At 70.3% G+C, this 115,343-nt stretch carries 97 protein-coding genes and 1 tRNA gene (2 of these 98 cut by a window edge); 27 read left to right on the top strand and 71 right to left on the bottom strand.

The genetic code is table 11. From position 1 onward, the window contains the following. The 6 genes from aroB to polA all read right to left on the bottom strand — a co-directional run. Positions 1-1,055 carry the 5' portion of a 3-dehydroquinate synthase gene (gene aroB, locus ABD093_RS06655; protein ID WP_343923284.1) on the bottom strand. 28 nt of this gene lie to the left of the window's left edge, so only the first 1,055 of its 1,083 coding nucleotides appear in the window; it begins with the start codon at positions 1,053-1,055; the stop codon falls past the left edge of the window. Further along, on the bottom strand, positions 1,052-1,597 hold the full coding sequence (locus ABD093_RS06650) for a shikimate kinase (protein ID WP_343923282.1): 546 nt from the start codon (positions 1,595-1,597) through the stop codon (positions 1,052-1,054). The genes aroB and ABD093_RS06650 overlap by 4 nt, the downstream gene beginning before the upstream one ends. After that, a complete protein-coding gene (gene aroC, locus ABD093_RS06645) occupies positions 1,594-2,844 on the bottom strand; it encodes a chorismate synthase (protein ID WP_343923280.1) in 1,251 nt (416 codons plus the stop codon). Before aroC ends, ABD093_RS06650 begins: the two co-directional genes overlap by 4 nt. Positions 2,845-2,946: 102 nt before the next feature. Then, positions 2,947-3,777, bottom strand: coding sequence for an HAD-IIA family hydrolase (locus ABD093_RS06640; protein ID WP_193117256.1), 831 nt, complete (start codon positions 3,775-3,777; stop codon positions 2,947-2,949). Between the two features lie 180 nt (positions 3,778-3,957). After that, positions 3,958-5,445 (bottom strand): 30S ribosomal protein S1, encoded by a 1,488-nt coding sequence (gene rpsA / locus ABD093_RS06635; RefSeq protein ID WP_343923278.1) that lies wholly within the window; start codon positions 5,443-5,445, stop codon positions 3,958-3,960. Between the two features lie 372 nt (positions 5,446-5,817). After that, positions 5,818-8,517, bottom strand: a complete 2,700-nt coding sequence (polA, locus tag ABD093_RS06630) for a DNA polymerase I (RefSeq protein ID WP_343923276.1) — start codon at positions 8,515-8,517, stop codon at positions 5,818-5,820. A 102-nt stretch (positions 8,518-8,619) separates the two neighbouring features. Between polA and ABD093_RS06625 the strand changes: the two genes are divergently transcribed. After that, a complete protein-coding gene (locus tag ABD093_RS06625; protein WP_343923274.1) occupies positions 8,620-9,084 on the top strand; it encodes a PaaI family thioesterase in 465 nt (154 codons plus the stop codon). A 21-nt stretch (positions 9,085-9,105) separates the two neighbouring features. Here ABD093_RS06625 and ABD093_RS06620 read toward each other — a convergent pair whose 3' ends face one another. Together ABD093_RS06620 and ABD093_RS06615 are read right to left on the bottom strand one after the other, a co-directional pair. Beyond that, positions 9,106-10,470 (bottom strand): ABC transporter substrate-binding protein, encoded by a 1,365-nt coding sequence (locus ABD093_RS06620; RefSeq protein WP_343923272.1) that lies wholly within the window; start codon positions 10,468-10,470, stop codon positions 9,106-9,108. Positions 10,471-10,526: 56 nt separating this feature from the next. Continuing rightward, positions 10,527-11,180, bottom strand: a complete 654-nt coding sequence (locus ABD093_RS06615; protein ID WP_193117261.1) for an ANTAR domain-containing response regulator — start codon at positions 11,178-11,180, stop codon at positions 10,527-10,529. Between the two features lie 108 nt (positions 11,181-11,288). On the opposite strand from ABD093_RS06615, the gene ABD093_RS06610 reads away from it, so the two are divergent. After that, positions 11,289-11,370: transfer RNA gene (locus ABD093_RS06610), tRNA-Leu, on the top strand. A gap of 94 nt (positions 11,371-11,464) precedes the next feature. Here ABD093_RS06610 and pyk read toward each other — a convergent pair. The 28 genes from pyk to ABD093_RS06470 all read right to left on the bottom strand — a co-directional run bounded on the left by pyk (position 11,465) and on the right by ABD093_RS06470 (position 43,894). After that, positions 11,465-12,934 (bottom strand): pyruvate kinase, encoded by a 1,470-nt coding sequence (gene pyk / locus ABD093_RS06605; protein WP_193117262.1) that lies wholly within the window; start codon positions 12,932-12,934, stop codon positions 11,465-11,467. A gap of 100 nt (positions 12,935-13,034) precedes the next feature. Then, positions 13,035-14,513, bottom strand: a complete 1,479-nt coding sequence (locus ABD093_RS06600; protein WP_343923269.1) for a glutamate synthase subunit beta — start codon at positions 14,511-14,513, stop codon at positions 13,035-13,037. Then, complete coding sequence (gltB, locus tag ABD093_RS06595) at positions 14,506-19,203, bottom strand: glutamate synthase large subunit (protein ID WP_343923267.1); 4,698 nt, start codon at positions 19,201-19,203, stop codon at positions 14,506-14,508. Before gltB ends, ABD093_RS06600 begins: the two co-directional genes overlap by 8 nt. 118 nt (positions 19,204-19,321) lie before the next feature. Then, the gene (lgt, locus tag ABD093_RS06590; protein ID WP_193117265.1) at positions 19,322-20,251 is read right to left on the bottom strand and encodes a prolipoprotein diacylglyceryl transferase; all 930 of its coding nucleotides are present in this window, start codon (positions 20,249-20,251) and stop codon (positions 19,322-19,324) included. A 207-nt stretch (positions 20,252-20,458) separates the two neighbouring features. Then, positions 20,459-21,286, bottom strand: a complete 828-nt coding sequence (gene trpA / locus ABD093_RS06585; protein ID WP_193117266.1) for a tryptophan synthase subunit alpha — start codon at positions 21,284-21,286, stop codon at positions 20,459-20,461. Further along, positions 21,283-22,617 carry a tryptophan synthase subunit beta gene (gene trpB, locus ABD093_RS06580; protein ID WP_343923264.1) on the bottom strand — a complete coding sequence of 445 codons (1,335 nt, stop codon included), beginning with the start codon at positions 22,615-22,617 and terminating at the stop codon, positions 21,283-21,285. The genes trpA and trpB overlap by 4 nt, the downstream gene beginning before the upstream one ends. Then, positions 22,614-23,447, bottom strand: coding sequence for an indole-3-glycerol phosphate synthase TrpC (trpC, locus tag ABD093_RS06575; RefSeq protein ID WP_343923262.1), 834 nt, complete (start codon positions 23,445-23,447; stop codon positions 22,614-22,616). The genes trpB and trpC overlap by 4 nt, the downstream gene beginning before the upstream one ends. A gap of 61 nt (positions 23,448-23,508) precedes the next feature. Next, complete coding sequence (locus ABD093_RS06570) at positions 23,509-23,976, bottom strand: DUF2752 domain-containing protein (RefSeq protein WP_343923260.1); 468 nt, start codon at positions 23,974-23,976, stop codon at positions 23,509-23,511. Continuing rightward, entirely contained in the window at positions 23,973-24,221 is a 249-nt protein-coding gene (locus ABD093_RS06565) for an HGxxPAAW family protein (RefSeq protein WP_343923258.1), read from the bottom strand. The genes ABD093_RS06570 and ABD093_RS06565 overlap by 4 nt, the downstream gene beginning before the upstream one ends. Positions 24,222-24,343: 122 nt before the next feature. Next, positions 24,344-25,087: a Trp biosynthesis-associated membrane protein gene (locus tag ABD093_RS06560; RefSeq protein ID WP_343923256.1), complete on the bottom strand. Its 744-nt coding sequence runs from the start codon at positions 25,085-25,087 to the stop codon at positions 24,344-24,346. After that, positions 25,084-26,724: an anthranilate synthase component I gene (locus ABD093_RS06555; protein ID WP_343923254.1), complete on the bottom strand. Its 1,641-nt coding sequence runs from the start codon at positions 26,722-26,724 to the stop codon at positions 25,084-25,086. The genes ABD093_RS06560 and ABD093_RS06555 overlap by 4 nt, the downstream gene beginning before the upstream one ends. After that, positions 26,721-27,158 carry a phosphoribosyl-AMP cyclohydrolase gene (hisI, locus tag ABD093_RS06550; protein ID WP_343923252.1) on the bottom strand — a complete coding sequence of 146 codons (438 nt, stop codon included), beginning with the start codon at positions 27,156-27,158 and terminating at the stop codon, positions 26,721-26,723. The genes ABD093_RS06555 and hisI overlap by 4 nt, the downstream gene beginning before the upstream one ends. Further along, complete coding sequence (gene metK / locus ABD093_RS06545) at positions 27,155-28,363, bottom strand: methionine adenosyltransferase (protein ID WP_193117273.1); 1,209 nt, start codon at positions 28,361-28,363, stop codon at positions 27,155-27,157. The genes hisI and metK overlap by 4 nt, the downstream gene beginning before the upstream one ends. Next, positions 28,360-29,616, bottom strand: coding sequence for a bifunctional phosphopantothenoylcysteine decarboxylase/phosphopantothenate--cysteine ligase CoaBC (coaBC, locus tag ABD093_RS06540; protein WP_343923249.1), 1,257 nt, complete (start codon positions 29,614-29,616; stop codon positions 28,360-28,362). The genes metK and coaBC overlap by 4 nt, the downstream gene beginning before the upstream one ends. Positions 29,617-29,641: 25 nt before the next feature. Continuing rightward, positions 29,642-30,004, bottom strand: a complete 363-nt coding sequence (gene rpoZ, locus ABD093_RS06535; RefSeq protein WP_193117275.1) for a DNA-directed RNA polymerase subunit omega — start codon at positions 30,002-30,004, stop codon at positions 29,642-29,644. A gap of 83 nt (positions 30,005-30,087) precedes the next feature. Then, complete coding sequence (gene gmk, locus ABD093_RS06530; RefSeq protein WP_343923247.1) at positions 30,088-30,684, bottom strand: guanylate kinase; 597 nt, start codon at positions 30,682-30,684, stop codon at positions 30,088-30,090. Continuing rightward, positions 30,681-31,007, bottom strand: coding sequence for an integration host factor, actinobacterial type (mihF, locus tag ABD093_RS06525; RefSeq protein ID WP_193117277.1), 327 nt, complete (start codon positions 31,005-31,007; stop codon positions 30,681-30,683). Before mihF ends, gmk begins: the two co-directional genes overlap by 4 nt. A 206-nt stretch (positions 31,008-31,213) precedes the next feature. Beyond that, positions 31,214-32,089, bottom strand: a complete 876-nt coding sequence (gene pyrF, locus ABD093_RS06520) for an orotidine-5'-phosphate decarboxylase (protein ID WP_343923244.1) — start codon at positions 32,087-32,089, stop codon at positions 31,214-31,216. Continuing rightward, positions 32,086-35,451, bottom strand: a complete 3,366-nt coding sequence (gene carB, locus ABD093_RS06515; protein WP_343923242.1) for a carbamoyl-phosphate synthase large subunit — start codon at positions 35,449-35,451, stop codon at positions 32,086-32,088. The genes pyrF and carB overlap by 4 nt, the downstream gene beginning before the upstream one ends. Then, complete coding sequence (gene carA / locus ABD093_RS06510) at positions 35,451-36,701, bottom strand: glutamine-hydrolyzing carbamoyl-phosphate synthase small subunit (RefSeq protein ID WP_343923240.1); 1,251 nt, start codon at positions 36,699-36,701, stop codon at positions 35,451-35,453. The genes carB and carA overlap by 1 nt, the downstream gene beginning before the upstream one ends. Next, the gene (locus ABD093_RS06505) at positions 36,698-37,192 is read right to left on the bottom strand and encodes a PH-like domain-containing protein (protein ID WP_343923238.1); all 495 of its coding nucleotides are present in this window, start codon (positions 37,190-37,192) and stop codon (positions 36,698-36,700) included. The genes carA and ABD093_RS06505 overlap by 4 nt, the downstream gene beginning before the upstream one ends. Continuing rightward, a complete protein-coding gene (locus ABD093_RS06500) occupies positions 37,189-38,523 on the bottom strand; it encodes a dihydroorotase (RefSeq protein ID WP_343923236.1) in 1,335 nt (444 codons plus the stop codon). The genes ABD093_RS06505 and ABD093_RS06500 overlap by 4 nt, the downstream gene beginning before the upstream one ends. Then, entirely contained in the window at positions 38,520-39,476 is a 957-nt protein-coding gene (locus tag ABD093_RS06495; protein ID WP_343923234.1) for an aspartate carbamoyltransferase catalytic subunit, read from the bottom strand. The genes ABD093_RS06500 and ABD093_RS06495 overlap by 4 nt, the downstream gene beginning before the upstream one ends. Continuing rightward, positions 39,473-40,132, bottom strand: coding sequence for a bifunctional pyr operon transcriptional regulator/uracil phosphoribosyltransferase PyrR (pyrR, locus tag ABD093_RS06490; RefSeq protein ID WP_343923232.1), 660 nt, complete (start codon positions 40,130-40,132; stop codon positions 39,473-39,475). Before pyrR ends, ABD093_RS06495 begins: the two co-directional genes overlap by 4 nt. Positions 40,133-40,358: 226 nt before the next feature. Beyond that, the gene (gene nusB / locus ABD093_RS06485) at positions 40,359-40,877 is read right to left on the bottom strand and encodes a transcription antitermination factor NusB (RefSeq protein ID WP_343923230.1); all 519 of its coding nucleotides are present in this window, start codon (positions 40,875-40,877) and stop codon (positions 40,359-40,361) included. Further along, complete coding sequence (gene efp / locus ABD093_RS06480; RefSeq protein ID WP_343923228.1) at positions 40,874-41,434, bottom strand: elongation factor P; 561 nt, start codon at positions 41,432-41,434, stop codon at positions 40,874-40,876. Before efp ends, nusB begins: the two co-directional genes overlap by 4 nt. A gap of 75 nt (positions 41,435-41,509) precedes the next feature. Further along, positions 41,510-42,139: a MarR family transcriptional regulator gene (locus ABD093_RS06475; protein WP_343923226.1), complete on the bottom strand. Its 630-nt coding sequence runs from the start codon at positions 42,137-42,139 to the stop codon at positions 41,510-41,512. Between the two features lie 150 nt (positions 42,140-42,289). After that, positions 42,290-43,894, bottom strand: a complete 1,605-nt coding sequence (locus ABD093_RS06470; protein WP_343923224.1) for an ABC-F family ATP-binding cassette domain-containing protein — start codon at positions 43,892-43,894, stop codon at positions 42,290-42,292. A 316-nt stretch (positions 43,895-44,210) separates the two neighbouring features. On the opposite strand from ABD093_RS06470, the gene ald reads away from it, so the two are divergent. Next, positions 44,211-45,326 carry an alanine dehydrogenase gene (gene ald, locus ABD093_RS06465; RefSeq protein ID WP_343923326.1) on the top strand — a complete coding sequence of 372 codons (1,116 nt, stop codon included), beginning with the start codon at positions 44,211-44,213 and terminating at the stop codon, positions 45,324-45,326. 251 nt (positions 45,327-45,577) lie between these two features. Here ald and ABD093_RS06460 read toward each other — a convergent pair whose 3' ends face one another. The 6 genes from ABD093_RS06460 to ABD093_RS06435 all read right to left on the bottom strand — a co-directional run bounded on the left by ABD093_RS06460 (position 45,578) and on the right by ABD093_RS06435 (position 50,667). Next, the gene (locus ABD093_RS06460) at positions 45,578-45,910 is read right to left on the bottom strand and encodes a metal-sulfur cluster assembly factor (RefSeq protein WP_193117287.1); all 333 of its coding nucleotides are present in this window, start codon (positions 45,908-45,910) and stop codon (positions 45,578-45,580) included. 97 nt (positions 45,911-46,007) lie between these two features. Further along, positions 46,008-46,769 (bottom strand): Fe-S cluster assembly ATPase SufC, encoded by a 762-nt coding sequence (sufC, locus tag ABD093_RS06455; RefSeq protein ID WP_193117288.1) that lies wholly within the window; start codon positions 46,767-46,769, stop codon positions 46,008-46,010. A gap of 79 nt (positions 46,770-46,848) precedes the next feature. Next, a complete protein-coding gene (locus ABD093_RS06450; RefSeq protein WP_193117289.1) occupies positions 46,849-47,187 on the bottom strand; it encodes a non-heme iron oxygenase ferredoxin subunit in 339 nt (112 codons plus the stop codon). Next, complete coding sequence (gene sufD / locus ABD093_RS06445; RefSeq protein ID WP_193117290.1) at positions 47,187-48,506, bottom strand: Fe-S cluster assembly protein SufD; 1,320 nt, start codon at positions 48,504-48,506, stop codon at positions 47,187-47,189. Before sufD ends, ABD093_RS06450 begins: the two co-directional genes overlap by 1 nt. Next, on the bottom strand, positions 48,506-49,933 hold the full coding sequence (sufB, locus tag ABD093_RS06440) for a Fe-S cluster assembly protein SufB (protein ID WP_193117291.1): 1,428 nt from the start codon (positions 49,931-49,933) through the stop codon (positions 48,506-48,508). Before sufB ends, sufD begins: the two co-directional genes overlap by 1 nt. Continuing rightward, a complete protein-coding gene (locus ABD093_RS06435; protein ID WP_193117292.1) occupies positions 49,930-50,667 on the bottom strand; it encodes a helix-turn-helix transcriptional regulator in 738 nt (245 codons plus the stop codon). Before ABD093_RS06435 ends, sufB begins: the two co-directional genes overlap by 4 nt. A 265-nt stretch (positions 50,668-50,932) precedes the next feature. Between ABD093_RS06435 and ABD093_RS06430 the strand changes: the two genes are divergently transcribed. From ABD093_RS06430 to map, 5 genes are all read left to right on the top strand, one after another. Continuing rightward, complete coding sequence (locus ABD093_RS06430) at positions 50,933-52,039, top strand: glutathione S-transferase family protein (RefSeq protein ID WP_343923220.1); 1,107 nt, start codon at positions 50,933-50,935, stop codon at positions 52,037-52,039. Between the two features lie 147 nt (positions 52,040-52,186). After that, a complete protein-coding gene (locus tag ABD093_RS06425) occupies positions 52,187-53,137 on the top strand; it encodes an ABC transporter ATP-binding protein (protein WP_343923218.1) in 951 nt (316 codons plus the stop codon). Next, entirely contained in the window at positions 53,134-53,961 is an 828-nt protein-coding gene (locus ABD093_RS06420) for an ABC transporter permease (protein WP_343923216.1), read from the top strand. Before ABD093_RS06425 ends, ABD093_RS06420 begins: the two co-directional genes overlap by 4 nt. 145 nt (positions 53,962-54,106) lie before the next feature. Next, positions 54,107-55,186: a COX15/CtaA family protein gene (locus ABD093_RS06415; protein ID WP_343923214.1), complete on the top strand. Its 1,080-nt coding sequence runs from the start codon at positions 54,107-54,109 to the stop codon at positions 55,184-55,186. Then, a complete protein-coding gene (map, locus tag ABD093_RS06410) occupies positions 55,183-56,004 on the top strand; it encodes a type I methionyl aminopeptidase (RefSeq protein WP_343923212.1) in 822 nt (273 codons plus the stop codon). Before ABD093_RS06415 ends, map begins: the two co-directional genes overlap by 4 nt. A gap of 4 nt (positions 56,005-56,008) precedes the next feature. On the opposite strand, the gene ABD093_RS06405 is transcribed toward map, so the two are convergent. The 7 genes from ABD093_RS06405 to dut form a co-directional block, all read right to left on the bottom strand. Next, positions 56,009-57,886, bottom strand: a complete 1,878-nt coding sequence (locus ABD093_RS06405; RefSeq protein WP_343923210.1) for a 1-deoxy-D-xylulose-5-phosphate synthase — start codon at positions 57,884-57,886, stop codon at positions 56,009-56,011. A gap of 259 nt (positions 57,887-58,145) precedes the next feature. After that, entirely contained in the window at positions 58,146-59,642 is a 1,497-nt protein-coding gene (locus ABD093_RS06400; RefSeq protein WP_343923208.1) for an outer membrane protein assembly factor BamB family protein, read from the bottom strand. A 341-nt stretch (positions 59,643-59,983) separates the two neighbouring features. Continuing rightward, a complete protein-coding gene (gene acnA / locus ABD093_RS06395) occupies positions 59,984-62,776 on the bottom strand; it encodes an aconitate hydratase AcnA (protein WP_343923206.1) in 2,793 nt (930 codons plus the stop codon). A 225-nt stretch (positions 62,777-63,001) separates the two neighbouring features. Beyond that, positions 63,002-64,318: a class I SAM-dependent RNA methyltransferase gene (locus ABD093_RS06390; protein WP_343923204.1), complete on the bottom strand. Its 1,317-nt coding sequence runs from the start codon at positions 64,316-64,318 to the stop codon at positions 63,002-63,004. A 162-nt stretch (positions 64,319-64,480) separates the two neighbouring features. Continuing rightward, positions 64,481-65,236, bottom strand: a complete 756-nt coding sequence (locus ABD093_RS06385) for a DUF3159 domain-containing protein (protein ID WP_193117301.1) — start codon at positions 65,234-65,236, stop codon at positions 64,481-64,483. Beyond that, a complete protein-coding gene (locus ABD093_RS06380; RefSeq protein ID WP_343923201.1) occupies positions 65,233-66,174 on the bottom strand; it encodes a DUF3710 domain-containing protein in 942 nt (313 codons plus the stop codon). Before ABD093_RS06380 ends, ABD093_RS06385 begins: the two co-directional genes overlap by 4 nt. A 3-nt stretch (positions 66,175-66,177) precedes the next feature. Then, on the bottom strand, positions 66,178-66,711 hold the full coding sequence (dut, locus tag ABD093_RS06375) for a dUTP diphosphatase (RefSeq protein ID WP_193117302.1): 534 nt from the start codon (positions 66,709-66,711) through the stop codon (positions 66,178-66,180). Between the two features lie 60 nt (positions 66,712-66,771). On the opposite strand from dut, the gene ABD093_RS06370 reads away from it, so the two are divergent. After that, the gene (locus ABD093_RS06370) at positions 66,772-67,299 is read left to right on the top strand and encodes a DUF3093 domain-containing protein (protein WP_343923199.1); all 528 of its coding nucleotides are present in this window, start codon (positions 66,772-66,774) and stop codon (positions 67,297-67,299) included. Positions 67,300-67,423: 124 nt separating this feature from the next. Here ABD093_RS06370 and ABD093_RS06365 read toward each other — a convergent pair whose 3' ends face one another. Beyond that, on the bottom strand, positions 67,424-67,726 hold the full coding sequence (locus ABD093_RS06365) for a DUF4193 domain-containing protein (protein WP_193117304.1): 303 nt from the start codon (positions 67,724-67,726) through the stop codon (positions 67,424-67,426). Positions 67,727-68,021: 295 nt separating this feature from the next. On the opposite strand from ABD093_RS06365, the gene sepH reads away from it, so the two are divergent. Next, on the top strand, positions 68,022-69,476 hold the full coding sequence (sepH, locus tag ABD093_RS06360; RefSeq protein ID WP_193117305.1) for a septation protein SepH: 1,455 nt from the start codon (positions 68,022-68,024) through the stop codon (positions 69,474-69,476). A 72-nt stretch (positions 69,477-69,548) separates the two neighbouring features. On the opposite strand, the gene ABD093_RS06355 is transcribed toward sepH, so the two are convergent. Genes ABD093_RS06355 through ABD093_RS06345 form a run of 3 tightly spaced genes read right to left on the bottom strand, consistent with a single transcriptional unit; the run spans position 69,549 to position 74,072 of the window. Then, entirely contained in the window at positions 69,549-70,730 is a 1,182-nt protein-coding gene (locus ABD093_RS06355; RefSeq protein ID WP_343923196.1) for an alkaline phosphatase family protein, read from the bottom strand. 10 nt (positions 70,731-70,740) lie between these two features. After that, positions 70,741-71,316 carry a DUF5998 family protein gene (locus tag ABD093_RS06350; RefSeq protein WP_343923194.1) on the bottom strand — a complete coding sequence of 192 codons (576 nt, stop codon included), beginning with the start codon at positions 71,314-71,316 and terminating at the stop codon, positions 70,741-70,743. 26 nt (positions 71,317-71,342) lie between these two features. Continuing rightward, complete coding sequence (locus tag ABD093_RS06345; RefSeq protein WP_193117308.1) at positions 71,343-74,072, bottom strand: GNAT family N-acetyltransferase; 2,730 nt, start codon at positions 74,070-74,072, stop codon at positions 71,343-71,345. Between the two features lie 102 nt (positions 74,073-74,174). On the opposite strand from ABD093_RS06345, the gene ABD093_RS06340 reads away from it, so the two are divergent. The 4 genes from ABD093_RS06340 to ABD093_RS06325 all read left to right on the top strand — a co-directional run bounded on the left by ABD093_RS06340 (position 74,175) and on the right by ABD093_RS06325 (position 78,723). Next, positions 74,175-76,631: a DNA gyrase/topoisomerase IV subunit A gene (locus tag ABD093_RS06340; RefSeq protein ID WP_343923193.1), complete on the top strand. Its 2,457-nt coding sequence runs from the start codon at positions 74,175-74,177 to the stop codon at positions 76,629-76,631. A 23-nt stretch (positions 76,632-76,654) separates the two neighbouring features. Then, positions 76,655-76,954 carry a hypothetical protein gene (locus ABD093_RS06335; RefSeq protein ID WP_343923192.1) on the top strand — a complete coding sequence of 100 codons (300 nt, stop codon included), beginning with the start codon at positions 76,655-76,657 and terminating at the stop codon, positions 76,952-76,954. Between the two features lie 44 nt (positions 76,955-76,998). Beyond that, entirely contained in the window at positions 76,999-77,868 is an 870-nt protein-coding gene (locus ABD093_RS06330) for a D-hexose-6-phosphate mutarotase (RefSeq protein WP_343923190.1), read from the top strand. 561 nt (positions 77,869-78,429) lie between these two features. Beyond that, entirely contained in the window at positions 78,430-78,723 is a 294-nt protein-coding gene (locus ABD093_RS06325; RefSeq protein WP_343923188.1) for a hypothetical protein, read from the top strand. A gap of 124 nt (positions 78,724-78,847) precedes the next feature. On the opposite strand, the gene hisF is transcribed toward ABD093_RS06325, so the two are convergent. Then, complete coding sequence (gene hisF, locus ABD093_RS06320) at positions 78,848-79,633, bottom strand: imidazole glycerol phosphate synthase subunit HisF (protein WP_193117313.1); 786 nt, start codon at positions 79,631-79,633, stop codon at positions 78,848-78,850. Then, positions 79,630-81,747, bottom strand: a complete 2,118-nt coding sequence (locus ABD093_RS06315; RefSeq protein ID WP_193117314.1) for a DNA gyrase/topoisomerase IV subunit B — start codon at positions 81,745-81,747, stop codon at positions 79,630-79,632. Before ABD093_RS06315 ends, hisF begins: the two co-directional genes overlap by 4 nt. A 129-nt stretch (positions 81,748-81,876) precedes the next feature. Here ABD093_RS06315 and ABD093_RS06310 point away from each other — a divergent pair, with 129 nt between their 5' ends. Continuing rightward, positions 81,877-82,095, top strand: coding sequence for a DUF7455 domain-containing protein (locus ABD093_RS06310; RefSeq protein ID WP_193117315.1), 219 nt, complete (start codon positions 81,877-81,879; stop codon positions 82,093-82,095). Positions 82,096-82,337: 242 nt separating this feature from the next. Here the strand turns inward: ABD093_RS06310 and ABD093_RS06305 are convergent, their stop codons facing one another. From ABD093_RS06305 to ABD093_RS06290, 4 genes are all read right to left on the bottom strand, one after another. Next, positions 82,338-83,753 (bottom strand): RNA polymerase sigma factor, encoded by a 1,416-nt coding sequence (locus ABD093_RS06305; RefSeq protein WP_193117316.1) that lies wholly within the window; start codon positions 83,751-83,753, stop codon positions 82,338-82,340. A gap of 216 nt (positions 83,754-83,969) precedes the next feature. After that, positions 83,970-84,395 (bottom strand): universal stress protein, encoded by a 426-nt coding sequence (locus tag ABD093_RS06300; RefSeq protein WP_193117317.1) that lies wholly within the window; start codon positions 84,393-84,395, stop codon positions 83,970-83,972. A gap of 88 nt (positions 84,396-84,483) precedes the next feature. After that, a complete protein-coding gene (gene metX, locus ABD093_RS06295) occupies positions 84,484-85,722 on the bottom strand; it encodes a homoserine O-acetyltransferase MetX (protein WP_193117318.1) in 1,239 nt (412 codons plus the stop codon). 53 nt (positions 85,723-85,775) lie between these two features. After that, complete coding sequence (locus tag ABD093_RS06290) at positions 85,776-86,936, bottom strand: hypothetical protein (RefSeq protein WP_193117319.1); 1,161 nt, start codon at positions 86,934-86,936, stop codon at positions 85,776-85,778. Between the two features lie 151 nt (positions 86,937-87,087). Between ABD093_RS06290 and ABD093_RS06285 the strand changes: the two genes are divergently transcribed. Then, on the top strand, positions 87,088-88,221 hold the full coding sequence (locus ABD093_RS06285; protein ID WP_193117320.1) for a polyprenyl synthetase family protein: 1,134 nt from the start codon (positions 87,088-87,090) through the stop codon (positions 88,219-88,221). Between the two features lie 26 nt (positions 88,222-88,247). Here ABD093_RS06285 and ABD093_RS06280 read toward each other — a convergent pair whose 3' ends face one another. Beyond that, positions 88,248-88,601, bottom strand: a complete 354-nt coding sequence (locus tag ABD093_RS06280; protein ID WP_319021559.1) for an Rv2175c family DNA-binding protein — start codon at positions 88,599-88,601, stop codon at positions 88,248-88,250. 147 nt (positions 88,602-88,748) lie between these two features. Here ABD093_RS06280 and ABD093_RS06275 point away from each other — a divergent pair, with 147 nt between their 5' ends. After that, positions 88,749-90,926: a Stk1 family PASTA domain-containing Ser/Thr kinase gene (locus ABD093_RS06275; protein WP_343923182.1), complete on the top strand. Its 2,178-nt coding sequence runs from the start codon at positions 88,749-88,751 to the stop codon at positions 90,924-90,926. A 343-nt stretch (positions 90,927-91,269) separates the two neighbouring features. Here ABD093_RS06275 and ABD093_RS06270 read toward each other — a convergent pair whose 3' ends face one another. Together ABD093_RS06270 and ABD093_RS06265 are read right to left on the bottom strand one after the other, a co-directional pair. Further along, complete coding sequence (locus tag ABD093_RS06270) at positions 91,270-92,664, bottom strand: class II 3-deoxy-7-phosphoheptulonate synthase (RefSeq protein ID WP_343923180.1); 1,395 nt, start codon at positions 92,662-92,664, stop codon at positions 91,270-91,272. Between the two features lie 192 nt (positions 92,665-92,856). Next, positions 92,857-93,591 carry a lysophospholipid acyltransferase family protein gene (locus ABD093_RS06265; protein WP_343923178.1) on the bottom strand — a complete coding sequence of 245 codons (735 nt, stop codon included), beginning with the start codon at positions 93,589-93,591 and terminating at the stop codon, positions 92,857-92,859. 97 nt (positions 93,592-93,688) lie between these two features. Here ABD093_RS06265 and ABD093_RS06260 point away from each other — a divergent pair, with 97 nt between their 5' ends. Then, positions 93,689-94,465, top strand: coding sequence for an alpha/beta hydrolase (locus ABD093_RS06260; protein ID WP_343923176.1), 777 nt, complete (start codon positions 93,689-93,691; stop codon positions 94,463-94,465). Further along, positions 94,462-95,061 carry a hypothetical protein gene (locus ABD093_RS06255; RefSeq protein WP_343923174.1) on the top strand — a complete coding sequence of 200 codons (600 nt, stop codon included), beginning with the start codon at positions 94,462-94,464 and terminating at the stop codon, positions 95,059-95,061. Before ABD093_RS06260 ends, ABD093_RS06255 begins: the two co-directional genes overlap by 4 nt. Before the next feature lie 61 nt (positions 95,062-95,122). Here ABD093_RS06255 and ABD093_RS06250 read toward each other — a convergent pair whose 3' ends face one another. Further along, on the bottom strand, positions 95,123-96,058 hold the full coding sequence (locus ABD093_RS06250) for an ROK family glucokinase (protein WP_193117327.1): 936 nt from the start codon (positions 96,056-96,058) through the stop codon (positions 95,123-95,125). Positions 96,059-96,228: 170 nt separating this feature from the next. Here ABD093_RS06250 and ABD093_RS06245 point away from each other — a divergent pair, with 170 nt between their 5' ends. The 3 genes from ABD093_RS06245 (at position 96,229) to ABD093_RS06235 (ending at position 100,187) form a co-directional block, all read left to right on the top strand. Then, on the top strand, positions 96,229-98,037 hold the full coding sequence (locus ABD093_RS06245) for an AMP-dependent synthetase/ligase (protein WP_193117328.1): 1,809 nt from the start codon (positions 96,229-96,231) through the stop codon (positions 98,035-98,037). A 156-nt stretch (positions 98,038-98,193) separates the two neighbouring features. Then, positions 98,194-99,855, top strand: coding sequence for a DEDD exonuclease domain-containing protein (locus tag ABD093_RS06240; RefSeq protein WP_343923172.1), 1,662 nt, complete (start codon positions 98,194-98,196; stop codon positions 99,853-99,855). Positions 99,856-99,905: 50 nt separating this feature from the next. Beyond that, positions 99,906-100,187 (top strand): Lrp/AsnC family transcriptional regulator, encoded by a 282-nt coding sequence (locus tag ABD093_RS06235; protein WP_193117330.1) that lies wholly within the window; start codon positions 99,906-99,908, stop codon positions 100,185-100,187. A gap of 87 nt (positions 100,188-100,274) precedes the next feature. Here the strand turns inward: ABD093_RS06235 and trpD are convergent, their stop codons facing one another. Further along, positions 100,275-101,357, bottom strand: coding sequence for an anthranilate phosphoribosyltransferase (gene trpD / locus ABD093_RS06230; RefSeq protein ID WP_193117331.1), 1,083 nt, complete (start codon positions 101,355-101,357; stop codon positions 100,275-100,277). 235 nt (positions 101,358-101,592) lie between these two features. Between trpD and ctaE the strand changes: the two genes are divergently transcribed. The 4 genes from ctaE (at position 101,593) to qcrB (ending at position 105,979) form a co-directional block, all read left to right on the top strand. After that, positions 101,593-102,324: an aa3-type cytochrome oxidase subunit III gene (ctaE, locus tag ABD093_RS06225; RefSeq protein ID WP_343923169.1), complete on the top strand. Its 732-nt coding sequence runs from the start codon at positions 101,593-101,595 to the stop codon at positions 102,322-102,324. A gap of 91 nt (positions 102,325-102,415) precedes the next feature. Then, positions 102,416-103,216 (top strand): cytochrome bc1 complex diheme cytochrome c subunit, encoded by an 801-nt coding sequence (qcrC, locus tag ABD093_RS06220; RefSeq protein WP_193117333.1) that lies wholly within the window; start codon positions 102,416-102,418, stop codon positions 103,214-103,216. Between the two features lie 8 nt (positions 103,217-103,224). After that, on the top strand, positions 103,225-104,289 hold the full coding sequence (gene qcrA, locus ABD093_RS06215) for a cytochrome bc1 complex Rieske iron-sulfur subunit (protein ID WP_193117334.1): 1,065 nt from the start codon (positions 103,225-103,227) through the stop codon (positions 104,287-104,289). A gap of 4 nt (positions 104,290-104,293) precedes the next feature. Then, the gene (gene qcrB / locus ABD093_RS06210) at positions 104,294-105,979 is read left to right on the top strand and encodes a cytochrome bc1 complex cytochrome b subunit (protein ID WP_193117335.1); all 1,686 of its coding nucleotides are present in this window, start codon (positions 104,294-104,296) and stop codon (positions 105,977-105,979) included. Between the two features lie 1,366 nt (positions 105,980-107,345). Here the strand turns inward: qcrB and ABD093_RS06205 are convergent. The 6 genes from ABD093_RS06205 to ABD093_RS06180 all read right to left on the bottom strand — a co-directional run bounded on the left by ABD093_RS06205 (position 107,346) and on the right by ABD093_RS06180 (position 112,966). Beyond that, entirely contained in the window at positions 107,346-107,762 is a 417-nt protein-coding gene (locus tag ABD093_RS06205) for a cytochrome c oxidase subunit 4 (protein ID WP_193119282.1), read from the bottom strand. A 1-nt stretch (position 107,763) separates the two neighbouring features. After that, on the bottom strand, positions 107,764-109,479 hold the full coding sequence (ctaD, locus tag ABD093_RS06200; protein WP_343923165.1) for an aa3-type cytochrome oxidase subunit I: 1,716 nt from the start codon (positions 109,477-109,479) through the stop codon (positions 107,764-107,766). After that, positions 109,476-110,399 (bottom strand): aa3-type cytochrome oxidase subunit II, encoded by a 924-nt coding sequence (ctaC, locus tag ABD093_RS06195; RefSeq protein WP_193119284.1) that lies wholly within the window; start codon positions 110,397-110,399, stop codon positions 109,476-109,478. The genes ctaD and ctaC overlap by 4 nt, the downstream gene beginning before the upstream one ends. Before the next feature lie 364 nt (positions 110,400-110,763). Continuing rightward, entirely contained in the window at positions 110,764-111,123 is a 360-nt protein-coding gene (gene erpA, locus ABD093_RS06190) for an iron-sulfur cluster insertion protein ErpA (protein ID WP_343923162.1), read from the bottom strand. Positions 111,124-111,287: 164 nt separating this feature from the next. Next, complete coding sequence (locus ABD093_RS06185) at positions 111,288-111,557, bottom strand: hypothetical protein (RefSeq protein ID WP_343923160.1); 270 nt, start codon at positions 111,555-111,557, stop codon at positions 111,288-111,290. Continuing rightward, positions 111,554-112,966: a dipeptidase gene (locus ABD093_RS06180; protein WP_343923158.1), complete on the bottom strand. Its 1,413-nt coding sequence runs from the start codon at positions 112,964-112,966 to the stop codon at positions 111,554-111,556. The genes ABD093_RS06185 and ABD093_RS06180 overlap by 4 nt, the downstream gene beginning before the upstream one ends. A gap of 102 nt (positions 112,967-113,068) precedes the next feature. Here ABD093_RS06180 and ABD093_RS06175 point away from each other — a divergent pair, with 102 nt between their 5' ends. Continuing rightward, on the top strand, positions 113,069-113,659 hold the full coding sequence (locus ABD093_RS06175; protein WP_343923156.1) for a DUF3043 domain-containing protein: 591 nt from the start codon (positions 113,069-113,071) through the stop codon (positions 113,657-113,659). 110 nt (positions 113,660-113,769) lie between these two features. Here ABD093_RS06175 and aspS read toward each other — a convergent pair whose 3' ends face one another. After that, on the bottom strand, positions 113,770-115,343 hold the 3' portion of the coding sequence (aspS, locus tag ABD093_RS06170; protein WP_343923154.1) for an aspartate--tRNA ligase. The gene runs 250 nt beyond the window's last position; only the last 1,574 of its 1,824 coding nucleotides appear in the window; the start codon falls outside the window, past its right edge — the gene reads right to left on this strand; its stop codon occupies positions 113,770-113,772.

Here is a 115,343-nt window from a genome sequence, read left to right as displayed (position 1 = left end):
GACAGCAGCAGGGCGGGGTCGGGGCCTTCCAGCCGGGAGACGGACCCGACCCGGTCCAGGACCACGAAGCGCAGCAGACCCGCCCGGGTCTTCTTGTCGCGCTTCATGGCGTCCTCGAGCTTGGGCCACTGCCGGTCCCGGTAGGTGGTGGGCAGGCCCAGAGAGGTGAGGATGTTGCGATGCCGGTCGACGTCGGCCTCGGAGAGCTTGCCCGCGAGGTGCGAGAGCTCGGCGGCGAACATCATGCCGACGGAGACCGCCGCGCCGTGGCGCCACTGGTAGCGCTCGTTGCGCTCGATGGCGTGGGCGAGGGTGTGGCCGTAGTTGAGGATCTCGCGGCGTCCCTGCTCGGTGAGGTCCTCGGAGACGACGTCGGCCTTGATGCGGATCTTGCGCTCGACGACTTCGCGGAAGGCGTCGGTGGTCACGTCGAGCACCGCGGCGGGGTCCGCCTCGATGATCTCCAGGATGCGCTCATCGGCGATGAACCCTCCCTTGACGACCTCGGCGAGCCCGGCGGCGATGTCGTGGGCACCGAGGGACTCGAGGACGTCGAGGTCGGCGAGCACCGCGATCGGCGGGTGGAAGGCGCCGACGAGGTTCTTGCCCTCGGTGGTGTTGATCCCGGTCTTCCCGCCCACGGCGGCATCGACCATGCCCGCGACCGTGGTGGGGATCTGCAGCACGTCGATGCCGCGCAGCCAGGAGGCGGCGACGAAGCCGGCGAGATCCGTCGCGGCGCCGCCGCCGAGCCCGATGACGAGGTCGCCACGGCCGATCTCCGCCTGCCCGCACACGCCCCAGAGGAAGCCGGCGACCTGGGCGGTCTTGGCCTCCTCCCCGTCGGGGATCTCTGCGGCGAAGGCGTCGCGACCGGTGCCGGCGATGGTCGCGCGGATCTCCTCGGCGACATCGCGGAGACTGGGCTGATGGACGATGACGACGCGGCGGGTGCGCCCCGGGATCAGGTCGCCGACGTCGTGCATGATGCCGCGGCCGACGAGGACGTCGTAGCTGCCGACGGGGGTGGTCACGGGGATCACGGTGGTGCTCATGGATTCTCCTCCTCGGGCAGGGACAGCAGGTCCCTGCCCATCATGTCGGTGATGGCGCGCGCCACGGAGGCGGCGCTGCCGCGGCCGGTGTCGACGCTCCAGCGGGCGAGCTCGCGGTAGACGGGCCCTCGGGCACGGGCGAGCTCGCGCCAACGGACCATGGGGTCCGCGCCGCCGGCGAGCATCGGGCGCCCATGGCCCCGGCCGATGCGGCTGGTCGCCGTGCGCTCATCGATCTCGAGCAGCACGACGGGCCCGCCCCGCAGCCGCTCGCGCGAGGCGGGGTGCAGGGGCGCGCCCCCGCCGAGAGAGAGCACACCGCGGCAGGAGGCGAGGGCCCGCTCCAGCACCGCGGCCTCGAGCTCCCGGAAGCCTGCTTCGCCCTCGCTCTCGAAGATGGCCGGGATCGGGCGTCCCGCCTCGGCGACGATCATCGCGTCCAGATCGTCGAAGGGCACGTCCAGACGGGCCGCGAGCTCCCGCCCGACGCTGGTCTTGCCGGCGCCCATCGGGCCCAGCAGGATGACTGCGGGTCCGCTCACGAGGCGGCGCCCGAGCCACCGCCCACGATGCGTGACTGCAGCTCGACCGTCCCTGCCAGGTGCGCCCGGATCTCCTCGACGCTGTCCCCGCCGGTCTTCTCCAACAGGGCGTCCACGAGGGCGAGGGCGACCACGGCCTCCGCGATCACCGCGGCAGGCGCGACCGCGCAGGTGTCGGAGCGCTGGTGGTTGGCGGTGGACTGGTCACCGCTGGCCACGTCGATCGTGCGCAGCGCGCGCGGCACCGTCGAGATGGGCTTCAGGGCGCCGCGCACGCGCAGCACCTGGCCGTTGGTCATGCCGCCCTCGAGGCCGCCGGCGCGGTTGCTGGCGCGCGGGATCGCGGTGCGGCTGTCGGACTCGCCGGCCGCGAGGATCTCGTCGTGGGCGACGGAGCCGCGGCGGGCGGCGGTCGCGAAGCCGTCGCCGATCTCCACGCCCTTCATCGCCTGGATGGACATGATCGCCTGGGCGAGGCGGCCGTCGAGCTTGCGATCCCACTGCGTGTGCGACCCCAGGCCCACCGGTAGGCCGTAGGCGAGGACCTCGACGACCCCGCCGAGGGTGTCGCCGTCGGACTTCGCGGAGTCGACCTCGGCGACCATCGCGGCGGAGGTCTCCGGGTGGAAGCAGCGCAGCGGATCGGCGTCCAGGGCCTGGTCGTCGTCGGGCATCGGCAGGGGGGCGTCCTCCGGGACGCGCACCGGGCCGACGGACAGGGTGTGGGAGACCAGCCGGATGCCGGCGGCCTGCTCCAGGATCGCGGCGGCGACGCGGCCCGCCACCACCCGAGCGGCGGTCTCGCGGGCGCTGGCCCGTTCGAGGATCGGACGGGCCTCGTCGAACCCGTACTTGAGCATCCCGGAGAGATCGGCATGGCCGGGCCGCGGCCGGGTCAGCGGGCGGTTGCGGGCGATCTCCCGCTGGTCACCGGTCCCGGCATCGACGAGGAGATCCTCGGGCTGCACGGGATCGGCGCTCATGACCTTCTCCCACTTCGGCCACTCGGAGTTCGCGATCTCGATCGCGAGCGGCGAGCCGAGGGTGAGCCCGTGCCGCAGCCCGCTGTGCACGGTCAGCACGTCCTGCTCGAACTTCTGGCGGCTGCCACGGCCGTGTCCGAGCCGCCGACGGGCGAGAGCCGCCTTCAGATCGTCACTGGTCAGCTCGATCCCGGCGGGGACGCCGTCGAGCAGGGAGATGAGGGAAGGGCCATGGGATTCCCCGGCCGTGAGCCAGCGCAACATACCGCCGATTCTCTCATGATGCCCTGGACACGAGGACGGGCGTCCGCGCTGTGCGGACGCCCGTCCCGGAGGTGCTCGTCACCCTGCGTGCTGAGGTCGGGATCAGTCCTCCCCGAGCTCGACCGCCTCGGAGGGCATCAGCTGCTCCACCAGCGGGACGACATCGGCGATGCCGTCCATGATCGCGGTGGGTCGGAACGGGTACAGCGGGATCTCGTCCTCCGTGGTGGAGCCGGTCAGCACCAGCACGGACCGCATGCCCGCCTCGAGGCCCGACTTCACATCGGTGTCCATCCGGTCGCCGATCATCACGGAGGTCTCCGAATGCGCTCCGATGCGGTTCAGCGCGGTGCGCATCATGAGCGGGTTCGGCTTGCCGATGTAGTACGGCTGGATCCCGGTGGCGGCGGTGATCATCGCTGCGACGGACCCGGTGGCGGGCATCGGCCCCTCGGCGCTGGGGCCGCTGACGTCCGGGTTGGTGGCGATGAACTTCGCGCCCTTGGCGATCAGGCGGATCGCGCGGGTGATCGACTCGAAGGAGTACGTGCGCGTCTCCCCCAGCACCACGAACTCCACGTCGGAGTCGGCGAGGATGAAGCCCTCCTCGTGCATCGCGCTGGTCAGCCCTGCTTCACCGATCACATAGGCCGATGAGCCGGGCGCCTGCTCCGCGAGGAAGCGTGCCGTGGCCATCGCGCTGGTCCAGATCGACTCCTCGGGGATGTCGATGCCACTGCGCGAGAGCCGCGCACGCAGATCCCGAGGCGTGAAGATCGAGTTGTTCGTGAGAACCAGGAACGGTCGGCCGAATCGCTGCAGGGCCGCGATGAAGTCGGAGGCGCCGGGCAGGGCGGACTGCTCATGGACGAGCACGCCGTCCATATCGGTGAGCCAGGAGTGGATCGGATGGTCATCGAGCGCGGTGGTCATGCCACCAGTGTGCACCGAGAACGCCCTCGCCCGCACGAGGCCGTCCCGATGAGCTGCGGAACACGTTGCGGGAGATGCCCTGCAGCGGCCTCAGCGGGTCCTCGGGCGCCCGGCCCCCGGACGCCGGAACGCCCCGGCCCCCGAACGGGGACCGGGGCGTTCCGCAGAACGATCCGAGGATCAGTTGCCGGTGAGCTTGGCGCGCAGGGCGGCCAGTGCCTCGTCTGAGGCCAGCGTGCCCTCGTCCGTGGTGCTCGACTGGTAGGAGGACGCCTGCGGGGCCGGAGCGGCCGACGGCGTCGAGGTGGACGTCTCGGTGGCCGGTGCGTTCGCGGACTCCTCGTCGGCCTTGATGGCCTCGGCGACCTGAGCCTTGTGAGCGGTCCAGCGCTCGTAGGCGGCGCCGTACTGGGCCTCCCACACCTCGCGCTGGGCGTCATAGCCCTCGAGCCACTCGTTGGTCTCCGGGTCGAAGCCCTCGGGGTACTTGTACTCGCCGTTGGCGTCGTACTCCGCCGCCATGCCGTACAGCGCCGGGTCGAAGGTGGTGTCGTCACCCTCGGGGTCGACGCCCTCGTTGGCCTGCTTGAGCGACAGCGAGATCCGGCGACGCTCGAGGTCGATGTCGATGACCTTGACGAAGACGTCCTGGTCGACGGTGACGACCTGCTCGGGCAGATCCACGTGGCGCTGGGCCAGCTCGGAGATGTGCACGAGGCCCTCGATGCCGTCCTCGACGCGCACGAACGCACCGAAGGGAACCAGCTTGGTGACCTTGCCCGGGACGACCTCGCCGATGGCGTGGGTGCGGGCGAAGAGCTGCCACGGATCCTCCTGCGTCGCCTTCAGCGACAGGGAGACGCGCTCGCGGTCCATGTCCACGTCGAGAACCTCGACGGAGACCTTCTGACCGACCTCGACGACCTCGGAGGGGTGATCGATGTGCTTCCAGGACAGCTCGGAGACGTGCACCAGGCCGTCGACGCCGCCGAGATCGACGAAGGCGCCGAAGTTGACGATGGAGGACACAGCGCCCTCGCGGACCTGGCCCTTCTGCAGGGTCTGCAGGAAGTCCGAGCGGACCGCGGACTGGGTCTCCTCGAGGTAGGCACGGCGGGACAGGACCACGTTGTTGCGGTTCTTGTCGAGCTCGATGATCTTCGCCTCGATCTCCTGGCCGACGTACGGCTGCAGGTCGCGGACGCGACGCATCTCGACGAGGGAGGCGGGGAGGAAGCCGCGCAGGCCGATGTCGACGATGAGGCCGCCCTTGACGACCTCGATGACGCGGCCGGTGACGACGCCCTCGTCTTCCTTGATCTGCTCGATCGTGCCCCAGGCGCGCTCGTACTGTGCGCGCTTCTTGGACAGGATCAGACGGCCTTCCTTGTCCTCCTTCTGGAGAACCAGGGCCTCGATCTCGTCGCCGACCTCGACGACCTCACCGGGGTCGACGTCGTGCTTGATGGACAGCTCGCGCGAGGGGATGACGCCCTCGGTCTTGTAGCCGATGTCCAGGAGGACCTCATCGTGATCGACCTTCACCACAGTGCCTTCGACGATGTCGCCATCGTTGAAGTACTTGATGGTCGCATCGATGGCTGCCATGAGTTCGTCGGCGCCGCCGATGTCGTTGATGGCGATCTGGGGGGTCGTGGTGTCGGTCATGTAGGTAAGGACTCCGTCGGGACAGGATTGAGTAGGAACGATGGACGTGCAGTGCCCCTGCTCAGGGGCACATCCGCACGCACCCGGCCAGGTTCGGGAGGACATGGGCATTCACCGCATGCATCCCACGAAGGGCGGGCCCGCGCGCAGACCTCGACCAGGTTACCAGCCTGACGATTCCTGCGCGAGGGAGAAACCGGCTCCGACGTCGTGCGTCGATGTGAGTTCGGTCCCTCACCGGACCCCGATCGTCGACCGGGCCCGCGATCCGCGACCGGAGGACCGACCGCACTCCGGGTGGACCCGCGGTGCGCGACCCGATCCGCGGTGCGCGACCGGAGGACCGGCTGCGGTCGCCGCCGGTTGCTCGGCTCAGTGGGCGGCCTCGAGCCAGTTCGGGCCGACGCCGATGCCGACCTCGAGGGGAACCGACAGCTCGAAGGCGGACCCCATGCCCTCGGTCACGACCTCGCGCACCTGCGCCTCCTCGCCCTCGGCGACGTCCATCACCAGTTCGTCATGCACCTGGAGCAGCACCCGAGAGGTCAGCTCCTTCTCGCGCAGCAGCTCGTCGACCCGGAGCATCGCGAGCTTGATGATGTCCGCCGCGCTGCCCTGGATCGGCGAGTTCAGGGCCACGCGCTCGGCGTTCTCGCGGCGCTGGCGGTTGTCGGAGGTGAGGTCCGGCAGGTAGCGGCGGCGCCCGAGGATGGTCTCGGTGTACCCCGTCGCACGGGCCTTCTCGACGCTCTCGCGCAGGAAGTCCCGCACCCCGCCGAACCGCTCGAAGTAGCCGTCGCGCAGGGCGGTCGCCTCACCCTGGGAGATGTGCAGCTGGCGGGCCAGGCCGAAGGCGCTCAGCCCGTAGGCCAGCCCGTAGCTGATGGCCTTGGTCTTGGACCGCATCGCGCCGTCGACCTCCTCCGGCTCGACGTCGAAGACTCGCGAGGCGACGAAGCGGTGCAGGTCCTCCCCCGAGCGGAACGCCTCGATCAGGCCGGCGTCCTCCGAGAGGTGCGCCATGATGCGCATCTCGATCTGCGAGTAGTCAGCCGTGAGCAGCGCGTGGTATCCCGCGGAGTTCCCGAAGGCCGATCGGATCCGTCGCCCCTCCTCGGTGCGGGTGGGGATGTTCTGCAGGTTCGGGTTGTTCGAGGAGAGGCGGCCGGTCGCGGCGATGTTCTGGTGGAACGTCGTGTGGATCCGCCCCTCCGGGGAGATGAACCGGCGCAGGGTGTCGATGATCTGCCGCATCTTCGTCACGTCACGGTGCGCGAGCAGATCCGCGAGGAAGGGGTGCTGGGTCTTCTCGAACAGATCCACGAGGGTCTCGGCGTTCGTGCTGTAGCCGGTCTTCGTCCGGCGGCCCTTGGGGAGCCCCAGGCGTTCGTAGAGGACCTCCTGGAGCTGCTTGGGCGAGCCGAGGTTGATGCGATCGCCGTCGAGGTGGGAGAACGCCGACTCGGCGACCTCGGTCTGCTTGGTCGCGTGCTCCTGGTCCAGGCCCGCGAGCACGTCGTCGGAGACGGCGATGCCGGTGGCCTCGAGCTCACCGATCACGGCGGACAGCGGCAGCTCGAGATCGTCGTGCAGCGACAGCGCGGCGTGCTCCTCGAGCTCGGAGCGCAGCAGCCGCTCCAGGCGCAGCACCGCATCGGCGGCGCGGCCGAGCTGCTCGGCCTCGGCGTCGCTGCCGTCGTCGGCCCCGAGATCCAGCTCCTGCTGGGCCGCGGCGGCCTCTACCTGGAGGTCCTCCTGCAGGTGCCGCAGGGTCAGCCCGGCGAGGTCGGTGGGCCGCTGGTCGGGACGGCACAGGAACTCCGCGATCGCGAGGTCGGTGCGCCAGCCCGCGATGCGCAGCCCGCGGCCACGGGCCTGATGGGCGAGGTTCTTGGTGTCGTGCGCGGACTTGGGGATCTCGGGGTCCTCGAGCCAGGCGGCGAGAGCCCGCTCCGCGGCGTCGTCGAGATCGGCGAGCGTGAGCACCGCGAGCGCGTCGTCGGTGGCCAGGGCGAGCCGGCGCAGGTCTCCCTGCCCGAGCACCCAGCTGCCGTCGCTCGCGAGCGCCGCACCCTCGCCGAAGGCGGAGGTCAGCAGCTCGGGGAGCTCGGCGGAGGCGGGACGCTGCACCGGGGGCAGCTCGCGGGCCGGCGCCTGGGGCACGTCCGCACCCCCGGCGAGGAAGTCCGCGGGGACGTCCTTGCGGATCGTGGGGCCGAAGGCGAGCTCGTCGAAGAGAGCGTTGAGCACGGTCCCGTCGCCACGGCCCAGGGTGTAGTGCTCGGGATCCGCGGGCAGCTCGAGGTCGAGGACCGCGGCGTTCATCAGCCGGTTGCGCTCGACATCGGCGATGTGGTCGCGCAGGGACTGCCCGGCCTTGCCCTTGATCTCGCCGGCGTGGGCGATGATCCCGGGCAGGTCGCCGTACTGCACGATCCACTTCGCGGCGGTCTTCGGGCCGACGCCGGGGACCCCGGGGAGGTTGTCCGCCGACTCCCCGACGAGCGCGGCGAGATCCGAGTAGCGCTCGGGCGGGATCCCGTACTTCTCCTCGATGGCCGCGGGGTTCATGCGGCGCATCTCGGTGACGCCCTTGACCGGCTGCAGCAGGGTCACGCTCTCCCCGACCAGCTGGATTGCGTCACGGTCGCTGGTGACGATCAGCGCCTCGCCGCCCTCGGTCGCGGTCCGGTGGGCGAGGCTGGCGATGATGTCGTCGGCCTCGTAGTCCTCGACCGTCAGCCAGCGCACCCCGAGCGCATCCAGGACCTGCATGATCAGGTCGATCTGGCCCACGAACTCGGGCGGAGTCTCGTCGCGACCGCCCTTGTACTGGTCGTAGATGCGGTCGCGGAAGGTTCCGCCGGGCAGGTCGAAGGCGACGGCCACATGGGTGGGCTTCTCCGAGGCGACGACGTTGATGATCATCCGCGTGAAGCCGTACACGGCGTTGGTCGCCTGCCCCCGCCCGTCGCTGAACCCGTCGGCAGGCAGCGCGAAGAACGCGCGGAACGCCATGGCGTGCCCGTCGATGAGGAGGATTCGCTGGTCACCGGTGTCGCTGGCACTCATGAGGAGAAGTCTCGCATGTCCGCCCGACGGACGTGCATTCCCTCGCGCTCCGGCTGCGGCGATCGCACCGATGGATGCCCTGCCTGTGGCACCCTCGTGGGCATGAACGATGCACCGGACCAGACCGAGAACGCCCCCTCCCCGCTGTCCGGGGAGGAGCTGCGCGAGCTCATCGCCCCGATGATCCGCGGGACCCTCGTGGAACGGTGCGGGATGGAGCTGCTGAGCCTGTCCGCCGACGGCGGCGTCATGACGATGCCGGTGGCCGGGAACACGCAGCCGGCCGGGCTGCTGCACGGCGGCGCGACGATCGCCCTGGCCGAGTCCGTCGCCTCCTTCGCCGCGATCGTCCGCGCCCGGGAGGTCCACGGCGACGGCGCCCAGGCGGTCGGCACCTCGGTCTCGGCGCTCCACCACCGCTCGGCCCGGGCCGGGGTCGTCACGGCCACCTGCACCAGCCGGCACGCGGGGCGGCAGGTCGCCAGCTATCTCGTGGACGTGCACGACGAGGGCGGAACACTGCTGAGCACCATCACCGTCCAGACGATGCTCCTCCCGCCGCGCTGAACGGTCGACGCCGGCGGCGCCTCAGCTCCCGGTGCCGACATCCGTGGTGGGACCGGGCTCGATCGCGTTCGCGTCGTCCCAGGTGCTGCTGCGGATCGTCCCGGTGCGGATGTCGTTGTCCGAGCCCAGCTCGAGCGGTCCCGAGCGTCCGGTGAAGGAGATCATGGTGCGCTGCCCGGCAGCTCGTGCATCGCGGAGCAGCGTCGAGCACTCCCCGAACTCGGTGCATTCCTGGGCCCCCGTGAGCACCTTCGTCAGCGACCCGGCGATGTCGACGCCCCCGACCGACACGGCGTCCTCCGCGGCGAGCCCGGCGAGCATGACCGCGTCGTAGGCCTGCTGCGAGTACCCGAACCCGGTGCCCAGCAGCGTCGTGTCGGCGTTGAGCATCATGTTGATGTGGGTGTCGTCCAGCTCGCCGCCGGGCAGGAATCCGGTGGCGGAGGCGAGGCACCCCAGCGCCAGGTCGTCCTCGGAGTAGTCCGCCGTCGCCGCCGGGCTCAACCGGGCGGCGATCTGCACGGTGGGCTCCTGCGACCCGTCCAGCGTGGCGTCGTGCAGGGCGGAGAGGAGAGGTCCCGCCTCCCGGCCGCCGTTGACGACGAGCAGGGCAGGCGGCTCGGCCAGGATGGCCTCGACCACGGCGTCGAGGTCCGGCGACTCCCCGGCGCGATAGAACTGCTCCGTCTGGATCTTCCCGCCCTGAGGGGCCAGGATCCGCGTGAGCTCACCGAGCAGGCTGTGCCCCTGCGCGGTGTCCTCGGAGACGTAGGCGAGCGTGCCGGCCAGCCCGCTCCTGTCCGACCCCGCCGTCCACGCCTGCTCGGCGTAGAGGGACGCGATCGCGACATCATCGGGAGCGAGCCGGATCAGCATGGTGGCGCTGGCCACCTCGGGCTCGCGCACGCTCGTCCCGGAGGTGAGGACGTCGATCACGGCGATCTGCGCGTCGACGAGGGCGGGGATCGCCGCGACGAGGGCCTCTTCGTCGAGCGAGGTGATCACGGCGCCCACCCCGGCCTCGGCCATCGTCGCGATCACCGCGGTGAGGTCCTCCCCCGCAGCTGCTGCGACGTGCCGCTCGTGCATCGTCACCTCGCGGCCGAGCACGCCGCCCCATCGGGCGTTGAGATCGATCATCGCCTCGCTGAGGGCGATCGAGATCGGCGTCTCGAAGGTCGCGGCGCGGCCATAGGATGCCCCGAGCGATCCGAGGACGAGCGGGGCATCCGGCAGGGGCGGGGCAGCACTGCCCGTCCCGGCCTCCTCCGCCGAGGCGCCGGGATCACGGTCGCTGCTGCAGGAGCTCAGGGCGCCGGCACCTGTCGCCGCGCCGACGATCGCCGGGGCGAGCCCGCGCACCAGCGACCGCCGTGTGATCGACATCGAGTCCGCGCGTCCCCTCTGGTCCGGCGCGTGCGACGCCGGACCGGTGTCTCCGGTCAGTCCTTGCCGGACCCGCCGAGCTGATCGACGACAGCATCGGCGACCTCACGCATCGTGAGGCGGCGATCCATCGAGGTCTTCTGGATCCAGCGGAAGGCCTCCGGCTCGGACAGACCCATGTTGGTCTGCAGCAGGCCCTTGGCGCGATCCACGCGCTTGCGGGTCTCGAAACGCTCGCCGAGGTCGGCGATCTCGGACTCGAGCTGGGTGATCTGCTGGTAGCGGGAGATCGCGATCTCGATCGCGGGCAGCAGATCCGCCGGGGTGAAGGGCTTGACGACGTAGGCCATCGCGCCGGCATCGCGGGCGCGCTCGACGAGCTCGGCCTGCGAGAACGCCGTGAGCATCACGACGGGGGCGAGGTTGTCCTCGCCGATGCGCTCGGCGGCGGTCACGCCGTCGACCTGGGGCATCTTCACATCCATCACGACCACGTCGGGTCGCAGCTCGCGGGCCTTGGTCACGGCGCTCTCGCCGTCACCGACCGCAGCGACGACCTCGAAGCCTGCCTCGGTGAGGGTCTCCACGATGTCCATGCGGATGAGGCTCTCGTCCTCGGCCACGACGGCGGTGCGTCGCGGGGTCTCCTCCTCGTCCGGGCCGGAGAAGTCCTGCTGATCGTCGGGAAGGGGGGTGGTGTCGTCAGTCATGTCGCCCTGTGTCTCGGGTAGTGCCTGATGCGGGGTGCCGTGCACCCACGCGGTCGAGGCCGGTGGTCATCAGCGGTATCCTAGTCCAGCCCTCCTCTGAGGGGGCGAGCCGGGTTGGCGGAATGGTAGACGCGGCGCACTCAAAATGCGCTGTCCTTTGGGCGTGCGGGTTCGAGTCCCGCACCCGGTACGAGCAGGGCATGGCGCCTCCGCAGAGCGCCCGCCCATGAGACGGCGCCCGTCGGCCTTCCGGCCGCGGGCGCCGTCTCATACGGTGCAGCGTCTCAGTTCTCGGGCCCGGCCGCGATGCGGTCCGCCTCGATCCGAGCGGACTCGGTGCCGTCGAGGTCACCGATCCGGTGCACGCGCAGCGTGTTGGTCGAGCCGTGGACTCCGGGAGGGGAACCGGCGGCGATCACGACGAGGTCGTTCTTCTGCAGGCCCTTGCTCTCGCGGAGCATCGCGTCGGCCTCCGCGACCATCTGGTCGGAGTCCTTCTGCATGGGCACCAGGTGCGCCTCGATGCCCCAGGTCAGCGACAGCTGGCGGGCGACCTCGGGATACGGGGTCATCGCCAGCAGGGGGATGGTGGGGCGCAGGCGCGAGAGCCGGCGCGCGGTGTCACCGGACTCCGTGAAGGTCACCAGGTACTGCGCGGAGAGCTGGTCGCCGATCTCGGCGGCCGCACGGGTGATCGCACCGCCGCGGGTGTGGGGGATGGTGCCCAGCGGGAGGATGCGGTCGGCGCCGTTCTCCTCCGTGTTGATGATGATGCGGGCCATCGTGCGGACGGCCTCGAAGGGGTACGCGCCCACGCTGGTCTCGCCGGAGAGCATGACCGCGTCGGCGCCGTCGAGGATCGCGTTGGCGCAGTCGGAGGCCTCTGCGCGCGTGGGGCGCGGGCTGGTGATCATCGACTCGAGGACCTGGGTGGCCACGATGACCGGCTTCGCGTTGCGGCGGGCGAGCTCGATGGCGCGCTTCTGCACCAGCGGGACCTGCTCGAGCGGCAGCTCGACGCCGAGGTCGCCACGGGCGACCATGATGCCGTCGAAGGCGCCGACGATGGAGCGCAGGGCGCGCACGGCCTGCGGCTTCTCGATCTTGGCGATGACGGGGACCCGGCGGCCCTCCTCCTGCATGATGCGCAGCACGTCGTCCATGTCATGGGCGTCGCGCACGAAGGACAGGGCGATGACGTCGGCGCCGAGGTTCAGGCCCCAGCGGAGATCGGCGATGTCCTTCTCGCTCATCGCGGGGATGGAGACCGCGACGCCGGGGAGGTTGATGCCCTTGTTGTTCGAGACCGGTCCGGGGACCTCGACGACCGTGGTGACGTCCGTCGCCGTGACGTCGGTGACGCGCACGGACACCTTGCCGTCGTCGATCAGCAGGGAGTCACCGGGGCGGCAGTCGCCCGGGAGGCCCTTGAACGTGGTGGAGACGCGCTCCTTGGAGCCGACGATGTCGTCCGTCGTGATGACGAAGGTGTCGCCGACCTCGAGCTGGTGGGGGCCGCTCTCGAACGTGCCGAGCCGGATCTTCGGGCCCTGGAGATCGACGAGGACGGCGACGTTGCGCCCGAGGTCCTCGGCGGCCTTGCGGATGTTCGCGTAGACCTGCTCGTGATCGTCGTAGGTGCCGTGGCTGAGGTTCATCCTCGCCACGTTCATCCCGGATTCGATCAGGGTCCGGATCTGGTCATAGGTGTTGGTCGCCGGACCGAGTGTGCAGACGATCTTCGCTTTGCGCATGTCAACCCATCAGTAGTTCGAGTAAGGGCCGCGGCCCTCCGGCGGGCACCACGAAGTGCTCGCCGTACTGGCCGCAGCGTCGCGTGGTCCCCCTAGTGTTTCACACCGTGACGGGCTTCTCTCCGGGACGCACCGGCGAGGGCAGGGAGGACGAGCCCATGAGGGCCCGATCGACCGCCGCCGCACAGGCGCGACCTTCGGCGATCGCCCAGACGATCAGGCTCTGACCTCGGGCGCAGTCCCCCGCCGTGTAGACGTTCGGCGCCGTCGTGGCCCAGTTCTCGTCGTGCACGATGTTGCCACGCGAGGTGATCTCCACTCCCAGGGAGGCGAGCAGTCCGTCCTCCTGGGCACCCGTGAATCCCATCGCGATGAGCACGAGGCTCGCGGGCAGGACGGTCTCGGTGCCCGGGGTGGGCACCCGGGTCCCGTCGCGGTACTGGGTCCGGGCGACCTTCAGCCCCGTCACGGCACCGTCCTCGTCGACCTCGAAGCCGGTCGTCGAGGCGAGATAGGTGCGGTCACCGCCCTCCTCATGGGCGGCGGAGACCTCGAAGAGGACCGGGTGAGTGGGCCACGGCTGGTCCTCGTTCCGCTCGGCAGGCGGCTGCGTGCCGATCGCGAGGGTCGTGACCGACCGCGCGCCCTGGCGCAGCGCCGTGCCCAGGCAGTCGGCGCCGGTGTCCCCGCCGCCGATGATCACGACGTCCTTGCCCTCCGCGGAGATCCCGTTGTCCACCCAGTCCCCCTCGACCAGGCGATTGGCCTGGGTCAGGTACTCCATCGCCGGATGCACGCCGACGGCGTCGTGGCCGGGGACGGCGAGCTCGCGGGGCGTGCTCGCCCCCGTGGCGAGCACCACCGCGTCGAAGCGGGACCGCAGGTCGTCGACGGACAGGGCGCCCTCCCCCGTGCCGCCCACGTCGATCCCGGTGCGGAACCGCGTGCCCTCGGCGCGCATCTGCTGCAGGCGCCGGTCCACATGGCGCTTCTCGAGCTTGAACTCGGGGATCCCGTAGCGCAGGAGCCCGCCCAGGCGGTCGTCCCGCTCGAGCACGACGACGGAGTGCCCGGCTCGGGTGAGCTGCTGGGCCGCGGCGAGCCCGGCCGGCCCCGAGCCCACCACGGCGACGGCGCGACCCGTCTGCCGCGCGGCCTCGACGGGCTCGACCCAGCCCTCTTCGAAGGCGCGGTCGATGATCGAGACCTCGATGTTCTTGATCGTCACGGGCGGCTGGTTGATGCCCAGCACGCAGCTGGACTCGCACGGCGCCGGGCAGGCACGGCCGGTGAACTCCGGGAAGTTGTTCGTCGCGTGGAGCCGCTCGGCCGCCTCCTGCCAGTCGTCGCGATAGACGAGGTCGTTCCACTCGGGAATCAGGTTCCCCAGCGGGCAGCCCTGATGGCAGAAGGGGATGCCGCAGTTCATGCAGCGGCCGGCCTGGCGGGACACGACGTTCAGCGTGCCCTTCTCGCGGGCCTCGTACACCTCCCGCCAGTCCATCAGCCGCACCGGCACGGGACGACGGGGCGGCAGCTCCCGATCTCGGTTCCGCAGGAATCCGCGAGGATCAGCCATGAGTGCTCTCCATGATCTCGTTCCAGACATCGTTCGAATCGGGGTCGATCCCCTGGGCCAGGGCGTCCTCGCGGATCCCGGTGATGCGGAGGAACGCGCGGGGCGCGATCTCCGTGAGCCGGCCGAGGAGCTCCTCGGGGTCGGCGAGCAGCGCGGCGGCCCGGTCGGACCCGGTGCGCTCGGCGTGCTCGGAGATCGCGTCGAACACGAAGGACCGGTGGTCCTCCCGCACGGCGCTGATCTCGAAGGTGGCGGCGTCCTGGGCGTTCAGCGCCGTCGGATCGAGGTCGAGGACGAACAGCGTGCCCCCGCTCATCCCGGCGCCGAGGTTGCGGCCGGTCGGGCCCAGCACGATCACGACGCCGCCCGTCATGTACTCCGCCCCGTGATCGCCGATCCCTTCGACGACGAGCGTCGCCCCGGAGTTTCGCACCCCGAAGCGCTCCCCCGCCGCGCCGGCGAGCAGGAGCCGGCCGCTGGTGGCGCCGTACGCGCAGGTGTTGCCGGCGATCACGGCCGAGGTGAGCGAGGGCTCCGTGGCGGTGCCATGGCCCACGGCGATCACGCCGCCGGAGAGACCCTTGCCCACGTAGTCGTTGACGTCGCCGGTCACGTGCATGCTGATGCCGCGGGGCAGGAAGGCCCCGAAGGACTGCCCTCCGGTCCCCTCGAGGTCCAGCACGATGGAGTCGTCGGCGAGGCCGTCTCCCCCGGTGCGGCGGGTGACCTCGTGTCCCAGCAGGGTCCCGGTGCTGCGCTGGACGTTGCGGATGGTGTCGGAGATCCGTACCGAGGCGGACTGTCCGTCGATGACGGGCGCGGCCTGGGCGATCCACGGGTGGTCCGCGGCGCGGTCGAGCTGGTGGTCCTGGCCGCGGCGGCGCCGCGGATGGTCGCCCGGATGGATGGTGGGCGACGCGAGGATCGCTCCCAGGTCGAGCCCTTCCCGCTTGGCCGCGCCCAGGGCCGACCCGCTGCGGGCGTCCTCGCGCAGGCCCAGCAGGTCGCTGCGCCCGATCGCCTCGTCCAGGCTGCGCAGGCCGAGGGCTGCGAGGTGCTCGCGCACCTGCTGGGCGACGAACTGGAAGAAGGTCACCACGTGCTCGGCGCGCCCTGTATAGCGCGAGCGCAGCTCGGGGTTCTGGGTGGCCACGCCCACCGGGCAGGTGTCGAGGTGGCACACCCGCATCATGACGCAGCCGGAGACGACCAGCGGGGCGGAGGCGAAGCCGTACTCCTCGGCGCCCAGCAGGGCGGCGATGACGACGTCGCGTCCCGTCTTCATCTGGCCGTCGACCTGCACGGTGATGCGATCGCGGAGACCGTTCAGGAGCAGGGTCTGCTGGGTCTCCGCCAGGCCGAGCTCCCAGGGGGTGCCGGCGTGCTTGAGCGAGTTCAGCGGGCTCGCCCCGGTGCCCCCGTCGTGCCCGGAGATGAGCACCACGTCGGCATGGGACTTGGAGACTCCTGCCGCGACGGTGCCCACCCCGAAACGGGACACCAGCTTCACGTGGACGCGGGCCGCCGGGTTCGCGGACTTCGCATCATGGATCAGCTGGGCGAGGTCCTCGATGGAGTAGATGTCGTGGTGCGGCGGCGGAGAGATCAGGCCGATGCCCGGGGTGGAGTGGCGGGTGCGCGCGATCCACGGGTACACCTTCTCCGGAGGCAGCTGACCGCCCTCGCCCGGCTTCGCCCCTTGGGCGATCTTGATCTGGATGTCGCGGGCGAAAGTCAGGTACTCGCTGGTGACGCCGAAGCGGCCCGACGCGATCTGCTTGATCGCGCTGCGTCGTTCCGGATCGCGCAGGCGCTCGGGGTCCTCACCGCCCTCGCCGCTGTTGGACATGCCGCCCAGGCGGTTCATCGCGATCGCGAGGGTCTCGTGCGCCTCCTGCGAGATCGAGCCGTAGCTCATGGCACCGGTCATGAAGCGGCGCGTGATCTCCTCGACCGGTTCGACCTCGTCGATCGGCACCGGCTCGGCCTCCTGGCTGCGCAGCCGCAGCAGGCCACGGATCGTCATCAGCCGCTCGTGCTGGTCATCGACCTCGTCGGTGTACTTCCGGAACTCCTCGTACTGCCGGTGCTTCGTCGAATGCTGCAGGCGGAACACGGCCTCGGGGGTGAACAGGTGCGGCTCTCCCTCCCGGCGCCACTGGTACTCGCCGCCCACGGGAAGGTTGCGGTGGGCAGGGTGCTCGCCGTCGACCGGATACGCCAGGGCGTGCCGGGCCGCGTTCTCCTGCGCGATGACGTCCAGGGTGATGCCCCCGATGCGACTGATCGTGCCGGGGAACCAGGTCTCCACGAGATCCTGCGAGAGGCCCACGGCCTCGAAGATCTGGGCGCCGCGGTAGGAGGCGACCGTGGCGATGCCCATCTTCGACATGATCTTCAGGACGCCCTTGCCGAGGGCCTTGTTGAGGTTGCGGACGGCCTGCTCGGGGGTGATGTCGCTGAGCACCCCACGGCGCACGAGCTCCTCGACGCTCTCCATCGCGAGATAGGGGTTGATCGCGCTCGCCCCGTAGCCGATCAGCAGGGCGGCGTGGTGGACCTCCCGCACGTCGCCGGCCTCGACCACCAGGGCGGCCGCGGTGCGCCGACCCGTGCGCACGAGGTGGTGCTGCACGGCACTGGTCAGGAGCAGGGACGGGATCGGCGCGAGCGTCTGGTTGGCGTCGCGGTCCGAGAGCACCAGGAAGGTGGCGCCGTCATCGATCGCTGCGACCGCCTCCTCGCAGATCTCCTGCAGCCGCCGCTGGAGCGCCGCCGTGCCCCCGCTCACCGGGTAGAGACCGCGCAGGCGCACGGTATGGAAGTCCGCGGTGGCGGGATTCGCATCGACCGCGATGATCTTCGCGAGCTCGTCGTTGTCCAGGATCGGGAAGTCCAGCCCAAGCTGGCGGGCGTGCTGCGCAGTGGCGTCGAGCAGGTTGCGGGACTGGCCGATGGCCACCCCCAGCGACGTCACGATCTCCTCGCGCAGGGAGTCCAGCGGAGGGTTGGTCACCTGCGCGAACATCTGGGTGAAGTAGTCGAACAGCAGCCGGGGCCGCTCCGAGAGCACCGCGATTGGGGTGTCGGTGCCCATCGCTCCCAGCGGTTCGGCGCCCTTCGCGGCCATCGGGGCGAGCAGGATCCGCAGCTCCTCCTCCGTGTAGCCGAAGGTCTGCTGGCGGCGCACCACGGAGGACCGTGAGTGGATGATGTGCTCGCGGGAGGGGAGGTCCGCCAGCTGCACCTTCTGCTCGCGCACCCAGGTGCCGTACGGGCGCTCGGTGGCGATGGTGTGCTTGAGCTGGTCGCTCGGGACGATCTCCCCCGCGGCGAGGTCCACCAGGAAGATCTCGCCCGGGGCGACGCGGCCCGTGCGCACCAGGGAGCTGCGTGGGACGTCCACGAGCCCGGTCTCGGAACCGAGGATCACCAGGTCGTCGTCCGTGATCCAGTAGCGCAGCGGGCGCAGACCGTTGCGGTCCAGCCGCGCGCCGACCTGGGTGCCGTCGGTGAACACCACCGAGGCGGGCCCGTCCCAGGGCTCCTGGAGCGCCGCATGGAACTCGTAGAAGGCGCGCAGATCGGGGTCCATCGTGGCGTCGTTCTCCCACGGCTCCGGGATGAGCATCATGAGGGCGTGCGGGAGGGAGCGGCCCGCGAGGTGGAGCAGCTCGAGGGCCTCGTCCAGACCGGCGGAGTCGGAGGCTCCGGGGGTGTTGATCGGCAGCAGCCGTTCGAAATCCGTCCCGAAGGCGTCCGTGCGCATGCTGCCCTCGGCGGCCCGCAGGCGGTTGCGGTTGCCGATGACGGTGTTGATCTCGCCGTTGTGGGCGAGCGCCCGGAAGGGATGGGCGAGCGGCCAGGCCGGGAAGGTGTTCGTCGAGAACCGCGAGTGGACGATCGCGAGCTCGGAGGTGACGCGCGGGTCGCGCAGGTCCGGGTAGAACTCGTCGAGCTGCACCGGGGTGAGCATGCCCTTGTAGACCATCACCCGTGTGGACAGCGAGGGGAAGTAGGCCCCCGTGGTGTGCTCGACCCGGCGGCGCACGGCGAAGGCCGCACGCTCCAGCTCGAGGCCGGTGCGCGCCCCGGCCCCGTCGACCGCTCCGGCCACGCCTGCCGCGCCGTCCGCACCTGCTGCGTCTGCCAGGAAGACCTGCACGAAGTCGGGGCGGACCGCTTCGGCGGAGGGGCCGACGAGACCGTCGGTGATGGGCACCTCGCGCAGTCCGAGCAGCTGCAGGCCCTCGTCGGCCGCGATCGTCCCGAGAGCGTCCAGCGCCTCTGCTCTGCCGGCCGGATCACGGGGCAGGAAGGCGGTGCCGGCCGCGTAGGCACCGAGGGGCGGCAGCTCGAACCCGACGACCTCGCGGAGGAAGGCATCGGGCAGCTGCACCATGATCCCGGTGCCGTCGCCGGTGTCCTCCTCGGCGCCGACGGCTCCGCGGTGCTCGAGGTTGCGCAGCGCCGTGAGCGCGTGCTCGACGATGTCGTGCCCGGGGCGACCGCGCAGGGTCGCGATCATCGCGACGCCGCAGGAGTCGACCTCGCTGTCGGGGTGGTAGAGGCCCTGGGGCGCAGGGAAGTCCGAGAACCGGGAGGACCGGACGGAGTGCGCCGAGCGCAGATCGTCGGTGGGGTGCGTGGAGCCGGTGGACAGAACGGAATCAGAATCGAGAGATCGCATGGGAGCGAAGCCCTTCCAGGTGGGCGGCCGGTGGCGGGGGGCGTCGGATATCGACGACTGCCCGGTCGCAGGCCCGGGATCCACCTGGCGATCTGCATCGCGCGGGGTCCTGGGTGGCCTACGGTCCGGGTGAGGGATCCTCACCCGTGGACGGAGGCGTCCCGGACTTCTCGACCTCGTCCTCATCGGGACCGTTGCCCGCGGTCTGGGCGAACAGCACGAACGAGCCGTCGGCGGCGACGACCTCTCCCCCGCGGCGCTGCTTGCGCCGAGTGAGGTTCACGAACACCAGGACGCCGAAGAGCACCATGAGGATGGCGACGAGGGTGTGGATGCGCAGGGGGCCGACCATCAGCACCGGCTCGGTGCGGATCGAGTCGACCAGAGCGCGCCCGGCGGAGTAGATGACGACGTAGGCCCAGAACACGCGACCGCCGGCCCACTGGAAGCGTCGGCTCAGCAGCATCAGCACGGCGAGCCCCGCGAGCATCCAGATCTGCTCGTAGGCGAACGTGGGGTGATATGTCCCGGGGACGCAGCCCCCGATGGTCTGCCCGTTCGTCACGCAGGTGACGTCCCAGGCCCACCAGGCGTCCAGCTCCGGTCCGTACAGCTCCTGGTTGAACCAGTTGCCGAAGCGGCCGAGGATCTGGGCGGCCATGATCGTCGGCCCGATCGTGTCGGCCAGGGCGACGAAGGAGACCTTCTTGACGCGAGCCATGATCCAGACGGCCACGGCTCCGCCGGCCACGCCGCCGTAGATCGCCAGGCCGCCCTGCCAGATGTAGAACACCGCGAGCGGGTCGCCGTCGGGTCCGAAGAAGGGGGCCGGGGAGGTCAGCACATGCCAGATGCGCGAGCCGATGATGCCGGCGATCACGGCGACGAACACGATGTCGAAGAGGTCGTCGGCGTTGCCGCCGCGCTGCTCCCAGCGCTTGGTGGACCACCACAGGGCCAGCCCGATGCCGGCCAGGATGCAGATCGCGTAGAAGTGCACCGTGAGCGGGCCGAGGGACACGGAGGAGATGGGCGGGCTGGGGATCATGTCCGTGCACTCCTCACTGTCGTGCCCCGTTCATGCGGGCTGGTGTCGAACCTGGCTGGTGGTCGAGCCGGGCTGGTGGTCGATCCGGGTAGGTCGTCGGGTCGAGCTGGTGATCGGGGCCCTCAGGTCCTGATGTCTCCCGCTCACCGGGGCAGGGCGATCCTCGGATCGAATCCCCGCCGCCGACAGAATACTGCCCGACGGTGCTCAGCGGCGGGCGCGTTCAACCCCTGAACGCAGGTCGTCGGCCACGGCGGCCAGGGCGGTGCGCGAGGCGGTCCCGTCCCCCTCGTTCTCGAGCAGAGCCCGGACGAAGGCGGAGCCGACGATCACCCCGTCGGCGTAGGCTCCGACCTGCGCGGCCTGGTCGCCGTTGGAGACGCCGAGGCCGACGCAGACGTTCTGCGCACCCGCAGCGCGCGTGCGCTCGACGAGGCCCTCGGTCGCCGCGGAGACGCTCGCGCGGGTCCCGGTGACACCCATGGTGCTCGCGGCGTAGACGAAGCCCCGTGTGTGGGAGACCACATGGGCGAGCCGGTCGCGGGGCGAGCTGGGGGCGACCAGGAAGACCCGGTCCACGCCGTGCTCCTCGCTCGCGGCGATCCAGTCGGCGCCCTCGTCGGGGATCAGGTCCGGGGTGATGACCCCGGCGCCGCCTGCCGCCGCGAGATCACGGGCGAAGGCATCCGGGCCGTAGGCGAGGATCGGGTTCCAGTAGGACATCACCAGGATCGCGGCTCCGCGCCCCGAGAGCGCCTCGACGGCCTCGATCACATGGCGTGTCCGGGTACCGCCGGCCAGCGATGCGGAGGCGGCCTTCTGGATGATGGGGCCGTCCATGACGGGGTCCGAGTAGGGCAGGCCCAGCTCGATCATGTCGGCCCCATGGTCGATGAGCACCCTTGCGGCGTCGATCGACCCGGCGAGGTCCGGGTAGCCGACGGGCAGGTAGCCGATCAGGGCCGCACGGTTCTCGGCGCGGGCGGCGTCGATCGCCTCCGCCGACCGCAGACGGTGGGTGTCGGTGGCGGTCATCGCGTCTCCTTCGGATCGGTGCTGTCGGAGGTGGCGCGGGCCTGGGCCCGCAGCGCGGCCAGGTCGCCGGAGGCGGGACCGTCCCCCACCAGGCCGAACCAGCGCGAGGCGGTGTCCACGTCCTTGTCGCCGCGGCCCGAGAGGCTCACCAGGATCACCGCGTCCTCGCCGAGCTCGCGGCCCAGCTCGAGCGCACCGGCCAGGGCGTGGGCGGATTCGATGGCGGGCATGATGCCCTCGGTCATCGACAGCAGGGCGAAGGCCTCCATCGCCGGGCCGTCGTCGATCGCGCGGTACTCGGCGCGGCCGATGTCCGCCAGCCAGGCGTGCTCGGGGCCCACGCTGGGATAGTCCAGACCCGCGGAGATCGAGTGCGAGGGGATGGTCTGGCCGTCCTCGTCCTGCATGACGAAGCTGCGGGCCCCGTGGAGGACGCCCGCCGTCCCGCCGCCGATGGTCGCGCTGTGGCGGCCGGTGGCGATGCCGTCGCCGCCGGCCTCGCAGCCGACCAGCCGCACGAGGGGGTCGGTGTCGTCGAGGAAGGCGTGGAAGATGCCCATCGCGTTGGAGCCGCCGCCGACGCAGGCGACCACGGCGTCCGGGAGGCGACCGGCGACCTCGAGGGTCTGCTCCCGCGCCTCCTCCCCGATGATGCGATGGAAGTCGCGCACCATCACCGGGAACGGGTGGGGGCCGGCGACGGTGCCCAGCAGGTAGTGGGTGCTCTCGACATTGGCGACCCAGTCTCGGAACGCCTCGTTGATGGCGTCCTTGAGAGTGCGGGAACCCTGCGTGACCGCGACCACCTCGGCGCCGAGCAGACGCATCCGGGCGACGTTGAGGGCCTGCCGCTCGGTGTCCTCCTCGCCCATGTAGATCGTGCAGTCGAGGCCGAACAGAGCGGCGGCCGTGGCGGTGGCCACGCCGTGCTGCCCGGCTCCGGTCTCGGCGATCAGGCGGGTCTTGCCCATGCGCTTGGTCAGCAGCGCCTGGCCGAGCACGTTGTTGATCTTGTGGCTGCCGGTGTGGTTGAGGTCCTCGCGCTTGAGCAGGATCCGGGCACCGCCGGCGAGCTGCGAGAAGCGGGGCGCCTCGGACAGCAGGGACGGACGCCCGGTGTACTCGCGGGCCAGTCGCTGCAGCTCCTCGATGAACTCGGGATCCAGCACGGCCTTCTCGTAGGTCTCCCGCAGCTCGTCGAGGGCGGGGACCAGTGCCTCGGGCAGGAAGCGGCCGCCGAAGCCGCCGAAGTACGGGCCGGCCTCGGAGCGCAGCTCTCCCTCCGGTCGGGCGAGATCGGGGATGGTGGGTCGGGAGGCCGAGGTGCTCATGCCTGAGCTCCTTCCGGGACGGTGCGGCCGCGACGGACCACGGAGCGGAACGTGGAGACGGCGTCCCCGGTGTCGCCGGAGGTCACGAGGGCTTCGCCGACCAGGACGGCGTCCGCCCCTGCGACGGCGTACTCCTGGACGTCGGCGACCGAGACGACGGCGGACTCGCCGATCGCGAGAGGCCCGGCGGGGATGCGCCGCAGCAGGGTGGTGGCCCGGGCGAGGTCCACGTCGAGGGTCTTGAGGTTGCGGGCGTTGACGCCGATGATGTCGGCGCCCAGGGCGAGCGCACGATCCAGCTCGTCGTCGGTGTGCGTCTCGACCAGGGCGCTCATCCCGAGCGCCGTGATCTGCTCGTGCAGCTCCTGGAGCTGGGAGTCCTCGAGTGCGGCGACGATCAGCAGGACGAGGTCGGCGCCGTGGGCGCGTGCCTCGAGCACCTGGTACGGGTCGACCACGAAGTCCTTGCGCAGCACCGGCACGCGGACGCGCTCCCGCACTGCGTCCAGATCTGCCAGGGTGCCGCGGAAGCGACGCTGCTCGGTGAGCACGCTGATCGCGGACGCGCCGTGATCGGCGTAGATCGCCGCGAGGTCCGCGGGGACCGGGATCTCCGCGAGGTCGCCCTTCGAGGGGCTCGCGCGCTTCACCTCCGCGATCAGTCCCATCGTGGTGCCGTCGCCGTGCAGGGCGGCGCGGGCGTCGAGCGCCGGGGCAGCCGCACGGGCCAGGTCCTCGAGCTCGGTCGCAGGGACCTGGCCGCGGCGGGTCTCGAGGTCCTCGCGGACCCCGACGATGATCTCGTCGAGCACGGTTCCGGTGGTGACCACGGATACCTCCTGCAGCAGTCGGGGGCGATGCTCGCAGATCGCGAGCACCTCGGGTCCGGTCTCAGGCGCCGATGAAGGAGATCGGGGCGATGAACCAGAAGGCGGGAAGGTTGCGCAGCACGGTGAAGACGGCGATGAGGGCGACCAGGATGTATGCCACCCGGGTGGAGGGCAGCAGGTCGGTGGCCAGCCCGCGCACCCGGCGGATCGTCCAGAGCACGAAGGCTGCGGCCACCAGCGGCAGTGCGACGGTGATCAGCGCATTGCTGCGCAGGGCGAGCAGCAGATCCCCGGCGAGCACGGAGTGCACGGCACGGATCGCGCCGCAGCCCGGGCAGTACAGGCCTGTCAGGTGGTAGACGATGCACAGCGGGATGTCCGTGCGGAACGGGTCGAAGACCAGCTGGACCCCGACCGCCAGGGCGAGGCCGCCGGCCACGATGCCCGCCGGGAGCAGCGCCCTGCGCAGTCCGCGGGCGGGAACGGCCGTCACGGCAGCGCCGTGCCGGTCGCCCACCCCGGTGGTCACCGCGCTTCGGCCTCAGAGGCCCGACGACGGGGCTGACCGAAGCCGGCGAGGGATAGGACGATGCCGGCGATGATCGACACGGCGATCACGCCGGTGCCGATCCACACGAGCAGCACCATCGGCAGGACCATGCCCAGCCCGATGAAGAGGGCGCCGAGGACCACGCCGAAGTTCAGCGTGTAGGCGGCCACGGTCTTGCCCTCGTTGTGGGGCGGGGGCGGCGGCACGGTGTAGGTCTTGGTCATGATCCTTCTCCAGTCAGGGGCCCGGTCCAGGCCATTGTGCCACGTCATCGGCGGGTCGACGCGGAGGCGTCCGCACAGCTCCGCAGGTGGCGCGGCCAGGGTGAGCACCGTCACCAGCACCGTCAGCGGGTGGGGCTCCCGGACGAGCCGTCCTCGCTCCCTCCGGGCGGGGGCTGTGCTCCGTCCTCGGGAGCAGGTGGACCGGCTTCCGGCTCCGGCAGGCCGGCGCTGGGATCTTCGCCCCGGGTGAGCGCATCCCAGGCTGCGGCCGGGTCCTCGGCCGGGTCCGACGGCGCGGCGACCGCCGCGCTGCGGTAGCGGGTCCCTCGCGGCCAGCGCCCTCCCACGAGGAGCACCACGACCCCGATCGCGCAGAGGACGAGCGCGGGCAGGATCGCGAGGAGGGGCCACGTCGTGGCCGCGGCATCGACCTGCGAACCGACCACCCCGGTGGCCTCGGTGACCGCTCCGGCCGCGGCTCCCTGAGGGTCGAGGGTGACGGCGAACGACGACCAGGCCGCGCCGAGCCCGGCCACGATCAGCACCGGCCCGGTGACGAAGCGCACCCAGGACGAGGCCAGGGAGGTCGCGAGGGATGCGGCGATGGCCACGATCGCCAGGGCGAGCACCGCGGGGGCGGCGTCGGTGCCGGTGACCGCGACGGACTGCGCGCTGCCGGTGAGATCAGGGGCGTCCGCCTGGGCCCAGGTCAGCCGCGTGGCACCGATCAGCAGTCCGGAGAAGACCGTGCCCGCGAGCACGGTGACGGCGCGGCCGGGACGAGCGCCGGTTCGGCGGCCGGACGTGCGCTGCTGCGGGCGATCCTGCTGCGGGTCGATCGGCGCTGCCGGTGTCGGGGTGCTCATGCGGGGCGCAGCGTGTCGGCGGAGGCCACGGCGCGCAGGGCCGCCGCCGCCTTCGACTGGGTCTCGCGGTACTCGGTGGTGGCATCGGAATCCGCCACCACACCCCCGCCGGCCTGCACGTGGGCGGTGCCGTCCTTGAGGACCGCTGTGCGGATCGCGATCGCCATGTCCAGGTCTCCCGCGAAGTCGATGTAGCCCACGGTGCCCCCGTAGACGCCGCGGCGCACCGGCTCCAACCGGTCGATGATCCGCATCGCCGAGGGCTTCGGTGCCCCCGAGAGGGTGCCCGCGGGGAACGTGGCCCGCAGGGCGTCGTAGGCCAGGGCGTCCTCGCGGATCGTCCCGGTCACCGTGGAGACGATGTGCTGGATGTGCGAGAAGCGCTCGATGTGCATGAAGTCGCGCACCACCACCGTGCCGGGCTCGCAGAACTTCTGGAGGTCGTTGCGGGCGAGGTCCACCAGCATCAGGTGCTCCGAGCGCTCCTTGGGATCGGCGAGCAGCTCCTGGCCCAGGTGCTCGTCCTCCTCCGGGGTGGCCCCGCGCGGCCGCGAGCCCGCGATGGGGTGCGTGGTCGCGGTCCGGCCCCGCACGGTCACCAGCGACTCCGGGCTCGCGCCCACCACGTCGATCGGCTCGCCGTCGGCGTCGATCGTGCGCAGCAGGTACATGTACGGGCTGGGGTTCATGCGCCGCAGCACCCGATAGACGTCCAGCGGGTGCGCCGCGGCCGGGAGGGAGAACCGCTGGGAGGGCACCACCTGGAAGATCTCGCCGTCGACGATGTCCTGGACCGCCTCGTGCACGGCCCGCTCGTAGTCGAGCCGCGCGGTGCGGGACTTCGGCTCGAGGTCGCGCACTGTCTCGTAGACCATCGCACCGCCGCTCAGCGGAGTCCGCAGGCGGTCCCGCATCACGTCGAGGCGGGCGATCGCGTCGTCATAGGCGGCGTCCACCCCGTCGTCCGTGGCGTTGAGGTTCAGGGCGTTGGCGACCAGGACGACCGTGGAGTCATGGGCGTCGTGGACCACGACGTCCTGCGCCAGCAGCATGGAGAGGTCCGGCAGGCCCACCTCGTCGGGCGGGGAGTCGGGGAGCTTCTCCCAGTGACGCACGGCGTCGTAGGCGATGTATCCGACCATGCCGCCGGAGAACGGCGGCAGGTGGGGCTGCCGGGCGGCGCGGAAGGCACTGGTGACCTCGCGCAGCGCCTCGACCGGGCTGCCGTCGACGGGCACCCCGCTGGGGACGTCCCCGATCCAGCGGGCCCGGCCCTCGTGCTCGGTGAGCACGGCGCGGGCGCGCGTGCCGATGATCGACCAGCGGGAGGACTCGCCCTCGCCGGCGGATTCGAGGAGGAACGTGCCGCGGCCGTCACCGTCCGCGGTGAGGCGGCGGTACAGGGACACGGGGGTGTCCTCGTCGGCGAGGAGCCGCACGCTCACGGGCACCACGCGCTGGCGGGCGGCCAGCGCCCGGAACGTGGCGCGGTCGGGCTGGATCACGCCCAGGGTGTCGCCCTCCCGGCCGGCGACCAGCTCGGGGTAGACCTCGGAGCGGTCACCGGCGGCGGAGCTGCCGGCGGCGGATGCTCTGGCGGGGCGATCAGTCGGGGCAGGGGTGGGACGGTCGGTCATGCGGTGCGCTCCGTGGGGTCCAGGACGACGGCGCCCAGGTCGCCGCCGTCGAAACAGGTCTCGGTGCCGCGATGGCAGGCGGCGCCCACCTGGTCCACCTCGATCAGCAGGGTGTCGGCGTCGCAGTCGATCGCGACGGAGCGGACCCACTGCACGTGTCCGCTCGTATCGCCCTTGCGCCAGTACTCGCGCCGGGACCGCGACCAGTAGGTGGCGCGGCCGGAGGTGAGCGTGCGGTGCAGGGCCTCGTCATCCATCCAGCCGACCATCAGCACACGATGGTCGGCGGCGTCCTGGACGACGGCGGTGATCAGGCCGGCCTCGTCACGCTTCAGACGCGCGGCGAGCTCCGGGTCCAGGCCCGAGACGGGGACGGCGGGCTGCGTGGCGGTGGGCTGCGGGGCAGCAGGCTGGGCGGCGGCGGGCGTGGTCACAGCGCGCGCTCCAGCTCCTCCGCGCGATCGGCGCGCTCCCAGGTGAACTCGGGCAGCTCCCGGCCGAAGTGGCCGTGCACCGAGGTGAGGGCGTAGATCGGGCGCAGCAGGTCCAGGGCGTCGATCAGCGCGGCGGGGCGCAGGTCGAAGACCTTCCGCACGGCAGCCGCGATCTGGTGGGCGGGACGGTGAGCGGTGCCGAACGTCTCGACGTAGAGACCCACGGGCTCCGCGACGCCGATCGCATAGGCGACCTGCACCTCGCAGCGGTCCGCGAGGCCCGCGGCGACGATGTTCTTGGCGACCCAGCGCATGGCGTACGCCCCGGAGCGGTCCACCTTCGAGGGGTCCTTGCCGGAGAAGGCTCCGCCGCCGTGACGGGCCATGCCGCCGTAGGTGTCCACGATGATCTTGCGGCCGGTCAGGCCCGCATCGCCCTTGGGCCCGCCGAGCACGAAACGGCCCGAGGGGTTGATGTGGGTGGTGACGTCCGAGACGTCCAGGCCCAGCGCCGCGAGGTCCTCGAGGACCGGAGCGACGACCACCTTGGAGATGGCCGGTGCGAGCTGGCTGGCGAGGTCGACCTCCTCGCTGTGCTGCGTGGAGACGACGACGGCCTCGACGGTGCGGGCCACCCCGTCCTCGTCGTAGCCGATCGAGACCTGGGTCTTGCCGTCGGGGCGCAGGTAGGGCAGCACGCCGTCGCGACGGGCCGCCGAGAGGTTCGCGGTGAGCCGGTGCGCCGCGTGGATCGGCAGCGGCATCAGCTCAGGGGTGTCGTGGCAGGCATACCCGAACATGAGTCCCTGGTCCCCGGCGCCGAGCCGTGCGAAGGCTTCGGCGGCGGCGTCGCCGCGGGTCTCGAAGGAGGTGTCCACACCCTGGGCGATGTCCGGTGACTGCGCACCGATGGAGACCTCGATGCCGCAGGAGTCCGCGTCGAAGCCCTTCTCGGACGAGTCGTAGCCGATCTCCCGGATGACGTCGCGCACGATCGTCGCGACGTCGCTGTAGCCGGTGGTGCGGACCTCGCCGGCCACGTGCACGAGGCCGGTGGTCACCATGGTCTCGACGGCGACGCGTGCGTCGCGGTCCTGGGACAGCAGGTCATCGAGGATCGCATCGGAGATCTGGTCGCAGATCTTGTCCGGGTGGCCTTCGGTGACCGATTCTGAGGTGAAGGTGCGCAGCTCGCTGGAGGTCATGCGGACCAGGGTACTTGCGGCAGCCGACCGGCGAGTTCGTCGAGCACCGCGTGAGCCACGACGGTCTTGCTGCCCGTCGCCTCGGCGACCTCTCCCCCGTCGCCGTCCAGGATGCGCACGGCGTTGTCGGGGGAGCCGAACACCCCTGCGGTGACGTCGTTGAAGACCAGCAGGTCAGCACCCTTGCGACGGGCCTTGGAACGGGCCAGCTCCAGGGCGGAGCTGCCGTTCCCGCCGGTCTCGGCCGCGAAGCCGACGATCGCGGGGCGCTCACCGTCGCCTCGATCCAGCACGCTGTGACGCAGGATGTCGTCGGTGCGGCGCAGGGCGATCGTGGGCACGGAGTCGCCCTCGGACTCGTCCTTCTTGATCTTCTCCCGGCTCGGCTCGGCGGCGGTGAAATCTGCCACAGCGGCCGCCATGACCAGCGCGTCCACGCCGCGGCGGTGCTCGGTGACGGCCGCGGCGAGGTCGGCGGCACTGCCGACGTCGAGCCGTCGGGCGCCGGGCGGCGTCTCCAGGTCGACGTTCGCTGCGGCCAGGAGCACGCGGGCGCCCCGTACGAGAGCGGCGTGGGCCAGGGCCCAGCCCTGCCGTCCGGACGAGTGGTTGGCGAGGAAGCGGACCGGGTCCAGATCCTCCCGGGTGCCGCCGGCGGTGATGAGCAGCTCGCGCCCGGCGAGGTCCTGGAGGATCATCCCGCGCTCGTCGCGCGGTGCCGTGATCGCGGCGCGCGCGGCCTCGAGGAGCGCAGCGGGCTCGGGCAGCCGTCCGGGTCCGGAGTCGGGGCCGGTCAGGCGGCCGACGGCAGGCTCCAGCACGATGACGCCGCGCTCTCGCAGCACGGCGACGTTCTCGACGGTGGCCGGGTGATCCCACATCTCGGTGTGCATCGCCGGGGCGACGACCACCGGTGCCCGGGTCACGAGCAGGGACGCGGTGAGCAGGTCATCGGCGCGTCCTGCTCGCATCCGCGCCAGCAGGTCGGCGGTGGCGGGAGCGATCACGACCAGGTCGGCCTCCTGGCCGAACCGGACGTGCGCGACCTGGTCGACGTCCTCGAACACCGACGTCAGGACCGTGTGCCCGCTGAGGGCCTCCCAGGTCGCAGCGCCCATGAACTGCAGCGAGGACGCGGTCGGGACGACGCGCACGTCGGCCCCTNCCGGGTGCGCGTTCTTGTAGGCGGCGATCCCTCCGCCGACGCCGACCAGGACACGGGCACCAGCGAGGGTGCTCTTCACGAGGCTCATCGCAGCTCCCGGTGGAGGGTGAGGGTCAGAAGCTGAAGCCGGAGGGCGGGACCTCGGGGGCGTCGTCGCCGAGCTTGAGCGGCGCCGGGGCGTCGGGATCGGGCTCGTTCTGGGCGGCGTACTCGGCCTCGTCGATCTCGCGGACGGTCAGCAGGCCCTCGTCGATCTCGCGCAGCGCGATCGACAGGGACTTCTCCTGGTTGTCGACGTCCACCAGCGGGCCGACGAACTCGAGCAGGCCCTCGGAGAGCTGCGAGTAGTAGGCGTTGATCTGGCGCGCGCGCTGGGAGCCGTAGAGCACCAGCGCGTACTTGGAATCGACGGTCTCCAGGAGACGGTCGATCGGGGGGTTCGTGATGCCTTCGGGCTGAGCGACTGTTCCGGCCACGGAAGTCCCTTCGTCAGTTTCGGGGTGCGACGCTTCAGGATACGCCCTCGACCCGGTCGGGGGCGAGCGCGCCTGCGCACAGGTCAGGTGAGGTCGCGCACGCCGATCAGTCCGGCGAGCTCCGCGGCGGCGCGATCCACGGTGTCGTTGATAATCGTCACGTCGAACTCGCTCTCTGCGGCCAGCTCGACCTTCGCGGTCTCCAGGCGGCGCTCGCGCTCCTGGGCGTCCTCGGTGCCGCGGCCCACGAGCCGGTCCACCAGGGTGTCCCAGTCCGGCGGGGCGAGGAACACGAAGCGCGCATCCGGCAGGGACTCGCGGACCTGTCGGGCGCCGGCGAGGTCGATCTCGAGCAGCACGGGCCGCCCTTCGGCGACCTTCTCCTCGACGGGACCGCGCGGGGTGCCGTACTTGTTGTGACCGTGGACGACTGCCCACTCGAGCATCTGCCCGGTGTCGATGAGGCGGGAGAACTCCTCCTCCTCCACGAACCGGTAGTGCACGCCGTCGACCTCACCGGGACGTGCGGCCCGGGTGGTCGCGGAGACGGACAGCCAGATCTCGGGGTACTGCGCACGGATCGCCGCGGAGACCGTGCCCTTGCCGACGGCCGTCGGTCCGGCCAGGACCGTGACGGGGGCCGGTGCCGTGACGGCACCGGCCCCTGACGGATCGGTCACTCGGAGAAGTGGGCGACGAGCTTCTCCGCCTGATGGGAGCCGAGGCCCCGGATCTTGCGGGAGGGGGAGATGCCGATCTCCTCCATGATCTGCTGAGCCTTGACCTTGCCGACGCCGGGCAGAGCCTCGAGCAGCGCGGCGACCCGGAGGCGACCGACGATCTCGTTGGACTCGGCCTCGACGAGCACCTTCTTGATCTCGGCGCCACGGTGGCCGGCGCTGTCCTTGAGCCGGGCCTTGATGACCGCGCGCTCGCGACGAGCCTCGGCGGCCTTCTTCAGGGCGTCGGCCCGCTGCTCAGGGGTGAGGGGAGGGAGAGCCACTGTTCTTACCTCATCTTCTCTTGCTGGTGACGGGCGGGATCCGGGAGGACCTCGCGTGTGGGAAGAGCGTAACCCCAATATCGTGGCCAAGGGCACTTCTGACACGCTCAGCCCCAGGTCGGATGCAGATCAGGGGCGTCCCGGACTCGTCCGGGACGCCCCTGGGACCGTCGTCCGGGACGGTGTGCGCCGCCCCGCTCAGCCGCTCACGGCCGGGCGCTGTACTCGTCCCGGAGCTGGCCGACGATATGGCTCAGACGCTCCGGATCCGGACCCTGCGACAGGATCCCCCGGGACAGCGAAATCAGGACGTGACCTGCATTTTCGCCGAACACTTCCGACATCTCGGCGGGGCCTGCGCCCTGGGCTCCGAAGCCCGGGGCGAGCAGCGGCACCGAGGGAGCCGCACGGTCGAGCCCGAGCCGACGATAGGCATCTCCGACGGTCGCACCGACGACCAGGCCGACGCTCCCCCACTCCCCCGGATCTCCGGCACCGATCCGCTCGGCGTGTCGCGCGATCTCGAGCGCCACCGGCGTGTCAGGAGCGCTCAGCGCGTGCTGGACCTGCGGTCCGTCGGGGTTCGACGTCAGCGCGAGGACGAACAGTCCCTTGCCGTGCTCGAGGGCGAGCTGCACCGCGGGGTCGAGCGATCCGGTCCCCAGGTACGGGCTCACGGTGATCGCATCAGCCTCGAGCGGCGCTCCCGGGAGGAGGTGCGCCTGGGCGTACGCCCCCATGGTCGAGCCGATGTCCCCGCGCTTGACGTCGAGGATGGTGAGCACCCCGCGCTCGCGCGCCGCGGCCAGGAGGCCCTCGAGGACCGCGACCCCGGCGGATCCGTGACGCTCGAAGAAGGCCGACTGCGGCTTGATCGCCGCGACCTGCCCCGCGACGGCGTCCAGCGCGACGCGGGAGAACTCCGCGAGCCCGGCCGGGGTGTCCGGCAGGCCCCACGCCTCCAGCAGCGAGGCGTGGGGGTCGATCCCTGCGAGGATCCGGCCGTTCTCCTGCACCGACCGGTGCAGGCGCGCGCCGAAGGGGGTCGGGGCCGTGACGTCCACGCTGTTCTCGCCCGTCATGCCGTCGCCTCGGCGACCGCGGCCGCGCGGGCCTCGACCAGGCGACGGGTGTGCTCCTGCAGGCTGCCCACCGCGAACGGCTCCTCGGGGCGTGCCTCGATCGCCTGCACGGCGGCCTGGAACTCCTGGAGCGTCGTGATCATCGGGACGTCCATGCTGGTCGCCGCCGCGCGGATGGCGTAGCCGTCAGCGCGGGCGTTCGATCCCGAGGGGGTGTTCAGCACGAGGGCGATGTCGCCGGACTCGAGGAGCTCGATGACGCTCGCCCCTTCGCCGTCCGTCTCCGAGGCCTTGCGCAGCACCGTGCAGGGGATTCCGCTGCGGCGCAGAACGCGACCGGTGCCGGCCGTGGTGAGGATGTCGAAGCCGAGCGCGGCGAGCCGGGCTGCGGGCAGCACGACGGCGCGCTTGTCCCGGTCGGCGACCGAGATGAACACGCTGCCGGACATCGGCAGCCCCTGCCCGGAGATCGCCAGCTGGGACTTCGCGAAGGCGAGCGGGAAGGTCGCGTCCAGACCCATGACCTCGCCGGTGGAGCGCATCTCCGGGCCGAGCACCGAGTCCACGGCCCGACCCTCACGGGTGCGGAAGCGCTTGAACGGGAGCACGGCCTCCTTGACCGCGATCGGGGAGTCGTCGGGGAGGTCGGCGCCATCGCCCTGGGCGGGCAGCACGCCGCGCTCTCGCAGCTCGGCGATCGACTCCCCCGCCATCAGCCGCGCCGCGGCCTGCGCGAGCGGCACGCCGGTGGCCTTGGCGACGAAAGGCACCGTGCGCGAGGCGCGCGGGTTGGCCTCGAGGACGTACAGGGTGCCCTGGGAGAGGGCGTACTGGACGTTGAGCAGGCCCCGCACTCCCACGCCCTCGGCGATCCCGAGGGTCGAGGTGCGGATGCGGTCCATCACGTCGTCGGAGAGGGTGACGGGCGGGAGGGTGCACGCGGAGTCGCCGGAGTGGATGCCGGCCTCCTCGATGTGCTCCATGATGCCGCCGAGGTAGAGGTCCGTCCCGTCGTACAGGGCGTCCACGTCGATCTCGATCGCGGTGTCCAGGAAGCGGTCGATGAGGATCGGAGCCTCGGCGCGGCCCCCGTCGGGCAGGTTCCTGCTCACGTAGTCGACCAGGCCCTCCTGGTCGTAGACGATCTCCATGCCGCGCCCGCCGAGCACATAGCTCGGGCGCACCAGCACCGGGTACCCCACGGCGGCGGCGACCTCGGTCGCATCCGTGAGGCCCCAGGCGGTGCCGTAGGGCGGCGCGGGGAGGTCGGCGTCGGCGAGCACCGCGCCGAAGTGGCCGCGGTCCTCGGCGAGGTCGATCGCCGCGGGGCTGGTGCCGATGATCGGCAGGCCGGCGTCCTGGAGGCGGTCCGCCAGCGAGAGCGGGGTCTGGCCGCCGAGCTGGACAATGACGCCCGCGACCGGTCCGGCCGCCTTCTCCGCCTCGTACACCTCGACGACGTCCTCGAAGGTGAGGGGCTCGAAGTAGAGCCGGTCCGCGATGTCGTAGTCGGTGGAGACGGTCTCGGGGTTGCAGTTGATCATGACCGTCTCGTAGCCGCCGCCGGGCAGGTCCCGGTCACCGAGCGCGAGGGCCGCGTGCACGCAGGAGTAGTCGAACTCGATGCCCTGGCCGATGCGGTTGGGGCCCGAGCCGAGGATCAGGATCGCCGGGCGCTCGCGCGGCTCGACCTCCGTCTCCTGGTCGTAGGTGGAGTAGTGGTACGGCGTGCGGGAGGCGAACTCCGCCGCGCAGGTGTCGACGGTCTTGAAGACCGGGTTGATGCCCAGTGCCTCGCGCACTCCCTTGACCACGTCGCCGCTCTGTCCGCGCAGGCGACCGATCTGGTCGTCGGACAGGCCGTGCCGCTTGGCCAGGGCCAGCAGCTCGGCGTCGAGGACCTCCGAGGTGCGGATCTCGGCCGCGAGCTCGGCGACCAGCAGCATCTGGTCGAGGAACCAGCGATCGATCCAGGTCGCCTCGACCAGGCGGTCCAGGGTCTCTGTCGGGTCCACGACCCCTTCGGCGGCGGCCCACAGGATGCGCGAGATCGTGACCAGCCGGGTGTCGGTGGGGGTGCGCACCTCCTCGAGCAGGCCGGTGATCTCCGCAGCGGTCGGCGGGGTGCCCGCATAGGTGGGCGCGGCGCCCTTGACGTCGATCGACCGCTGCGCCTTGCCGAGGGCCTCGGTGAAGTTGCGGCCCATGGCCATCGCCTCGCCGACGCTCTTCATGGTGGTGGTCAGCGTCGGGTCCGCGGCCGGGAACTTCTCGAAGGCGAAGCGCGGGACCTTGACGACCACGTAGTCCAGCGCGGGCTCGAAGCTCGCGGGCGTGGTGCCGGTGATGTCGTTGCGGATCTCGTCGAGCGAGTACCCGATGGCCAGGCGCGCCGCGATCTTCGCGATCGGGAAGCCGGTGGCCTTGGACGCCAGCGCCGAGGAGCGCGAGACGCGCGGGTTCATCTCGATGACGACGATGCGACCGGTCTCGGGGTGCGTCGCGAACTGCACGTTGCAGCCGCCGGTGTCCACCCCGACCTCGCGGATGATGGCGATGCCCAGGTCGCGCAGCTTCTGCATCTCGACGTCGGTGAGCGTGAGCGCCGGCGCCACGGTGACCGAGTCGCCGGTGTGCACGCCCACGGCGTCGACGTTCTCGATCGAGCAGACGACCACGCAGTTGTCGTTGCGGTCGCGCATCAGCTCGAGCTCGAACTCCTTCCAGCCGAGGATGGACTCCTCCAGGAGCACCTCGGTGGTCGGCGAGTAGTGCAGGCCGTCGCCGCCGATGCGGCGCAGGTCCTTCTCGTCATAGGCCATGCCGGAGCCGAGACCGCCCATGGTGAAGCTGGGACGCACCACCATCGGGTACCCGAGCTCCTCCGCGCCCGCCAGCAGGTCATCGACCGTGTGGCAGATCTTCGAGCGCGCGGATTCGCCGCCGACGCGCTCCACGACCTCCTTGAACAGCTGGCGGTCCTCGGCCTTGTTGATCGCGTCCAGGCTCGCACCGATCATCTCGACGCCGAACTCCTCGAGGGTGCCGTTCTCGGCGAGGGCGATCGCGGCGTTGAGCGCCGTCTGGCCGCCGAGGGTGGGCAGCAGCGCGTCGGGACGCTCGGCGGCGATGATCGACCGGATGATGTCGGGGTCGATCGGCTCGATGTAGGTGGCATCGGCGATGTCCGGGTCCGTCATGATCGTCGCCGGGTTCGAGTTGACGAGGATGACCCGCAGGCCCTCCTCGCGCAGCACCCGGCAGGCCTGGGTGCCGGAGTAGTCGAACTCCGCGGCCTGGCCGATGACGATCGGGCCGGAGCCGATGACGAGGACGGAGGAGATGTCGGGACGACGGGGCATCAGGACTCCTTCTGCGAGGACTGGATGTGGGAGGAGGAGCCGGCGGCGGCGCGGCGCTCGGTCACCAGGTCCACGAGGCGGTCGAAGAGGTAGGAGGCGTCGTGCGGGCCGCCGGCGGCCTCCGGGTGGTACTGGACGGAGTAGGCGGGGCGGTCGAGGCAGCGGATGCCCTCGACCACGTCGTCGTTGAGGCCGACGTGGGTGACGATGACCCGGCCGTAGCGGCCGCCGTCGTGCGGGGCCTCGTGCTCGCCCTCGAGGGGGACGTCCACGGCGAATCCGTGGTTGTGGGCCGTGATCTCGACCTTGCCGGTCTCCCGGTCCATCACGGGCTGGTTGATGCCGCGGTGTCCGAACTTCAGCTTGTAGGTGTCGAAGCCGAGCGCCCGGCCCAGGAGCTGGTTGCCGAAGCAGATGCCGAAGAACGGCAGGCCGGCGTCCAGCACCCCCCGCAGCAGCTCGACCTGGGCGGTCGCGGCGGCGGGGTCCCCGGGGCCGTTGGAGAAGAAGACGGCGTCGGGCTCGACGGCGAGCAGCTCCTCGAGGGAGGTCGTGGCCGGGAGCAGGTGCACCCGCAGCCCGCGGGAGAGCATGCTGCGGGGCGAGGCGCTCTTGATGCCGAGGTCGACGGCGGCGACGGTGCCGAGCACCTCGCCCTCGGGCTCGAGCACGACCGGCTGCGCGATGGTCACCTCCTCGACGAAGCTGGAGCCGCTCATGGTGGGCTGCTCGCGCACCTGGGCGAGGAGCTGGTCCTCGGTGCCCTGCAGCGCCTCCCCGGAGAAGATGCCCCCGCGCATCGATCCCGCGTCCCGCAGGCGGCGGGTGAGCATGCGGGTATCGATATCGCTGATGCCCACCACCTCGCTGCTGACCAGCAGGTCGTCCAGCGACTGCTCGGAACGCCAGTTCGAGGCGAGGCGGCTGGCGTCGCGCACGGCATAGCCGCGCACCCAGACCTTCCTCGACTCCATGTCCTCGGCGTTCGCGCCGGTGTTGCCGATGTGCGGAGCGGTCTGGACGACGATCTGCCCGGCGTAGGAGGGATCGGTGAGGGTCTCCTGGTAGCCGGTCATGCCGGTCGTGAAGACGACCTCGCCGAGGCGGGTGCCCTGGGCACCGTAGGAGGTGCCGCGCAGGACCGTGCCGTCCTCGAGGACGAGGAGGGCGCGGTCGCGACGGACGCGGAAGGTGGTCCGGGCGCCTGACGATGCGGGGCCAGAGGACTGGTGAGGGGCGGGGACTGTCATGAGTGCTCCTTCCGGGAGAGCAGCAGATCGTGGTCGTCGCGCCGGGCGAGGCGCAGACCGGTGTCGAGGAGCTGGTCGCCGAGGCGCCAGCGCAGGATGAGGATGCCGTCGCCGCCGACGAACTTGCCGGCCATGCCGGGTCCGGCGGTGACCTCGTCGAGGGAGTCGGCGGAGATGGTGAGGGGCTCTGTGCCCTCGCGAACGATGTGCCAGGTCCCGGCCGCGCCGATGCTGACGAGGGCTGCCGCACGCTGGCCGAGCGAGTGGGCGACCACCCTCTCGAGGGGCTGGCGAGCGAGCACAGTGCTCACGTAGACCGCGTCGAGCGGACCGACCTCGACGGCCTCCCCGAGCTCCTCGAGCGACTCTCGGAGCGGCTGAGGCAGCGACGACTGGGACGCCCCTCGTCGTCGCCAGCCCCAGGCCATGAGAACCAGGATCAGGGCGAAGAGGGCGACCAGTGCGAGGACCGGTCCGAGCTGCTCGCTCACCGCTCCACCACGAGGCCGTCGCGCACGGTGGGCCGACCCTCGAGCACGGTGAGGCGGTTCCTCCCCGGCAGCTCGATGCCCGCGAACGGGGAGTTGCGGCTGCGTGAGGCGTGCTCGGCCGGATCGGCGACGCGCACGGGCCGAGGGTCCCAGACCAGCACATGCGCCGGGGCACCGGGCTCGAGCACCTGGCCCTGTTCCTCGTCACGGCCGATCTCGGCCGGCTTCTCCGAGAGCACGCGGGCCACGTCGCGCCAGGTCAGACGACCTTCGTCGACCATGGTCAGCTGCACGAGGGAGAGCGCCGTCTCGAGCCCGGTCATGCCCATGGCGGCCTGGTCCCACTCACGGTCCTTGGCGTCGCGCGGGTGCGGGGCGTGATCGGTGGCGACGATGTCGATCGTGCCGTCGGCGAGGCCGTCGCGGACCGCCTGGACGTCCTCGGCGGTGCGCAGCGGCGGGTTCACCTTGAACACGGCGTCGAACGCGCGCACGTTCTCATCGGTCAGCAGCAGGTGGTGGGGCGTGACCTCGGCGGTCACGTCGATGCCGCGCTGCTTGGCCCAGCGCACGATGTCGACGCTGCCAGCCGTGGACAGGTGGCACACGTGCAGGCGGGAGCCGACGTGCTGGGCCAGCAGGACGTCCCGCGCGATGATCGACTCCTCGGCGACCGCGGGCCAGCCGGCGAGGCCGAGCTCCGCGGAGACGACGCCCTCGTGCATCTGGGCGCCCTCGGTCAGCCGCGGGTCCTGGGCATGCTGGGCGATGACGCCGTCGAAGGACTTCACGTACTCCAGGGCGCGTCGCATCAGCACGGGGTCGTGGACGCACTTGCCGTCGTCGCTGAACACGCGGACCTTGGCCCGGGAGTTGGCCATCGCGTCGAGCTCGGCGAGGCGCTCCCCCGCGAGTCCCACGGTCACGGCGCCGACGGGGCGCACGGAGCACCAGCCGTCGGTCTCTCCGCGGCGGGCGACCTGCTCGACGACGCCGGCGGTGTCGGCGACGGGCAGCGTGTTGGCCATGGCGTGGACCGCGGTGAAGCCGCCCCGGGCGGCGGCGCGGGTGCCGGACTCGATGGTCTCGGCCTCCTCCCCGCCGGGCTCCCGGAGATGGGTGTGCAGGTCCACGAGGCCCGGCAGCACGATGCAGCCGTCGGCCTCGACGATCTCCGCGTCGGCGGGCACCTCGAGGTCCGTGCCGATCGCCGTGATGCGGCCTGCCTCGAGCAGGACGTCCTGGACATCCTCGCCGTAGGGGCGGCCACCGCGGATCAGCAGCGGGGACGGCCCGGTGCCACCGGGGGATGCGTTCTGGTCGGTGGTCATCGGGGGCCCTCCCGGGAGTCGGTGGCGAGCAGGTGGTAGAGCACGGCCATGCGGACGAACACGCCGGAGGCGACCTGCTCGACGATGACGCTGCGCGGGGAGTCCGCGACGTCCCCGGCGATCTCGAAACCGCGGTTCATGGGGCCGGGGTGCATCACGATCGCGTGGTCGGGCAGGGAGGCCGCGCGGGCCGTGGTCAGCCCGTAGCGGCGGGAGTACTCCCCCGCCGTGGGGAAGAAGCCGCCGCCGACCATGCGCTCGCTCTGGACGCGGAGCATCATCACCGCGTCCGGTCCGGTCGCGAGGGCCTCGTCGAGGTCGTAGCGGATCTCGCAGGGCCACGCGGAGGCGCCGACGGGCACCAGGGCCGGCGGGGCGACCAGGGTGACGCGGGCCCCGAGCAGGGTCAGCAGGAGCACGTTCGAGCGCGCCACCCGCGAGTGGAGCACATCGCCGACGATGACCACGTGGAGGCCGTCGAGACCGGCGCCGGGGTCTCCGGGGCGCAGGTGGCGACGCATCGTGAAGGCGTCGAGCATCGCCTGCGTCGGATGCTCGTGGGCCCCGTCGCCGGCGTTCACGATCGGCTGGTCGATCCAGCCGGCATGGGCCAGCAGGTGCGCCGCGCCGGAGGACCCGGAGCGGACCACGACCGCGTCGGCTCCCATGGCCTGCAGTGTGAGCGCGGTGTCCTTGAGCGTCTCCCCCTTGGAGATGCTCGAGCCCTTGGCGGAGAAGTTGATGACGTCGGCGGAGAGCCGCTTGGCCGCGGCCTCGAAGCTGATCCGGGTGCGGGTGGAGTCCTCGAAGAAGAGGTTCACGACCGTGGTGCCGACCAGAGTGGGCAGCTTCCGGATCGAGCGCGACTGGGTCTCGGCCATGTGCTCGGCGGTCGCGAGCACGGCGATCGCCTCGTCACGGTCGAGGTCCGCGATGGAGATGAAGTGCCTCATGCCGTCCCCTCCGCGGTGTCTGTCCCGGGACCTGTTTCAGCGCCGGGGCGGACGATGTCGACCGCGTCGACCCCGTCCGTCTCGGTCAGCTGGACGTGCACCCGCTCGCTGCGCGAGGTGGGGAGGTTCTTGCCGACGTGATCGGCGCGGATCGGGAGCTGCCGGTGACCGCGGTCCACGAGCACGCCGAGGCGCACGGCGGCGGGCCGGCCGATCGCCCCGAGGGCGTCGAGGGCCGCACGGATGGTGCGGCCGGAGTACAGCACGTCGTCGACGAGCACCACGGTGCGACCGTCGATGCCCTCGCGCGGGATACGGGTGGGGCTCGGTGCCCGGGTGGGATTGTGCCGCAGGTCGTCGCGGTACATGGTGATGTCGAGGGACCCGGCGAGCTGGTCCAGCGGGCGGTCGTCGCCCTCGGCACGCGCGATCTGGGCGGCGAGGCGCTCGGCGAGCGGCACTCCGCGGTGCGGGATGCCGAGCAGCACGAGGTCGTCGGCGCCATGGCCGCTCTCGAGGATCTCGTGGGCGATACGCGTCAGCGCCCGACGGATCTCCTCGGCTCCGAGCACTCGCGAGTGCTCCGCCGGGGAATCGGCTGAGTCTCCCGCTGCAGATCCTGCTGCGGATCCTGAAGATGGTCGTACGTCATGCATGGGGTTCTCCCTTCCACGCCTCACGGGACGTGTCGTTAAAGGGTGCAGATGCTCGTTCTCGAGCGAGGCCGAGCATAGCCGCTCGGGCGTCGGCGGCGCGGCGGCGACCACCTGCCGGACGGCGCGGCGGCCGCACGGTCCCGGACGCGTCCGTTCCCGTGTGCCGCGCCCTGTTCACCGGCCGCGCGGACCGCCGGCCCCGGAGACATCCCCGGGGCCCGAACGGTCAGGACAGCAGGCCGCGCACCTCCGCCAGGCGCTGCAGGAGTCCGTTGACGAAGCGCGGGGAGTCATCCGTCGAGAGGACCTCCGCGATCTTCGTGTACTCGCCGATCAGCGTGCCCCGTGCGGTCTCCTCGGTGCCGTACAGCACCTCGGCGCTGCCCAGGCGCAGGATCGCGCGGTCCACCGCGGGCATGCGGTGCAGCGGCCAGTCCCGGGAATGGGTGGCCAGGTCCTCGTCGATGTCCGCGGCATGGGGCGCGTACAGCTCGACGAGCGCCCGCGCCGACTCCGGCAGGGGGCTCTGTGCCGCGCTGCGGCGCAGTCGCTGGGCGAGGACGTCGAGGACGTCCTCCCGCTTCGCATCGGCCTCGAACAGCACGTCCAGGGCGCGGATGCGATCACGGGAGCGGCGGTGGAGCCGATCGGTGCCCGCGGGCACCGTCCGTTCGAACTCGACCTCCGCGCCCTCCCGCGTGGGATGAGGGAGGCCGGTGCCCCGAGGGGCGGGGGAATCGGTCACTTCACGCGCTCGAGGTACTCGCCGCCACGGGTGTCGACCTTGACCTTGTCGCCCTGGTCCAGGAACAGCGGGACCTGGATCTCGCGACCGGTCTCCAGGCGCGCAGGCTTGGTGCCGCCGCTGGAGCGGTCGCCCTGCAGCCCGGGCTCGGTGAACTCGATGGTCAGGACCACGGAGGTCGGCAGCTCGACGAAGAGTGCATTGCCGTCGTGGAAAGCCACCACGACGTCCTGGCCCTCGATCATGAAGTCCTTGGCGTCGCCGACGATCTCCTCGGTGAGGTTCGTCTGCTCCCAGTTGCTGGTATCCATGAACACGTACATGTCCACGTCGAGGTAGGAGAACTGCATGTCGCGACGGTCGACGGTCGCGGTCTCCACCTTGAGGCCGGCGTTGAAGGTCTTGTCGACACCCTTGCCGGACATCACGTTCTTGAGCTTGGTGCGCACGAAGGCCGGGCCCTTGCCGGGTTTGACGTGCTGGAAGTCGACCACGCTCCAGAGCTGCTTGTCCAGAACGAGGACCATCCCGTTCTTCAGATCGTTCGTCGTCGCCATGAATCTCCTCGGTAGTCGTCGGGGCGGGTCAAGGATAGCGTGCCGGATCGCTGCGGTCCGGGGCGACGGACCCGCTCAGCGCTCGGACGTGAGGTCGATCATGCTCAGCAGTCGGGAGGCGAGCGGATGCGCGGCGCTCTCCTCGCGCCAGCCGCTCGTCTTCACCGCCCGCGAGACGGTCTGCTGGGTCACGCCCAGGCTCTCGGCGAGCCGGGCCTGGGTCGCCCCGGGATCCTCGCGCAGGGCGCGGACGGCCTGCCACTGACCACGGTTGCGCGAGCGCACGATCCATCCGATCAGCCCCAGCACGGCCTCGGCGTCCTGGGCGGTCTCCCGGTGCCGGCCGTCGGCCGCGCGGACGTGGATCGGGACGCTGGTCGCCGACCGCTCCCGGCGGGCCGCCTGCACCGCCTCCTGGGCCGCGACGACGGCCGGCCCCTCGATCTCCCGGACCGAACCCGGCAGCGGGCGTCGGACCGCTCCGATGCCCAGGCCGATCCGCCAGTCACCCTCTTCGCGGGCGCGCAGCACCGCGTCGAGCGCGGCGTCGGCCCGGGAGGCGAGCGCGAGCAGGTCGGGGCCGACGGTGCGCTCGGCGGGCAGGGCGAGTGTCACGCCCTCGAGTGCCTCGAGCATCGCAGGGACCGGATCGGTGCCGTCGCGCGAGGTGCGCACGGCGCCCCCGGCGAAGGAGAGGACGTACATGGACTGCCACCGCCTCGTCGCGACGCGTGCTGCGCGTCGCGGTCAGGATCACGCGGGATTCAGGGCGAATCCGCTGTCCATGACAGTACAGTCGAAAGACGGTGATATCGGAAGGGCGCGCAGACGCCGGACCGGACGGGTCCGGACTCGTCAGGCGAGCTCGATGAGCTCCTGGTACTCCTCGTTCCACAGGTCCTCGACGGCGTCGGGCATCATCAGCACCCGCTCCGGGGAGAGGGAGGCGACGGCGCCCGGGTCGTGGGAGACCAGGACCACGGCGCCCTCGAAGGCTGCGAGCGCCCCGAGGATCTCCTCGCGGCTGGCGGGGTCGAGGTTGTTCGTCGGCTCATCCAGCAGCAGCACGTTCGCGCTGGAGACGACGAGCGTGGCCAGGGCGAGGCGGGTCTTCTCCCCGCCTGAGAGCACCCCGGTGGACTTGTGGACGTCGTCGCCGGTGAAGAGGAACGAGCCCAGGATCTTGCGGGCCTCGACCTCGGCGATCTCGTGGGCCGCGGTCATCATGTTCTCCAGCACGGTGCGCTCGAGGTCGAGGGTCTCGTGCTCCTGCGCGTAGTAGCCGATGCGCAGGCCGTGACCGGGGAGCAGACCGCCGGTATCCGGAGCGTCGACCCCGGCGAGGATGCGCAGCAGAGTCGTCTTGCCGGCGCCGTTCAGGCCCAGGATGACCACCTTCGAGCCGCGGTCGATCGCGAGGTCCACCCCGGTGAAGATCTCGAGGCTGCCGTAGGACTTCGAGAGGTCTCGCGCCATCAGCGGGGTCTTGCCGCAGGGAGCAGGCTTGGGGAAGCGCAGCGACGCCACCCGGTCCTGCTGACGCTCGCTCTCGAGGCCGTCGAGCATCCGCTCGGCGCGCTTGAGCATGTTCTGCGCGGCGACGGCCTTGGTGGCCTTGGCGCGCATCTTCTCAGCCTGGATGGTGAGGGTCGACGCCTTCTTCTCGGCGTTCATACGCTCGCGCTTGCGGCGCTTCTCGTCGTCCTCGCGCTGGCGCTGATAGAGCTTCCAGCCCATGTTGTAGATATCGATCTCGGCGCGGTTGGCATCGAGGTAGAAGACCTTGTTCACGACGGACTCCACGATCTGGACGTCGTGGCTGATGATGATCAGACCGCCTCGGTAGGCCAGGAGGTACTCGCGAAGCCACACGATCGAGTCGTGGTCGAGGTGGTTCGTGGGCTCGTCCAGGATCATGGTGGAGGCCTGGGAGAAGAGGATGCGGGCCAGCTCCACACGGCGGCGCTGGCCGCCCGAGAGGGTGCCCAGGCCCTGCTCGAGGATGCGGTTGGGCAGGCCCAGGTTCGAGGCCATCCGCTTGGCCTCGGCCTCCGCGGCGTACCCTCCCACGGCATCGAGCTCTGCCGAGAGCCGCGGGTAGCGGTTCATCGCCTTCTCCCGCTTGGCCTCGGTCAGGCTCATGTCCCCCATCTCCTCCTCGGCCCGGCGCAGCCGGCGCAGGATGTCGTCGAGGCCGCGGGCGGAGAGGATGCGGGTGATCACCGATTCGTCCTCGTCACCGGCGTGGGTGTCCTGGGGGAGGTAACCCAGCTCCCCGGTGACCTCGACCGAGCCCTCTGCGGGCTGGAGAGTGCCGGAGAGGACCTTCGTGAGCGTGGTCTTCCCGGCCCCGTTGCGGCCCACCAGGCCCACCCGGTCACCATCGGTGATCTGGAAGGAGACGTCGCTCATGAGCAGCCGGGCACCGACTCGGATGGCGAGGTCGTGCACGGTGATCACAGGATCAGACTCCTTGGTGGGGTGAGAGGGGGCGGCGGGACCGCGGACGCTGGTGGCCGTCATCGGACGCAGAACGGTCCGGGGCCGGATCGAGTCTAGGTGCGCAGGCCCTCGTCGGCCTCGATTTATCGGCGCACGGTGCGGTGAACCACAGTCCGCCGCGGCCCTGCGTGATCAGGCCCTCGCCGCCGACGGGAACCCTCACAAGTCCGTCACTCCTCGGGGAGCGTCCACGGCACCATCGCGGCGAGGTCGATGACATGCTGGTCCCAGCGGCCGCAGAGGCGGCCGGACGACGATGCGAGGAGGCTTCGTGATGCGCATAGGTGTGCCCCGGGAGATCAAGAACAACGAGAACCGGGTGGGGCTGACCGCAGCAGGAGTCCATGAGCTCGCAGTCCGCGGCCACGACGTGGTGGTCGAGGCGAGCGCGGGCCTGGGAGCGCGGATCAGCGATGACGACTACCGGGCGGCAGGTGCCCGGATCCTGGCCACGGCCGACGAGGTCTGGGAGCAGGCGGAGCTGATCGTCAAGGTCAAGGAGCCGCTCCCGGACGAGTACGGGCGGATGCGGCGCGGCCAGGTGCTGCTGACCTACCTGCACCTCGCCGCCGACAGAGCCCTCACGGAGGCGCTGCTCAGCTCGGGGGTGACGGCCGTCGCCTATGAGACGGTGCAGCTGCCGGACCGGTCGCTGCCCCTGCTCTCCCCCATGAGCATGATCGCCGGGCGCCTGGCGACCCAGGTCGCGGCGTACCACCTGATGTCCCCGCTGGGCGGCTCCGGCATGCTGATGGGCGGCGTGCCCGGCACCTCCGAGGCGGATGTGCTGATCCTCGGCGGCGGCGTCGTGGGCGAACAGGCCGCGATGATGGCGCATGGGCTGCATGCGGGGGTCACCGTGATGGACCTCAACGTCTCGCGCCTCGGGCAGATCGCGACCGTGCACCACGGCGGCATCCTCACCCGCTACTCCACCACGCTCGACCTCACGGAGAAGATCCAGCAGGCCGACGTGGTGATCGGCTCGGTGCTGATCCCCGGCAAGAAGGCACCGAAGCTGGTGACCGACGAGATGGTCGCGTCGATGAAGCCGGGCTCGGTGCTCGTGGATGTCGCCATCGACCAGGGCGGATGCTTCGAGAACTCCCACCCCACCACGCACGACGACCCGACGTTCGCCGTGCACGAGGCAGTGTTCTACTGCGTCGCGAACATGCCGGGCTCCGTGCCCGTCACCGCCACCTCGGCGCTGACGAATGCCACGCTCCCCTACGTGCTGAAGATCGCCGATGCCGGCTGGCGTGACGCGCTGCGCGCCGACGGTTCGCTCGCGAAGGGCCTGCACACGCACGAGGGAGCCCTCACGCACGCCGGGACGGGTGAGGCGCACGGCCTCGACGTCGCCTCCGCGGAGCAGATCATCGGCTGACCCGCCGCTCCCCCGGGGCGGGCTCCGGGCGGGAGCGGGCGCCGTGCAGGAGGCCGCACCCTGCGGGAGCCGACCCCCTGTGCGACGACGCCGGGCTCGCCCGAGATGGACATGTCCCGGGAGGAACGATGCGACGTATCGCATCGGTCCTCCCGGGACATCTCTCTGCCCGGCGGCTGCCGCGGCTGCCCGCTCGCCCTCCGGCGGGCACGCCACCGCAGCGGCCAGGGCCCTGAGGCCGGATCAGTCGATCAGAGGTTGAAGCCGATCGCACGCAGCTGCTCGCGACCGTCCTCGGTGATCTTCTCCATGCCCCACGGGGGCATCCACACCCAGTTGATGCGGTGCGTCTCGGTGATCGGGTCCAGCACCGCGAAGGTCTGGTCCTCGAGCATCTCCGTCAGAGGGCAGGCCGCGGAGGTCAGCGTCATGTCGATGACGGCATTGCCGTCCTCGACCGTCACGCCGTAGATGAGTCCGAGGTCGACGACGTTGATCCCGAGCTCGGGGTCGATCACGTCCTTCAGGGCCTCGAGGACGTCCTCGGAGCTGACGGTCGCCGACGGGGTCTTCTGGTCGGTCATGGGGTCCTCCCGATGAGGTGCGGGTCGAGGTGTCGGCCCACGGGTGAGTTGGTGCCGGCCCGGCCCGGGATCTCTCCCGGGCCGGGCCGGCAGGAGGTCAGCTGCCGGAGCCGACGAGGTAGCGGTCGTAGCCCTCGTTCTCGAGGCGCTCGGCCAGCTCGGGGCCGCCCTGCTCCGCGATCTGGCCGTTGACGAAGACGTGGACGAAGTCCGGCTTCACATACTGCAGGATGCGGGTGTAGTGCGTGATCAGCATGATGCCGACCTCTGTCTCCTCCTTGGCGCGGTTCACGCCTTCGGAGACGATGCGCAGCGCGTCGACGTCGAGACCGGAGTCAGTCTCGTCGAGGATCGCGATGCCCGGCTTGAGCAGCTGCATCTGGAGGATCTCGTGGCGCTTCTTCTCGCCGCCGGAGAAGCCCTCGTTGACGTTGCGCTCGGCGAAGACCGGGTCCATGCGAAGGTCGGTCATCGCGCCCTTGACGTCCTTGACCCAGGTGCGCAGGGCAGGGGCCTGGCCGTCGACCGCGGTCTTCGCGGTGCGCAGGAAGTTCGACACCGTGACACCAGGGACCTCGACCGGGTACTGCATGGCGAGGAAGAGCCCGGCGCGTGCACGCTCGTCGATGCTCATCTCCAGGACGTCCTCGCCGTCGAGCGTGAGCTCGCCCTGCGTGATCTGGTACTTGGGGTGACCGGCGATCGCGTAGGCGAGGGTGGACTTGCCGGAGCCGTTGGGCCCCATGATCGCGTGGGTCTCGCCGGACTTGATGGTGAGGTCGACACCCTTGAGGATCTCCTTGGTGCCTTCAGGGGTCTCGACGGTGGCGTGGAGGTTCTTGATCTCCAGGATCGACATGGGCTGTTCTCCTTGACCAGTGGTACTGGTGGATTCGTGGGTGATGGGTACGGGCGCCGACGGACGGTGCCCGGAGTGTTCAGGTGGCGGGTGCCGCGGTCGGATCCACGAGGATCTCGCCGCTGCTCTCGTCGATGCGCACGGGGAAGACCCGCACGGGGAGGACCGCCGGAAGCTGCAGAGGACGGCCTGTGACCAGGTCGAACTGGCTGCCGTGCTTCCAGCACTCGATGGTGCATCCCTCGACGTCGCCATCGCTCAGCGCGATCTCGTCGTGCGAGCAGATGTCCTCGAGGGCGTGGACGCCGCCGTCCTCGGCGCGCACCACGGCGATCTCGACGCCGCCGGCGACGACGTCGATCGCCTCGCCGGGGGCGAGGGAGTCCAGGGTGGCGACGGGGACGAAGGCGTCCGACATCAGTTCATGCTCCGGGCGAGCTCGGACTCGATGGACGCGGTCAGGTGCTCCCGGATCTCCGGGACGTCGATCCGCTGGATCAGCTCGGCGAAGAAGCCGCGCACGACCAGGCGACGGGCCTCGAGCTCGGGGATCCCGCGGGCGCGCAGGTAGAAGAGCTGCTCGTCGTCGAAGCGACCGGTGGCGGCGGCGTGGCCAGCCCCCTCGATCTCCCCGGTCTCGATCTCCAGGTTCGGCACCGAGTCGGCGCGTGCACCCTCGGTGAGGACCAGGTTGCGGTTGAGCTCATAGGTGTTGGTGCCCTCGGCCTCCTTGCGGATCAGCACGTCGCCGACCCACACGGAGCGTGCCTTCTTCCCCTGCAGCGCGCCCTTGTAGGCCACGTTGGAGGTGCAGTTCGGAGCCGCATGGTCCACGAACAGGCGGTGCTCGAGGAACTGGTCCTCGTCGGAGAAGTACAGCCCGATGTTCTCGAGCTCGCCGCCGGGGGCCGCGAACTCACCGATCGCGTTGACGCGCACGGCGCTGCCGCCGAGCGAGACCACGATGTGCTTGATCTTCGCGTCACGACCCACGCGGGCGTGGTGCGTGGAGATGTGCAGCGCGTCGTCATCCCAGTCCTGCAGGGTGATGACGGTCATCTGCGAGTTGTCGCCGACGACCATCTCCACGTTCTGCGCGTACTGCGCGGAACCGGTGTGGTTCAGCACGAAGGTCGCCGAGGACGACTCCTTCGTCTCGAGCACGATGTGGGCGTTGCCGCGGCGGTCTGCGCCGTTGCCGTGCACCAGGACCTGGAACGGGGTCTCCAGCGCCGCATTCTTCGGCGCGACCAGGTGGAGAGCCTGCTCGGTGCGTGCGGAGGCGACCGCCGTGGGGAGGTCCTCGGGCACCAGCACGGTGCCACGGGGCGCCTCGCCCGGGGCGAGGGTGGCGACGTCGGGCGCGCCCTCGGGGACGGTGACGTCGTAGGTGAGTGCCGGATCGCCCTCGCGGTCGTCGGTCGCGGCGTCCTCGAACAGCGGCGCGAACCGGCGCAGCGGGGTGAAGCGCCACTCCTCGATGTCGCTCTTCGGGCGGGGATGGTCTCCCAGCTCGAACGAGCGCCTGCGGGCACCGCGGTTCAGCGCGGCGCGGGCCGGGGAGCTCTCCCCCGGAAGGGCGAGCGCCTCGTCCTCGAGCTCGGGCGCAGCGGCGGTGTCCGCCCCGTCGAGCGCGGTCTGGGCGGCGACGGGTGCCGCGCCGGCGGCGTGGCCGACGTTCTCATTGGCCGTGGGGTCACCCACGGTCTCGGCACCCTTGAGGTCTGCGGTGGTCATCAACCGACTGCTCCTTCCATCTGCAGCTCGATCAGGCGGTTCAGTTCGAGGGCGTACTCCATGGGGAGCTCGCGCGCGATGGGCTCGATGAACCCGCGCACGATCATGGCCATCGCCTCGGTCTCCGTCATGCCGCGGCTCATCAGGTAGAAGAGCTGCTCCTCGGAGACCTTGGAGACGGTGGCCTCGTGGCCCATCTGGACGTCGTCGACGCGCACGTCGACGTAGGGGTAGGTGTCCGTGCGCGAGATCTGGTCCACCAGCAGCGCATCGCACAGCACGGTGGATGCCGAGTGCTCGGCACCGGGCATGACCTGGACCAGGCCGCGGTACGAGGTACGACCACCGCCGCGGGAGACCGACTTGGAGACGATCGAGCTCGTGGTGTGCGGAGCCATGTGGACCATCTTGGAGCCGGTGTCCTGCTGCTGGCCCTCGCCGGCGAAGGCGATGGACAGGGTCTCGCCGCGGGCGTGCTCGCCCATCAGCCAGACGGCGGGGTACTTCATGGTGACCTTCGAGCCGATGTTGCCGTCGACCCACTCCATGGAGCCGCCCTGCTCGACCGTGGTGCGCTTGGTGACCAGGTTGTACACGTTGTTCGACCAGTTCTGGATGGTCGTGTAGCGGACCTTGGCGTCCTTCTTCACGACGATCTCGACGACGGCCGAGTGCAGCGAGTCCGACTTGTAGATCGGCGCCGTGCAGCCCTCGACGTAGTGCACCGAGGAGCCCTCGTCGGCGATGATCAGGGTGCGCTCGAACTGGCCCATGTTCTCGGTGTTGATCCGGAAGTAGGCCTGCAGCGGGATCTCCACGTGAACGCCCTTGGGGACGTACACGAAGGAGCCGCCGGACCAGACCGCCGTGTTCAGTGCGGAGAAGGTGTTGTCCCCCGAGGGGATGACGGTGCCGAAGTACTCCTTGAACAGCTCCGGGTACTCCTTGAGCGCGGAGTCGGTGTCCAGGAAGACGACGCCCTGCTCCTCCAGGTCCTCGCGGATCTGGTGGTAGACGACCTCGGACTCGTACTGGGCGGCGACACCGGCGACGAGACGCTGCTTCTCGGCCTCGGGGATGCCGAGGCGGTCGTAGGTCTCCTTGATGTCCGCGGGCAGGTCCTCCCAGGAGGTGGCCTGCTTCTCGGTGGAGCGCACGAAGTACTTGATGTGGTCGAACGCGATGCCGGACAGATCCGGGCCCCAGGTGGGCAGCGGCTTCTTGTAGAAGAGCTTGAGGGCCTTGAGGCGGCGCTCGAGCATCCACTCCGGCTCGTCCTTGCGGGCGGAGATGTCGCGCACGACCTCTTCGCTCAGGCCTCGGCGAGCGCTGGCGCCGGCTGAGTCCTCGTCGTGCCATCCGTAGGCGTACTGGCCCACGGAGTCGATGATCTCGTCCTGTGTCAGCTTTTCTGGTGCTGTCGTCATGGTGTCCTTCCCTCGGTGAGCGGAATGTGGGTCGTGCAGGCATGGGCGCCCTGCGCCAGGGTGGCGAGGCGCTGGACCGGGGCTCCGACGATGCGGGAGATGACGCGGGTCTCGGCCTCGCACAGCTCGGGATGATCTGTGGCGACGTCGAGGACCGGGCAGCGTCCGTGGCACAGCTGCGCCGTCACGAGCGTACGGGGGATGGATCCCGATCGCGTGCTCGGAGTGGGCAGCGGGACGTGCAGCGGACGCACCGTGGTGGCGTACCCACGAGATGTGAGCAGCTCAGCGAGCAGCTCGACCTTGCGGACGAGGGTCACCGTCTCCCCCGCCGCCTCGCGGCCGGCGACCACCTGGGCGAGCTTCCCCTCCCAGTCGGCGACCCGTCGGTCGGCGAGGCGGCTCACCGCCTCGTCACCTCCGAGCCGGGCGAGCTCGGCGACAGCCATCGCCGCGAGCTCGTCGTACCCGCCCGTGTAGCCCTCGTGGGCGAACTTCGTGAGCACGAAGGCCTTGCTCGGGCGGCCGCGTCCGCGGTGCGCGACCGGCATGTCGTGCTCGGCGATGACCTCGTCGGCCTCGAGGGCCGCGAGGTGGCGACGCACGGCCGCGCTCGTGAGACCGAAGCGCTCCGCCAGCTGGCGGGCGGTGATCGGTCCGTGCGCAGAGATCGCCTCGACGAGTCGGTCCCGCGTGGCATGCGGGCCGGCCGGATCCAGATCCGAGACTGTCATCGGTGCATCACCCTCTCCCATCGACCTGAATTCATTTTACAACAGATGGCTTGCCAAATACCGGTCGAGGTGGTGTGCCGCACGGCACCAAGGGTCCCCTAACCTGCGAAATCACCCCGGGACCGGCCTGTCCGCCCGCTCACTCCGCCGCACTTCCGGTCCACGTCGACCCACCCAGGTCGACCACCTCTTCCATTTGCTATCACTTTCAACTACTCTCGGATCATCCAGGACACATGCTCCTCGGGAGCGAGGAAGGAATCTTATGACCACGCAGGACAGCACCACCGACCGCGAGGACACCGCCGCGAAAGGCTCCGCAGGCCACTCCGCGGAGCACTCGACCGAGGGGTCCTACGTGCACAAGGGGAAGCCCTTCGACCGCGACATGTCCTACATCTCCGACCGGATCACGCGGGACGGCAGCGACGGCTGGGCGGTCGAGCCCGGCCGCTACCGCCTCATCGCGGCCCGCGCGTGCCCCTGGGCGAACCGGACCCTGATCTCCCGCCGCCTGCTCGGCCTCGAGGAGGCCCTCTCGGTCGGGATGCCCGGCCCCACCCATGACAAGCGCTCCTGGACCTTCGATCTCGACGAGGGCGGGGTCGACCCCGTGCTCGGCTACGAACGCCTCCAGCAGGCCTACTTCGCCCGCTTCCCCGACTACCCGCGCGGCATCACCGTCCCGGCCCTCGTCGACATCCCCTCGAAGGCCGTCGTCACCAACGACTTCCAGCGCATCACCCTGGACTTCGCGACGCAGTGGGCGGGTCTGCACCGGGAGGGCGCCCCCGACCTCTACCCCGAGGCGCAGCGCGAGGAGATCGACTCGCTCAACTCGTGGATGCTCCACCGGGTGAACAACGGGGTCTACAAGGTCGGTTTCGCCGGCAGCCAGGAGGACTACGAGAGGGAGTTCGGCGAGCTCTGGTCCGCCCTCGACGAGCTCGAGGAGCGGCTCTCCCGCAGCCGGTATCTGATGGGTCCCTCGATCACCGAGGCCGATGTGCGCCTCTTCCCCACCCTGATCCGCTTCGACGCCGTCTATCACGGTCACTTCAAGGCGAACCGGCAGACGCTCGCATCGATGCCGAATCTCTGGAACTACACCAAGGACCTGTTCCAGACCCCCGGCTTCGGCGACACCGTCGACTTCCAGCAGATCAAGGAGCACTACTACGTGGTGCACATCGACATCAACCCCACCCAGGTGGTGCCGCTGGGCCCGGACCTGGCGCCCCTGCTGGATGCGCACGACCGTGACCGCTTCCCCACGAACACCTGGGGAGATGGGGGCACCGCTCCCCTGGCCCCGCTCGCGGCCGAGGTCGTGGACCCCTCCCACACCCCGCTGCACGTCGTCGGTCGCTGAACCCAGCCGGTGCTGAGCGGTCGCCCATCTCGCACCGCTCACGCCAGCCACGCCACGCGCCCCACCACCGGTCCCGGTGGTGGGGCGCCGTGCTGTCCGGCGGGCGCGGCGCGACACCCAGGAGGTCGCGCCTACGATGGGGTCGCCATGACAGACGACATCACCGCTCCTGCGAGCACTCCCCCGGCGGCGCTGCGCATCGAGGACCTCACGCACTCCTACGGTCCGGTCCGCGCCCTCGACGGCCTCACGCTCACTGCGCTCCGCGGTCAGGTGACCGCGCTGCTGGGCCCCAACGGGGCGGGCAAGACCACCGCCGTCTCCTGCGCGACCGGGCTGCTGCGGGCGAGCGGCGGCGCCGTGGAGGTGCTCGGACGGGACCCGTGGAACGCCGGTCCCGAGCACCGGGCGCGGGTCGGCGTGATGATCCAGGACGGCGGCCTGGCCTCCGGCTCCCGGGCGATGCAGCTGCTGCGCTACGGCGCGAGCCTGCATGCGGACCCGCTCGACGTGGACCAGGTCGCCGAGCACCTCGGCATCGACGACTTCGCCGGCACCCTCGTGCGTCGCCTCTCCGGCGGTCAGCGTCAGCGCCTGGCGCTCGCGCTCGCCATCGTGGGGCGCCCCGAGCTGATCTTCCTGGACGAGCCGACGGCCGGGATGGACCCCGCCATCCGGCGGCGGGTACGCCACCTCATCCGCTCCCTCGCGGACACCGGCAGCGCCGTGGTGCTGACCACGCACATGATGGACGACGTGGTCGGCCTCGCCGATGCGGTGTGCGTCATCGCCGGCGGCCGCACGGTCGCCTCCGGCTCGGTCCAGGACGTCATCACCGCTCATCGTGAGCATGAGGGAGTCGTCTCCGTGAGGGCGGTCGCCCACGGCGTGGATCCTGCCGCCGTCCCCGCCCTGGAAGCGGACCTGGCCGCTGCGGCCGCTCGCCACGGGGCCCGCCTCGAGATCACCGGCGCCGGCGCCGCGGACCTCGAAGCGGTGCTGCTGGACCTCATGGCCCCGCAGCGTGCCGCCGAGCCGGGCCAGGACGCCCTCGCACAGGTCCAGGACGCCGCCGAGCAGGAAGGAACGTTGCGATGAGCACGACCTCGCCCGAGCAGGGAGCCGCCGCGCCCGCTCCCGCCGATCCGGCCCGTCCCACCGCCCGCCGACCGGCGCCGGCCCCCGCCCCGCGGATCCGCCGCATCCTCGCCCACACCGCCCTCGAGGCCCGCATCCTGCTCTCCAACGGCGAGCAGCTGCTCGTGGCGATCGCGCTGCCCGCCATGGTGCTGATCGGACTTCGGCTGCTGCCGATCGGCCGCCTCGAGGGGGCACAGCCCATCGAGACCGCGCTCGCCGCGACCCTGGGCACCGCGCTGATCTCGACGTCCTTCACCTCCCAGGCGATCCAGACCGGCTTCGACCGTCGCAACGGGGTGCTGCGCTGGGTGGCGACCACTCCGCTGGGGCGCGACGGCTATCTGGCGGGCAAGATCCTCGCCACGCTGCTGGTGCACGTCGTCCAGGTGCTCGTGCTGGGTCTGCTGGCGGTGATCCTGGGGTGGCGACCGAATCTCCTCGAGCTGCTCGCCGTGGTCCCGGTGTGGCTCATGGGCACCATCGCCTTCGGATCGCTCGGGCTGCTGGTCGCCGGGCTCCTGCGCACCGAAGCCGTGCTCGCCGTCTCCAACCTCGTGTTCGTGATCCTGGTCGCCGCCGGCGGCATCGCCTTCCCCACCTCGAGCTATCCGCGGCTGCTGCACGGCCTGGTCGATCTGCTGCCCTCCGGGGCGCTCGGCGAGCTCCTGCGAGCCTGCCTCGCCGGCGGCGACGTCACCGGCGGATCGATCATCGTGCTCGTGCTCTGGGCCGCCGGGGGCAGCCTCGCGGTGGCGCGATGGTTCCGCTGGACCTCGGTCTGAGAGCCGCACGACCACCGCGGGGAGCGCGCGGCGTGCCGTCGATGACGCCTCCGCGCCCCGGCATGCGGACGTTCCTCCGCCCACAGATGTGAAAGGGATCGCCGCGATCACCGGAACCCCAGGCGAAGTTCCTACACTCGGAGCCATGAACGATTCTCCGTCCGTCGCCGACGAGCAGACGGCCCCCTCCCCCCGGATAGAGCGCGTCGGGCGGATGTCGCTGTCCGGAGAACGCACCCTCGGGCTCTCAGCCACCGCCCGCGCGCGGATCGCGGCAGTCGTGTTCTGGGGGAACCTCATCTGCCAGATCGGGATCATCGTCTCCGGCGGCGTGGTGCGGCTGACCAGCAGCGGGCTGGGCTGCTCGACCTGGCCGAACTGCGAGCCCGGCCAGTTCACCCCCGAGCTCACGATGGAATCAGGGATCCATCCCTTCATCGAGTTCGGCAACCGCACGCTCACCGGGGTGCTCGGCATCTTCGCCGCGGCGCTGCTGCTGATCGCCCTGCTGTGGCTGCGGCACAAGGGTCGCGGCATGCGGTGGCTCGCCCTCACCCCGCTGGCCGGGACGGCGCTGCAGGCGATCGTCGGCATGGTGGTCGTCAAGGCGGACCTCCACCCGGGCGTCGTCAGCCCCCACTTCCTCATCTCCCCCGTCCTCGTGGCCCTGTCCACGCTGCTCCTGTACCGGCTGTACGACGGCGATGCCCCGCGCAGGCGCTCCGTCGTGCCGACCGCGATGCACTGGATGAGCTGGGCGCTGGGCGTCATCGGCTTCGCGATCCTCGTGCTCGGCACCCTGGTCACCGGCACCGGGCCGCACTCGGGCGACGACGTCCATCCCGAGCGGCTCCCCTTCGATCCCCGCACGATCTCGTGGCTGCACGCCGACGCCGTGATGCTGTTCTGCGGCCTCCTCGTCGGTCTGCTCATCGCCCTGCACCTGATCGGTGCCCAGCGCCCCGCCCGACGGGCCGCCTGGGGGCTGGTCGGCGTCACCGCGATCCAGGCCCTGATCGGCTACACGCAGTACTTCACGGGCCTGCCCGAGCTGCTCGTCGGCTTCCACATGCTCGGTGCCGGCCTGTTCGCCGCCGGCATCGCCTGGGTTGCCGTCTCCCTGTACACCTGGGACTCCCCCAGCCCTGACCTCCACGGCTCGGTGCCCGCCGAGGCCACCGCCGGAACCGACACGACCACTGCTCCTGGGAGGAGCGCACGATGATCCTGGGACGACGCCGCCGCGCCGCGGAACCCGACCTGCCCACCCTCGACCAGGCCCGCCCCGCCGGCGATTTCGTCGCCTCGGTGCTCTCGCACCTGCGGGAGGTGGTCGACGTCGGCTGGAACCTCCTGGAGGTCGACGCCGAGGCCCATCGCCTGATCCGCGAGGCCGGGGCGACGAGCTGCTACATCGACTACCACCCGGTGTTCGGGGCGTCGCCGTTCGGCTACGTCATCTGCACCTCGGTCAACGAGGGCGTGCTGCACGGCCGCCCCCACGATCGTGTGCTCGCCGACGGCGACCTGCTCTCCCTCGACTTCGCGGTCGAGGTCGAGGGATGGGTCGCCGATTCCTGCCTCTCGATCACCGTGGGCACCCCCCGCTCCGAGGACCAGCAGCTGATCCGCGACACCGAGCAGGTGATGTGGGCCGGGATCGACCAGGTGCGGGCCGGGGCCACGGTGGGCGACATCGGGCACGCGGTGATGAACCAGGCGCATTCCCTGGGGTACCTGATCAACGACCGCTTCGGCGGGCACGGCGTGGGCCGGACCATGCACGAGGCACCGTTCGTCCCGAACCACGGCACCCCCGGCGGCGGCGCCGAGCTCGTGGCCGGTCAGCTCATCACGGTCGAGCCCTTCCTGATCCCCACCACCGCCGATCTGGTCGTGGATGAGACCGACGGCTGGACGCAGCTGGCCGTCGACGGCTCGCGCGGTGCGCATGCCGAGCACACGCTGCAGGTGACCGACGGCGACCCGATCATCCTCACCGCACGGTCCGACGATCCCTCGCCGCGGAGCTCCCAGGTCTGAGGCCCTACTGCAGGATCGCGTCGATGGCCCGGGAGATCCCGGCCGCGTCCAGCCCCTGATCGGCCAGGATCGCGCCGCGCTTGGCCTGCGGGATGAACTCCTGGGCCACGCCGAGGGTCCGCACCGGGGGCGTCGGAGCGCTCACCGTGGCTCGTTCCCCGAGGGCCTGGGCGATCGCCGTCCCGATGCCTCGCGACCCGACGCCGTCCTCGAGCGTCACGACCGCCCGCGCCCGGGCGGCGAGGTCCAGCAGCGGCGGCGCGATCGGCAGCGCGCGCACAGGATCCAGCACCACGATGTTGCGTGAGCCGTCGTCAACGCGGGCGGCCTCCACGGCCCGATCGGCCAGAGCACCGATGCTGAGGACCAGGACGTCGATCGGAGCTTCGACGTCCCCGGCGAGGACGTCCCCGGCGGGAACGGCGACGAGGGCCGGGACCTCGGGCGGGCAGGCGCCCTTGGGATAGCGCACCAGCGAGGGGCCCTCGACGGCCACGGCTGAGGCGACCGCCGCATCCAGACGGGCGGCGTCGCGGGGGGCCCACACCTGCAGCCCAGGGATCTGCGCCGCCACGGAGAGATCCCAGATGCCGTGATGGCTGGGTCCGTCGTCACCGGTCACGCCAGCGCGATCCAGGGTGATCGTGACGTCCTCCCCATGGAGGGCGACATCCAGCAGCAGCTGATCGAAGGCGCGGTTCAGGAAGGTCGCATACAGGCCGACGATGGGCTTCGCCCCGCCCCGGGAGAGGCCGGAGGCCGTGTCCAGCGCGAGCTGCTCCGCGATGCCGACGTCGATCACGCGCGAGGGCATCTCGCGCTGCAGCGGAGTCAGTCCCACCGGGTCGACCATCGCCGCGCTGAGGGCGACCACCCGGTCATCGGCGCGAGCCGCGTCGAGGATCGCAGCGCCGACGCGGGCGGTCCACGTCTCCGCAGTCTCCGCGCGCACGGGAGCATCACCGGGCAGCACGACATCCGGCTCACGGGCCGGTTCCAGCTCGAACGGACCGGTCGCGTGCCAATGGTCGGTCGCATCGTCCTCGGCGCGGGCGAAGCCCGCTCCCTTGCGCGTCACCACGTGCAGCAGGACCCCGGACCGGGACGGGTCCTCAGCGGCCTCGCGGGCGAGCTCGAGGGCCTGCGCCAGGGCCACGTGGTCATGGCCGTCGACCGGGCCGAGGTAGGTCAGGCCGAGAGAGGTGAACACCTCGGCGCCCGCGGTGACGACGCCCTCGCGCAGCTCCTCCAGATGGTGGGCGAGACCGCCGACGGTCGGGGCATAGGAGCGCGTGTTGTCGTTGAGCACCACGATGGTGCGGGAACCGGTGTCGGAGGCGAGAACGTTGAGCGCTTCGAGGCCGACACCGCCGGTCAGAGCGCCGTCACCGATCACGGCGACGGAGACACCCTCCTCGCCGGCGAGGCGGTGCGCCCGGTCGATGCCGTGGGCCCAGGCGATGGAGCCCGAGGCATGGGAGTTCTCGACCACGTCGTGCGCGGATTCCCCGCGGTCTGGATAGCCGGACACTCCCCCGGCGGTGCGGAGCCCGGGGAGGTCGGCGCGCCCGGTGAGCATCTTGTGGACGTAGGCCTGGTGGCCGGTGTCGAAGACGATCGCCTCGTGCGGGGAACGGATCTCGCGATGCAGGGCGATGGTCAGCTCGACGACGCCGAGGTTCGGTCCCAGATGGCCTCCGCTGCGCGAGGTGATCTCGACCAGCCGTCGCCTCAGGGTGCGGGCGAGACCCGGCAGGGCCGTGGCCGGCAGGGCGCGCAGGTCCGCGGGGGTCGCCGGGATCTCCACGGCGCGAGGGCCGCCCATCTCCGCAGAGGGGAGCACAGAGGCTTCCTGCACGGGATGCTCTCGGGTCGTCGACACGGGCGATCCTCCATCGGCCTGGGGACGGGACTCGACCAGGGTACGTCGTTCTGACCAGTGCTGACGGGCGGCATGGTCACATCTGTGCACATCTTCACCGGGGATTCACGGGCCGGGTCGACGGTGTGCATCACGGTGCACAGCCGTCGCGCAATCGTGCATTCCGTGGCCTCCCGGGCGGCCTCGCCGGCCGACGGACGCACGGCACAGGACGGACGCTCGACACAGCACGGATCATCCCCTGTCGCCGTCGCCTCTCTCAACGCCGCTGCAGGATCACGGCCCCGTACTCCCTCGTCGTCACGAGCAGCATGTCCTCACCGAGGGCACTGATGTCGTGGACGTGGGCGTCGTCCATCGAGGTGGCCAGCTCGTCGAAGCGCTCCCCGGTTCGGGCATCGACCATGTACTCCCGATCGGTGCCCTGAAGGAAGACCTTCCCGTCGACGGCGACGGCCGAATGCAGCCAGAGCGGCTCGGGCTCCTCATCCGTCTCGTCGATCGTCCACAGCTCCTCCCCGGTGGCCGCGTCGAGGGCCGTGACCACGTGCGGTGCGGTGTGCACGAGAACGACATCGCCGAGGACCCGCAGGTACCGGTCGTCGCTGCTCCCGGAGAAGTCACCCCCGACGTCGGCGGCCGGGGCTTCCCAGAGCTGCTCCCCCTGGGCGTCGAGCATCCTCAGGGTCACGGCAGACGATCCGTGCTCCGGGTCCTTCGCGGAGGGCTCGAACTCTCCGAGCTCGGCCACCAGCACCCCCGAGGCCCCGGAGATCCCGCTGACACCGGAGACGACAGCGATCCGGTCCCCGGGGTCGCCGTACGACCACAGCGGTTCGCCGGTGTCCATGCTGAACGCCTCGATCGGCACCTGGTCGGACGGGAAGTCGGCGCCCGACCGCCCCAGGGAGAAGGCGTCGCCGGAACCGCCGACGAAGGGGGACGTGTACGTGAGGAAGAACCCTCCCTGCAGGGTCACGAGAGGCTGGGGGCGGGACCGGTCCATGCCGTCGTCGCCGGTCTCGTCGTCCAGCGCCGGCAAGGTGCGGCTGAAGCCCTGCTTGAACCCAGGCACGGTGACCTGTTGGATGGCCCGTTCGCCGACCTCCTGGTCCTCGTCGTCGCCCATCGGATTCCAGCTCTCGGTGCCGACCACCAAGGCGGCGTCGGTGCTGCCCGCGCCATAGCCGGGGAATCCTTCGAACCGCTGACACCCCTGTCTCGCACCGGTTCTCGCGTCGAGGCTGAGCAGGTCCGTCCACCGGTCCCCCTCGAAGAAGCCGCCCCGTACGATCCGGTTGGCGAGGATCAGGTGGTCACCGTGCTCGTACACCGCCGTATCGCGGCCCCCGTCCAGGTCCCAGTTCCACGCGGGGACTCCGGTGGAGGGATCGATCGCCGCGATCCGATGCAGGCCCTCTTCCCCGCGACTGTCCACCCGGATCAGCCCGCCCTGTGCGTCTGCGTCGACCTCGACGCTCCGGCCCTCCTCCGACGAGATCCGGGCATCGCCGGGGATCTCCCTCACGGGTTCGTACCCGAGCTGCCGAGCCAGTTCCTCGACGTGGGCGCGATGCTCGTCCAGGTCGAGCTCATCGTCGGGCTGGTGCGTGGCCTCGCCCCAGCTCGAGCTCAGGGAGCCGGCGTTGTGCGGGTCCCCCTGGGACAGTCCGCGGCCGCAGTCGATACCGGTGGAGTCCCATGCCCGCGCAGCCCATTCGGGACGTGCGGCACCGAGGATCAGGCCTGCCACCATGAGCGCACCTGCCGCGCCGACTGCCCACGGCGCCCAAGGCCGCCGGGGAGTTGTCGGCGCAGCCGAGTCCCCCGGCGTCTCGTCAGCAGCGCCCGTGCCATCGCTGTTCCCTGTCATCGGGCGCCATCGTAGCGTCCGGAGGGGCGTCGCTGAGGGGTCTCGCTGCCATCAGCCGATCAGCCGACCGGCTGCATCTGCCTCTCAGCGCCCTCTCGCCGACCATCCCCGTGAACAGCAGATCGCCCCACCCAGCAACGCTGAGTGGGGCGATCTTCTCGACGTCTCCGACGTCCCAGCAGGTGATCGTGCCGGCGTCGGAGCCCGTCCCTACCGGGGCGTTCTCACTTGCTGACGAGCTGGCGCAGCACGTACTGCAGGATCCCGCCGTTGCGGAAGTACTCCGCCTCACCGGGGGTGTCGATGCGCAGGACCGCGTCGAACTCCACCGTGGTGCCGTCCTCCTTCGAGGCGACGACCGAGACCGTCTTCGGGGTGGTGCCCTCGTTCAGGGCGGTCACGCCCGTCACGGAGAAGGTCTCGGTGCCGGTCAGGCCCAGCGATGCGGCGGACTCGCCGGCGGGGTACTGCAGGGGCAGCACGCCCATGCCGATGAGGTTCGAGCGGTGGATGCGCTCGTAGCTCTCGGCGATGACGACCTGGACGCCGAGGAGCTTGGTGCCCTTGGCCGCCCAGTCGCGCGAGGAGCCGGTGCCGTACTCCTTGCCGGCCAGGACGACCAGCGGGATGTCCTGCTCCGCGTAGGCCTGGGCCGCGTCGTAGATGAACTCCTGCTCGCCGGTCAGCAGGTTCTTCGTGTACCCGCCCTCGACGCCGTCGAGCAGCTCGTTCTTGATGCGGATGTTCGCGAAGGTGCCACGGATCATGATCTCGTGGTTGCCGCGCCGCGAGCCGTAGGAGTTGAAGTCCTTGCGGGCCACTCCGTGCTCCTGCAGGTAGCGACCGGCCGGGGAGTCCAGCTTGATCGCACCGGCGGGCGAGATGTGGTCGGTCGTGGTCGAGTCGCCGACCTTGACCAGCACGCGCGCACCCTCGATGTCGCTGACGGGCTCCGGGGTCAGGCCCATGCCCTCGAAGTACGGGGGCTTGCGCACATAGGTGGACTCGCCGTCCCAGGCGAAGGTGGCGCCTTCGGGGGTGTCGAGCCCCCTCCAGCGCTCGTCGCCGGTGAAGACGTCCTGGTAGTCCTCGGTGAACATCTCCTGGGAGATGGACTCGGCGATGACCTTCTCGACCTCGGTGGGGCTGGGCCACAGGTCGCGGAGGTAGACCTCGTTGCCGTCCTTGTCGGTGCCCAGGGAATCGTTCTCGAAGTCGAAGTCCATGGTGCCGGCGAGGGCGTAGGCGATGACCAGCGGCGGGGACGCCAGGTAGTTCATCTTCACGTCGGGGTTGATGCGGCCCTCGAAGTTGCGGTTGCCCGAGAGCACCGCGGTGACGGCCAGATCCTTCTCGGCGATCGCGTCCGAGACCTCCTGGTCCAGGGGGCCGGAGTTGCCGATGCAGGTGGTGCAGCCGTAGCCGACCAGGTGGAAGCCGAGCTCCTCCAGGGCGGGCCACAGGCCGGCCTTGGTGTAGTAGTTCGTGACGACCTGGGACCCCGGCGCCATGGAGGTCTTGACCCACGGCTTCGAGGTGAGCCCGCGATCGGCGGCGTTGCGGGCCAGCAGGCCGGCCGCCATCATCACCGACGGGTTCGAGGTGTTGGTGCAGGACGTGATCGAGGCGATCGACACGATGCCGTGGTCGATCGAGTAGTCCGTGCCGGCGACCTGGACCGGGTTGGAGGCCCGACCGGTGACATGCTGGTGCGTCGGAGCCTTGCCTCCGGACTCGTTGTCCGAGTCGGGGGTGGCCGGATCGGACGCGGGGAACGACCCGTCGCCGTTCGCGACCGTCGGGTGCCCGGTGGCGTAGGACGGCAGGACCTCGCGGAAGGACTCCTTGGCCTCGGTGAGCACGATGCGGTCCTGGGGACGCTTCGGGCCGGCGATCGAGGGCACCACGGTGGACAGATCCAGCTCGAGGTACTCCGAGTACACGGCCTCCGTGGAGGGGTCGTGCCACAGGCCCTGACGCTTGGCGTAGTCCTCGACCAGGGCGAGCTGCTCCTCGGAGCGGCCGGTCAGGCGCATGTAGTCGACGGTCACGTCGTCGATCGGGAATATCGCGCAGGTGGAGCCGAATTCGGGGCTCATGTTGCCGATGGTGGCGCGGTTGGCCAGCGGGACCTGGGTGACGCCCTCGCCGTAGAACTCGACGAACTTGCCGACGACTCCGTGGTCGCGGAGCATCTCGGTGATCGTCAGCACCACGTCGGTGGCGGTCGCGGCTGGCGGGATCTCGCCGGTCAGCTTGAAGCCGACCACGCGCGGGATGAGCATGGAGACGGGCTGTCCGAGCATCGCGGCCTCGGCCTCGATGCCGCCGACGCCCCAGCCGAGCACGCCCAGGCCGTTGACCATCGTGGTGTGGGAGTCGGTGCCGACGCAGGAGTCGGGGTAGGCGCGCAGGACCGGCGCCTCACCGTTCACGGAGACCTCACGGGTCATGACGGTGCGCGCCAGGTACTCGATGTTGACCTGGTGGACGATGCCGGTGCCCGGGGGGACCACCTTGAAGTCGTCGAAGGCGGTCTGGCCCCAGCGCAGGAACTGGTAGCGCTCACGGTTGCGCTCGTACTCGAGCTCCATGTTCTTCTCGAGCGCGTCGAGCCGCCCGGCGACGTCGATCATGACGGAGTGATCGATGACCATCTCGGCGGGGGCGAGGGGGTTGATCTTCTCGGGGTCGCCGCCCAGATCGCGCATGGCCTCGCGCATGGTGGCGAGGTCGACCACGCAGGGGACACCGGTGAAGTCCTGCATGATCACGCGGCCCGGGGTGAACTGGATCTCGGTCGACGGATCCGCGGCAGGATCCCAGCTCGCCAGCGCCCGCACGTGGTCGGCGGTGATGTTGGCACCGTCCTCGGTGCGCAGCAGGTTCTCGAGCAGGATCTTGAGGCTGTACGGAAGCTTGTCGGCGCCCTCGACGGCGTCGAGCGCGAAGATCTCGTAGTCGGTCCCACCGACAGTGAGATCCTGCTTCGCAGAGAATGAGTTGGCGGTGCTCATGGGGTGAACTCCTTGGGTTGGGGCGACCCCTCCATCGTAGGCTCGTCCGCCGCTGCGGACAGCCCGACGCGGCGACCGTCGCGAGGACGGGCGGGGTGCGGGGTGATCAGAGGTCTCCGGGGGACGTCTTCCCGGGGTCGCCCGGGAGGTATCTTGAAGTCAAGATAAGTCTACCACGGCGCGATGTCCCTCCCGGACGACCCGCCCACCGCGATCGGTCGTCCCTCAGGCGCGCTCGAGCACCGTCACGGACTCGACGTGGTGCGTATGCGGGAACAGATCGAAGGCCCGCAGGTCCACGATCTTCCAGCCGGCCTTCTCCGCGAGGGCCAGGTCGCGCGCGAGGGTCGAGGGCTCGCAGGACACGTAGACGATGCGCTGGCGCACGCTCTTGGCGAGCAGTCCGATGAGCTCCGCGCCGGCGCCGCTGCGCGGCGGATCGAGCACGACGACGTCGACGCCGCCGCGCCGGGCGCGCACCCAGTCGACGACGTCGGCCGTGGCGGTGGAGACCTGCGGCAGGTCCTCGAGGTTCTCGGCGGCGAGCTGCGAGGCTCGCCGGTTGCCCTCGACGGTGATCACGGTGCCCTCGTGCCCGACCTGCTGGGCCGCGGTGGCCGCGAAGAGGCCGACCCCGCCGTAGAGGTCCCAGGCGCTGCCGCCGTGCGGCGCCTTCAACGTGCGCTCGACGACCTCGCTGAGCAGCTCGGCGGCGCGACGGTGCCCCTGCCAGAACCCGGTGGCGCTGACGCTGAACAGGCGCTCGCCGACGCGCTCGTGCACCAGGCCGTCACCGCGCAGGGGGACCAGGCCGCGACCGGTGCGCACGGAGACGTCCGCGTCCCCCCAGGACTCGGGGATGACGACGGAGGCCGGATCCAGATCACGACCGATCAGCACCACCGAGGCGGGGCCGGCGGAGGGTGCGACGGCGTCGATCGCCTCGGTCCCCTCGGGGGCCGTCCACTCCCCCAGCCGCAGGTCCCGGATCTCGGGGGACGCCAGAGGGTTCTCCCCGGCATCGCGGACGTCGTGGGAGCGCCATCCGCGCATCCCCACCCGGCCCTCGTCGTCCACGGCGAAGCGCACCCGCGTGCGTGATCCGAGGCCGTCGAGGTCGTGGGGCGCGGGCTCGACCTGCACCTGCTCGATCGGATAGCTGGTCACACCGGCGCGCCGCAGCAGCTCCTGCATGACCTCGCTGGCGATGCGACGCTGGGCGGGCAGCGCGATGTGCGCCCATTCGGCGCCGCCGACGCCGTCCACCGAGGATTCCTCCCAGATGGTCGGGACGCGGTCCACGCCGGCCTCGAGCACGTCGATGGCCTCGGCGCGCCAGAAGCGGGCGTCGGCCTGCTTCTCGGGGTCGTCCAGGAGGCGGGCCGTGACGGTCTCCCCCGGGGCCGTCCCGCGCACGAACACCACGCGACCTTCGTGACGCGCCACGAAGGTGCCGCCCGCGGCAGGTGGCCCGATGGTCAGGGTGAGGAGCCGTCCGCCTGCAGTGGGGGTGCTCGACATCGGCTCGGCCTCCATGCTCATCGTCCGCTCCCTCTCCGTCCACGGGGCGGTCACGCCCTCGCGGACCACCGCTGCCCGGTCTCGTGATGTTCTCCGGCCGCGACCTGTGCCGGGCGGAGTCTCGTCGAGTCCAGTGTCCCACCAGGCGGACCGATCCGGGAACACCGGCGCTCCGGAGCGCGGTCAGAGCTGCTCGCGACGTCCCAGCAGAGCGCGATGCATGAGCCACACCAGGTAGGCGATCACTGCGAAGGCCGGCAGGCCCATCGCGAGCTTCGCCACTCCGAGTGCGGCGACGTGCCCGGTCAGCAGGAGCGGGACCTGCACGGCCAGCTTCGCCGCGTACAGCCCCGCGAACAGCAGCGTGGCCCTGGTGTAGACGCGGCGGGCGTCCGGATCCTTCGCCCAGTCCTCGACCCGGGGGTCCAGGACCCCGACCAGCAGCCCGATCAGCGGCCTGCGTGCCAGCACGGAGACGAGGAGCACGAGCAGGGAGACTGCGTTGATCGCGATGCCGGGCGCATAGAAATCGGTGCCGTCGCCGGAGCGGATCGCCATCACCGCGCCGAGGGCGACCCCGATCAGCCCTCCGAGCACGGTCGCCGGGCTCTGACGCTGCACGAGGCGGACGATCAGGAGCACCGCGACCACGGCCACGGCGGTCACGGAGGCCGCGACCACCGACCGGCTCGCGACGAACACGACGATGAAGAGCAGCGTGGGCAGCACCGACTCGGCGATGCCGCGAGGTCCGCCGATCGCTCCCGCGACGGAGAACTCCTCCTGCTGCAGGACCCCGCCGAGCCCCGTGCGCGGAGTCGCCGATGGGTCCGTCTCCGAGCCGACGCTGTGCCGGCCCGTCGCACCGGGGCGCGGCTGCTCGGACCCGGCAGGCGCGGGGACGTCGGGGCTCTCGGGACCCTCGGGGATCCCGTTCATCCGATCTGGGTGATCTCGGGGCCGCGGGCCAGAGGGTCCAGCGGGCTGGCACCGATCTGGTTGAGACCGGGGCGCTGACCGGGAAGGTTGAGCGGGATCAGCTCCTGCGGGGCCATCGCCTCGCCACCGCGCACCACCACCAGCCGGGAGATGACGGTCTCGATGGCACGGGCCTGCTCCGTGTCGCTCAGGGCCTTGCCGGTGAGGATGGCCCGGAGGAACCAGCGACGGCCGTCGATCCCGATGAAGCGGGCGGGGCGATATCCCGTGCGCCCGTCGGCACGCTTCACCGGCAGCCGGGTGATCAGCTCCGTCCCGAACGCTCCGGGACGGGTCTCGGCCGTGCCGCCCTGCTTGACGACGGAGTCCCGGAGCGAGGTCCGGACGTCATCCCACAGGCCACGGGACTTCGGGGCGGCGAAGGCCTGCACCTGGACCGAGGAGCCGCCGATCACGAGGTTCGCGCCGGTGACGGCGCTGGTGCGCTGGTCGACCTCCATCCGCAGCTCCATGCCGTCGATCGTCGGCACCTGGAGCCCGCCGAGATCGATGCGGTCCTCCTCGGGCGCGTCGCTCTCGTCGTACGGGCCGTCGGCGAGGTGAGCGCCCCGCTCGACGGGCTCGTCGGCGGCCTTCTCGTCAGCGGTCGCGTCGGCGTCCGACGCGCTCGCGTCCTGGTCGCCGGAGGCCGACGCGGTCTCGGCCCCGGCTCCGGTCCTCACGCCCTCCACCTCGTCCTCGGCGGTAGGTGCCTCGGCGGTGGGTGCCTCGGCGGCCGCGGTCTCGTCGGCCGCGGTCCCCTCGGCTGCTGCGCTCGTCTCGAGGTCGTCACCATCGTCAACAGTGTCAGCTCCGTCAACGGTGCCAACTCCGTCAACGGTGTCGACATCGTCGGCGGTCGCGGCCTCCTGGCGCTTCTTGCGGGAGAACAGTCCCATGGCTCAACCCTCCTGGTTCTCATCGGTGGCGGTCGCTGTCGGTGCCTGCCCGAATCCGCCGCTGGACCCGAAGCCCGAGGTGGACCGGTCGGTGGCGTCGAGGTCGTCGACCTGCTGCAGCACGGGGGTCAGCACGGGGACCACCACCAGCTGGGCGATCCGGTCACCGGCACGGAGCGTGAAGCTCTCCGCCGGATCGGTGTTGTGCAGGGAGACCTTGATCGGCCCGCGGTACCCGGCGTCCACCACCCCGGGGCCGTTCAGCACGGTGATCCCGTGCTTGGCGGCCAGGCCGGACCGTGGGCAGACGAGGCCGACGGTCCCGCCCGGCAGGGCGACGGACGTCCCCGTGTCGACGAGGGCGCGCCCCCCGGCGGGGATCTCGAGATCGACGGCGCTGGTCAGGTCCAGGCCCGCATCGTCGGCGTGGGCTCGACGCGGCATCGCCGTCCCCGCAGCGAGCGTGATCCGCAGCGGGGGCGCGTCGGTGGCAGCGGCACGGGTGGCCGCGTTCGTGGTGTCAGACTCTTCAGGCATGCGCACAGGGTATGCCGTCCAGCCCGAGAGCTCCCAGGACGCGCGTGAGAACATCGGAGCATGACCGCAGCACCCGATCCCGTCCCCGGGACGCCGGCGAACGACGCCGCCTCCTCGTCCCCGCACCCTGCGTCCCCCACCGCGCCGTCGTACCGCGAGAGGCTGCTGCCCAGCCCCGGCGCCTGGATCGTGGTGGTCGCGCTCGGCTCGATCGTCGGCCTGGTCATCGTGCCGCTGAACAGCACGCTCGCGCTCATCGTCGCGATCGTGAGCATTGCGATCGCGATCGTGCTCGCCGTCCAGTACTCGCCCGTCGTGGCGGTCCGTGACGGGACGTTCTTCCTGGGCAGAGCCCAGATCGACGTCGGCCAGCTCGGAGAGCCGGCCGTTCTCGAGGGCGAGGAGTGGAAACTGCTGATCGGTCAGGACTTCGAGCCCCTCGCGTACCACTGCGTTCGCGGCTGGGTCCATGCCGGGATCCGTGTCGACGTCCTCGACGAGGAGGACCCGACCTCTGCCTGGGTCGTCTCCTCGCGGCGCCCGCAGGATCTCGTCCTCGCGCTGCGCACCGCTCAGCAGCAGGCCTGACCCCCGCTCCGCCCTGACCCCCGCTCCGCGGTGATCCGGAACACCTCCGGACACAGCACCCGGGATGACGAACGGCGCCGCACCCCAGGGGTGCGGCGCCGTCGTGCACGGAGGCTCCGGTCGCTCAGGCGGCCGCGCACTCCTTGCAGATGATGAGGGTCCCCTCGACATGGTCGATCTGGCTGCGGTGCTTCACGAGGAAGCAGCTCGCGCAGGTGAACTCGTCGGCCTGGCGGGGAAGGACCCGCACCGAGAGCTCCTCCCCGGAGAGGTCGGCACCGGGGAGCTCGTACGAGTCCGCCGCCTCCGCCTCGTCCTCGTCGACCGCGGGGGCCGCCGACTCGTTGCGGCGACCTTTCAGCTCCTCGATCGAATCGTCGTTCGACTCATCGTCGTTCTTGCGCGGTGCATCGTAATCTGTGGCCATCTACGGTCCGTTCTCGTGGTTCGCGGTGGTCGTCCGACCTGGGAAGGCATGCGGTCATCCAGAGCATCGCGATCGCCCTTGCCCCCTCTGGGCCGGTCCGGATCGAAACGCTGAATGCGGCGGCATTATTGCAGAGAGGTCTGTGCTCGGCAACCGACGTCACATTCCATGGGCGACCGGAGGGCAACACGCGCCGCTTCCGGGCCCGGACACCGCCGGGGAGCACTGCTAAGCGATATGGTCGCTGCCTAGACTTCTGCACGCCACCGACCAGGCTGCGACCGAGAGGACGACGATGCGAGAGATCGAACTCGACGGGATCCATGACGATGGGGAGCATGTGATCCTGGTCGACTCCGATGGCGAGCGGTACACGCTGCGGATCGACAAGGCGCTGCGCGCCGCGGTGCGCACCGACCGCCCTGCCCTGGGCATGATCCAGGCCGCGGACACGGCACCGCTGCGCCCTCGCGAGATCCAGACGATGCTCCGCTCCGGACGCAGTGCCGAGGACATCTCGGAGGCCGCCGACATCCCGGTGGACCATGTCCGCCGCTATGAGGGCCCTGTGCTCGCCGAGCGGGAGTGGACCGCTCAGCGCGCCCGCACCTTCCCCGTCGGCCGCGGCGGCCCGAGCCTCGACGACGTCGTCGCCGAGCGGCTCGCCGCCCGCGAGGCGACCGAGGAGACCGCCTGGGACGCCTGGCGCCGAGCCGACGGCACCTGGACGCTCGAGCTGACCTTCTCCGCCGCGGGGCGCACCCGTCAGGCGCACTGGGTCGCCGAGCTCGACAACCGCTCGGTCGCCCCGGTCGATGACGAGGCACGCTGGATCAGCGACGAGGACGCCCCGCCCGAGCCGACGCGCGGCCGCGCCCGCCTGCAGGCCGTGAAGAGCTCCGTCTACGATCTCGAGGCCGACGGCTCCTTCGACGAGAAGGCCTCCGGACCCCGTCGTGGGCGAGCCCCTCGGGCCGCCCAGCGTTCGTCGACGGACGACACGCCGCCCGCCCTCGACGACAGCGAGCTCGACGCGCTCAATGCTCGGCGTGGCCTGCGCTCGGTCCCCCAGCCCGTGGACGACTCCACCTCGGTGTGGACCAGCCTCGATGAGGACGTCCTGGACGGTGCCCGGACCGACGACGCCGCACCCGGCGAGGCCGACGACAGTGCCAGGACCGGAGGGACGGACGCAGCGGACGACTCCGCGGAGTTCGCCGGGACTGAGCCCGTCGGGAATGAGGCTGACGAGCCTGAGCCTGACCGGACTGAGCCCGCCGGGGCCACGGATGCGACGTTCGTGGAGGTCGCGGATTCCGACCGGGATGCGTTCCTGGAGCACGCCACGAGCGAGCCGGACCTCTCGGCCGACGTGGCCGACGCCGACGTCACGGACCGGACCTCGGACGCCGCAGCAGATGGCCTCGAGGACGCAGACGGCTTCGAGGACCAGGACGACGCCGACGACATCGACCGCACCGACGCCGACGCGGCGGGCGCTCGCACCTCGAACGCGCGGATCGGCTCCGGAGCCGGCGGCACGGTCCTCGATGAGCGGCACTTCCAGGACACCGTGGATCTGACGCCCCTGCCTGGCTTCAGCGCGACCTCCGCGCCCTCACCGGCGGATCCTGCCGAACCGACCGACGACCCCAAGCCCGCCAAGCCCGCCAAGGGCTCCAAGGCCAAGAGCAAGCGGGCCTCGATGCCCAGCTGGGACGAGATCGTCTTCGGGTCGAAGCACGACTGATCCGGCCTCACGACCGGACCTGATCATCACATCTCCGGCCGGTGCGGATGCCCGCGCCGGCCGGAGACGTTCTCAGACCGTCGTGCGCAGGAGCGGGACGAAGCTCTCGGCCTTCGTGAGCGATCCGTGCACACCGATCATCGCGCGGGCGGACGCCGGACGCCGTGAGAAGTCGTCCACGCTCCACCGGTCCCGGGCGAGCACGAGCACGTCGGGCAGGCGCCCGTCGACCCTCGCCGACACCTCGGTCCCCACCGGGGCGAGCAGACCCGAGGCGAGCACCTGGGCCCGGTCCAGGACCAGGGCGCGCCCTCCCAGCAGATCACGGAGCCCGCTCGCGAGCTCCTCGGCGGCACCATCGCCGTCGACGGCCCGCAGCGCGAGCGCACGGGACTCCCCCGCCACCGACACGGCCAGTCGCTGCAGCGTCGGATGGTCGGCGAGATCCACCGTCGTGCTCGGCGAGGTGTCGACCATGCCGTGATCCGCCGTGACATGGAGCCGCGTCCCGCGCGGCAACCGGCGCAGCAGCGATCCGAGGAGCGCGTCGACCTCGGCGAGGGCCGTGCGCCACTGGTCGCTGTCCACACCGTGGTGGTGCCCGGCGTGATCGACGTCGTCGACGTGCAGATGGACCAGACCGTCCGGGCCGGCGCGATGGAGCGCGGTGCGCACCGCCTCGACCCGGTCGCCGCGGCCATGGCCCAGGAACTCCCAGCCGCGGTACGCGACGCCGCTGAGGTGGGACCCGGCATGCTTGGACGGTGCCACCTGGACCGCGCGCCGAGTTCCCTGCTCGACCAGCGTGGGCTCGGGCATCCACCGGCGGGGATCGACGGATCGGTCGCCGGAGATCTGGTTCAGGGGCTGCCCGGAGCCCGGGTCGTGGGTGAGATATCCCAGCACCCCGTGGACGAGCGGGGGCAGACCGGTGTGCAGCGAGACCATCGCCGAGGAGGTCGTCGCCGGGGACACCGTGCGGATGCGCGAGATCTGTCCGTCCAGCCGCCGCAGGGTCGGTGTGAGGGCGCGGTGCGCGGAGAGCAGCCGGGAGCCCGCTCCGTCGAGCAGGACCACCACGTCGCGTCCCGGCTCGGGGGTGGAGACCAGCGGTGCCAGGACGTCCAGGAGCCCTGGTCGCGCACCCTCGGCGAACGGGGCGGGCAGGAAGTCGTCGGGCCAGTCCACCCGATCTGCAGGGACGGATCCGGGGACGGCCCGATCGGTGGGCGCGCGGTGCTCCGGCTCGGCCATGGGGGTCCTCTCAGGTGTCCAGGGCGTCGACCGCGTCGACCAGTTCGTCATGGAAGCGCAGCGCGGCCTCGACCGCGTCGTCGCCATCGGCCAGGGCGCTGACGCGCAGGGCGAGGTCCGACGGCGCCAAGGTGCCCGTGTAGCCGTGGTCGGCCTGGCAGTTGGGGTCTTCGCAGACGGCGCGCTCGAGATCCACGCGGTGGCTGCCGCTCCAGGTGATGCCGAGCGTGATCTCGGCCTCGCGGCCGGGGGTCTGCTGGCCGTCGGTGTCGAAGACCTGGGAGAGGCCGGTGGAGGCGATCCGCTGCAGCCGGACCCGCTCCGTGGTCGAGACGACCTGGCTCGGGTTCAGGGCGTCGGCGGGGTCGTCGTCGAGGTGCGTGACCAGCAGATGGGTGGCCGTCAGGACGAGGACCGTGAGGTGCCGGCGCACTTCGGGACCGTCGAAGGTGGTCTCCGGCCGTACGAGGTGGGCCAGGGGCCGCGCGCCGTGCAGGGAACGCTGCAGGCTCTGGGCGGCCGTCTGCGGGAAGTATCCGGCGGTCTCGAGCTCTGTGAGGAGATCAGCGGGAAGAGCTGTGGTCATCGGACCAGTGTCCCACGCCCTCGGGCTCAGGAGCCCGCCGGTCCCGACAGCGCTCGACGGGAGCTGTCGGTCCGGTTGGGAGCCGGGCTCAGCCGCACGGTGGCCCCCACGACGCTGACGCCCTCCTGTCCCACCAGCACCGGATACAGCTCGAGCATCGCCAGCTCCGGGAGGTCCTCGGCGAGTAGTCCGATCCGCACCACGAGGTCGGCGAGCGCCTCACGGTCGGCAGGTGGGAGCCCCTTGGCCCCCTGGAGCTTCACCGCGCTCGCCGGGGTGTCGATGAGGCCGCGTGCCCCCTCCTCGCTGAACGGCGGGATGGCGTAGGCGATGTCGTCGAGCAGGTCGGTGGCGTCACCGGCGACGGAGAGGGAGACGACGGGTCCGAGCGACGGGTCCTCGACGCTCCGCACCACCATCGGGACGCCCGGTGGGGCCATCGCCTGCACCTCGAGCGGGGCGCTGGAGAAGGACAGGTCGCGACGCATCGCCGCGACCGCATGGCGCAGCTGGATCTCATCGGGGATGGCCAGGCGCACTCCCCCGAGATCCGCCCGGTGGCGCAGCACCTCGTCGGTGCTCTTCAGGGCGACGGGATAGCCGAGGCCGTGCGCCTTCTCCACGGCGTCGTCGGCGTCGAGCACCGGATGGGAGTCCAGCACCCCGATCCCGTAGGCCGACAGCAGATCCCTCACCTCGCCGGCGGTGAGATCTCGGGTCGAGGGCCCGGTGGCGGCGAGGGCCCGGTCCACGAACTCCCGGGCGACGACACGGTCGACGTCCTCGCGATGCGCGGGTTCGTCGTCGTCGACCGCCGGGCGCAGAGCGGCCGCGAGCATCCCGGACCCGGCACGGACCGCCCCATAGGGCGTGGCATGGACGGGCGGCAGGTCCTGGTCGCGACGGACCGACTGCTGCACCTGGGCGTACCGGTCGGCATCGGTGATCAGGCAGACCAGCAGCACCACCTCGGAGTGGCGGGCCACGGTCGCCATCGCCCGGATCACCTCGAGGGCGTCCCCGCTGAGCGGGTCGAGGATGCCGGCGATGACCAGGTCCACCTCTCCGAGCGCGGCCATCGAGGTGAACGCGCGCTGGATCAGTCGGGGGTCCGGGGACAGCGGGACGCTGCGATTGTCGGCGACCACCTCGAGACCCGCCTGGTCGGTCGCCCCGCGCAGGGCGGCGCCGAGTGCGGCGGTGTTCGAGAGCAGCCCGACGCGCTGGCCCGGCGGGAGCCCCTGGCGCCCGATGGCGTCGGTGATGTCCAGGAGATGGTCCACCCCGGAGGCCTGCACGACACCGGAGGATCCGAGCACCTGGTCCAGGGCACGGCGCGGCAGCGTCGAGCGGCGCACGTCGTGACCCGGGGGCGTCGTGGAGTCGACGCCCGGCGGACGCAGCACGATCAGCGGCACCTTCCGGGTGAGGCGCCGGGCGAGCCGGGTGAACTTGCGCGGGTTGCCCATCGATTCCAGGGCGAGCGCGATCACCCGGACGTTCTCGTCGTCCTCCCAGTGCTGGAGGGTGTCGTTGAGGGAGACGTCCGCCCGGTTGCCGACGCCGACGAACTCGTGGAGGCCGATCCCGCGGGTGTCCGTCCCCGCCAGCAGCAGCGCGGACAGCGCGCTGGACTGGCCGGCGAGCGCCACGGGGCCGGGGCGCGGCATCTTCGGGGCGAGGGAGAGGCTGATCGCGTCCTCGCCCGTGCGGAGGAAGCCGAGCGACCCCGGGCCCAGCAGGCGCATGCCATGGAGTCGGGAGCGCGCCACGAGCCGCCGCTGCAGCTGACGTCCCTGCTCGCTGTCGGTGAACCCCTCGGTGGGGATCACGACGCTGCGCACCCCGATCTCCGCGCACTGCTCGATGGCGTCGAGACAGGCTTCCGGCCGCAGGGCGATCACCGCGAGGTCGACGGTTCCCGGGATGTCCTGGACCCGAGCACGGGTGCGGTGGCCGCGCAGCTCGAACGCCTCCCGGGAGACGACGTGGACGGCGCCGCCGTACCCGGAGGTCTCGAGCGCCGTGAGGAACCGGCCCCCGGCGGAGTCGGCGCGCGAGGACACCCCGATCAGCACGACGGACTCCGGTGTCAGGAGGCGCTCCATGGCCCGGGCCTCCGCGCGGTGCTCGCGTTCCGCCATCACCGCGAGGGAGCGCTTCGTGGGGTCGATGCGGAAGGAGACCAGCACGACGCCGTCGTCCATCGTGCGCTCCACGTCGAAGCCGGCCTCGGTGAACACGTTGATCATCTTCGCGTTCTGCGGGAGCACCTCGGCGGTGAAGAAGCTGATCCCCCGTTCGCGGGCCGCGGCCGCCAGATGCTCGAGCAGCACGGAGGCGAGCCCGGCCCCCTGGCGCGCGTCGGACACGTTGAACGCGACCTCTGCCGCTCGCGGTTCGATGCGGTCGTACCGTGCGACGGCGATGATCTCGTCGCCCACCAGCACGATGAAGGCCACCCGGTCGTGGTGGTCGACGTGCGTGAACCGGGACAGGTCGCGGGGCGAGAGCTGCGGCATCGCCGCGAAGAAGCGGAGATAGCGGGAATGCTCGGACTGCCGCTGATGGAAGTCCTGGAGGGCGTCCGCGTCCGTGGGACGGATCGGCCGCAGATGCGCCGCGGACCCGTCGCGCAGCGCGATGTCGGCCTCCCAGTGCGCCGGGTACTCCGGCGCGGGGTCCGCCGGGGCGTCGGCGGCGCGACGTCGCAGGGAACGCAGGGGTTCACGCCTGGGCACACGACTGTCGGACATGCTCGGATCCTATCGCCGACGACTGTGGAATAGACGGGATTCACGTCCCGTCCGGGCCCTGGTTCCCGGGATCATGGCCGGTCATGCGCCATGATGTCCCTCATGGCCCGATCACGAAGCACCCAGCCGCCCGCCGGGGATGACGAGGTCGACGAGACGATCGTCGACATCGACGTCACCAGTGAGATGGAGACGTCATTCCTCGAATACGCGTACTCCGTGATCTATTCCCGGGCCCTCCCGGACGCGCGCGACGGGCTCAAGCCCGTCCAGCGCCGGATCCTCTACATGATGGCCGAGATGGGACTGCGGCCCGAGCGCGGGCACGTCAAGAGTCAGCGCGTCGTCGGCGAGGTGATGGGCAAGCTCCACCCCCACGGCGACACCGCGATCTACGACGCCCTGGTGCGCATGGCCCAGAGCTTCAACATGCGCATGCCCCTGGTGGACGGGCACGGCAACTTCGGCTCCCTGGACAACGGGCCGGCGGCCGCCCGGTACACCGAGGCCCGCCTCGCCAAGGCTGCTCTGCTGATGACGGACTCGCTGGACGAGGACGTCTCGGACATGATCCCGAACTACGACAACCAGCTCACCCAGCCCGATGTGCTGCCGGCGCAGTACCCGAACCTCCTCGTCAACGGGGCCTCGGGCATCGCCGTCGGCATGGCCACGAACATGGCCCCGCACAACCTGATCGAGACGATCGCCGCCGCACGTCACCTGATCGACCATCCCGAGGCTGATCTCGACGCGCTCATGCGCTTCGTCCCCGGTCCGGACCTGCCCACCGGCGGCCGGATCGTCGGACTCGACGGCATCCGCGACGCCTACCGCACCGGGCGCGGCTCGTTCAAGATGCGGGCCACGACGCGCATCGAGAACATCACCTCCCGCCGCAAGGGCATCGTGATCACCGAGCTGCCCTACCAGGTGGGCCCGGAGAAGGTCGCGGAGAAGCTCCGTGACGCCGTCCAGGCCAAGCGGGTCCAGGGGATCACCGACTACCAGGACCTGACCGACCGCCACCACGGCCTGCGCCTCGTGCTCACCGTGAAGTCGGGTTACGACCCCGAGGCCGTGCTCTCGCAGCTGTACAGGTACACGCCGCTGGAGGAGTCCTTCGGCATCAACAACGTGGCCCTGGTCGACGGCCAGCCGCGCACCCTGGGCCTGAAGCAGATGCTCGAGGTCTTCGTCGACCACCGGCTGCGGGTGGTGCGCCGGCGCACCGAGCACCGGCTCGCCAAGCGCAGGGCGCGCCTGCACCTGGTCGAGGGCATGCTGCTGGCGATCGTCGACATCGACGAGGTCATCCAGATCATCCGCAGCAGCGATGACGCGGAGTCCGCGCGCACGCGTCTGATGGGGGTCTTCGATCTCTCCGAGCTGCAGGCCGAGTACATCCTCGAGCTGCGCCTGCGCCGGCTGACGAAGTTCTCGCAGATCGACCTCGAGGCCGAGCGCGACGACCTCCGTCGGGAGATCGAGGCGCTCGAGGAGATCCTCGGCTCGGACGCGGTGCTGCGCGAGCTGGTCTCGACGGAGCTCGCCGCGGTCGCCGCCGAGCACGGGGACTCCCGGCGCACCGTCCTGCTGGAGGCCGCCGACCAGCCCGCCGTGACCGCCTCCGGGTCCCTCGAGGTCGCCGACGAGCCCTGCCGGGTGCTGCTGACCGGCACGTCCCTGGTGGCGCGCATCGCCGGCGAGGACGTGGTGCTGCGGGAGGGCCAGCGCGCCTCCCATGACGTCATCGTCTCCGACGTGCTCACCTCGACCCGATCCACCATCGGCGTCGTCACCGATCGGGGTCGTGTGCTGCACCTGTCGGTCGTGGAGCTGCCCTCGCTCGCCCCCACCGCCGGGGCGCCGTCCCTGGCGGGAGGCACCCGACTGGCCGATCTCCTGGACCTCGAGCGCGACGAGAGCCCGATGGGTCTGATCCGGCTCGCCGAAGCGGATCTGGCCCGCGGCGGCGCGATCGCGCTCGGCACCCGCCAGGGCGTCGTGAAGAGGGTCCAGCTCGACTTCCCCCGCTCCGACGGCTTCGAGATCATCGCGCTCAAGGACGGTGACACCGTGGTGGGCGTGGTGGATATGGAGGAGGACAGCGACCTGGACCTGGTGTTCATCAGCTCCGACGCGCAGCTGCTGCACTTCCCCGCCTCCGGAGTCCGGCCCCAGGGCCGTGGCGCCGGCGGTGTCGCCGGGATCAAGCTCTCCGCCGACGCCCACGTCGTCGCCTTCGGGACGGTCGACGTCACCGGTGCGGCGGACGTCGTGACGGTGTCCGGCAGCTCCGGCACCCTGCCCCTGCTGCAGACCGGCTCGCTCAAGGTCTCGGCCCTCACGGAGTTCCCGGCCAAGGGCCGCGCCACGGCCGGGATGCGCTGCCACCGCTTCCTCCGGGGCGAGGACACGCTCATCGGCGCCTGGGTGGTGCCGCACCCCGCCCGGGCCTGCTCGGAGGCCGGTCAGCCGATCGATCTGCCTGAGCCCACGGGCCGACGCGACGGCTCCGGCACGCCGGTCGCCGTGCCGATCGCCGCGGTCGGCTGAACCGCGCGCGGCGAGCTGGCCCGATGACGCGTTCCGAGGACCGCGCCTCCTTGATGGCACGCACCCGTGCGCGGCTGCTGTCGACGGAGCCGCTCCCGGCAGAGGGCATCAGCCTCACGCTCGGCATCGCCGGGGCGGTCGCGGGCCTGGTGGTCGGACTCCTCGTCCTGCGCGGCACGGCTCCCCCGTCCGGTCCGGGATCCATCGGGCAGCTCGCCGCCGTGTGCGCGCCCTCCGCCCCCGGTCTGGTCGCGGCGCCAGCACCCCACGAGGCGCCGGATGCCGACCGCGTTCGGGGACCCGGTCCGACGGCAACTCCCTGACACCTGCCGGTCGGGGGCCTCTCCCCCGTGCGACGATGAGCGCCATGAACACTTCGAGCACCGCCGCTTCCCTCTCCTTGCCCGACGGGGTCCTCCTCGAGCAGGTCCATGGCACCGACGCGATCGTCGTCGACGTGCCGTCCGCTCGCGCCGTGGTCCACCTCGACGGCGCGCATCTGACCAGCTGGGCGCCGGCCGGGGAATCCGATCTGCTGTGGCTCAGCCCGGATTCCGCCTTCGGCCCCGGAGAAGCCATCCGCGGGGGCATTCCGCTGGTCGGCCCCTGGTTCGGGCCGGGACGCGACGGGTCCATGACCGTCAAGCACGGCTGGCTGCGCAACGTCCGCTGGGAGCTCGTCTCCGCGGCTCTCGACGGTGACGACGCCGTCCTGGAGCTCGCGACCCCGCAGGATGCCGCGGAGCTCTCGGGGACCGTCGTGTTCCGCATCGGGGCTGAGCTCTCCGTGGATCTCACGCTCACCGCCGGGGCGAGGTCGCTCGAGATCGAAGCCGCCCTGCACACCTATCTCGCCGTCGACGACGTGCGCCGGATCGCGATCCAGGGGCTGGAGAACGCGGAGTACCTCGACAACACCCGCGGCCTGGCTGCAGACGTGCTCGGGGGCGAAGCGCTGCGCCTGACCGGTTCCACGGACCGGATCGTCGACGCGCACGGCGAGGTCACGATCACCGACGAGCTCGCCTCACGTCGCCTCGTCTCCACGCCCCGCGGCACGGCGAAGACGATCGTGTGGAACCCCTGGGAAGAGCTCGTCACCGGCATGGCCGACCTCCCGGACTCGGCCTGGCCCGAGTTCGTCTGTATCGAGCCCGCCGTGGCGAAGGATGCCTTCGTGGCCCTCGAGCCCGGTGCCTCGCACACCCTGGGTGTCACCTACCGCATCGAGCACTGAGATCTGACAACTGCGCTCTGAGTTCTGAGTTCTCAGCACGGATCACCGAGCGTGCATGTCCCAGCCCGCGCTCTGCTCCGAGGACCCGGTCCCGCCCTGCCCTGGGCGTGGCCGGCTCCTCTGCTGTCCGTCCTGCTGTCCTTCGTGCAGTCCGTCCCGCTGTGAGCAGGATTTATTCGCTTGCCGTCCAGGGACCGGGATGGTCGACTGTCCCCATGGAGATGCACACCACCCCGTTCCCGGACCGCAGAACCGCGGTGCCGCTCGGCTGTGGCGCGCCTTCCGTCGGGCAGCACAGATCGACTGTGCCCGCGACAGCGCACGGTGGGGCACACAGCACCACCGGCCGCGCCGCATAAGCCTCGCCGAGGTCGGAGACCGCTCCGCGTCGCCGCATGTCGGCTCCCTGCCGGCGTCGCAGCATGTCGGTCCCTCGCCGCCCCGTCATGACACTCCCTCGACCCTTGTCGAGCGGTTCTTGACGCCCTCTTCGCCCTGCGGACACGTCCTGTCCGCGGTGCCGAGAAGACTCGAACGCACCCCACCGGCCAGGAGGCCGCCATGTCTGTCCAGACTCCCCTCGACTGTCCACCCACCACCACCGTCATCACGCCGCTGCCGACGCTGCGGGATCCGCTCCCTGAGCCCCGCCGTGCTCAGAGGGCCGATTCGGATCGCCTCCCGCCCGATACGATCGCCGAGGAACGCGCCGAGGAACGCGCCGAGGCACCGACACGTGCCCGCCGCCGCGCGATCGAGCGCGCGCGCCGCCGTGATGCTGCCGAGCACGCGCTCCAGGAACGGGATCGGCTGTTCCTGAGCGCGCTGGCCGTCAGCGCCATGCCCCGGCGGTGACGCCGCGCTCCGGCTCACGACCACCGTGGGATTGATGAGACAGGGCCCCGTCCGTTCCCGGACGGGGCCCTGTCCTGCGCGCATCCGTCACCGAGCCGCGACCCGGCGTCGGACGGTGTGCCGGTCAGCGCACGGTGATGCCGTCGGCCGCCATCTCCTGCTTGACCTCGGCGATCGTCATCTTCTGGAAGTGGAACACGCTCGCCGCGAGCACGGCGTCGGCGCCGGCGTGCACGGCCGGCGCGAAGTCCGCCGGCGTTCCCGCACCGCCCGAGGCGATCAGCGGGAGAGTGGTGGCCTCCCGCGCGAGCCGGATCAGCTCGAGGTCGAAGCCCTTCTCGGTGCCATCGGCATCCATGGAGTTCAGCAGGATCTCTCCGGCGCCACGCTGCGTCACCTCGCGGATCCACGCGATCGCATCGATGCCGGTGCCGCGGCGGCCTCCGTGCGTCGTGACCTCGAAGCCGGACCCGCTGCGGGCCGTGCCCTCCGGGGTGTCCTCGGTGACGCGCCGGGCGTCGATCGAGAGCACCAGCACCTGATTGCCGAAACGGTGGGAGATCTCGCTGATCAGCTCGGGACGGCCGATGGCGGCGGTGTTGACGCCGCACTTGTCGGCGCCTGCCCGCAGGAGCTGGTCCACGTCGTCCACCGAGCGCACCCCGCCGCCGACGGTCAACGGGATGAAGATCTGCTCCGCGGCGGCGCGCACCACATCGATCATGGTGGCCCGGCCGCCGGAGGACGCGGTCACGTCGAGGAACGTGAGCTCATCGGCCCCCTCCGCCCCGTACCGGGCGGCGAGCTCGACCGGGTCCCCGGCATCGCGCATGCCCTGGAAGTTGACACCCTTGACGACCCGGCCGGCATCGACATCCAGGCAGGGGATCACACGGACGGCGACACTCATGCGTCGATCCTCTCCAGGTCGAGCTCTTCGGCTCCTTCGATGATGAACTGCTTGCGGGGAGCGACCTCGGAACCCATCAGGAGCTCGAAGACCGCGCTGGCGGCCTCCGCATCCTCGATGCGCACGCGACGCAGGGTGCGATGGCCGGGATCCATGGTGGTGTCCGCCAGCTGATCGGCGTCCATCTCCCCCAGTCCCTTGTACCGCTGGATCGGTTCCTTGTACCGCTTGCCCCGCCGATCGAGATTCTTCAGGAGCTTGTTCAGCTCCGCCTCGGAATAGGTGTAGACCAGCTCGTTCTTCTTCTTGCCGCCGTGGACGATCTCCACCCGATGCAGCGGCGGGACCGCGGCATAGACCCGCCCGGCCTCGACCAGCGGCCGCATGTACCGGTGGAACAGGGTCAGCAGCAGCGTGCGGATGTGGGCACCGTCGACGTCGGCATCCGTCATCATGATGATCTTGCCGTAGCGTGCGGCCTCGAGGTCGAAGGTGCGCCCGGAGCCGGCGCCGATGACCTGGATGATCGCCGCGCACTCGGTGTTCTTGAGCATGTCCGTGATGGACGCCTTCTGCACGTTGAGGATCTTGCCGCGGATGGGCAGCAGCGCCTGGTGCTCGGAGGAGCGTGCGTTCTTGGCGGTGCCCAGGGCGCTGTCGCCCTCGACGATGAACAGCTCGGAGCGCTCGACGTCATGGGTGCGGCAGTCGGCCAGCTTGGTCGGCATCGTGGACGACTCCAGGGCGTTCTTCCGCCGTGAGACCTCCTTATGCATCCGCGCTGCGATGCGCGCCCGCATCTCGGAGACGACCTTGTCGACGACCAGAGCGCCCTGCTCCTTCTCACCCTTCGTGGTCGAGGTGAGGAAGGTGGTCAGCTGCTGCTCGACGACCTTCCCCACGATCGCCCGGATCGCCGGGGTCCCGAGGATCTCCTTGGTCTGGCCCTCGAACTGCGGTTCGTCGATGCGCACGCTCACCACGGCGGTCAGGCCGGCCAGGGCGTCGTCTTTCTCGATCTTCTCGTTCTTGGTATTGAACTTCACCCGTCGGGCCTGGTTCTCGACCTGCTTGCGCATGGTCTTGACCAGCGCCTGCTCGAAGCCGGCCATATGAGTGCCGCCCTTGGGCGTGGCGACGATGTTCACGAAGGAGCGCAGCGTGGAGTCGTAGTCGGCACCCCAGCGCAGCGCGATATCGACCTCGCAGGAACGCTCCACGTCGGTGGAGACCATGTGTCCGTTCTTGTCGAGCACGGGCACGGTCTCGGTGTAGTCGCCCGAGCCCTGCAGACGGATCACATCGGTGATCTTCTCGTCCTGCGCCAGGTACTCGACGAATTCGCTGATCCCGCCGTCGTACTTGTAGCTGCGGGTGGCCGGCTGATCCGGGGAGGCCTCGGGACGCTGATCCGTGACGGAGATCTGCAGGCCGGGTACGAGGAACGCCGTCTGCCGGGCACGTCGGTGCAGCTCGTCGAGCGCGAAGTGGGAGCCCTTGATGAAGATCTGCGGATCCGCCCAGTACCGCACCCGGGTGCCGCTGACACCGCGCTTCGCCTTGCCGATCACGCGCAGCTCCCCCGGACCCTGGGCCGGGGTGAAGGGTGCCTCGGCGGCGGGCTGGTCGCCGTCTTCGAACTTCCCCGGCTGACCGCGCTGGAAGCTCATCGCATAGGTCTTCCCCGCACGGTCCACCTCGACATCGAGGCGGCCGGAGAGGGCGTTGACGACGCTCGCGCCGACTCCGTGCAGGCCGCCGGAGGCCGCATAGGAGCCGCCGCCGAACTTCCCGCCGGCATGGAGCTTGGTGTAGACGACCTCGACGCCGGTCAGCCCGGTGCGTGGCTCGACATCGACCGGGACGCCACGGCCGGTGTCCCGGACCTCGACGGAGGCGTCGGGGTGCAGGATCACCGAGATGGACTCGCCGTGACCGCCCAGGGCCTCGTCGACCGAGTTGTCGAGGATCTCCCACAGGCAGTGCATGAGCCCGCGGGAATCCGTCGATCCGATGTACATGCCGGGACGCTTGCGGACCGCCTCCAGGCCTTCGAGGACCTGGAGGTTGCGTGCGTCGTATGCGGACTTCTTCGAGCTGCTGGAGGTGGCCACGCCTCGGATCCTACGTGTCCGGCGCCCCGGAACCGCGCATTGCGGCACCGCTCACAGGTTCGTTGCGCCCCGAGCGAACCACAGCCCCAAGTACTCCCCTCAGCGCGCGTCCGATGCTAGAAAAGGACCATGAACCTGACTCTTGAAGCCCCCCGGCTGACCGCACACGACCGCTGCGACCGCTGCGGCGCCCAGGCGTACGTCAAGGTGCTCCTGGAGGCTGGCGGCGAGCTGATGTTCTGTGCACATCACGCCCGCGCCCACCAGGACGCCCTCAAGGACGTCGCCTCCGAGTTCATCGACGAGACGGAGAGGCTGCACGCCAAGCCTGAACCCGTCGAGGACTGATGATCCACGGTCCGGGTGACGCGACCTCGCACCCATGACATGACGAGAGGGCACCCACCGCCGGTGGGTGCCCTCTCGTCGTCCCGGTCCCTGACGGCGACCTCGGCCTCACCCTGACGGAGAACCAGGCCTCGACCTCTTCCTCGTTCTCGGCCTCCTCAGGATCTGGCCCCGGACGCCGACGGCGCCGGGCCCCGTGCTCGGGTCGCCGGCGCCGCCGTCGAGGTCATGCGGGGTTCTTCTCAGTCGAGGTAGTCGCGCAGCACCTGCGAGCGCGAGGGGTGACGCAGCTTCGACATCGTCTTGGACTCGATCTGCCGGATCCGCTCACGCGTGACCCCGTAGACCTTGCCGATCTCGTCGAGGGTCTTGGGCTGGCCGTCCTCGAGGCCGAAGCGCATGGAGACCACGCCGGCCTCGCGCTCGGACAGGGTGTCCAGCACCGAGTGCAGCTGCTCCTGGAGCAGGGTGAAGCTCACGGCGTCCGCCGGGACCACGGCCTCGGAATCCTCGATGAGGTCACCGAACTCGCTGTCGCCGTCCTCGCCCAGGGGTGTGTGCAGGGAGATCGGCTCGCGGCCGTACTTCTGGACCTCGACGACCTTCTCCGGGGTCATGTCGAGCTCCTTGGCGAGCTCCTCGGGGGTGGGCTCCCGGCCCAGATCCTGCAGCATCTGCCGCTGGACGCGGGCGAGCTTGTTGATGACCTCGACCATGTGCACGGGGATGCGGATGGTGCGGGCCTGGTCCGCCATGGCGCGGGTGATGGCCTGACGGATCCACCAGGTCGCGTAGGTCGAGAACTTGTAGCCCTTGGAGTAGTCGAACTTCTCCACGGCGCGGATCAGTCCGAGGTTGCCCTCCTGGATCAGGTCCAGGAAGAGCATGCCGCGGCCGGTGTAGCGCTTGGCGAGGGAGACCACCAGGCGGAGGTTCGCCTCGAGCAGGTGGTCCTTGGCGGCCCGCCCGTCCTCGGCGATCATCCCGAGCTCACGGCCGGCCTTCGTCTTGGCGATCGACTCCTCGCGCTTGAGCTTCTGCTCCGCGAAGAGACCGGCCTCGATGCGCTCGGCGAGCTCGACCTCCTGCGCGGCGTTCAGCAGTGCGACCTTGCCGATCTGCTTGAGGTAGTCCTTGACCGGATCGGCGGTCGCGCCGGCGGTGACGACCTGCTGGGCAGGGGCGTCATCCTCAGAGGCGTTGAAGATGAATCCGCCGGAGGCCTCGACCTTGGCGTCGGCAGCCGACGCCTCCTTCTTGGGCTCCGACTCCTCGACCTCCTCCTCGACCTCTTCCTCCGCGCCCTTCGCCGCGGCAGCGGCCTTGGACGCCTTCGTGGCGGCGGGCTTCTTCTTCGCAGCAGTCTTCCGTGCGGCAGGCTTCTTGGCCTCCGGCTTCGTGGCGGCGGCAGCCTCGGCATCGTCCGCCGGCTCCGCGGCGGTCTTGGTACTGGACGTGCGCTTGCTCGGAGTTCCGGCGGTCTTCGCGGTCGTGCTCTTCGCGGTCGACGCGGAACGCTTCGAGGTCGCGTCCGCCTCGGGGCCGGCCGCCTCAGCGGTCGGCTCGGTGGCGGTCTCAGCGGTCTTGGAGGAGGTCACAGAGTTCCTTCTTCCGGCGGTGTCCCTGGGGTTCACCGCCACACTCGGGCGATCAGTCATCTCGGCGCGGCTCGGGTCCTGGGGCAACCGTCGACCCGGTATCCACCGGGTTCACGGCGCACGAAGGCACGGTGCCGTCAAGCCTCACAAGTATAACGTCCTGCGGGAGCACTTATTCCCGGCCTCGCCCGGAGGCCGCACCGGGAGTGCACCCGGAGTGCTCCAGCAGTGCTCGGCGCTGCGTCGGCAGCACCCGCCGAGAACCCATGTCGATGCTCAGGCGACAGCGTGCCTGCCGGCGCCCGCAGCCCGGTCATCGTCCTTCACGGCGAGCACGGGGCACGGCGCTCCGAGCACGACGCGCCGTGCGGCGGCGCCGAGATTGAGCTTCCCGATGGGCGACTTGCGTCGCAGCCCGATCACCAGCAGCGTCGCCGAGACATCCTCGACGACGGTCAGCAGGAACTCGCCGATGTCCGGCAGCGATCGACGACGCAGCACGACGTCGACCCCCTCTGCATCGGCCTCCGCAAGGGCCGTCTGCACGTCCTCCTCGGACGGTGCCGCGAGCCCGTCCGGGGCCTCGCAGAACTCGTAATAGGCGACGACCAGGTCCGTCTTGTCACGCTTGGCGCTCCGGACTGCGGAGCGCAGGGCGGCCATGCCCTGGCTCGATGGTGTGTAGCCCACGACAACGGTCATTCGCCAGCTCCCAACTCGGGACGGTTCTCGAGACGCCTCGCTCGAGGGCCGTCGACTGATCTCCCCAGCTTAGCCATCGAGCAGGAGCTTAGCCATCGAGCAGGTCCGCGATCCACCCGTCGAGATCGGGATGGGCGAGCAGGAACGCATCGTGCCCGATCTCCGACTGCGCCACCTGCCAGGTGGAGCGCGGGATGTGCTCAGCCATCTCCGCCACCAGCGCCGGCGGGAACAGGCGGTCGGAGTCGATCGCCACCACCAACGTCCGAGCACTGACCCGGGACAGGGCCGCAGGGACCCCGCCGCGGTCCCGGCCGACGTCATGGGTGCTCATCGAGTGGGCGAGCACGAGATAGGAGTTCGCGTCGAAACGGCGCGAGAGCTTGCCGGCATGGTGGTCCAGATAGCTGGTGATCTGGTGCCGTCCGACCCCGTCGAAGGGGTCCTCGCCCTCCTGGGGGCGATTCCCGAACCGGGCCTCGAGCTCGGTCGCGGTGCGATACGTGGTGTGGGCGATGCGCCGCGCGATGCCGAGCCCCAGCTGCGGGCCCTGGCCGCCGACGACGTCGTAGTAGTCGCCGCCGCGGAACTCGGGATCGACCCGGATCGCGGCGCTCTGGGCGCTGTTCCAGGCGATCTGATCGGCGGTCGCCCGCGCCGAGCTGGCGATGACGGCGAGCCGCTCCACCTCCTCGGGATGGCTCACCGCCCATTCGACCGCGCGCATACCGCCCATCGACCCGCCGATGACCAGTCCCCACCGCTCGATCCCGAGCTGGTCGCGCAGTCGTCGTTCTGCGGCGACCTGGTCCCGCACGGTCAGCACCGGGAACCGGGAACCCCAGGCCCGGCCATCCGGTGCCGGAGAGCTGGGCCCGGTGCTCCCCTGACAGCCACCCAGGATGTTCGGCGCGATCACGAACCAGCGCTCGGTGTCGATCGGGAGACCGGGGCCGACCACGTCCTCCCACCATCCGGGGCTGGGGTGCGCGTCGCTCACGCCTCCGCGCACATGCGAGTCCCCGGTGAGCGCATGCAGCACGAGGATCGCGTTGCCGCCGTCCGCATCGAGCGTGCCCCAGGTCTCGTAGGCCATGGTGACGTCCTCGAGGACCGTGCCGCTCTCGAGCTCGAGCGAGCCGATCGAGGCGAACCGCCGCTCCCCCACCCCCTGCTCGGGGGTCCAGGCGCCCGTCGATGCGGCCTGCGGGAGATCCGGGGCGTTCGCTCCGGTCAACTGCCGGGCCGGGATCGACGTCTCTGCCTGCTGGCTCGGGGCCGACGTGCTGGTCGCCGTCGTCCGGTTCAGAGCTCCGAGTGCGGTCATCGGCGGCCCCTCCTCCTTGCGCTCCGGCCCCGCTCGCACCAGCCACCCTGTGGTCAGGGGCTGGGCCACCAGGCCGGAAAGATCGGCGTGTCGGTCATACGTGCCAACAAGGGTGCCAGAGTCGACGCCGGTTCCCGGTCCCACAGCTCATCCACGAGACTGCCCGCCGTGGCGAACCGGTGATTCCACCACGCGAGCAGAGTGAGCATCGCCGTCAGCCCCCGCCACGCCTCCCTCGCGATCGCATGGCCCGGGAGTTCGGGATCAGCACAGGCCGCAGCCGCGACGTGACGCAGCTGCGCGATCGCCTCATACCAGTCGCCACCTGCACAGACGTCGCTATCCGGGCACCACGATCCGTCACGGACGAGGACCTGGAGCAGCTGCTCCCGATCGATGGGCGAGGCGTGCCCGCGATCCACACAGCGGGCGAGCAGCTCCCAGTGCAGCCGTTCGACCGCGACGGCGGAGACGAGGTCGGAGACCAGTTCACAGTCCGTCACGAAGGCCGGATCCGCGGGCCCGCCGTCGGAGGCACGCAGCCTGCGCAGCGCTCCCCGCGCCCTGGCGAAGAGCTCTCCCGGATCGACGGCGGCGTCGAGCGCGGTCCGAGTGAGGTGCAGCTGGCGACCTACCAGATCGAGGCGCGGCTCCTCTCGAGGCGGCTGCGGGACGGACCGTCCGACGAGCACCTCATCCGCCGCGGCGCGGGTCTCCTGGAAGGGACGCAGCGGCTGGGGCGGGGAGACCAGGAGCCGTTCCTCGTCGACGTCGGGCTCGCCTCGGAGCACCTGTCGGCACTGAGAGTTGCCGACCATCCAGAGGGATTCCAACGGGAAGGGGTCCGGAAGCAGATGCGCGGCCGTCGCGAGGATCCTCGCCGCCAATCGCACCGTGAGCTCCTCCAGGGCAGGCTCCGGGAGCGCTCCGTGGCCGTCGCCGACGACCACCATGGCCGAGGCCCGGCAGCAACCTCGGCTCAGCAGGAGCTCCAGATGCTGCTCGAGCCGGTCCGCCCAGGCCGGGGCGAGCAGATCGGACAGGTCGGAGGTGGTCACCACGGGTGTCTGCCCGCTCTTCCCGCAGCCCATCACGATCAGGCAGTCGGTCGGGATCTGACGCAGACAGATCCTGGTCTCGGCGAGGAACTCCGAGGGGTCGTAGGGGTGCAGGACACGCCGGTCGGAACCGGCCGGTGGGGTGTTGGTCGTCATGGATCGACCCTCGTGCACCGCCGTCGTCCGCGCAGTCCTCGAGCCCGCGTTGGGGACAGAGACCCTGTGTGGAGGGAAGGTGCCGACCCCTATGCGGTCCACGGTCAGGACGTCATGCGAAGATCTTCGTGTCCGTCGAGAAGGAGTACCGATGTCCCCTGCTGGAGCGCCGCTGACCGGCGCCGACCTCCGTGAACTCGATCGACGTCTGGTCGAACGGGTCGAGTCGATCACCGCCGACGAGCTCGCGCTGCGGCGCGACCATCTCGCCGAGATCTCCCCGGAGACCGCAGCGCTGGTGGACACCCTCGCTCGGTATCTCGACGGAGGGAAGCTGCTGCGCCCGCGCTTCTGCTTCTGGGGAGGGGCCGCGGCTCTGCAGCGGGAGCCCACGGAGGACGAGCTGGAGGCGCTGGCGCGCTACGGCGCGGCGATCGAGCTGGTCCAGGCGGCCGCCCTCATGCACGACGACGTCATCGACCACTCCCCCGTGCGCCGCGGACGACCCGCTCTCCATGTCGATGCCGCCACGAGTCACGAGCTCGCGAGCCTCGTCGGCTCCTCCGCGGACTACGGGGTCGCGCTCGCGATCGTGCTCGGTGATCTCGCGCTCAGCTGGGCCGAGCAGCTCGCCGCCGGTGTCGAGGTCGAGCCGTCGAGGACGGCGCGGGCCCGCCGGGAGTTCGATGATCTGCGCACCGAGGTCATGTCCGGTCAGTTCCTGGACATCCTCCACCAAGCAGGAGGCTTCTCCTCGGCTCGCGATGCGGAGAGCGCGGCGCTGTCCGTGATCCGCTGGAAGACCGTCCCGTACACGGTGCTGCGGCCGGTCCGGATCGGCGCGGCGCTGATGGGCGCGGACGACACCGTCCTGGACCAGCTGTCCGCCTGGGCGATCGAGGTCGGCACGGCGTTCCAGCTGCGTGACGACCTGCTCAGCGTGATCGGCGACCAGGACGACACCGGCAAGCCGATCGGGGGCGACATCGTCGAGGGCAAGCGCACCGTGCTGCTGGCACGCACCGAGTCCGCGACCGACGGTGCCGGGCGCGCACTGCTGGAGAGCGTGATCGGTCGCTCCGACGCGACACCGGCGCAGATCCAGCAGGCGCACCAGCTCATGGTCTCCTCCGGTGCGGTCCGCTCGGTCGCCGAGGAGGTTCGAGCTCGCGCGACGAGCGCCCGCGAGATCCTGGACGGTGCCACGGGCATCGGAGAGCCGGGCCGCGCCGGACTCGCCGCTCTCGCCGCGCAGGCGACCGATGTCGAGTCGCTGCCTCGCTGACCGGCCCAGAGGGTCTCGGCGACCCGTCAGAAGGCGAGTGCCTGGGCCCGGCGTCGCACTTCGCCGCGCTGGCCGATGCGCAGCTGATCGATCGGACGACCGGGCAGCGAGTCGTCCTCGGTGAACAGCCACGTCAGCAGCTCCACGTCGTCGAAGCCGCCGTCGCGCAGGATCGTGATCGTGCCGCGCAGGTGCGGGGCGATGCCGTCCTCGGTGAGCAGCGCCGCCGGGATCATCCGGACGACGGGGTCGCCGCGGCGCACGGCGATGAGCTCCCCCTCGTCGACGAGTCGACGCACGCGGGAGACCTCCACGTCCAGGTGCAGGGCCACATCGGGGAGGGCGAGCCAGTCAGGGATGAGTTCATCGAGGGCATTCACGGGACCAGGGTGCCACGCCCGAGGACCGGCGCGCACCCCGACGGACCCATCGGCTGCGGACATCACGCCGTCCGACGTCACACTCCTGAGCGCTCTCGGCGTGTGTCGGTGCGAACTCCTCGCGGCTCCGCACCCTAGATTGGCCCTGTGAGCGCGGCGACGTCGACTTCCCCCGGCATCAGCCTGCTCCTCGACGACCGTTATCGGGTCGAGGAGCCGATCGCGCGCGGCGGAATGGCGACGGTGCACCGCGGCCACGACGAGCGGCTCGACCGCGTCGTCGCCCTCAAGATCATGCATCCCCATCTGGCGATGGACGAGGACTTCCGGCGCCGCTTCGGCCGCGAGGCCCGGGCCGCCGCGAGGCTCGCGCACCGCAACGTGGTCGGGGTCTTCGACCAGGGGGCCGACGAGGACCGCATCTACCTCGCCATGGAGCTCGTCGAGGGTGACACCCTCCGCGCACGTATCGTCGACCGAGGTCGTCTCACCATCGGCGAGACCCTCGATGTCACGGCGCAGGTGCTCGAGGCCCTGGTGGCCGCGCATGCCGCCGGGATCGTGCACCGGGACATCAAGCCCGAGAACATCCTCCTGGCTCAGGACGGGCTCGTGAAGGTCGCGGACTTCGGTCTGGCCCGCGCCATCGGATCGAGCAACTCCTCGGCCAGCGCGACGCTGCTGGGAACGGTCGCCTACATCAGCCCCGAGGTGGTCACCCGAGGGCACAGCGACGAGCGCAGCGATCTGTACTCCTTGGGGATCGTCCTGTACGAGATGCTCACCGGGGTCCAGCCGTTCCGCGGCGAGCAGCCCGTCCACATCGCCTTCCAGCACGTGCACGAGGACATTCCTGCACCGTCCACGGTCGCCTCCGGCATCCCCCGTGAACTCGACTCCCTGGTGACCTGGGCCGCTGCCCGCACCGTCGAGCAGCGCCCCGCCACCGCCGCGGATCTCCTGCGCGCGGTGCGAGAGCTCATGGAGACCTTCCCCGCCGCGGTCCAGGACACTCGTCCTGCCGCCCGCGAGCTCGGCGACACCTCCGACGTGAAGCTGCCGACCTCCCATCTCGATGACGTCGTCTCCGAGCTGCGTCGCGGCCCGCGGGCGTTCCCCGCCGGACTCCTCGAAGGCGACCGGAGCGACATCGGCGCCGACAGCTCCCCGTTGCCCGCGGAGCTCGTCGACCAGGTGCCGGACGTCGCGGAGAGCTCGGAGCTCGCGCTCGATCTCGAACACTCGGCCAGCCCCGGCAGCCCGAACAGCCCCGGCAGCCCGGACGGCCCGGACGACTCCGACAGCCGGGACGCGTCAGCCACCGCAGAGAGCTCCGAGCGCGCGGACGACGAAGACGCCAGCGAGCGCACCGTCGTGCTGCGCGCCCCGAAGGGACGCCGTGGCCGCCACCTCCCCCTCGGAACGCGACACCGTTCGCGCCCGCTCGCCCTGATGGCGGCGCTGAGCCTCGTGGCCGCTCTGGCGCTCGGGGCGTGGACCGGCGGCGACTGGTACCTCAACACCGGTCCCGGCGCCGATCGCACCGTCCCCATCCTCACGGGCACGCAGCTGACCGATGCCGAAGCCGTGCTCGACTCCGCCGATCTCGCCGTGCGCACCGAGGAGCGGTTCGACGAGACCGTTCCTGCCGGCCACGTCATCTCCTCCAGCCCCTCGACCGGGACCACGGTCAAGAAGGGATCCGGCGTCGAGCTCGTGGTCTCCAAGGGCGTACAGACCTTCCCTGTCCCCGATGTCGAGGGCATGGACCTCGAGGCCGCTCGCAGCGAGGTGGAGGACGCCGGTCTCGAGCTGGTCGAGGACGACCCGACGTACTCGGAGGAGATCGCGAAGGGCGAGGTCATCTCCCAGTCCCAGGAGGAGGACGCGCTCCCCGCCGGCGGGGAGGTCCACGTCGTCGTCTCCCAGGGGCGGCAGCCGATCACGGTCCCCGATCAGACGGGCAGGACCGGCCAGAGCGCCCGCAGCGCGCTGGAGGCCGCCGGATTCACGGTGACGAGCTCATCGGCTCACTCCAGCAGCGTTCCCGCCGGGTCAGTGATCTCCCAGTCCCCGGCGTCCGGCACCGCCTACCGCGGCGACACCGTCAACGTCGTGACCTCCCTCGGGCCCGAGATGGTGAAGGTCCCCGACGTGTTCCAGAAGCCCGAGGCCGAGGCGAAGGCCACACTCGAGGCCGCAGGGTTCGCCGTCACGGTCGAGCACGACCGCGGCACGCCGGTGTTCGGCCTCGTCTACGAGCAGTCCGCGGCCGCTGGGTCTGAGGCCGAGAAGGGCTCTGCGATCACCATCACGGTGTTCTGATAGATAGGCCTTCTGTCCGGCGTGCAGGATGAGACCAGGCGTCCGCTGACCGGCGGATGATCCGCCTCGGCGTCCGTGGCGTGGCGCCCACGACCTGCAGAGACGGCTCGCCTCGTGCCGGAAGCATCCGGCGAATGGTTACCCGGAGGTATCCAGCAGCACGTGTCGTTGAGCGGCGCCTCACCGACACGCCACGCATGCTCGACAGACCAGCCGACCCCGCGACCTCGAGTTCCAGCCCTGTGCGCCGATGGGGTCGGCACTGTGCGGGTCGGTCCTGTGCGGGTCGGCCCTGTGCGGGTCGGTTCTGTGCGGGGCGGCCCTGTGCGGGGCGGCCGACCGCTCAGCGGCGGGAGAGCATCTCCGCGACGAGGAAGGCGAGCTCGAGGGACTGCTGGTGGTTCAGCCGTGGATCCACCAGCGTCTCGTACCGGCGGGTCAGCCCCTCCTCGTCGATCTCTCCGGCACCGCCGAGGACCTCGGTGACGTCATCGCCGGTGAGCTCCATGTGCAGTCCGGCCGGGATCGTGCCCAGGGCCTGATGCACCTCGAAGAAGCCGACGACCTCGTCGAGGATGTCCTCGAACCGACGGGTCTTGTACCCGTTCGACGAGGTGATCGTGTTGCCGTGCATCGGATCGGTGACCCAGGCGACCTGCGCCCCGGAATCACGCACGCCCTCCACGAGGGCGGGGAGCCGCTCACGGATCTTCCCCGCTCCCATACGGGTGATGAACGTCAGCCGGCCGGGCTCGCGCTCCGGGTCGAGCTTGTCGATCAGGCGCAGCGCGTCATCCACCGAGGCATCCGGGCCGAGCTTGACGCCGATCGGGTTGCGCAGGCGTGCCATGAAGTCCACGTGGGCGCCTTCGAGCTGACGGGTCCGCTCCCCGACCCACAGGAAGTGGCCGGAGCAGCCGTAGATCTCCCCGGTGCGGGAATCGATCCGGGACAGCGCCTCTTCGTAGTCCAGCAGCAGTGCTTCGTGCGAGGCGTAGAACTCGACGACCTTGAGCGCGTCGAAGTCCGCACCGATCGCGTCCATGAAGCGGATGGCCTTGTCCACCTGCCCGGCGAGCTCCTCGTACCTGTCGTAGCCGGCACCCGAGGTGAAGCCGCGATTCCAGGAGTGGACCTCTCGCAGGTCCGCGAAGCCGCCGCCGGTGAAGGCGCGCAGCAGGTTCAGGGTGGCCGAGCTCGTGGTGTACGTCTTCCACAGCCGCTTCGGATCGGGGATGCGGGACTCCGGGGTGAACGCATACGCGTTCACGGCGTCGCCACGGTAGGTCGGGAGGGTCTGACCGTCGACGGTCTCCTCGTCCGAGGAGCGCGGCTTGGCGAACTGGCCCGCCATACGACCCATCTTCACCACCGGCACCGAGGCGCCGTAGGTCAGGACCGCCGACATCTGGAGGATCGTGCGGATCTTGTTGCGGATGCGATCCGCGGTGGAGTCGGCGAAGGTCTCCGCGCAGTCGCCGCCGGCGAGCAGGAAGGCCTCCCCACGGGCCGCGGCCGCGACCCGGTCGCGCAGAACATCGACCTCGCCGGCGAAGACCAGCGGCGGAGCCGCGCGCAGATCCTCGAAGACCTGTGCGCGCTCTTCCTCATCGGGCCATACCGGCTGCTGCACCCGCGGATAGTCTCGCCAAGCACCGAGCGCTGCCAGGCCGTCATCGGCCGAGGACAGGGTGAAGGCATGGGCGCGGGCGGGGGCATCGGAGCTGTACTGGGTCACCCCCTCAGGGTACGCAGTGCGCGGACGCGAAGCGGACACGTTCCAGTGGGCAGGACCACAGTCCGTGCGCCCTGCTGCACGGCGGCATCCAGCCATGATCAGCGACCGTCGATCGCCGGTCTGTCAGGGTGCCGGGAGCCAGGGAACCAAGGAGCAAGGAGCAAGGAGCAAGGAGCAAGGAGCAAGAGAGGGTCACCGGGAGATGTCGCGCCGCGCGGGGGCACGACCTCCTTCGGCGGCGGCCCGCAACCGCCGCTTGACGTCGGCCGAGTACTCCTCGCTGCGCTCCTGCCCGGACAGCTCCTGGATGCGTTCCATGACCGTTTCCGTGACGCCGCGCAGGAGTGCGGACTGGTCGGCGCCCTCCCAGGCGCTCGCGAGATCACGGGCGAGCAACGGCTCGCCGAGCACGGCTGTGATCTGCGGACGACGACGGGGGAAGAACCTCCGGCCCCGCTGGGCCTCATGGGCGCCGACCATTGCCACCGGGACGATCGGCGCGCCGGTCGCGAGGGCGATGCGGGCCACGCCCGTCTTGCCGCGATAGAGGCGGCCGTCGGGGCTCCGAGTCCCCTCGGGGTAGATCCCGAGTATTCCGCCGGCCTCGAGCACGGCCACTCCGGCATCGAGGGCGGATCGCGCAGCGCTTCCACCGCTGCGGTCCACGGGCATCACATGGAGACCTCGCATGATGCGGGCACCGATCCGCTGTGGCAGCGAACGGCCCGAGAAGATGTCCGATTTGCCGAGGGTGTGGACGGTGCGGCGGATCTGTCCGGGCAGGAACACGGTGTCGCAGTACGCCAGGTGGTTCGAGGCGAGGATGACCGGTCCGCTCTCGGGCACGTTCTCCACGCCGCGGATCGTGGGGTTCCACAGCACACGGGAGATCGCCATCACCACCGGTTTGGCGAGCTCGTACAGCACAGCGGACTCCTCGTGGATGCGGGGGAGAGCGACGTCAGGTCGGGAGGCGTGGGTGAACGGGGATGAAGCATGCGCGCGCGGGTGCGACGATGTACCCATGGCGTTCAGCGAACTGTCCCGCCCTTGGAGCGCGCGGGGTCACTCTAACCCGCGCGGTGGACTGCTCCTGTGCCATGGCTTCACCGGGTCGCCGCAGTCCCTGCGCCCGTGGGCCGAGGACCATGCGGACCGAGGTTGGGCGGTGGAGCTCCCACTGCTCCCGGGGCATGCGACCACCTGGCAGGACCTCACGACCTACCGCTGGCGGGACTGGTACGAGCAGGTGCGCGCCGCCGCGATCGACCTCTCCGACGAATTCGGCCCGATCGCCGTGGGCGGCCTCTCCATGGGAGGCGCTCTCACCCTCGCGCTCGGAGAGGATCCTGAGCTCCGGGGCCGCATCGCAGCGTTGGTGGCCGTCAACCCCGGCATGACCCTGACACCGGTGGCCGGCATCGCCGAGCTGCTGGCTCCGGTGGTGCCCACGGTGGCGGGCATCGGGTCCGATGTAGCCCTCGACGGGGTCACCGAGGAGGCCTACGACCGGACCCCTCTGCGCGCCGTCGGCCAGCTGCGCCGGCTGTTCCGCCGCACCCGCAGAGGTCTGGGCGACGTCACGGCCCCGCTGCTGCTGGCCACGTCGAGCCAGGACCACACGGTCCCGCCGTCGGACAGCGATCTCGTCGCGGCCGGGGTGAGCGGCAGCGTCGAACGGCTCGCGCTCCCCCGGAGCTATCACCTCGCCCCCCTGGATCACGACGCCCAGCGACTTTTCGAGGCCTCTGCGAGGTTCCTCGAGCAGCATGTCCCCCGCCGATCGGGAGACGCTCGATGAGCCCGGAGCGGGACAGCGCCCACGATCCGCGCGACGTCGACGCCGAGTTCGCCCGCATGCTCGAGGGCGAGGGCATGGTGCTGCGTCCTGGGGAGGCTCCGCACGAGCCGGCGGCGCGTGCGCCGGACACCCCTCGCAGCGGCATGGCTCCTGGCCCCACCGGGGACGACGCCGCCGATGACAGCACGGATGACGCCGCCGATGACGCCCTGTGGTCCTACAGCGCCGATTCCCCACCGGAGCCGCCGAGCGCCGAGTCTCGGGCTCGCGCCCGCGCCGCGCATCCCGCGGCCGGCGCGCCCGGCCCGGGTTCCGGTCCGCGCGACGCGCCGCGCCCTCGCGAGCTGGACGACGACGTCATCTACGGGGACTTCGAGCCCCCGGACCCCGACTTCCCGCAGCCGTCCTCCGCGACGCTGTGGTCCTGGACGGCCCTCGTCGGCGGCTTCCTGCTGCTGGTCATCGTCCCCATGACCCCGGCGCTGCCCGGCATCCTGGGCTGGCTGGGTGGGCTGGCCGCCTTGGGAGGCGTCATCTCGCTGCTGCTGCGAGTCCCGCGGAGCCACAGCGGGGACGACGACGGCGCCGAGGTCTAGCAGCGCTGCGGGAGCAGCTCAGGTGGACCGCTCAGGGGTGCAGCTCCGCTCTCGCGCGCCGTCAGCGCGCGAGGTCCGCCGCACCGACGATGCCGGCCCGATTCCCCATGCTCGCCAGGACGAAGGGAGCCAGCGTGCGATGGGTGCGCGCCGTCAGGTTGGCGGCATACGCCTCCCTCGCCGGTGCCAGCAGCATCTCCCCTGCCGCTGCGACACCGCCGCCGACCACGATCACCTCGGGGTCCAGCAGCGAGGAGATCGATGCCATGCCGAGCCCGAGCCACGTGCCGAGCTCGGCGATCAGCTCCTGCGCGCCGGGGTCCCCCTGGTGCGCGACCCGCGTGATCAACGGTCCGTCGATCTCCTTCTTCGCACCGCCGGCAGCCTGCACGAGAGGCCCCATCGCGGGGTCCCCCGCCGCCGCTCGGCGCTTGGCGGTGCGCACCAGCGCGGTCCCTGAGGTGTACTGCTCGAGGCAGCCCTTGCGACCGCATCCGCACCACTGGCCGTCCGGGACCGCAGTCATATGCGCGACCTCTCCGGCGAACCCGTCGCCACCGCGGATCAGCTGCCCGTCCAGGACGATCGCGCCGCCCAGGCCGGTGCCGAGGGTGACCATCAGCATGTGCTTGGCCTCGGTCGCGGCCCCGAAGCGGTACTCGGCCCACCCGGCCGCGTTCGCGTCGTTCTCGACCACCACGGGGAGCCCGGTCAGTCGTTCGAGCTCGTCGGCCAGGGGGCGCTGGCGCCACGCGAGGTTCGCTGCGAACCGGACCGTACGACGGTCAGCGCTGACGAAGCCCGCCGCGCCGACGCCCACCCCGACGACCTCATGCTCCGCGCGCAGCTCCGCCACGGCGTCGGCCACTCCGGCCTCGATCAGCTCGGCATCCGTGGCCGGGGTGCTGCGCGTCGTCGCGGCGATGATCCCACCGTCCTCGTCGACCACGCCCGCCGCGATCTTGGTGCCCCCGATGTCTACTCCGATGGAGAGCATGTCGCTCCTTCCCGATCACTGCTGATCGCGTCGTCCGGATTCCCCGGTGCCCAGCTTGTCGTGTCCTATCGTAGGTCGCTCTGCCGTAGGATCGGACCGACCCCACCAGCGCTTCCGCCCAGGCGTCCGGCATGCCGGAGTCAGCCTGTGTCCGGATCGAAGGAGATTCGATGAAGCAGTTCACCTCTGCCCCGCAGCACGAGAGCCGGCCCGACGAGAACACGACGGATCTGCTCCTGGACCGATTCCGCAACGACCCCTCCGTCCCCATCTTCGAACTGACCCAGGACGACGGCAGCTATCTCCCCTTGTCGACCGCCGACTTCATCGACGAGGTCAAACAGGTCGCCAAGGGTCTGATCGCGATCGGCCTCGAGTCCGGCGACGTGGTCGCGATCCTCTCCCGCACCCGCTATGAATGGGCCCTGGCCGACTGGGCGATCTGGTGGAGCGGCGGCGTCAGCGTGCCGATCTATGAGACCTCCTCCCCGAGCCAGATCCAATGGATCGCCGCGGACACGGGGGCACGCTTCGCCCTGGTCGAGGCCGCCCGCCATCAGGAGGACATCGAGTCCGTGCGCGGCGAGCTGCCGGCGCTCGAACGGATCGGAGTGCTCGACGACGGCATCATGGAGGACCTCAAGACTCGAGGCGCCGAGGTGAGCGACGAGGCCCTCGAGGCCCGCCGCACCTCGCGGCGGCTCGATGACATCGCCACCATCATCTACACGTCGGGGACCACCGGCAGGCCCAAGGGCGCCCTGCTGACCCACGGGAACTTCGTGGACACCACGCGCAGCGCCCTCAACCTTCTCGGCAAGCAGGTGCTGCCTCCCGGCTCGCGCGTGCTGATGTTCCTGCCGATGGCGCATGTCTTCGCCCGGCTGATCACCGTTCTCTGCGCATCCTGGCCGGTGACGACGGCGTTCACCCCGGACACCAAGAACCTGCTGCCGGATCTCGCGGCCTTCAAGCCCACCTTCCTGCTGGCTGTTCCCCGCGTGTTCGAGAAGGTCTACAACGGCGCCGAGGCGAAGGCGATCGCGGGCGGCAAGGGCAAGATCTTCTCCGCCGCCGCGGAGACCGCGATCTCGTACTCGACGGCGCAGGCCGCTGGCAAGGTGCCGATCGCGCTCAAGGTCAAGCACGCCGTGTTCGACAAGCTCGTCTACGGCACGCTGCGCGGCGCGATGGGCGGTGACGTGAAGTGGGCTGTCTCCGGCGGCGCTCCGCTGGGAGCGCGCCTGGCGCACTTCTTCCGCGGTATCGGGGTCACGATCCTGGAGGGCTACGGCCTCACCGAGACCACGGCGCCGGTCTGCGTGAACGTGCCCTGGGCGGTCACGCCGGGCACCGTCGGTCCCCCGCTGCCGGGCTCCACGGTCGCGATCGACGAGACGGGCGAGATCCTGGTCAAGGGCGTGATGGTCTTCGCCGGCTATCACAACAACCCCGAGGCCACGGAGGACGCGCTGCAGGACGGGTGGTTCCGCACCGGCGATCTGGGCACCCTCGACGAGATCGGCGACCTGACGATCACCGGCCGCCTGAAGGAGGTCATCGTCACCGCGGGCGGGAAGAACATCTCCCCCGCCCAGCTCGAGGATCAGCTGCGCTCGCACCCGCTGGTCAGCCAGTGCGTGGTCATCGGCGACCAGAAGCCGTTCGTCGCCGCGATCCTCACCCTCGACGCCGAGATGCTGCCCACCTGGCTGACAAACAACTCCCTGCCGGAGATGACGATCGCCGAGGCCGCCGAGGACGCGACGGTCCGCGCCGAGCTGCAGACGATCGTCGACAAGGCCAACCAGACCGTCTCCCGCGCCGAGTCGATCCGCTCCTTCGAGGTCATCGACACGGACTTCACGGAGGAGAACGGGTATCTCACCCCCTCCCTGAAGCTCAAGCGCAACGTCGTCGTCAAGGACATGGCGCAGGTCATCGAGAAGATCTACTCGCAGTCCAAGCCGGCCGGCTGACCGTTCAGCCGAGCAGCACCGGGTCTCCGCTCTCCCCGGGGAGAGCGTCGACCCGGGAGCTGGAGCGCGGCCCCGACACGCGGCCCCGATGGCCGGAGATCGTGCGCACGCCGCACAGGGATCCCGATCGTCGGGGCCTCGTCGTAGTCTGCGGGCATGTCCGTCCGCCGCCAGCTCAGCTTCGACGACCTCGGTACCCCGCTCATGGACGCCCTGCTGGTCGTCGTCGACCTCGAGACCACCGGCACCGATCCCTCCTCCGATGCGATCACCGAGATAGGCGCCGTCAAGGTGCGCGGAGGCGAGGTGGTCGGCGAGTTCCGCACCTTCGTGGATCCACAGCGACCGATCCCCGCCTACATCGCCTCGCTCACCGGGATCACGGACGCCTCGGTCTCCGGTGCCCCGACCATCGAGGTCGTGCTCCCGATGTTCCTGGACTTCGTGGGCGACGCAGCGTTGGTCGCCCACAACGCACGCTTCGACATCTCCTTCCTCTCTGCGCAGGCGGCACGCTGCGACATCGCGTGGGCCAAGCCCGCGGTGCTCGACACCCTCGAGCTCGCCAGGACCGTCTTCCGGCGCGACGAGGTGCGCGATCACAAGCTCTCGACGCTGGCGGCGCATGTCGGGGCGAGCATCACCCCGGACCACCGGGCGCTCTCGGACGCCAGAGCGACCGTCGATGTGCTCCACGCCATCATCGAGCGTCTGGGATCCCGCGGTGCCTCGACCCTCGAGGACCTCACCTCCGCCCATCGCCGCGCGACCCCGGTCCAGCTGCGCAAGAAGCACCTCGCCGATGCCGTCCCGTCGGTGCCGGGGGTGTACGAGTTCCTCGATGCCCAGGGCGGCGTGCTCTACGTGGGGACGTCCCGCAACCTCCGTTCCCGGGTGCGCACCTATTTCACCGCTGCGGAGACGCGGCGGAAGGTCCTGGACATGCTTCCGAGGGCGGAGTCGATCCGAGTCATCGAGTGCACCACGGCGACCGAGGCGGCAGTCCGCGAGCTGCGGATCATCGGTGCCCGGAAGCCGCCGTCCAACCGCCACGGTCTGAATCCGGAGAAGGCGCACTGGCTCCGGCTGGGGAGCGGCACCGAGGGGCTGCGCGCAGCGCGCCTCGCCCGATCGGAGGCCGACGGATCCGCCCAGATCGGGCCGCTGTCCTCCCGGCACGATGTGGAACCGCTGCGCGGGCTGCTCACCGATGCCGTGCTGGGCCGCGGTTCGTCGTTCGAGCTCGGGTCACGACGTGACCCGCCGCAGGACGCCGGGCACCACGACAGGATCCGAGCGGCGATGCTCACGGACCCCCGCGAGGTGCTCGACCACGTCGCCGGGCGCATGCGCGGTCATGTCGAGGGCGGCCGCTACGAGGAGGCGGAGAAGGTGCGCCAGCTCGCTCTGACCTTCCTGGCGGCCGGGAAGCGCGCGGCCCGGCTGCGCGCGATCGGTCGTGTGCCCCTGCTGGTCGCCGCCCGTCCCAGTGCGGATCCCGTGGTGGGCGGGCGGGGATGGGAGCTGCTGGCCGTGCGTCACGGACGCTTCTCCGGAACTGCGCTCGTGAGCACCCACGCGGACCCCGTCGCAGTGGCACGATCCCTCGCGGCGACGGGCCTCGGCGAGGCGGAGCCCGCGACCCCGATGTGCCAGGGCTACCACCAGGAGGCCGAGATCCTGCTCACCTGGCTCGAGGGCGACGGCGTCCGCACCGTCCTGGTCGACGGCGAGTGGCACCAGCCCGCCCGGGCCCGCTTCGACGCCCAGCATCTCGCGGAGCGCTTCTCCCGGACCGCGACCGTCCCCGGGGCATAGGCTCGGTGCACACGTCCCGGCGCGGTCAGCGCCCCGTCCAAGGAGAACTCATGATCACTGCCCTCGTCTCGATCGTCGTGGAGTCCGCCCGCATCCCGGAGGTCGCCGCGTCGATCGTCGACCTCGATGGTGTCGAGCACGTCTACTCCGTCACCGGCGACGTCGACCTCATCGCCGTGGTCCGCGTGCGTGCCCATGAGGACCTCGCCGGCGTCATCGCCGATCAGCTGAGCAAGGTCCAGGGCGTGGTGAACACCACGACGAACATCGCGTTCAAGACCTATTCCAAGCAGGATCTCGATGCCGCCTTCGACCTGGGCATCGACGGCTGAGCAAGCACGCACACGGGCGCCGGCCACCGCACCGATGCCGGCCACCCTCATCGGCGCCGGGGAGCACCTGGTGACGTCAGGACGGACTCAGGCCTCCGCGCCGAAGGCCTCCTGCGAGGCTGCGGCCCAGCGCCGGATCAGCTCTGCCGGCCGTCCGGAGTCGAGCGCCTCGCGCGCCTGGGCGAACGCGGCGACGAACCTCTCCTCGAAGCCATCCTCCGCGCTCTGACCGATTCCGTCGAAAGCTGTCACCCCGGCCGCGGCGTTCAGGAGCACGGCATCCCGGATCGGGCCCATGCGTCCGTCGACGACTCCGGCGAAGAGATCCCGTACGACCTGGGCGTTCTCCTCGACTGTCCCTCCCCGCAGAGCGTCGTGCGCCGACCTCTCGATGCCGAGCAGCGCCTGCGGATCCAGCAGATGGCGGCGCACCTCACCTCCGCGCACCTCCCAGACGTCCGACGGTGCGGTCACCGTCAGCTCGTCGAGGCCGTCCTGACCCCGGAACACCAGCGCGCTCGTGCCCCGCGAGGCGAAGACGCCGGCGACCGTGGGGGCGATGGACTCGTCGGCGACACCGACAGCGCTCGCGCGCGGCTGCGCCGGATTCGTGATCGGTCCCAGGATGTTCATCACGGTCGGGATGCCCAGCCCCCGTCGCGCCTCGGCCGCGAAACGCATCGAGGGATGGAACACCTGCGCGAAGAGGAAGGTCATCCCGATCTTCCCGACCAGCTCCTCGACCACCGGCACCGGCAGGTCGAGACGCACCCCGAGGGCTTCGAGCACATCCGCGCTGCCCGACTTCGAGCTCGAGGCCCTGTTGCCGTGCTTGACCACCGTGCGTCCGGTCGAGGCGATGACCATCGAGGCCATCGTGGAGATGTTGACCGTCTGCGCCAGGTCCCCGCCTGTGCCGACGATGTCGATGGACTCCTGGGGAGCGTTCACCGGACGCGCATGGGAGACCATCGAATCGGCCAGAGCGGCGAGCTCCGCACTGCTGACGCCCTTGGACTGCAGCGAGACCAGGAACCCGGCGAGCTGCACCGCGGTCGCGTTGCCCGACATGACCTCGTCCATGGCCCACGAGGCCTCGGACGTCTCGAGCTCCAGCCCGCGCACGAGGCGCGACGTGATCGTGGACCAGGTCGGAGTGTTCTCGCTCATGCACCGATGGTCTCACCTCGCAGGCGCTGGACGTCGTTCCGGTCACGGATCGGATCACAGATGCATCACAGGCCCCGTAGGTCGCGGTCACCTGCGGCGATCGGAAGCGTGTCCCGGTTCGTGACACGGCGTCAGGAGGGATATGCTGGCCTGGTCCTCCCGGGGCTGAGCCCTGCGGTGTGCCCGGGCGTCGTGAACCGGCACACCGAACCTGACGACACGACATAATGGTGACGTGACTACTGCGACCCTGCCTGAGCGCTCCGCCGCCGCTGTTCCAGCGGTCGGCCGACCCAACCCGACGCAGATCGGCACGATCGTCTGGCTCTCGAGCGAGCTGATGTTCTTCGGCGGTCTGTTCGCCATGTTCTTCACACTCCGTTCCATGGCGCCGGACACCTTCTTCGAGGGCGAAGGGCACTTCGCCCACGGCTTCGCGCTGGCGAACACGGCGATCCTCGTGCTGAGCTCCGTGACGTGCCAGATCGGTGTCTTCCTCGCCGAGGGCCAGTTCCCCGGTGGCAAGCCCTTCGCTCCGCGCAAGCGCCGCACCGGCTCGATCTTCAACATCGCCGGCTGGGGAATGATCGAGTGGTACACGCTCACCTTCCTCATGGGCGCCGTGTTCGTCTCCGGGCAGGCCTACGAGTACACCGAGCTGGTCCACAACGGCGTCACGCTCTCGTCCTCACCGTTCGGCTCGATCTTCTTCCTCGCCACCGGCTTCCACGGCATCCACGTCGTCGGCGGCCTCATCGCCTTCCTCATGGTCCTCATGCGCTCCTTCGTGGCGGACGAGTTCACGCAGCACGAGCAGGTCTCGGCGATCTGCATCTCGTACTACTGGCACTTCGTCGACATCGTGTGGATCGTGCTGTTCTTCATCGTCTACATGCTCGATCCGCTGTCGACGGCCTTCAACTCCGGGCACTTCATCCCGGTGGACTTCAACTGGAGCATCTTCTGATCGCCGCGCCCGCACAGGCTCCCCCGCCTGGTGCGATCACCAGCCCCCCTCTCTCCCCCGCTCGCCCCCTCCACGAATCGAGGTCCGAACCGTGAAGGCACTCGCCGCACGTCGTCATCACCCGATGGCGCTACTCGTGATTCTCCTGCTCGCCCTGGTGGCGACCGGTGGGCTGTACGTCGCATTCCAGCCGCAGACGGCCCAGGCTGAGTCCTACACGCAGGACGACGTCGACGCCGGCGAGGCACTGTTCCTCGCCAACTGCGCCACCTGCCACGGCCGCAACGCCGAGGGTCTGCAGGACGCCGACGGCTCCGCACTCGGCCCCTCGCTGATCGGTGTGGGCGCAGCCGCGGTCGACTTCCAGGTCGGCACCGGCCGTATGCCGATGGAGAACTCCGGCGCACAGGCATGGCGCAAGCCGCCGCAGATGAACGACGAGCAGACCCGTCAGCTCGCGGCCTACGTGGCCTCCCTCGGCCCCGGCCCCGCCGTCCCCGATGAGGAGTACCTCGATACCTCCAAGGGCGACGCCACCAAGGGCGGCGAGATCTTCCGCATCAACTGCGCCATGTGCCACAACGCGGCCGGCGCCGGCGGCGCCCTGACCCGCGGCAAGTTCGCACCGCCCGTCATCGGGGTCGATCCCAAGCACGTCTACGAGGCCATGGATACCGGCCCGCAGAACATGCCGGTCTTCAACGAGAACAACCTGTCCCCCGAGGACAAGCGTGATGTCATCACCTACCTCGACGCCCTGGAGGAGAACGGCTCCCCCGGCGGCATCTCCCTGGGCTCGGTCGGTCCGGTGACCGAGGGTCTGTATGCCTGGACGATCATCCTGTCCCTCCTCCTCGGCTGCGCCGTGTGGCTGGGGGCGAAAGCCAAGTGAATGCGAGCATGAACACCAATCTCGACGGCACGACCCCTGCACGCGGGGTCAGCGCGATCGCTCCCAAGGAGGGCGGAGGCTTCCCGAACCCGGGGCTCCCCCCGCACGTCCACCGCCAGGCTGATGTCTCCAAGGCTGCGGAGAAGCGAGCGGAGCGACTCGTCGCCGCCATGTTCCTGCTGTCCGTGATCGGAACGGCGATCTTCATCGTCGCCTACTTCCTGGTCACGCCGACAGGCACGAACATCTTCGCCGAGGAAGGCTCGCCCAGCGCCCTGTGGTGGTCCAACCTCGTCACGGGCCTCGGGCTCGCGATCGCGGTCTTCTTCATCGGTGCGGCGGCGGTCCACTGGGCCAAGACGCTCATGCCCGATGAGGAGATGGTCGAGGAGCGCCACGACATCCGCAGCTCCGACGAGACGCGGGAGATCGCGGTCGGGATCATCACCGACGGCCTGGAGGAATCCGGCATCGCGCGCCGTCCCGTGATCGTCACGGCCATGGTCGCCGCCTTCGCCGCGCTGCCGATCGCCGTGCTCGCACCGCTGTCGACGCTCGGCCCGCTGCCGGGCAACAAGCTCCACCACACCTTCTGGGGCCACAATCCCGGTCAGCGTCTCGCCCGCGATCACGACGGCACCCCCATCAAGCTGTCCGACGTCGCCATGAACTCGATCTTCCACGTCATGCCCGAGGGCCTGACGGAGGAGACCCCGCACTTCCTCGAGGAGCGCGCCAAGGCCGCCACGGTGATCGTGCGCATCGATCCGAAGCTGAGCAAGAACCCCGAGAGCATGGCGAACGGTGTCGACGGCATCCTCGCGTTCTCCAAGATCTGCACGCACGTCGGGTGCCCGGTGGCTCTCTACGAACAGCAGACGCACCACATGCTGTGCCCGTGCCACCAGTCCACCTTCGACGTCACCGATGGTGCCAAGGTGATCTTCGGCCCGGCGCACCGGCCGCTCCCCCAGCTCCCGATCGAGGTCGATGACGAGGGCTACCTGGTGGCCACCGGTGACTTCCCCGAACCGATCGGTCCCAGCTTCTGGGACACCCACAAGGACAAGTGATCCCGTGACGACCACGACTCCCGATACCCGGAAGCAGACTTCCGACGACGCGAGCAGCTCCCGCGTCTACAAGCTCGGCGCAGTAGGCGGCGACTGGCTGGACCAGCGCCTCTCCGGCGGCGGCTTCGTCAAGTTCATCGCTCGCAAGATCTTCCCCGACCACTGGTCGTTCATGTTCGGTGAGGTGGCGCTGTACAGCTTCGTCATCCTGCTGATCTCGGGAACCTTCCTGACGATGTTCTTCGACCCCTCCATGGAGGAGGTCGTCTACAACGGTCCGTACGTCCCGCTGCAGGGCGAGCACGTCTCCCGTGCCTTCGAGTCGACGCTCCAGATCTCCTTCGAGGTCAAGGGAGGCCTGCTCTTCCGCCAGATGCACCACTGGTCCGCCCTCGTGTTCATGGTCGCGATCTTCGTGCACATGTTCCGAGTGTTCTTCACCGGTGCGTTCCGCAAGCCCCGCGAGCTCAACTGGATCGTCGGCTTCACCCTGATGGTCCTGGGCATGGTCGCCGGCTTCTCCGGCTACTCCCTCCCCGATGACGTGCTCTCCGGCAACGGGCTGCGCGTGATCGACGGCCTGATGAAGTCGATTCCGATCATCGGCACCTACCTGTCGATGCTCCTGTTCGGTGGCGAGTTCCCCGGCACGGACATCATCCCGCGCCTGTTCACGGTCCACATCCTGCTGGTGCCCGCCATGATCCTCGGGCTCATCGCGATCCACCTGGTGCTGCTCGTGCTGCACAAGCACACGCAGTACCCCGGCCCCGGTCGCACCGAGCGCAACGTGGTCGGCTTCCCGGTGTTCCCGGTGTACGCCGCCAAGGCCGGCGGATTCTTCTTCCTGGTCTTCGGCGTCATCACCCTGATCTCCGCGACCACCGCGATCAACGGGGTCTGGGTCTACGGCCCCTACGACCCCTCCCCCGTCTCCGCGGGTTCGCAGCCTGACTGGTACATGCTCTGGACCGACGGCGGGCTGCGCCTCATCCCGGGGTGGGAGTTCACGATCTTCGGGTACGTGATCTCGCTGAACATGCTCATCCCGATGGGCATCTATGGCGCTCTGCTGGGCTCCCTGGCGCTCTACCCGTTCATCGAGTCCTGGGTGACCGGCGATGACCGCGAGCACCACCTCCTGGATCTGCCGTACAACGCCCCGGTCCGAACGGGCCTCGGCGTGTCCTGGATCAGCGTCTATCTGATCCTCGCCCTGGCCGCGACGAACGACATCATCGCCATCGGGCTGCATCTATCGATCAACGACCTGACATGGGCGTTCCGCATCGGGATCTTCGTGGTGCCCGTGCTGGTCTTCTTCATCACGAAGCGGATCTGCCTCTCGCTCCAGCGTCAGGCGCGCCAGAAGGCTCTCCATGGCTCGGAGACCTCCCGAGTGGTCCGGACGGAGAGCGGCAAGATGCTCGAGATCCATGAGCCGCTCGACGAGTTCGATCGGTGGGTTCTCGTCCAGCACGACGACTACCGTCCGCTGCAGGCCGGGAAGGGCGTCTCGTCGCTGCGTGCGAAGGCCACCAGCTTCTTCTTCAAGGACCGCATCGAGCCGGTCTCGCCGGCAGAGCTGCGCGAAGCCTTCGAGCACTACGCCCATGAGAAGCACGAGATCGACTCCGCAACCGGTGGCGACTACCGCACCCCGGCAGAGACGGCGCACCACGCCGGTTGATCCTCTGCCTCGCTGACGCGAGCACCTCGACGATGGGCCCTGGGAAGCGATTCCCAGGGCCCATCGTTCTGTTCAGGCTCGGTTCTGTTGAGGCTCAGTTCTTTTCAGCCCCGCAGATCCCCTTCTGCGCTCCGTCACGGCGAGGTCAGAACTCTGTGCGGGAGAATCATCGCGTGGGAGCTCCTCTCACCGCAGAAGAGGATTCCTTGGGCGGCGACCACGACCCTGGTCGGGCCGGCCGGAGACCGCGTTCACCAGGTACCGTACGGAGACCATGCTCAGCCTGCGGTCAGCGCGACGAAGGGCCCGGGCGGATTGCAGCGGTCGCTTCGCCGGATCCCGACGGTCAGCCTCGAGCGTGCGCCGAGCCCAGTCGACAGCCGCCTCGATGCCACCGTCCTGCGCGTAGACAGCTGAGAGCTGACGTTCCGCGCGTGCTGCCGGATTCACGTCATCGATGATCATCGCCTGTGCCTCCTACACCTTGCTGATGCTGCGGGATGGAGCAATCAGCTTCACCGGTCTCCATGTACTCGGTCACGCTAGCACCGTCGCGTAGGCCATCCGCTGCATACGTCAGGGAAGTGAGCGTGCACGCCCCAGCCATCACTTCGGTGCGTCGCAGCTCCGTGCCGACCGGAGAAGCCAGCCGATCAGGGACAACATACTGTTGCGCTTGTTTCTCCCTTCACGCCTTTTTGGCTATGTCACGGTGGTTGAACCTCTGCATGGGGACACGAGCGCCCGATCCACCCTCGGTCCGGGATGCCGATCTCGCCTCGAGTGGGCTGAGCACCCTGCCTCCCCCGTGGCGTCACGCCCCGGAAGAGCCCAACCACACCGGTTGAGCCGCCCAACAGATTCCAGCGCCCAATCACACCAAGCGCCCGAGCATACGAGCACCCGAGCACCCGAGCACCCGAGCACCCGAGCACCCGAGCACCCGAGCACCATCACACCTCTCGCCACGCTCACTCCAGTCGGCACGACCACGGATCCGCGGAAGCTCGGCTCGGCCCCCGTGCCCGGCATCCGTTCGCCATTGCCCGGACCCGGCCCTGGCACGGTCTACCCCCTCGAGGGACGGGCGCCCAGCAGCTTTCCTCCACCGCTCCAGGGAAGGGAGCGGCTGCGCACCGGGGCACGCAGAACAGGGTCCGTCGTCAGCGACCGCAGACCACAGGCCACAGGCCACAGGCCACAGACCAGTGACCAGAGACCAGAGACCAGAGACCCCGCAGCCTTCACCCACTGCTGCCGCACGGAGCCATCTCGCACAGCAATGACGTCGGCCCCGCTTCGATCATCTCGATGCGGGGCCGACGTCGTACGCGTCCTGAAGGACGCCTGGTTCAGCGGTGGTGTCTCAGTGCTGGTGCTGTCCGACCGAGAATTCCAGAACCCAGCTCAGCAGTCCGTAGACGGCGAAGATGACGCCGAAGGCGAGGATCCACCAGCCGGCGGCGACGCCGAGGAAGCACAGCCCCGCACCGATAGCGGTCCAGAGCGGAGCCCAGCTGTACGGGGAGAAGCTCCCCTGCACGCCACCGTGCTCTTCGACCTCGGCGTTCAGATCGTCCGACGGGCCCACGTCGTTCTTGCGAGCCGTCAAGCTCAGAACCATGGCGACCATGAAAGCGAGGCCGGCCAGTGCGAGCATCGCCGGGAATCCGACGGGCTCCACGCCCATCGGCTGGAACATCCCCGTGAGGAAGCCGTAGGCCACGGCGACGATCAGGAAGAAGACTCCCAGGATCCAGAAGATCTTTGCAGATGCTCTCATGTCAGTTCGTCCTCGGGTTCACAGCGGGTTCCTGCTCGAGCATGTGGTCCTGGAGCGCCACCTCCGGGTAATGGAGATCGAAGGCGGGACGCTCGGACCGGACGCGGGGCAGGGAATGGAAGTTATGGCGCGGCGGCGGGCAGGAGGTCGCCCACTCGAGCGACGCACCGTAGCCCCAGGGATCATCGACCTCGACCTTCTTCCCCTTCGTGTGCGTGAGCACCACGTTGAGGAGGAAGGGCAGCGTGGACGCGCCCATGATGACCGCACCGATCGTCGACACCTGGTTCAACCAGCCGAAGTCGTCCTCCACGAGGTAGTTCACGTAACGACGCGGTGCACCCTCGACGCCCAGCCAGTGCTGGACCAGGAAGGTCATGTGGAAGCCGATGGTCAGCAGCCAGAAGTGAAGCTTGCCGATGCCTTCGTGAAGCTTGTAGCCGAACATCTTCGGCCACCAGAAGTAGAAGCCGGCGAACATCTCGAAGACCACGGTGCCGGCCATCACGTAGTGGAAGTGCGCCACGACGAAGTAGGTATCGGAGATGTGGAAGTCCAGGACCGGCGAGGACAGGATGACTCCGGTCAGACCACCGAAGATGAAGGTGGTCAGGAAGCCGAGGGTGAACAGCATCGGGGTCTCGAAGGTCAACGACCCTCGCCACATGGTGCCGAGCCAGTTGAAGAACTTCACGCCGGTCGGGACCGCGATCAGCATTGTCATGAAGGCGAAGAAGTCCAGCATGACGGCGCCGGTCGTGTACATGTGGTGCGCCCACACCGTGACGGACAGCGCCGCGATGGAGATCGTCGCGCCGACCAGGGTCTTGTACCCGAAGATCGGCTTGCGGGAGAAGACCGGGATGATCTCCGAGGCGATGCCGAAGAAGGGCAGTGCGAGCACGTAGACCTCGGGGTGGCCGAAGAACCAGAACAGGTGCTGCCACAGGACGGCGCCGCCGTTCTCCGGGTTGAAGATCTGCGCGTCGAATCGACGGTCCGCACCGAGTGCCAGCAGCGCCGAGGCGAGCGGCGGGAACGCCATCAGCACGAGCACCGCGGTGATGAGGATGTTCCAGGTGAAGATCGGCATGCGGAACATCGTCATGCCGGGCATCCGCATGCAGAGGATCGTGGTGATGAAGTTGACCGAGCCCAGGATCGTGCCGAAGCCCTGCAAGGCCAATCCGAAGACCCATAGATCACCACCGAGGCCAGGGGTGAACGTGGTGTCCGACAGCGGCGCATAGGCGAACCAGCCGAAGGACGCGGCACCCTGCGGGGTGAGGAAGCCGGCCACGACGATCAGCGAACCGAACAGCGTGATCCAGAAGGCGAACATGTTCAGACGCGGGAACGCCATGTCCACGGCGCCGATCTGCAGCGGCACCAGGTAGTTGGCGAAGCCGTTGAACAGTGTGGTGCCGAACATCAGCAGCATGATCGTGCCGTGCATGGTGAACAGCTGGTTGTACTGGTCCTTGGAGACCACGACCTGCAGGCCGGGCTCCCACAGCTCGGTGCGGATGCCGAGGGCGAGCAGACCACCGAACGCGAAGAACGCGAAGGCCATGCCCATGTACATCATGCCGATCAGCTTGTGATCGGTGGTGGTCAGCAAGTTGAAGGCATGCCTGCCGAGACCGGTGCCCTCGGACTTCTGGAACCGCTGCTGCGTCGCCGAAGTGGTCGGCGCGGACGTCGTCTCGGCGCTCACTTGCTCTCTCCCTCGGTGGCAGGAGTGGTGTACCGGGGCCCGGCATCGTCATGCTTCTCTCGCATGCTCCACTCCTCTTGGTTGCGGTTCAGGTCCACTCCGAGCTGTCCCTCGAGTCCCTGGTCCCGAAGGTCCTGCATGTGGGCGTCGAACTCCTCCTGGGAGACGACCTTCACGTTGAACAGCATGTCGGAGTGGTACTCACCGCACAGCTCGGCGCACTTGCCCTCATAGGTGCCCTCACGGGTGGGGGTCACCTGGAAGGTGTTGGTGTGGCCCGGCATCATGTCCTTCTTGTACAGGAAGTCCACGACCCAGAACGAGTGCACGACATCGCGGGAGTCGAGGCGGAACTCGACCTTCTGGCCCACGGGCAGGTAGAGCACGGGAAGCGATTCGGCCGCGCCCTCCTCTCCGGTGGCGAAGGACTGCACACCGGCAGGCTCGTGGACGTCGGCGTCGACGTAGTTGAAGTCCCAGCTCCACTGCTTGCCGACGATGTTCACCGTGACATCGGGATCCGCCACGTGCATCTCGATCTCGCGAGCGTCGCGCTGCGTGAAGTAGAAGAGGGTGAGCACCATGACCACGGGCACGAGCGTGAACATCAGCTCCAGCGGCACGTGGTAGCGCAGCTGCACCGGGAAACCGGTGTCGTTCTTGCGGCGGCGGTAGGCGACGGCGCACCAGATCGTCAGGCCCCACACGATGAGGCCGACGATGACCAGCACCGCCCAGGAGCCGACCCAGAGGTCAGTGATCCGACCGGTCTGGTCGGTGACCTGGCCGTCGGAATATCCGGGCAGGAAGCCGCGACGCTGCTCGTCGGTGCAACCCGACAGGAGCAGGGTGGCCAGGGCTAGGCCTGCTGTCGCCACGCGGCGTCCGCGCCGCGAGCGCTGGGGGACCTGGGGGATCACAGGGGATGACCTTCCGCTCGTCGTCTCCGGCTCCCGGTTCCCGCCCGCACTCTGTGCTGTGCGAACGGCTCCGGACTGCGGAGTGTGTACCTGTATGGGCGATGACATGCCCACAGTGCCGCGCTCGTCCCGGGGAACGGGCCCTGCCAGGCACGAGGCCCAGCAGTTGACGGCACGCTGTCATCATACGGGTTCTGCGGAGCGCGTATTGCATCGGCACGCGCCGACATCGCCCCGAGACCCCTCCGTGATCCGTCTCCCACGGCCACTGCACAGAAAACGGGCCCGACCAGGTGACGAGATCGTCACCGGGCCGGGCCCGAATCACCCTTCGCGGCGCCATGCAGCACCATCCGCCGAGGGATCAGCTGAAGGAGTCGCCGCAGGCGCAGGAGCTCCCAGCATTGGGGTTGTCGATCGTGAAGCCCTGCTTCTCGATCGTGTCGGCGAAGTCGATGACCGCACCGGTGAGGTACGGGCTGCTCATCTTGTCGACGACGACCTCGACACCGTCGAACTCGGCGACGAGGTCGCTGTCCATCGCGCGCTCGTCGAAGTAGAGCTGGTAGATCAGTCCGGAGCAGCCGCCTGGCTGCACCGCGATCCGCAGACGAAGGTCGTCTCGTCCCTCCTGCTGCAGCAGGGACGTGACCTTCTCGGCCGCGCCGGAGGTGAGGGTGACGGCATGCGCCTGGGTGGGGCGCTCGGTCGTGGGCGTGGTCATGAGGTCCTCCTCGAAGCTCGTGTTCCTGCCAGAGTACGCCTCCTCACCGAGGAACGGGGAAGGCCTCGCGCGACACGACGTCGGGCGAGACGACGAGCGAGGCGACGGACCGAGCCGTCAGGTGCCGAGCCGTCGTGAGCCGCGCCGATCACGCCGCCCTCTGATCAGAGGACCCCGCGGAAGAGGGCCAGCAGGATCACGATGACGTAACCGGCCACCACGCCGAGGATCGCCGCGGTCGCCGCGTCGCGGCTCTTCCCGGCGAACACCCGGGTGAAGGCGATCACGCACACCGCGAGAACCGCGAGCAGCCCCCACCACACGAAGAAGTACCCGGCGAAGAAGCCGACCATGAGCCCGAGGAACAGCAGCGGGATCGTCGCCGGGGAGACCTGGGGGCTTCCGCTCTCAGGGCTCCGGCCCGGAGCGCTCATTCCGGCGCCTCGGCGAGGCTGCCGGCACCGCGCAGCAGCAGCGCCTCGGCGAGGCACACGCGTGCGAACTCGTCGAGATGGAGGGATTCGTCCACGCCATGAGCCCGGGACTCCGGGTCCTCGACGCCGGTGACCAGGACGTCCGCGTCGGGGAAGACCTCGAGCAGGTCCGCGATGAAGGGGATGGAGCCCCCGAGGCCGGTGTCGACGGCGGCTGTCCCCCACGCGTCCCCGAGCGCGGTGCGGGCGAGGTCCATCGCCGCAGAGTGCTGTCGGGCGCTGTACGGCTTGCCCTTCTCCCCCGGGTACACGGTGACCTGGGCGGTCGCCGGCGCGTGCTGCTCCAGGTGATTCACCAGTGCGCCCATGGCCGCCTCCGGGTCCTCACCCGGCGGGATCCGCAGCGAGACCTTCGCCCGGGAGACCGGTACGAGGGTGTTGGAGGCCTCACGGACCGCCGGGGCGTCGATGCCGATGACCGACAGGGCCGGCCTGGTCCACAGCTGCGCGGTGAGCGGTCCGCTGCCCGACAGCGCGAGCCCGTCCGGGATACCGGCGTCACGGCGGAAGTCCGCCTCGTCCATCTCGACCGTCGGATCCGGTGCCTGCGCGAGCCCGTCGACGGCCACCTCGCCGTTCTCGTCGTGAAGGGTGGCCAGCAGGCGCGAGAGCTGGGTGAGCGAATCCAGCACCGGCCCCCCGAAGAGGCCGGAGTGCACCGCGTGGTCGAGGGCGCGCACCTCGACCACGACGTCCACGAGTCCGCGCAGGCTGGTGGTCAGGGCTGGGGTCCCCACGGCCCAGTTGGCAGAGTCCGCGACGATGATGAGGTCTGCCTCCAAGGCATCGCGATGCGCCTCGATGAAGGGGCGGAAGGTCGGCGATCCGGCCTCCTCCTCGCCTTCGACGAAGACGGTGACGCCCAGACCCTCCGCGGCCAGCTCCTCGCCCACGAGGCGGAGCGCGGTCACATGGGCCATCACCCCGGCCTTGTCGTCGGCGGCGCCGCGGCCGTAGAGCCGCCGCCCGCGCTGGATCGGCTCGAAGGGCGCGCTGGTCCAGTCGGCGGGATCGCCGGTGGGCTGCACATCGTGGTGGGCATAGAGGAGCACGGTGGGGCGGCCCTCGGCCGCCGGGGTGCGACCGATGACGGCGGGAGCACCGTCTCCGACGGATTCGATGGCCACCTCGGCCATGCCGGCGTCACGGAGCAGCGCGGCGACGGCTTCGGCGCTGCGACGCACGGGTTCGCGGTCGTGGCCCTCGAAGGCGATGGACGGGATGCGCACGAGATCCTTCAGATCATCGATCGCGTCCGGCAGCAGGGCCTCGAGCCGCGTGCGAAGGATCTCCCTCGCGTCGTCGTCGGTCGAGGCGGGCGAGTTCGAGGGTCCGTTCGTGGTGCTCATATCCCTCACGGTACCGCTGGGACCTCTGCGCTCCGAGCGCGGAGAAGCATGTCACGCAGGACGTACCGGGGAATCCCAGCCTGCAGTGCCTAGACTGCCCCGGTGATCTTCCGCAAGTCTGAGACTCCCGAGACCCCCGAACCCGCGCAGCCCGTGCGCCCTGGTTCCAAGGGTCGGCCCACCCGTACCCGCAAGGAGGCCGAAGCGGCCCGTCGTCGACCCCTCGTGGTCGACGATCGCAAGGAGGCGCGTCGACGCGATCGTGAGCGCGCCTCGAAGGAGCGGGCCGAGGCTCAGCAGGCGCTGATGACCGGAGATGAGAAGAAGATGCCCATGCAGCATCGCGGGCCCGAGCGTCGCCTGGTGCGCGACCTCGTCGACTCGCGCCGCAACGTGGCCGAGTACTTCTTCCCCATCGCGCTGATCTTCATGCTGGTCGCGCTGATCATGCCGCTGATCCGTCCGGAGATGTACCTCGCGATGAGCACCGGCATGATCGTCGTGCTGTGGGGCGGGATCCTGGTGTGCGTCATCGATTCGTTCCTGCTGCGTCGTCACCTGCGCAAGAACCTCACCGCGCGTCACGGATCCGTGGGCAGCGGCCTGGTGGGCTACGGCATCATGCGGGCGATCCAGATCCGGCGCTTCCGCCTCCCCCGTGCCCAGATCAAGCACGGCGAGGATCCCCGCTGATCCTCCGCTGAGGGGCCTGCCCCTCGCTCTCCCCCTCCCCCGTGCCGGTGCACGGGACGACGACGGCCCCCGCGAGATCTCGCGGGGGCCGTCGTCGTCCACGCGGGCGATCAGGTGCTGGGAGCGGTTCCGTCCGACGCGGCCGCCGACGTGCCGACAGCCTCCGGAGCCTCGCCCTTCGGAGCGGGCTTCGTGTCGACGCCCGCCTCCTTGCGCTGCTGCGGGGTGATCGGGGCCGGCGCGGCCGTCAGCGGGTCGTAGCCGTTGCCGGTCTTGGGGAAGGCGATGACCTCGCGGATGGAATCCTCCCCCACCAGCAACGCCACGATGCGGTCCCAGCCGAAGGCGATGCCGCCGTGCGGCGGGGCACCGAACTGGAAGGCGTCGAGCAGGAAACCGAACTTCTCGCGGGCATCCTCCTCACCGATGCCCATGACCTTGAACACGCGCTCCTGCACGGTCTGGTCGTGGATACGGATCGAGCCGCCGCCGATCTCGTTGCCGTTGCACACGATGTCGTACGCGTAGGCCAGGGCGGAGCCCGGATCCGTGTCGAAGGAGTCCATGAACTCCGGCTTCGGGGAGGTGAAGGCGTGGTGGACCGCAGTCCACGAGCCCTCGCCCACGGCGACGTCGCCGGCGGCGCGGGCATCGGCCGCGGGCTCGAACATCGGGGCGTCGACGACCCACACGAAGGCGAAGGCATCGCGATCGATCAGGCCCAGGCGCTCGGCGATCTCATTGCGGGCAGCGCCGAGCAGAGCACGCGATGCCTTCGTCTCACCGGCGGCGAAGAAGATGCAGTCGCCGGGGCAGGCGCCGGTGGCCTCGAGCAGGCCGGCCTTCTCCGCGTCGGAGATGTTCTTGGAGACGGGGCCGGTGAAGGTCCCATCCTCCTGGACGAGCACGTAGGCGAGGCCCTTGGCCCCGCGCTGCTTGGCCCATTCCTGCCAGGCGTCGAGCTGGCGACGGGGCTGGGAGGCGCCGCCGGCCATGACGATCGCGCCGACGTACGGGGACTGGAAGACCCGGAACGGCGTGTCCTGGAAGTACTCCGTCATCTCGATCAGCTCGAGGTCGAAGCGCAGGTCGGGCTTGTCGGAGCCGTAACGACGCATCGACTCGGCGTAGGTCATCCGGGGGAACGGCGTGCTGATCTCGCGGCCGCTCTTCGCCCACACGTTGGTGAGGATCTCCTCGGCCAGGGCGATGATGTCCTCCTGGTCGACGAAGCTCATCTCGACATCGAGCTGGGTGAACTCGGGCTGGCGGTCCGCACGGAAGTCCTCGTCGCGGTAGCAGCGAGCGAGCTGGAAGTACTTCTCGACCCCGCCCACCATGAGGAGCTGCTTGAACAGCTGCGGGGACTGGGGCAGCGCGTACCAGGAGCCCGGCGCGAGACGGGCGGGGACCAGGAAGTCCCGCGCGCCCTCGGGGGTGGAGCGGGTCAGCGTCGGGGTCTCGACCTCGACGAAGTCCTGGTCCAGCAGGGTGTCGCGAGCTGCCCGGTTGACCTCGGACCGCAGGCGCAGGGCCTTCGCGGGTCCCTGGCGGCGCAGGTCGAGGTAGCGGTAGCGCAGCCGTGCCTCCTCGCCGACCTCCGAGTGCTCGTCGAGCTGGAAGGGCAGCGGAGCGGAGGCGCTCAGCACCTCGACGGTCTCCGCCGTGACCTCGATCTCGCCCG

This window comes from Brachybacterium tyrofermentans, from assembly GCF_039526165.1.
In the GTDB taxonomy this organism is placed as follows: Bacteria; Actinomycetota; Actinomycetes; order Actinomycetales; family Dermabacteraceae; genus Brachybacterium; species Brachybacterium tyrofermentans.
Note: the sequence above shows the minus strand (reverse complement) of the source record. Positions and strands in the feature narration are given on the sequence as shown.

What these genes read in the sequence shown, in the direction of transcription:
- aroC (WP_343923280.1), bottom strand. Translation starts at nt 2,844, where the DNA reads ATGTTGCGCTGGCTCACGGCCGGGGAATCCCATGGCCCTTCCCTCATC.
- ABD093_RS06640 (WP_193117256.1), bottom strand. Translation starts at nt 3,777, where the DNA reads ATGACCACCGCGCTCGATGACCATCCGATCCACTCCTGGCTCACCGAT.
- rpsA (WP_343923278.1), bottom strand. Translation starts at nt 5,445, where the DNA reads ATGACCGACACCACGACCCCCCAGATCGCCATCAACGACATCGGCGGC.
- polA (WP_343923276.1), bottom strand. Translation starts at nt 8,517, where the DNA reads ATGAGTGCCAGCGACACCGGTGACCAGCGAATCCTCCTCATCGACGGG.
- ABD093_RS06625 (WP_343923274.1), top strand. Translation starts at nt 8,620, where the DNA reads ATGAACGATGCACCGGACCAGACCGAGAACGCCCCCTCCCCGCTGTCC.
- ABD093_RS06620 (WP_343923272.1), bottom strand. Translation starts at nt 10,470, where the DNA reads ATGTCGATCACACGGCGGTCGCTGGTGCGCGGGCTCGCCCCGGCGATC.
- ABD093_RS06615 (WP_193117261.1), bottom strand. Translation starts at nt 11,180, where the DNA reads ATGACTGACGACACCACCCCCCTTCCCGACGATCAGCAGGACTTCTCC.
- pyk (WP_193117262.1), bottom strand. Translation starts at nt 12,934, where the DNA reads ATGCGCAAAGCGAAGATCGTCTGCACACTCGGTCCGGCGACCAACACC.
- ABD093_RS06600 (WP_343923269.1), bottom strand. Translation starts at nt 14,513, where the DNA reads ATGGCTGATCCTCGCGGATTCCTGCGGAACCGAGATCGGGAGCTGCCG.
- gltB (WP_343923267.1), bottom strand. Translation starts at nt 19,203, where the DNA reads ATGCGATCTCTCGATTCTGATTCCGTTCTGTCCACCGGCTCCACGCAC.
- lgt (WP_193117265.1), bottom strand. Translation starts at nt 20,251, where the DNA reads ATGATCCCCAGCCCGCCCATCTCCTCCGTGTCCCTCGGCCCGCTCACG.
- trpA (WP_193117266.1), bottom strand. Translation starts at nt 21,286, where the DNA reads ATGACCGCCACCGACACCCACCGTCTGCGGTCGGCGGAGGCGATCGAC.
- trpB (WP_343923264.1), bottom strand. Translation starts at nt 22,617, where the DNA reads ATGAGCACCTCGGCCTCCCGACCCACCATCCCCGATCTCGCCCGACCG.
- ABD093_RS06565 (WP_343923258.1), bottom strand. Translation starts at nt 24,221, where the DNA reads ATGACCAAGACCTACACCGTGCCGCCGCCCCCGCCCCACAACGAGGGC.
- ABD093_RS06560 (WP_343923256.1), bottom strand. Translation starts at nt 25,087, where the DNA reads ATGAGCACCCCGACACCGGCAGCGCCGATCGACCCGCAGCAGGATCGC.
- ABD093_RS06555 (WP_343923254.1), bottom strand. Translation starts at nt 26,724, where the DNA reads ATGACCGACCGTCCCACCCCTGCCCCGACTGATCGCCCCGCCAGAGCA.
- metK (WP_193117273.1), bottom strand. Translation starts at nt 28,363, where the DNA reads ATGACCTCCAGCGAGCTGCGCACCTTCACCTCAGAATCGGTCACCGAA.
- pyrF (WP_343923244.1), bottom strand. Translation starts at nt 32,089, where the DNA reads ATGACGGGCGAGAACAGCGTGGACGTCACGGCCCCGACCCCCTTCGGC.
- carB (WP_343923242.1), bottom strand. Translation starts at nt 35,451, where the DNA reads ATGCCCCGTCGTCCCGACATCTCCTCCGTCCTCGTCATCGGCTCCGGC.
- carA (WP_343923240.1), bottom strand. Translation starts at nt 36,701, where the DNA reads ATGACAGTCCCCGCCCCTCACCAGTCCTCTGGCCCCGCATCGTCAGGC.
- ABD093_RS06500 (WP_343923236.1), bottom strand. Translation starts at nt 38,523, where the DNA reads ATGACCACCGACCAGAACGCATCCCCCGGTGGCACCGGGCCGTCCCCG.
- ABD093_RS06495 (WP_343923234.1), bottom strand. Translation starts at nt 39,476, where the DNA reads ATGAGGCACTTCATCTCCATCGCGGACCTCGACCGTGACGAGGCGATC.
- pyrR (WP_343923232.1), bottom strand. Translation starts at nt 40,132, where the DNA reads ATGCATGACGTACGACCATCTTCAGGATCCGCAGCAGGATCTGCAGCG.
- efp (WP_343923228.1), bottom strand. Translation starts at nt 41,434, where the DNA reads ATGGCGACGACGAACGATCTGAAGAACGGGATGGTCCTCGTTCTGGAC.
- ABD093_RS06475 (WP_343923226.1), bottom strand. Translation starts at nt 42,139, where the DNA reads ATGTACGTCCTCTCCTTCGCCGGGGGCGCCGTGCGCACCTCGCGCGAC.
- ald (WP_343923326.1), top strand. Translation starts at nt 44,211, where the DNA reads ATGCGCATAGGTGTGCCCCGGGAGATCAAGAACAACGAGAACCGGGTG.
- ABD093_RS06460 (WP_193117287.1), bottom strand. Translation starts at nt 45,910, where the DNA reads ATGACCGACCAGAAGACCCCGTCGGCGACCGTCAGCTCCGAGGACGTC.
- sufC (WP_193117288.1), bottom strand. Translation starts at nt 46,769, where the DNA reads ATGTCGATCCTGGAGATCAAGAACCTCCACGCCACCGTCGAGACCCCT.
- ABD093_RS06450 (WP_193117289.1), bottom strand. Translation starts at nt 47,187, where the DNA reads ATGTCGGACGCCTTCGTCCCCGTCGCCACCCTGGACTCCCTCGCCCCC.
- sufD (WP_193117290.1), bottom strand. Translation starts at nt 48,506, where the DNA reads ATGACCACCGCAGACCTCAAGGGTGCCGAGACCGTGGGTGACCCCACG.
- sufB (WP_193117291.1), bottom strand. Translation starts at nt 49,933, where the DNA reads ATGACGACAGCACCAGAAAAGCTGACACAGGACGAGATCATCGACTCC.
- ABD093_RS06435 (WP_193117292.1), bottom strand. Translation starts at nt 50,667, where the DNA reads ATGACAGTCTCGGATCTGGATCCGGCCGGCCCGCATGCCACGCGGGAC.
- ABD093_RS06430 (WP_343923220.1), top strand. Translation starts at nt 50,933, where the DNA reads ATGACCACGCAGGACAGCACCACCGACCGCGAGGACACCGCCGCGAAA.
- ABD093_RS06425 (WP_343923218.1), top strand. Translation starts at nt 52,187, where the DNA reads ATGACAGACGACATCACCGCTCCTGCGAGCACTCCCCCGGCGGCGCTG.
- ABD093_RS06420 (WP_343923216.1), top strand. Translation starts at nt 53,134, where the DNA reads ATGAGCACGACCTCGCCCGAGCAGGGAGCCGCCGCGCCCGCTCCCGCC.
- ABD093_RS06415 (WP_343923214.1), top strand. Translation starts at nt 54,107, where the DNA reads ATGAACGATTCTCCGTCCGTCGCCGACGAGCAGACGGCCCCCTCCCCC.
- map (WP_343923212.1), top strand. Translation starts at nt 55,183, where the DNA reads ATGATCCTGGGACGACGCCGCCGCGCCGCGGAACCCGACCTGCCCACC.
- ABD093_RS06400 (WP_343923208.1), bottom strand. Translation starts at nt 59,642, where the DNA reads ATGGTGGCAGGCCTGATCCTCGGTGCCGCACGTCCCGAATGGGCTGCG.
- acnA (WP_343923206.1), bottom strand. Translation starts at nt 62,776, where the DNA reads ATGAGCACCGCCAACTCATTCTCTGCGAAGCAGGATCTCACTGTCGGT.
- ABD093_RS06390 (WP_343923204.1), bottom strand. Translation starts at nt 64,318, where the DNA reads ATGAGCATGGAGGCCGAGCCGATGTCGAGCACCCCCACTGCAGGCGGA.
- ABD093_RS06385 (WP_193117301.1), bottom strand. Translation starts at nt 65,236, where the DNA reads ATGAACGGGATCCCCGAGGGTCCCGAGAGCCCCGACGTCCCCGCGCCT.
- ABD093_RS06380 (WP_343923201.1), bottom strand. Translation starts at nt 66,174, where the DNA reads ATGGGACTGTTCTCCCGCAAGAAGCGCCAGGAGGCCGCGACCGCCGAC.
- dut (WP_193117302.1), bottom strand. Translation starts at nt 66,711, where the DNA reads ATGCCTGAAGAGTCTGACACCACGAACGCGGCCACCCGTGCCGCTGCC.
- ABD093_RS06370 (WP_343923199.1), top strand. Translation starts at nt 66,772, where the DNA reads ATGACCGCAGCACCCGATCCCGTCCCCGGGACGCCGGCGAACGACGCC.
- ABD093_RS06365 (WP_193117304.1), bottom strand. Translation starts at nt 67,726, where the DNA reads ATGGCCACAGATTACGATGCACCGCGCAAGAACGACGATGAGTCGAAC.
- sepH (WP_193117305.1), top strand. Translation starts at nt 68,022, where the DNA reads ATGCGAGAGATCGAACTCGACGGGATCCATGACGATGGGGAGCATGTG.
- ABD093_RS06355 (WP_343923196.1), bottom strand. Translation starts at nt 70,730, where the DNA reads ATGGCCGAGCCGGAGCACCGCGCGCCCACCGATCGGGCCGTCCCCGGA.
- ABD093_RS06350 (WP_343923194.1), bottom strand. Translation starts at nt 71,316, where the DNA reads ATGACCACAGCTCTTCCCGCTGATCTCCTCACAGAGCTCGAGACCGCC.
- ABD093_RS06345 (WP_193117308.1), bottom strand. Translation starts at nt 74,072, where the DNA reads ATGTCCGACAGTCGTGTGCCCAGGCGTGAACCCCTGCGTTCCCTGCGA.
- ABD093_RS06340 (WP_343923193.1), top strand. Translation starts at nt 74,175, where the DNA reads ATGGCCCGATCACGAAGCACCCAGCCGCCCGCCGGGGATGACGAGGTC.
- ABD093_RS06335 (WP_343923192.1), top strand. Translation starts at nt 76,655, where the DNA reads ATGACGCGTTCCGAGGACCGCGCCTCCTTGATGGCACGCACCCGTGCG.
- ABD093_RS06330 (WP_343923190.1), top strand. Translation starts at nt 76,999, where the DNA reads ATGAACACTTCGAGCACCGCCGCTTCCCTCTCCTTGCCCGACGGGGTC.
- ABD093_RS06325 (WP_343923188.1), top strand. Translation starts at nt 78,430, where the DNA reads ATGTCTGTCCAGACTCCCCTCGACTGTCCACCCACCACCACCGTCATC.
- hisF (WP_193117313.1), bottom strand. Translation starts at nt 79,633, where the DNA reads ATGAGTGTCGCCGTCCGTGTGATCCCCTGCCTGGATGTCGATGCCGGC.
- ABD093_RS06310 (WP_193117315.1), top strand. Translation starts at nt 81,877, where the DNA reads ATGAACCTGACTCTTGAAGCCCCCCGGCTGACCGCACACGACCGCTGC.
- ABD093_RS06305 (WP_193117316.1), bottom strand. Translation starts at nt 83,753, where the DNA reads ATGACTGATCGCCCGAGTGTGGCGGTGAACCCCAGGGACACCGCCGGA.
- ABD093_RS06300 (WP_193117317.1), bottom strand. Translation starts at nt 84,395, where the DNA reads ATGACCGTTGTCGTGGGCTACACACCATCGAGCCAGGGCATGGCCGCC.
- metX (WP_193117318.1), bottom strand. Translation starts at nt 85,722, where the DNA reads ATGACCGCACTCGGAGCTCTGAACCGGACGACGGCGACCAGCACGTCG.
- ABD093_RS06290 (WP_193117319.1), bottom strand. Translation starts at nt 86,936, where the DNA reads ATGACGACCAACACCCCACCGGCCGGTTCCGACCGGCGTGTCCTGCAC.
- ABD093_RS06285 (WP_193117320.1), top strand. Translation starts at nt 87,088, where the DNA reads ATGTCCCCTGCTGGAGCGCCGCTGACCGGCGCCGACCTCCGTGAACTC.
- ABD093_RS06260 (WP_343923176.1), top strand. Translation starts at nt 93,689, where the DNA reads ATGGCGTTCAGCGAACTGTCCCGCCCTTGGAGCGCGCGGGGTCACTCT.
- ABD093_RS06255 (WP_343923174.1), top strand. Translation starts at nt 94,462, where the DNA reads ATGAGCCCGGAGCGGGACAGCGCCCACGATCCGCGCGACGTCGACGCC.
- ABD093_RS06250 (WP_193117327.1), bottom strand. Translation starts at nt 96,058, where the DNA reads ATGCTCTCCATCGGAGTAGACATCGGGGGCACCAAGATCGCGGCGGGC.
- ABD093_RS06245 (WP_193117328.1), top strand. Translation starts at nt 96,229, where the DNA reads ATGAAGCAGTTCACCTCTGCCCCGCAGCACGAGAGCCGGCCCGACGAG.
- ABD093_RS06240 (WP_343923172.1), top strand. Translation starts at nt 98,194, where the DNA reads ATGTCCGTCCGCCGCCAGCTCAGCTTCGACGACCTCGGTACCCCGCTC.
- ABD093_RS06235 (WP_193117330.1), top strand. Translation starts at nt 99,906, where the DNA reads ATGATCACTGCCCTCGTCTCGATCGTCGTGGAGTCCGCCCGCATCCCG.
- trpD (WP_193117331.1), bottom strand. Translation starts at nt 101,357, where the DNA reads ATGAGCGAGAACACTCCGACCTGGTCCACGATCACGTCGCGCCTCGTG.
- qcrA (WP_193117334.1), top strand. Translation starts at nt 103,225, where the DNA reads ATGAACACCAATCTCGACGGCACGACCCCTGCACGCGGGGTCAGCGCG.
- ABD093_RS06205 (WP_193119282.1), bottom strand. Translation starts at nt 107,762, where the DNA reads ATGAGAGCATCTGCAAAGATCTTCTGGATCCTGGGAGTCTTCTTCCTG.
- erpA (WP_343923162.1), bottom strand. Translation starts at nt 111,123, where the DNA reads ATGACCACGCCCACGACCGAGCGCCCCACCCAGGCGCATGCCGTCACC.
- ABD093_RS06185 (WP_343923160.1), bottom strand. Translation starts at nt 111,557, where the DNA reads ATGAGCGCTCCGGGCCGGAGCCCTGAGAGCGGAAGCCCCCAGGTCTCC.
- ABD093_RS06180 (WP_343923158.1), bottom strand. Translation starts at nt 112,966, where the DNA reads ATGAGCACCACGAACGGACCCTCGAACTCGCCCGCCTCGACCGACGAC.